The organism is Streptomyces sp. Ru71, assembly GCF_002920535.1.
In the GTDB taxonomy this organism is placed as follows: Bacteria; Actinomycetota; Actinomycetes; order Streptomycetales; family Streptomycetaceae; genus Streptomyces.
Map to the genome: position 1 here is coordinate 1 of NZ_PQSS01000003.1, position 112,783 is coordinate 112,783.

General features: G+C 72.7%; 101 protein-coding genes, 1 tRNA gene, 4 pseudogenes and 1 riboswitch (1 of these 107 cut by a window edge). Of the genes and pseudogenes, 45 read left to right on the forward strand and 61 right to left on the reverse strand.

Annotation, left to right across the window (positions count from 1 at the left end):
- Window positions 1-223: 223 nt before the first annotated feature.
- The 10 genes and pseudogenes from kynU to C3489_RS02525 form a co-directional block, all read right to left on the reverse strand.
- Window positions 224-1,417, reverse strand: coding sequence for a kynureninase (gene kynU / locus C3489_RS02480; RefSeq protein ID WP_103779361.1), 1,194 nt, complete (start codon window positions 1,415-1,417; stop codon window positions 224-226).
- Window positions 1,410-2,249, reverse strand: coding sequence for a tryptophan 2,3-dioxygenase family protein (locus tag C3489_RS02485; protein WP_103779363.1), 840 nt, complete (start codon window positions 2,247-2,249; stop codon window positions 1,410-1,412). The genes kynU and C3489_RS02485 overlap by 8 nt, the downstream gene beginning before the upstream one ends.
- Window positions 2,250-2,395: 146 nt before the next feature.
- Window positions 2,396-2,809, reverse strand: coding sequence for a DUF3151 domain-containing protein (locus C3489_RS02490; protein ID WP_103779364.1), 414 nt, complete (start codon window positions 2,807-2,809; stop codon window positions 2,396-2,398).
- A gap of 143 nt (window positions 2,810-2,952) precedes the next feature.
- Window positions 2,953-3,975 carry a class II fructose-bisphosphate aldolase gene (gene fbaA, locus C3489_RS02495; protein ID WP_103779366.1) on the reverse strand — a complete coding sequence of 341 codons (1,023 nt, stop codon included), beginning with the start codon at window positions 3,973-3,975 and terminating at the stop codon, window positions 2,953-2,955.
- Between the two features lie 132 nt (window positions 3,976-4,107).
- Window positions 4,108-4,655 (reverse strand): annotated as a pseudogene (gene pyrE / locus C3489_RS02500) (orotate phosphoribosyltransferase).
- 20 nt (window positions 4,656-4,675) lie between these two features.
- Window positions 4,676-5,464, reverse strand: a complete 789-nt coding sequence (locus C3489_RS02505) for an aldose epimerase (protein WP_103779368.1) — start codon at window positions 5,462-5,464, stop codon at window positions 4,676-4,678.
- A gap of 48 nt (window positions 5,465-5,512) precedes the next feature.
- Window positions 5,513-6,547, reverse strand: coding sequence for a carbon monoxide dehydrogenase (locus tag C3489_RS02510; protein ID WP_103779789.1), 1,035 nt, complete (start codon window positions 6,545-6,547; stop codon window positions 5,513-5,515).
- Between the two features lie 274 nt (window positions 6,548-6,821).
- Window positions 6,822-8,465, reverse strand: a complete 1,644-nt coding sequence (locus C3489_RS02515; protein ID WP_103779370.1) for a polyamine aminopropyltransferase — start codon at window positions 8,463-8,465, stop codon at window positions 6,822-6,824.
- 74 nt (window positions 8,466-8,539) lie between these two features.
- Window positions 8,540-9,058, reverse strand: coding sequence for a DUF2617 family protein (locus C3489_RS02520; protein ID WP_103779372.1), 519 nt, complete (start codon window positions 9,056-9,058; stop codon window positions 8,540-8,542).
- Between the two features lie 424 nt (window positions 9,059-9,482).
- The gene (locus C3489_RS02525) at window positions 9,483-9,824 is read right to left on the reverse strand and encodes a hypothetical protein (RefSeq protein ID WP_181139467.1); all 342 of its coding nucleotides are present in this window, start codon (window positions 9,822-9,824) and stop codon (window positions 9,483-9,485) included.
- A gap of 169 nt (window positions 9,825-9,993) precedes the next feature.
- Between C3489_RS02525 and C3489_RS02530 the strand changes: the two genes are divergently transcribed.
- Complete coding sequence (locus C3489_RS02530; RefSeq protein ID WP_103779374.1) at window positions 9,994-11,190, forward strand: pyridoxal phosphate-dependent aminotransferase; 1,197 nt, start codon at window positions 9,994-9,996, stop codon at window positions 11,188-11,190.
- 1 nt (window position 11,191) lies between these two features.
- On the opposite strand, the gene C3489_RS02535 is transcribed toward C3489_RS02530, so the two are convergent.
- The 3 genes and pseudogenes from C3489_RS02535 to C3489_RS02545 form a co-directional block, all read right to left on the reverse strand.
- A complete protein-coding gene (locus tag C3489_RS02535; RefSeq protein WP_103779376.1) occupies window positions 11,192-11,536 on the reverse strand; it encodes a transcriptional regulator in 345 nt (114 codons plus the stop codon).
- The gene (locus tag C3489_RS02540) at window positions 11,533-11,982 is read right to left on the reverse strand and encodes a hypothetical protein (RefSeq protein ID WP_103779378.1); all 450 of its coding nucleotides are present in this window, start codon (window positions 11,980-11,982) and stop codon (window positions 11,533-11,535) included. Before C3489_RS02540 ends, C3489_RS02535 begins: the two co-directional genes overlap by 4 nt.
- Before the next feature lie 263 nt (window positions 11,983-12,245).
- Window positions 12,246-12,775 (reverse strand): annotated as a pseudogene (locus C3489_RS02545) (YbjN domain-containing protein).
- A gap of 140 nt (window positions 12,776-12,915) precedes the next feature.
- On the opposite strand from C3489_RS02545, the gene C3489_RS02550 reads away from it, so the two are divergent.
- Window positions 12,916-13,380 carry a hypothetical protein gene (locus C3489_RS02550; protein ID WP_146075263.1) on the forward strand — a complete coding sequence of 155 codons (465 nt, stop codon included), beginning with the start codon at window positions 12,916-12,918 and terminating at the stop codon, window positions 13,378-13,380.
- 47 nt (window positions 13,381-13,427) lie between these two features.
- Here C3489_RS02550 and clpB read toward each other — a convergent pair whose 3' ends face one another.
- The gene (gene clpB / locus C3489_RS02555; protein ID WP_103779382.1) at window positions 13,428-16,025 is read right to left on the reverse strand and encodes an ATP-dependent chaperone ClpB; all 2,598 of its coding nucleotides are present in this window, start codon (window positions 16,023-16,025) and stop codon (window positions 13,428-13,430) included.
- A gap of 152 nt (window positions 16,026-16,177) precedes the next feature.
- On the opposite strand from clpB, the gene C3489_RS02560 reads away from it, so the two are divergent.
- Window positions 16,178-16,591 carry a pyridoxamine 5'-phosphate oxidase family protein gene (locus C3489_RS02560; RefSeq protein ID WP_103779384.1) on the forward strand — a complete coding sequence of 138 codons (414 nt, stop codon included), beginning with the start codon at window positions 16,178-16,180 and terminating at the stop codon, window positions 16,589-16,591.
- 136 nt (window positions 16,592-16,727) lie between these two features.
- Here C3489_RS02560 and C3489_RS02565 read toward each other — a convergent pair whose 3' ends face one another.
- A complete protein-coding gene (locus C3489_RS02565; RefSeq protein WP_103779386.1) occupies window positions 16,728-17,063 on the reverse strand; it encodes a hypothetical protein in 336 nt (111 codons plus the stop codon).
- A 318-nt stretch (window positions 17,064-17,381) separates the two neighbouring features.
- Here C3489_RS02565 and C3489_RS02570 point away from each other — a divergent pair, with 318 nt between their 5' ends.
- Complete coding sequence (locus tag C3489_RS02570) at window positions 17,382-18,389, forward strand: helix-turn-helix transcriptional regulator (protein ID WP_103779388.1); 1,008 nt, start codon at window positions 17,382-17,384, stop codon at window positions 18,387-18,389.
- Window positions 18,386-19,384, forward strand: coding sequence for a LuxR family transcriptional regulator (locus C3489_RS02575; protein ID WP_103779390.1), 999 nt, complete (start codon window positions 18,386-18,388; stop codon window positions 19,382-19,384). Before C3489_RS02570 ends, C3489_RS02575 begins: the two co-directional genes overlap by 4 nt.
- On the opposite strand, the gene C3489_RS02580 is transcribed toward C3489_RS02575, so the two are convergent.
- Window positions 19,347-20,375 (reverse strand): helix-turn-helix transcriptional regulator, encoded by a 1,029-nt coding sequence (locus C3489_RS02580; protein ID WP_103779392.1) that lies wholly within the window; start codon window positions 20,373-20,375, stop codon window positions 19,347-19,349. The genes C3489_RS02575 and C3489_RS02580 overlap by 38 nt on opposite strands.
- Window positions 20,376-20,579: 204 nt before the next feature.
- Here C3489_RS02580 and C3489_RS02585 point away from each other — a divergent pair, with 204 nt between their 5' ends.
- A complete protein-coding gene (locus C3489_RS02585; RefSeq protein WP_146075265.1) occupies window positions 20,580-21,161 on the forward strand; it encodes a DUF4352 domain-containing protein in 582 nt (193 codons plus the stop codon).
- Between the two features lie 37 nt (window positions 21,162-21,198).
- On the opposite strand, the gene C3489_RS02590 is transcribed toward C3489_RS02585, so the two are convergent.
- Window positions 21,199-22,320 carry a sugar ABC transporter substrate-binding protein gene (locus tag C3489_RS02590; RefSeq protein ID WP_258054537.1) on the reverse strand — a complete coding sequence of 374 codons (1,122 nt, stop codon included), beginning with the start codon at window positions 22,318-22,320 and terminating at the stop codon, window positions 21,199-21,201.
- Between the two features lie 450 nt (window positions 22,321-22,770).
- Between C3489_RS02590 and C3489_RS02595 the strand changes: the two genes are divergently transcribed.
- Window positions 22,771-24,084 carry a hypothetical protein gene (locus tag C3489_RS02595; RefSeq protein WP_103779398.1) on the forward strand — a complete coding sequence of 438 codons (1,314 nt, stop codon included), beginning with the start codon at window positions 22,771-22,773 and terminating at the stop codon, window positions 24,082-24,084.
- 82 nt (window positions 24,085-24,166) lie between these two features.
- On the opposite strand, the gene C3489_RS02600 is transcribed toward C3489_RS02595, so the two are convergent.
- From C3489_RS02600 to C3489_RS02620, 5 genes are all read right to left on the reverse strand, one after another.
- On the reverse strand, window positions 24,167-24,613 hold the full coding sequence (locus tag C3489_RS02600) for a heat shock protein transcriptional repressor HspR (protein WP_103779400.1): 447 nt from the start codon (window positions 24,611-24,613) through the stop codon (window positions 24,167-24,169).
- Between the two features lie 5 nt (window positions 24,614-24,618).
- Window positions 24,619-25,785 carry a molecular chaperone DnaJ gene (gene dnaJ / locus C3489_RS02605; protein ID WP_103779402.1) on the reverse strand — a complete coding sequence of 389 codons (1,167 nt, stop codon included), beginning with the start codon at window positions 25,783-25,785 and terminating at the stop codon, window positions 24,619-24,621.
- Window positions 25,786-25,821: 36 nt separating this feature from the next.
- Window positions 25,822-26,475 (reverse strand): nucleotide exchange factor GrpE, encoded by a 654-nt coding sequence (gene grpE, locus C3489_RS02610; RefSeq protein WP_103779404.1) that lies wholly within the window; start codon window positions 26,473-26,475, stop codon window positions 25,822-25,824.
- Window positions 26,475-28,310, reverse strand: a complete 1,836-nt coding sequence (dnaK, locus tag C3489_RS02615; protein WP_103779406.1) for a molecular chaperone DnaK — start codon at window positions 28,308-28,310, stop codon at window positions 26,475-26,477. The genes grpE (C3489_RS02610) and dnaK (C3489_RS02615) overlap by 1 nt, the downstream gene beginning before the upstream one ends.
- Before the next feature lie 94 nt (window positions 28,311-28,404).
- Complete coding sequence (locus C3489_RS02620; RefSeq protein ID WP_103779408.1) at window positions 28,405-29,550, reverse strand: MraY family glycosyltransferase; 1,146 nt, start codon at window positions 29,548-29,550, stop codon at window positions 28,405-28,407.
- A gap of 220 nt (window positions 29,551-29,770) precedes the next feature.
- On the opposite strand from C3489_RS02620, the gene C3489_RS02625 reads away from it, so the two are divergent.
- Window positions 29,771-32,053 carry a (Fe-S)-binding protein gene (locus C3489_RS02625; protein ID WP_103779410.1) on the forward strand — a complete coding sequence of 761 codons (2,283 nt, stop codon included), beginning with the start codon at window positions 29,771-29,773 and terminating at the stop codon, window positions 32,051-32,053.
- 173 nt (window positions 32,054-32,226) lie between these two features.
- A complete protein-coding gene (locus C3489_RS02630; protein WP_181139468.1) occupies window positions 32,227-32,646 on the forward strand; it encodes a hypothetical protein in 420 nt (139 codons plus the stop codon).
- Between the two features lie 29 nt (window positions 32,647-32,675).
- Here the strand turns inward: C3489_RS02630 and C3489_RS02635 are convergent, their stop codons facing one another.
- Window positions 32,676-32,993 carry an antibiotic biosynthesis monooxygenase gene (locus tag C3489_RS02635; RefSeq protein ID WP_103779412.1) on the reverse strand — a complete coding sequence of 106 codons (318 nt, stop codon included), beginning with the start codon at window positions 32,991-32,993 and terminating at the stop codon, window positions 32,676-32,678.
- Window positions 32,994-33,205: 212 nt separating this feature from the next.
- Between C3489_RS02635 and C3489_RS02640 the strand changes: the two genes are divergently transcribed.
- Together C3489_RS02640 and C3489_RS02645 are read left to right on the forward strand one after the other, a co-directional pair.
- On the forward strand, window positions 33,206-34,477 hold the full coding sequence (locus C3489_RS02640) for a VCBS repeat-containing protein (protein WP_103779414.1): 1,272 nt from the start codon (window positions 33,206-33,208) through the stop codon (window positions 34,475-34,477).
- Between the two features lie 69 nt (window positions 34,478-34,546).
- A complete protein-coding gene (locus C3489_RS02645; RefSeq protein WP_103779416.1) occupies window positions 34,547-35,554 on the forward strand; it encodes a YIP1 family protein in 1,008 nt (335 codons plus the stop codon).
- 84 nt (window positions 35,555-35,638) lie between these two features.
- On the opposite strand, the gene C3489_RS02650 is transcribed toward C3489_RS02645, so the two are convergent.
- Both C3489_RS02650 and dcd read right to left on the reverse strand, forming a co-directional pair.
- Window positions 35,639-36,136, reverse strand: coding sequence for a phosphoribosyltransferase (locus tag C3489_RS02650; RefSeq protein WP_103779418.1), 498 nt, complete (start codon window positions 36,134-36,136; stop codon window positions 35,639-35,641).
- An 8-nt stretch (window positions 36,137-36,144) separates the two neighbouring features.
- Window positions 36,145-36,720: a dCTP deaminase gene (gene dcd / locus C3489_RS02655; protein WP_103779420.1), complete on the reverse strand. Its 576-nt coding sequence runs from the start codon at window positions 36,718-36,720 to the stop codon at window positions 36,145-36,147.
- 526 nt (window positions 36,721-37,246) lie between these two features.
- On the opposite strand from dcd, the gene C3489_RS02660 reads away from it, so the two are divergent.
- Window positions 37,247-37,317: transfer RNA gene (locus C3489_RS02660), tRNA-Gly, on the forward strand.
- Between the two features lie 97 nt (window positions 37,318-37,414).
- On the opposite strand, the gene C3489_RS02665 is transcribed toward C3489_RS02660, so the two are convergent.
- Genes C3489_RS02665 through C3489_RS02680 form a run of 4 tightly spaced genes read right to left on the reverse strand, consistent with a single transcriptional unit; the run spans window position 37,415 to window position 43,149 of the window.
- Window positions 37,415-39,409, reverse strand: a complete 1,995-nt coding sequence (locus tag C3489_RS02665; protein WP_103779422.1) for an acetoacetate--CoA ligase — start codon at window positions 39,407-39,409, stop codon at window positions 37,415-37,417.
- On the reverse strand, window positions 39,406-41,010 hold the full coding sequence (locus C3489_RS02670) for a bifunctional 3-(3-hydroxy-phenyl)propionate/3-hydroxycinnamic acid hydroxylase (RefSeq protein WP_103779424.1): 1,605 nt from the start codon (window positions 41,008-41,010) through the stop codon (window positions 39,406-39,408). The genes C3489_RS02665 and C3489_RS02670 overlap by 4 nt, the downstream gene beginning before the upstream one ends.
- Before the next feature lie 7 nt (window positions 41,011-41,017).
- Window positions 41,018-42,007, reverse strand: coding sequence for a fumarylacetoacetate hydrolase family protein (locus tag C3489_RS02675; RefSeq protein ID WP_103779426.1), 990 nt, complete (start codon window positions 42,005-42,007; stop codon window positions 41,018-41,020).
- Entirely contained in the window at window positions 42,004-43,149 is a 1,146-nt protein-coding gene (locus tag C3489_RS02680; RefSeq protein WP_103779428.1) for a VOC family protein, read from the reverse strand. The genes C3489_RS02675 and C3489_RS02680 overlap by 4 nt, the downstream gene beginning before the upstream one ends.
- Window positions 43,150-43,285: 136 nt before the next feature.
- Between C3489_RS02680 and C3489_RS02685 the strand changes: the two genes are divergently transcribed.
- Window positions 43,286-43,921, forward strand: coding sequence for a TetR/AcrR family transcriptional regulator (locus C3489_RS02685; protein WP_103779430.1), 636 nt, complete (start codon window positions 43,286-43,288; stop codon window positions 43,919-43,921).
- A 49-nt stretch (window positions 43,922-43,970) separates the two neighbouring features.
- Window positions 43,971-44,069: pseudogene (locus C3489_RS39125) on the forward strand (VapC toxin family PIN domain ribonuclease); the annotation flags it as partial.
- A gap of 154 nt (window positions 44,070-44,223) precedes the next feature.
- On the opposite strand, the gene C3489_RS02700 reads toward C3489_RS39125, so the two are convergent.
- Window positions 44,224-44,688 carry an ABA4-like family protein gene (locus C3489_RS02700; protein ID WP_103779432.1) on the reverse strand — a complete coding sequence of 155 codons (465 nt, stop codon included), beginning with the start codon at window positions 44,686-44,688 and terminating at the stop codon, window positions 44,224-44,226.
- A complete protein-coding gene (locus tag C3489_RS02705; protein WP_103779434.1) occupies window positions 44,685-45,602 on the reverse strand; it encodes a hypothetical protein in 918 nt (305 codons plus the stop codon). The genes C3489_RS02700 and C3489_RS02705 overlap by 4 nt, the downstream gene beginning before the upstream one ends.
- Before the next feature lie 220 nt (window positions 45,603-45,822).
- Here C3489_RS02705 and C3489_RS02710 point away from each other — a divergent pair, with 220 nt between their 5' ends.
- Both C3489_RS02710 and C3489_RS02715 read left to right on the forward strand, forming a co-directional pair.
- Window positions 45,823-46,473, forward strand: a complete 651-nt coding sequence (locus tag C3489_RS02710) for a MerR family transcriptional regulator (protein ID WP_103779436.1) — start codon at window positions 45,823-45,825, stop codon at window positions 46,471-46,473.
- Window positions 46,474-46,838: 365 nt separating this feature from the next.
- Window positions 46,839-47,630: a DUF4239 domain-containing protein gene (locus tag C3489_RS02715; RefSeq protein ID WP_103779438.1), complete on the forward strand. Its 792-nt coding sequence runs from the start codon at window positions 46,839-46,841 to the stop codon at window positions 47,628-47,630.
- Between the two features lie 278 nt (window positions 47,631-47,908).
- Here the strand turns inward: C3489_RS02715 and C3489_RS02720 are convergent.
- Window positions 47,909-48,151 (reverse strand): annotated as a pseudogene (locus C3489_RS02720) (VapC toxin family PIN domain ribonuclease); the annotation flags it as partial.
- 122 nt (window positions 48,152-48,273) lie between these two features.
- A complete protein-coding gene (gene kdpF / locus C3489_RS02725; RefSeq protein WP_103779440.1) occupies window positions 48,274-48,363 on the reverse strand; it encodes a K(+)-transporting ATPase subunit F in 90 nt (29 codons plus the stop codon).
- 285 nt (window positions 48,364-48,648) lie between these two features.
- Here kdpF and C3489_RS02730 point away from each other — a divergent pair, with 285 nt between their 5' ends.
- A complete protein-coding gene (locus tag C3489_RS02730; RefSeq protein WP_103779442.1) occupies window positions 48,649-49,734 on the forward strand; it encodes a DUF1152 domain-containing protein in 1,086 nt (361 codons plus the stop codon).
- Window positions 49,735-49,755: 21 nt separating this feature from the next.
- On the opposite strand, the gene C3489_RS02735 is transcribed toward C3489_RS02730, so the two are convergent.
- Together C3489_RS02735 and C3489_RS02740 are read right to left on the reverse strand one after the other, a co-directional pair.
- Complete coding sequence (locus tag C3489_RS02735; RefSeq protein WP_103779444.1) at window positions 49,756-51,819, reverse strand: hypothetical protein; 2,064 nt, start codon at window positions 51,817-51,819, stop codon at window positions 49,756-49,758.
- 98 nt (window positions 51,820-51,917) lie between these two features.
- Window positions 51,918-52,868: a LysR family transcriptional regulator gene (locus tag C3489_RS02740; protein ID WP_103779446.1), complete on the reverse strand. Its 951-nt coding sequence runs from the start codon at window positions 52,866-52,868 to the stop codon at window positions 51,918-51,920.
- A gap of 118 nt (window positions 52,869-52,986) precedes the next feature.
- On the opposite strand from C3489_RS02740, the gene C3489_RS02745 reads away from it, so the two are divergent.
- The 10 genes from C3489_RS02745 (at window position 52,987) to C3489_RS02795 (ending at window position 62,222) form a co-directional block, all read left to right on the forward strand.
- Window positions 52,987-53,907, forward strand: a complete 921-nt coding sequence (locus C3489_RS02745) for a zinc-binding dehydrogenase (RefSeq protein WP_103779448.1) — start codon at window positions 52,987-52,989, stop codon at window positions 53,905-53,907.
- Between the two features lie 58 nt (window positions 53,908-53,965).
- The gene (locus tag C3489_RS02750; protein ID WP_103779450.1) at window positions 53,966-54,400 is read left to right on the forward strand and encodes a nuclear transport factor 2 family protein; all 435 of its coding nucleotides are present in this window, start codon (window positions 53,966-53,968) and stop codon (window positions 54,398-54,400) included.
- 153 nt (window positions 54,401-54,553) lie between these two features.
- Window positions 54,554-54,775 carry a CarD family transcriptional regulator gene (locus C3489_RS02755; RefSeq protein WP_103779452.1) on the forward strand — a complete coding sequence of 74 codons (222 nt, stop codon included), beginning with the start codon at window positions 54,554-54,556 and terminating at the stop codon, window positions 54,773-54,775.
- 389 nt (window positions 54,776-55,164) lie between these two features.
- Window positions 55,165-55,503, forward strand: a complete 339-nt coding sequence (locus tag C3489_RS02765) for a MerR family transcriptional regulator (protein ID WP_103779456.1) — start codon at window positions 55,165-55,167, stop codon at window positions 55,501-55,503.
- 231 nt (window positions 55,504-55,734) lie between these two features.
- Complete coding sequence (locus C3489_RS02770) at window positions 55,735-55,938, forward strand: cold-shock protein (protein WP_007383480.1); 204 nt, start codon at window positions 55,735-55,737, stop codon at window positions 55,936-55,938.
- Window positions 55,939-56,140: 202 nt separating this feature from the next.
- Entirely contained in the window at window positions 56,141-57,619 is a 1,479-nt protein-coding gene (locus C3489_RS02775; RefSeq protein WP_103779458.1) for a DEAD/DEAH box helicase, read from the forward strand.
- Window positions 57,620-57,748: 129 nt separating this feature from the next.
- Window positions 57,749-58,051 (forward strand): hypothetical protein, encoded by a 303-nt coding sequence (locus C3489_RS02780; protein ID WP_374936712.1) that lies wholly within the window; start codon window positions 57,749-57,751, stop codon window positions 58,049-58,051.
- A 111-nt stretch (window positions 58,052-58,162) separates the two neighbouring features.
- Window positions 58,163-60,361, forward strand: a complete 2,199-nt coding sequence (locus C3489_RS02785; protein WP_103779460.1) for an MMPL family transporter — start codon at window positions 58,163-58,165, stop codon at window positions 60,359-60,361.
- A gap of 5 nt (window positions 60,362-60,366) precedes the next feature.
- A complete protein-coding gene (locus tag C3489_RS02790; RefSeq protein WP_181139469.1) occupies window positions 60,367-61,566 on the forward strand; it encodes a sensor histidine kinase in 1,200 nt (399 codons plus the stop codon).
- Window positions 61,563-62,222, forward strand: a complete 660-nt coding sequence (locus tag C3489_RS02795) for a response regulator transcription factor (protein ID WP_103779462.1) — start codon at window positions 61,563-61,565, stop codon at window positions 62,220-62,222. Before C3489_RS02790 ends, C3489_RS02795 begins: the two co-directional genes overlap by 4 nt.
- A 56-nt stretch (window positions 62,223-62,278) precedes the next feature.
- On the opposite strand, the gene C3489_RS02800 is transcribed toward C3489_RS02795, so the two are convergent.
- On the reverse strand, window positions 62,279-62,734 hold the full coding sequence (locus C3489_RS02800) for a MarR family winged helix-turn-helix transcriptional regulator (protein ID WP_374936713.1): 456 nt from the start codon (window positions 62,732-62,734) through the stop codon (window positions 62,279-62,281).
- A 94-nt stretch (window positions 62,735-62,828) separates the two neighbouring features.
- Between C3489_RS02800 and C3489_RS02805 the strand changes: the two genes are divergently transcribed.
- The 3 genes from C3489_RS02805 (at window position 62,829) to C3489_RS02815 (ending at window position 69,930) form a co-directional block, all read left to right on the forward strand.
- Window positions 62,829-63,311 (forward strand): SgcJ/EcaC family oxidoreductase, encoded by a 483-nt coding sequence (locus C3489_RS02805; protein ID WP_103779464.1) that lies wholly within the window; start codon window positions 62,829-62,831, stop codon window positions 63,309-63,311.
- A gap of 346 nt (window positions 63,312-63,657) precedes the next feature.
- A complete protein-coding gene (locus C3489_RS02810; RefSeq protein ID WP_181139470.1) occupies window positions 63,658-66,642 on the forward strand; it encodes a protease pro-enzyme activation domain-containing protein in 2,985 nt (994 codons plus the stop codon).
- A gap of 138 nt (window positions 66,643-66,780) precedes the next feature.
- Complete coding sequence (locus C3489_RS02815; protein ID WP_103779468.1) at window positions 66,781-69,930, forward strand: BTAD domain-containing putative transcriptional regulator; 3,150 nt, start codon at window positions 66,781-66,783, stop codon at window positions 69,928-69,930.
- Window positions 69,931-69,951: 21 nt separating this feature from the next.
- Here C3489_RS02815 and C3489_RS02820 read toward each other — a convergent pair whose 3' ends face one another.
- The 3 genes from C3489_RS02820 to C3489_RS02830 form a co-directional block, all read right to left on the reverse strand.
- The gene (locus tag C3489_RS02820; RefSeq protein WP_103779470.1) at window positions 69,952-70,746 is read right to left on the reverse strand and encodes an ABC transporter permease; all 795 of its coding nucleotides are present in this window, start codon (window positions 70,744-70,746) and stop codon (window positions 69,952-69,954) included.
- Window positions 70,743-71,726 (reverse strand): ATP-binding cassette domain-containing protein, encoded by a 984-nt coding sequence (locus C3489_RS02825; RefSeq protein WP_103779472.1) that lies wholly within the window; start codon window positions 71,724-71,726, stop codon window positions 70,743-70,745. Before C3489_RS02825 ends, C3489_RS02820 begins: the two co-directional genes overlap by 4 nt.
- Window positions 71,727-71,815: 89 nt before the next feature.
- On the reverse strand, window positions 71,816-72,400 hold the full coding sequence (locus tag C3489_RS02830; RefSeq protein ID WP_103779474.1) for an XRE family transcriptional regulator: 585 nt from the start codon (window positions 72,398-72,400) through the stop codon (window positions 71,816-71,818).
- A gap of 206 nt (window positions 72,401-72,606) precedes the next feature.
- On the opposite strand from C3489_RS02830, the gene C3489_RS02835 reads away from it, so the two are divergent.
- Window positions 72,607-73,314: a B3/4 domain-containing protein gene (locus C3489_RS02835; protein WP_103779476.1), complete on the forward strand. Its 708-nt coding sequence runs from the start codon at window positions 72,607-72,609 to the stop codon at window positions 73,312-73,314.
- 146 nt (window positions 73,315-73,460) lie between these two features.
- Window positions 73,461-74,699 (forward strand): serine/threonine-protein kinase, encoded by a 1,239-nt coding sequence (locus C3489_RS02840; RefSeq protein ID WP_103779478.1) that lies wholly within the window; start codon window positions 73,461-73,463, stop codon window positions 74,697-74,699.
- Between the two features lie 59 nt (window positions 74,700-74,758).
- Here C3489_RS02840 and C3489_RS02845 read toward each other — a convergent pair whose 3' ends face one another.
- Window positions 74,759-77,026, reverse strand: coding sequence for an N-acetylmuramoyl-L-alanine amidase (locus C3489_RS02845; RefSeq protein ID WP_103779799.1), 2,268 nt, complete (start codon window positions 77,024-77,026; stop codon window positions 74,759-74,761).
- 272 nt (window positions 77,027-77,298) lie between these two features.
- The gene (locus C3489_RS02850) at window positions 77,299-79,215 is read right to left on the reverse strand and encodes an FAD-dependent monooxygenase (RefSeq protein ID WP_103779480.1); all 1,917 of its coding nucleotides are present in this window, start codon (window positions 79,213-79,215) and stop codon (window positions 77,299-77,301) included.
- 255 nt (window positions 79,216-79,470) lie between these two features.
- Here C3489_RS02850 and C3489_RS02855 point away from each other — a divergent pair, with 255 nt between their 5' ends.
- The 7 genes from C3489_RS02855 (at window position 79,471) to C3489_RS02885 (ending at window position 84,770) form a co-directional block, all read left to right on the forward strand.
- Window positions 79,471-80,613 (forward strand): SchA/CurD-like domain-containing protein, encoded by a 1,143-nt coding sequence (locus C3489_RS02855; protein ID WP_103779482.1) that lies wholly within the window; start codon window positions 79,471-79,473, stop codon window positions 80,611-80,613.
- A gap of 50 nt (window positions 80,614-80,663) precedes the next feature.
- Window positions 80,664-81,071, forward strand: coding sequence for a cupin domain-containing protein (locus C3489_RS02860; RefSeq protein WP_103779484.1), 408 nt, complete (start codon window positions 80,664-80,666; stop codon window positions 81,069-81,071).
- Window positions 81,068-82,336 carry a beta-ketoacyl synthase gene (locus C3489_RS02865; RefSeq protein ID WP_103779486.1) on the forward strand — a complete coding sequence of 423 codons (1,269 nt, stop codon included), beginning with the start codon at window positions 81,068-81,070 and terminating at the stop codon, window positions 82,334-82,336. The genes C3489_RS02860 and C3489_RS02865 overlap by 4 nt, the downstream gene beginning before the upstream one ends.
- A gap of 19 nt (window positions 82,337-82,355) precedes the next feature.
- Window positions 82,356-83,594, forward strand: coding sequence for a ketosynthase chain-length factor (locus tag C3489_RS02870; RefSeq protein WP_103779488.1), 1,239 nt, complete (start codon window positions 82,356-82,358; stop codon window positions 83,592-83,594).
- A gap of 62 nt (window positions 83,595-83,656) precedes the next feature.
- Window positions 83,657-83,938 carry an acyl carrier protein gene (locus tag C3489_RS02875; RefSeq protein ID WP_103779490.1) on the forward strand — a complete coding sequence of 94 codons (282 nt, stop codon included), beginning with the start codon at window positions 83,657-83,659 and terminating at the stop codon, window positions 83,936-83,938.
- Between the two features lies 1 nt (window position 83,939).
- A complete protein-coding gene (locus tag C3489_RS02880; protein ID WP_103779492.1) occupies window positions 83,940-84,425 on the forward strand; it encodes an SRPBCC family protein in 486 nt (161 codons plus the stop codon).
- A 12-nt stretch (window positions 84,426-84,437) separates the two neighbouring features.
- Complete coding sequence (locus C3489_RS02885) at window positions 84,438-84,770, forward strand: TcmI family type II polyketide cyclase (protein ID WP_103779494.1); 333 nt, start codon at window positions 84,438-84,440, stop codon at window positions 84,768-84,770.
- Between the two features lie 67 nt (window positions 84,771-84,837).
- Here C3489_RS02885 and C3489_RS02890 read toward each other — a convergent pair whose 3' ends face one another.
- From C3489_RS02890 to dnaK (C3489_RS02940), 11 genes are all read right to left on the reverse strand, one after another.
- Complete coding sequence (locus tag C3489_RS02890) at window positions 84,838-85,632, reverse strand: class I SAM-dependent methyltransferase (RefSeq protein ID WP_103779496.1); 795 nt, start codon at window positions 85,630-85,632, stop codon at window positions 84,838-84,840.
- 52 nt (window positions 85,633-85,684) lie between these two features.
- Window positions 85,685-86,638, reverse strand: a complete 954-nt coding sequence (locus C3489_RS02895) for a transporter (RefSeq protein ID WP_103779498.1) — start codon at window positions 86,636-86,638, stop codon at window positions 85,685-85,687.
- A complete protein-coding gene (locus C3489_RS02900; protein WP_103779500.1) occupies window positions 86,638-87,528 on the reverse strand; it encodes an ABC transporter ATP-binding protein in 891 nt (296 codons plus the stop codon). Before C3489_RS02900 ends, C3489_RS02895 begins: the two co-directional genes overlap by 1 nt.
- Entirely contained in the window at window positions 87,525-87,935 is a 411-nt protein-coding gene (locus C3489_RS02905; RefSeq protein ID WP_103779502.1) for a GntR family transcriptional regulator, read from the reverse strand. The genes C3489_RS02900 and C3489_RS02905 overlap by 4 nt, the downstream gene beginning before the upstream one ends.
- Window positions 87,936-88,000: 65 nt before the next feature.
- Window positions 88,001-88,873: an RNA polymerase sigma-70 factor gene (locus C3489_RS02910; protein WP_103779504.1), complete on the reverse strand. Its 873-nt coding sequence runs from the start codon at window positions 88,871-88,873 to the stop codon at window positions 88,001-88,003.
- A 14-nt stretch (window positions 88,874-88,887) separates the two neighbouring features.
- Window positions 88,888-90,075 carry an NAD(P)/FAD-dependent oxidoreductase gene (locus tag C3489_RS02915; protein ID WP_103779506.1) on the reverse strand — a complete coding sequence of 396 codons (1,188 nt, stop codon included), beginning with the start codon at window positions 90,073-90,075 and terminating at the stop codon, window positions 88,888-88,890.
- Between the two features lie 336 nt (window positions 90,076-90,411).
- Window positions 90,412-92,754, reverse strand: a complete 2,343-nt coding sequence (locus C3489_RS02920) for a LuxR C-terminal-related transcriptional regulator (protein WP_103779508.1) — start codon at window positions 92,752-92,754, stop codon at window positions 90,412-90,414.
- A 179-nt stretch (window positions 92,755-92,933) separates the two neighbouring features.
- Entirely contained in the window at window positions 92,934-93,596 is a 663-nt protein-coding gene (locus tag C3489_RS02925) for a DUF6445 family protein (protein ID WP_103779510.1), read from the reverse strand.
- Window positions 93,597-93,665: 69 nt separating this feature from the next.
- Window positions 93,666-94,385 (reverse strand): hypothetical protein, encoded by a 720-nt coding sequence (locus tag C3489_RS02930; RefSeq protein ID WP_103779512.1) that lies wholly within the window; start codon window positions 94,383-94,385, stop codon window positions 93,666-93,668.
- A 363-nt stretch (window positions 94,386-94,748) separates the two neighbouring features.
- Window positions 94,749-95,192, reverse strand: coding sequence for a nucleotide exchange factor GrpE (grpE, locus tag C3489_RS02935; protein WP_103779514.1), 444 nt, complete (start codon window positions 95,190-95,192; stop codon window positions 94,749-94,751).
- Window positions 95,192-97,069, reverse strand: coding sequence for a molecular chaperone DnaK (dnaK, locus tag C3489_RS02940; RefSeq protein ID WP_103779516.1), 1,878 nt, complete (start codon window positions 97,067-97,069; stop codon window positions 95,192-95,194). Before dnaK (C3489_RS02940) ends, grpE (C3489_RS02935) begins: the two co-directional genes overlap by 1 nt.
- Before the next feature lie 250 nt (window positions 97,070-97,319).
- On the opposite strand from dnaK (C3489_RS02940), the gene C3489_RS02945 reads away from it, so the two are divergent.
- Both C3489_RS02945 and C3489_RS02950 read left to right on the forward strand, forming a co-directional pair.
- Entirely contained in the window at window positions 97,320-98,042 is a 723-nt protein-coding gene (locus C3489_RS02945) for a DUF4142 domain-containing protein (RefSeq protein ID WP_103779800.1), read from the forward strand.
- Between the two features lie 85 nt (window positions 98,043-98,127).
- Window positions 98,128-98,436, forward strand: a complete 309-nt coding sequence (locus C3489_RS02950) for a hypothetical protein (protein WP_103779518.1) — start codon at window positions 98,128-98,130, stop codon at window positions 98,434-98,436.
- Between the two features lie 19 nt (window positions 98,437-98,455).
- Here the strand turns inward: C3489_RS02950 and C3489_RS02955 are convergent, their stop codons facing one another.
- Window positions 98,456-100,102, reverse strand: coding sequence for a glycoside hydrolase family 13 protein (locus tag C3489_RS02955; protein ID WP_103779520.1), 1,647 nt, complete (start codon window positions 100,100-100,102; stop codon window positions 98,456-98,458).
- A gap of 256 nt (window positions 100,103-100,358) precedes the next feature.
- Between C3489_RS02955 and C3489_RS02960 the strand changes: the two genes are divergently transcribed.
- Window positions 100,359-101,291, forward strand: coding sequence for an LAETG motif-containing sortase-dependent surface protein (locus tag C3489_RS02960; RefSeq protein WP_103779522.1), 933 nt, complete (start codon window positions 100,359-100,361; stop codon window positions 101,289-101,291).
- 28 nt (window positions 101,292-101,319) lie between these two features.
- Here the strand turns inward: C3489_RS02960 and C3489_RS02965 are convergent, their stop codons facing one another.
- Window positions 101,320-101,679: a metalloregulator ArsR/SmtB family transcription factor gene (locus C3489_RS02965; RefSeq protein ID WP_103779524.1), complete on the reverse strand. Its 360-nt coding sequence runs from the start codon at window positions 101,677-101,679 to the stop codon at window positions 101,320-101,322.
- 78 nt (window positions 101,680-101,757) lie between these two features.
- Window positions 101,758-101,943: riboswitch (cobalamin riboswitch) on the forward strand.
- 28 nt (window positions 101,944-101,971) lie between these two features.
- On the opposite strand from C3489_RS02965, the gene C3489_RS02970 reads away from it, so the two are divergent.
- Window positions 101,972-103,078, forward strand: a complete 1,107-nt coding sequence (locus C3489_RS02970) for a HoxN/HupN/NixA family nickel/cobalt transporter (RefSeq protein WP_103779526.1) — start codon at window positions 101,972-101,974, stop codon at window positions 103,076-103,078.
- Here the strand turns inward: C3489_RS02970 and C3489_RS02975 are convergent.
- Entirely contained in the window at window positions 103,075-104,040 is a 966-nt protein-coding gene (locus C3489_RS02975) for a nucleoside hydrolase (protein WP_103779528.1), read from the reverse strand. The genes C3489_RS02970 and C3489_RS02975 overlap by 4 nt on opposite strands.
- Before the next feature lie 276 nt (window positions 104,041-104,316).
- On the opposite strand from C3489_RS02975, the gene C3489_RS02980 reads away from it, so the two are divergent.
- Window positions 104,317-105,099: a hypothetical protein gene (locus C3489_RS02980; protein ID WP_103779530.1), complete on the forward strand. Its 783-nt coding sequence runs from the start codon at window positions 104,317-104,319 to the stop codon at window positions 105,097-105,099.
- A 118-nt stretch (window positions 105,100-105,217) separates the two neighbouring features.
- On the opposite strand, the gene C3489_RS02985 is transcribed toward C3489_RS02980, so the two are convergent.
- Window positions 105,218-106,603 (reverse strand): helix-turn-helix transcriptional regulator, encoded by a 1,386-nt coding sequence (locus C3489_RS02985; RefSeq protein ID WP_103779532.1) that lies wholly within the window; start codon window positions 106,601-106,603, stop codon window positions 105,218-105,220.
- A 121-nt stretch (window positions 106,604-106,724) separates the two neighbouring features.
- Here C3489_RS02985 and C3489_RS02990 point away from each other — a divergent pair, with 121 nt between their 5' ends.
- Entirely contained in the window at window positions 106,725-106,916 is a 192-nt protein-coding gene (locus C3489_RS02990; protein WP_103779534.1) for a hypothetical protein, read from the forward strand.
- A gap of 6 nt (window positions 106,917-106,922) precedes the next feature.
- Here the strand turns inward: C3489_RS02990 and C3489_RS02995 are convergent, their stop codons facing one another.
- From C3489_RS02995 to C3489_RS03015, 5 genes are all read right to left on the reverse strand, one after another.
- The gene (locus C3489_RS02995) at window positions 106,923-108,317 is read right to left on the reverse strand and encodes an extracellular solute-binding protein (RefSeq protein WP_103779536.1); all 1,395 of its coding nucleotides are present in this window, start codon (window positions 108,315-108,317) and stop codon (window positions 106,923-106,925) included.
- Window positions 108,314-110,869 (reverse strand): caspase family protein, encoded by a 2,556-nt coding sequence (locus C3489_RS03000; RefSeq protein WP_103779538.1) that lies wholly within the window; start codon window positions 110,867-110,869, stop codon window positions 108,314-108,316. The genes C3489_RS02995 and C3489_RS03000 overlap by 4 nt, the downstream gene beginning before the upstream one ends.
- 4 nt (window positions 110,870-110,873) lie before the next feature.
- Window positions 110,874-111,227, reverse strand: coding sequence for a hypothetical protein (locus C3489_RS03005; protein ID WP_103779802.1), 354 nt, complete (start codon window positions 111,225-111,227; stop codon window positions 110,874-110,876).
- 75 nt (window positions 111,228-111,302) lie between these two features.
- Window positions 111,303-112,382 (reverse strand): hypothetical protein, encoded by a 1,080-nt coding sequence (locus tag C3489_RS03010; protein WP_103779540.1) that lies wholly within the window; start codon window positions 112,380-112,382, stop codon window positions 111,303-111,305.
- A 198-nt stretch (window positions 112,383-112,580) separates the two neighbouring features.
- A protein-coding gene (locus C3489_RS03015) for a PP2C family protein-serine/threonine phosphatase (RefSeq protein ID WP_103779542.1) crosses the window boundary here: on the reverse strand, window positions 112,581-112,783 show its 3' end. Its footprint extends 901 nt past the window's final position; the window shows 203 of its 1,104 coding nt (coding positions 902-1,104); its start codon lies beyond the right edge, outside the window; its stop codon occupies window positions 112,581-112,583.

A 112,783-nucleotide genomic window follows, 5' to 3' on the forward strand; every position in this document is an offset into this window, starting at 1 on the left:
CCCTCACCGCGTCGGAGACAGTGGGCCGGACCGAGGACGGATACCCCCCGCCCCGGCCCCGACCCACCCACCGGACAGAAGGCGCTACATCAGCCGACCACCGGACGGTAACGGGCCGCCGCAGGCATTCAAGGGGCGCGGGGAACTGCGCGACCAGCCACAGCGCACCCGCAACAGGCCGCCGCAGGCACCCGCGAGCAACCACAACGCAACCGCCCCCGAACTACCCCAGCACCTCCCCCAGCACCCTCCCCGCCCGCTCCACATCCGCGAACCCCACATACAGCGGCGTGAAGCCGAACCGCAGCACGTCGGGGGCGCGGAAGTCACCCACCACCCCCCGCGAGATCAGCCGCTTCATCACGTCCCCGGCGTCCTCGCACCGCAGCGCGACCTGACTGCCCCGCTCCTCATGCGCCACCGGAGTCAAAGAGGACACCCGGCCCTCACCGACGTACCGCGCAACGCACTCCAGGAAGAAGTCCGTCAACGCCAGCGACTTCGCCCGCACCGCCTCGATCGACACCCCGTCCCACACATCCAGCGCCGCCTCCAGCGCCAGCATCGACAGGATGTCCGGCGTACCCACACGCCCCCGCAGCGCCCCCGGCGCCGGGGCGTAGTCGGAACGCATCCCGAAGGGCTCGGCGTGCGAGTTCCACCCCGGCAGCGGGGAGTCGAACCGGTCCTGGAGCGAACGGCGCACGTACAGGTACGCCGGTGAACCAGGCCCGCCGTTCAGGTACTTGTACGTGCAGCCGACCGCCAGATCGACCCCGTGCTCGTCCAGCCCCACCGGCAGCGCACCCGCGCTGTGGCACAGGTCCCACACCGCCACCGCCCCCACCGCATGGATCGCGGACGTCAGCGACGGCAGATCGTGCAGCCGCCCCGACCGGTAGTCGACATGGTTCAGCAGCACCGCCGCCGTACGCGAGGACAGCGCGGACGGCACCTCCGCCGGGGCCACCGCCCGCAGCGTGCACCCCGTCAGCCGCGCCGCCGACTCGGCGATATAGCCGTCCGTCGGGAAGGTCGTCGCGTCGACGAGTATCTCGTCCCGCCCCTCCCCGGCCAGCCGCACCGCCCCCACCAGCGCCTTGAACACGTTCACGCTGGTGGAGTCGCCCACCACGATCTGCCCCGCCGCCGCCCCGACCAGCGGAGCGATCCGGTCACCGATCCGCTCGGGCGCCGTCCACCAGCCGCTCTCCTCCCAGGACCGGATGCGCAGCTCGCCCCACTGCCGGCGCACGACGTCCTCGACCCGGCCGGGCACCCCCACGGGCAGCGCGCCCAGCGAGTTGCCGTCGAGGTACACGACGTCGTCCAGCACGAACCGCGAACGAACGCCCGCCAGTTCATCGGCGGCGTCCAGCTTCTCCGCCCGCTCCACCAGCTCCGCCCGCTCAGACATGGGACCTCGCCGTCCACAGCTCGGGGAACACGTTGTTCCGCGCCCGCTTCTCCAGCCACGCCACACCGGCCGAACCACCGGTGCCCTGCTTGGCGCCCATGGCGCGGCGCGTGGCCGACAGATGGTCGTTGCGCCAGCGCCACACCAGCTCGGCGACATCCGTCAACGCCTCGCCCAGCCGGGCGAGTTCACCGTTCTGGTCGCCGGAGTAGACCTCCGCCCAGGCGGCCTCGACGGCGTCGGACGGCTCGTACCGGCGGGACACGTCCCGTCCGAGCACCGACGCCGGGATCGCGTACCCGCGCCGGGCGAGCAGCCGCACCACCTCGTCGTACAGCGAGGGCTCGTGCAGCGCCTTCTCCAGTTCCGCGTGGACGCGGGGCGCCCCGCGGTGCGGCACCAGCATGGACGCGGACTTCTCACCGAGCAGGAACTCCAGCCGCCGGTACATCGCCGACTGGAAGCCGGAGCCCTCGCCGAGCGCGGACCGGTAGGAGTTGAACTGCTGCGGGGTGAGCCCGCTCAGCGGCCTCCAGGAGGCGTTCAGCGCCTCCAGCTCGCGGACGGATCGTTTCAGCGCATCGATCGCTACCGGCACCCTGTCCTCGCGCAGGGCGCGCGCGGCCGTCTCCCACTCGTGGACGATGACCGTGAACCACAGCTCCATCACCTGGGTCGTGACCAGGAAGACCATCTCTCCGGGATCGTCGGAGAGGGTGTGCTGGAGGTGGGTGAGCACATCCGCCTTGACGTAGTCCTCGTACGGCGTCGTGCCCTCGAAGTCGAGATGCGGGGTCTGAAGCTCGTCAGGTTCGGGAGCCTCGTGGGACATCGCTGTCTCCTGTTGTGCACTCCGGGTAGCGGTCCGCCCCTGCCGTTACCGGCACGGGGGCCCCGGTCCCCACCCGCATCCTCCGCAATCACTCCGGATACGGCAAGGCCCGCCCGTCCCCGGGCGGGCCACATCACACCGCGTGCTCAGCCCAGGGTCTGGGCGGCCGTGGGCGAGGAGTCCTTCAGGAACTGCGAGCAGCGCTCGTACTCCTCCTCCTCGCCGATCGCCTGCGCGGCCCGGGCGAGGCCGTGCAGGGCCCGCAGGAAGCCGCGGTTCGGCTCGTGCTCCCAGGGCACCGGGCCGTGGCCCTTCCACCCGTTGCGGCGCAGCGCGTCCAGGCCGCGGTGGTAGCCCGTACGGGCGTACGCGTACGACTCCACGGCCGCGCCCCGCTCGAAGGCGTCGTCGGCCAGCTGGGCCCAGGCGAGCGAGGACGCCGGGTACCGCGCGGCGACCTCGGCGGGCGGGGTGCCCTTGGCGAGGAGCTCGCGCGGCTCCGGGTCGTCGGGCAGGTGGGTCGGGGGCGGACCCCCGAGAAGGTTCTCGTGAATGGCCATGGGGCCAGTATCCCCGCCCCCCGAAACCCCCCGCCCCACCCCACCGGAGACACAGGCCGGCCCGCCCACGGGAGACCCACGGGCAGACGCACGAACGCCCGCCCCACCCGGCAGAGGTGGGACGGGCGTCGCACGCGGACGCGTTACTTGATCTTCGTCCCGGTGGACCGCAGGTTGTTGCACGCCTCGACGACGCGCGCGGCCATGCCCGCCTCGGCGAGCTTGCCCCAGGTGCGCGGGTCGTAGGTCTTCTTGTTGCCGACCTCGCCGTCGACCTTCAGGACGCCGTCGTAGTTGGTGAACATGTGCGCGGCCACCGGACGCGTGAAGGCGTACTGGGTGTCCGTGTCGATGTTCATCTTGACCACACCGTTCTCCAGCGCGGTCAGGATCTCCTCCTCGGAGGAGCCGGAGCCGCCGTGGAAGACGAAGTCGAACGGGGAGGCCTTGCCGTACTTCGCGGCGACGCCCTCGTTCAGCTCCTTGAGCAGCTCGGGACGGAGCACGACGTTGCCCGGCTTGTACACGCCGTGGACGTTGCCGAAGGACGCGGCGAGCAGGTAGCGGCCCTTCTCGCCCAGGCCCAGGGCCTCCGCGGTGCGCAGGGCGTCGTCGACCGTGGTGTACAGGGAGTCGTTGATCTCGTGCGAGACGCCGTCCTCCTCACCGCCGGTCGGGGTGATCTCGACCTCAAGGATGATCTTGGCGGCGCGGGCCTGCTCCAGCAGCTCCTGCGCGATGGCCAGGTTGTCGGCGAGGGTCTCGGCCGAGCCGTCCCACATGTGGGACTGGAACAGCGGGTTCAGACCGGCGTCGACGCGCTTCTTCGACAGCGCCAGCAGCGGACGCACGTACCCGTCGAGCTTGTCCTTCGGGCAGTGGTCGGTGTGCAGGGCGATGTTGACGTCGTACTTCTCGGCGACGATGTGCGCGAACTCGGCCAGGGCGACCGCGCCGGTGACCATGTCCTTGTTGTGCTGGCCGCCCAGGAACTCGGCGCCACCCGTGGAGATCTGGACGATGCCGTCGCTCTCCGCCTCCGCGAAGCCGCGCAGCGCCGCGTGCAGGGTCTGGGAGGAGGTCACGTTGATGGCCGGGTAGGCGAACTTGCCTGCCTTCGCCCGGTCGAGCATCTCGTTGTAGACCTCGGGGGTTGCGATGGGCATCTGTCCGCTCCTTGTATGTGCGGGTGGGCGTGTGGTGCGTTACGGCCCTGACCTAGACCTTGGGGGCGACGTCATCGTCGGCCCCATCTTCCCAGACTCCGCCGGAAGGTCCAGGCACGGTCCAGGGGGCGGTCAGTCGAGGCCCAGCTCGTCCTTGGCGAAGGCGTACAGGTACGGCACCCCCGCGCCCTCCTGGATCTTCTCCGCCGCGCCGGTCGCCCGGTCGACGATCGTGGCGACGGCGACGACCTCCGCGCCGGCCTCGCGCACGGCCTCGACGGCGGTGAGCGGGGAGCCGCCGGTGGTGGAGGTGTCCTCGACGACGAGGACGCGGCGGCCCGCGATGTCCGGCCCCTGACCCGGCGCTGCAGCCCGTGCGCCTTGGCGGCCTTGCGGACGACGAAGGCGTCCAGCTTCCTCCCGCGTGCGGCGGCGGCGTGCAGCATGGCGGCCGCGACCGGGTCGGCGCCCATGGTCAGGCCGCCGACCGCGTCGAAGTCCAGGTCGGCGGTCAGGTCCAGCAGCACCTGGCCGACCAGCGGGGCCGCCTCGCCGTCGAGGGTGATGCGGCGCAGGTCGACGTAGTAGTCGGCCTCCAGACCCGAGGAGAGGGTCACCTTGCCGTGCACCACGGCCTTGTCCTTGATCTGCTGCAGCAGCGCCGCGCGAACGTCCGTCATGCCGACCAGCTTAAATGCGCTCAAAGGCGCCGCCAGCTCCAGGTGGTCGCGGCCTCCAGCGGCTCCAGGGGCGTGACCAGGCGCGGGGCGGTGTTCAGCCCGTTCGGCGGGCCGGTCTGCGGCTCCACGCACACGGCCTCGGCCTGCTCGTCGTAGACGACGACCCACTCCTCGCGGCTCGCCACCTTCAGCTGGAGCTGTCCCGGCCAGGTGAGGGTGACGTCGACGCCGCCGGGCATGCCGAAGCAGTCGTCCCAGGGGCCGGGCTTCGGCTCGATCCGGTTGCCGGTGGGCAGGTGGTCCTCGCCCCGCTCCTCCTGCCAGGCGGGCGTGAAGTCCAGCTCGACGTCCTGCTCGCCCAGGTTCCGGTGGAACCAGGGGTGCCAGCCGATCTGCGCCGGGAAGGAGTCGTCGTACGTCTCGATCGACATGGTCAGCGTCAGCGCGTCCGGGGCGAGGGAGACCACCTGGGTGACCCGGCCGCGGTAGGGCCAGGGCTCGACCAGGTCGTACGTCAGGACGGCCTCGTCGGCCAAGGTGCGCGCGGTGGTCCAGGCGGCGTCGCGGGCGGTGCCGTGGATGGCGTGCGGCGGGGAGTTCAGCGGCATCTGGTGGACGGTGGCGCCGTCACGGAAGCGGCCCTCGCGGATACGGCCGCACCAGGGCACCATCGGGAAGCAGCCGTAGCGGTCCCCCTGGCGCAGCAGCTCCACGCCGCCCACCCGCAGGGATCCGATCCGCCCGCCGTGACCGGGCCGTACGACGGCCTGCGCGTCACCGGCGCTCAACGTGATGTCTTCGTTACTCACGGGACGACAGTACTGGGGTGGGCCGTGCCGGGGGCGGGCGGCGGGCGATCAGCGCCGTCTGCGCAGGACCCGGCCGACCACGATCGCCGACGCGACCACCGCGACCGCGGCCGGGGCCACCCAGCGCAGGGTGGACGCGGCCGACGCCGGCTGCGGGGCCGGGACGGGGGCGTAGCGTCCGCGCGGCGGGGCGTGGTCGACCTCCTCGGCGCTGCGGCCGATCATGGTCCGGCGGGCGTGGGCGGCCTCGGCGGGCGGACGGCCGGCGTCGGCGAAGTCCGCGGGCGCCTCCCCGGCCGCTGCGGGGGTCTCCCCGGCGCCTGTGAGGGCCTCCCCGGCACCGGCGGGTGCCTGCCCGGACCCGGCGGACGCGTCCTCGGCCCCGGCGGGCGGCTCGTCGTCCTCGCCCTCGCCCTCGTCGTCGTCCACGTCGTCGTCCTCGTCCTCGTCCGAGCGCGGGTCCAGGGACGGCGGCGGGACCTCGACGTCGAAGACGGACGGGGCCGGGGCGTCGTCCGCGTCAGGCGAGGTGTCGAAGTCGCTGGTCGCGGCCGGCTCGAACGCCCCGGCGGACAGCTGCTCGGGCGACTCGGGAACGACCTCCGGTGCCTCCTCGCCCAGCTGTTCCGCGAAGCGGGTCAGCAGGCGGGTGAGGGCCGCGCCGACCTCCTGGTGCGGGCGTTCCGTGATCCGTCCGTCGGCCGTGGCGGTGCCGTCGAAGGTGAGCGTGGTGCCGCCCTCGGCGTCGGCGGCCCGGACGGTGAGCGCGAGCTTGACGGTGCCGGTGCCGCGCGCCTCGGTGGCCTCGCCCTCGACCGCGCAGGTGCCGTCGTCGCGGCCGGTCACCCGCAGGGTGCCGCGATAGGTGACGGAGTGGCTGCCGACGCGCAGCTTGAGCCGCCCGGCGATGTCCGCGCCGCCTTTCCGGCCGGTCTCCGCCCCGGCGTCCGCGGCGGTCTCCGTCCCTGCGTCCGCCCCGGCGTCGCGCTGGAGGCCGGGCACCGCCCGGGCGATCCGCGCGGGGTCGGCCAGCGCCGCCCGAAGCCGTGGTGCGGGGACCGGAACGAACACCTCATGCTCCATGTCGACGGAGCCTACCCAGCAGTCGGCGAACTGCACCCCCACTCGCCCGCATCTCAGGGGCCTCAGCCTTGTGGACTACCGCCGAAGTTGCACGAACCGCACGGCTACCACGTGGGTTGTCCCCAAGATCCGCCGCCCGCGGGATTCGGCTCGGCGGCCCGCCCCCGTAGGTTCGGTGGCGAGCGACCCGACCGGGGGGCGAGCGACCCGACCGGGGGGATCGATGCGGCCCGTCTCTTGGGGGAGAGGCGGGCCGCCCTCGCGTGCGCCCGCCTCAGTGCGCGTAGCGGGGGTGGACCAGCGTGGACGGCGGCAGGTCCGGCAGCCGGGTGGCGGCCGCGGCGCGTGCGTCGGCGGCGAGAGCGGCCGGGGTCAGGGTGGCCGGGCGCGGGCCGTGGGACGTGAGGCGCAGCTCGGGCGCGCGGTCGGCGGCGGCCAGCACGAAGCCCCAGTCGCGCGGCGGGCGGAACGTTCCGGCCGTGCGGTCGGGACCGCCGGTGAACCCGGCGGCGCGGCCGGCGACCCGGTAGGGCGCGGTGCGCAGCCCGGCGGCGCGCAGGGTCGACTCGACGGTCCAGAACACGCGCGGCCGGGAGGCCACCGGCCCGGCGTGCACGACAAGCCGCCCGCCGGGGGCGAGGACGCGCCGGGCCAGCCCGTAGAACTCCTGCGAGTACAGCTTGGTGGAGGCGGTGATGCCCGGGTCCGGCAGATCCACGATCACCACGTCGTACGACCGTGGGGGCGCGGTGCGCAGCCAGCCGAAGGCGTCGGCGGTGGTGACGGCGAGGCGCGGGTCGCCGTAGACGTGGTCGTTGAGCCGGGACAGGGCCGGGTCGGTGCGGGCGAGACCGACCACCTCGGGGTCCAGTTCGACGATCCGGGCCCACCGCACGTCCGGGTGGCGCAGCACCTCGCGGGCGGCCAGTCCGTCGCCGCCGCCGAGGATCAGCACGCGCGCGTGCGGCCCGGCCATGGCGGGGTGGACCAGGGCCTCGTGGTAGCGGCGCTCGTCGCGGCCGCCGACGCGGAGCCGGCCGTCGAGGAAGAGGTCGAGGGGGCGGCCCTCGGTGCCGCCGGTCAGGACGATCTCCTGGACCCCGCTCTGCACGGCTACGCGCACCCCGTCGCCGTAGACGGCGTGCCGTGCGGCCCGCTCGAAGTCGTCCACCTCGGCCGCGGCGAAACCGAGCACGCCGAGCACGACGAGTCCGACGGCGAGCAGCACCCGCCGGGCGCGGCGGCTCAGATCGCGGCGGAACAGGCCGAGGACCAGGGCGCCGCCGGCGACGACGTTGACCGCGCCGGTGAGCAGGGAGCTGGTCAGCTGGCCCAGCAGCGGCAGCAGCAGGAAGGGGAAGGCGAGGCCGCCGACGAGCGCGCCGACGTAGTCCGCGGCGAACAGGTCGGCCACCGCGCCGCCCGCGTCCTGGCGGCGGATGCGCTGGATCAGCTCCATCAGCAGCGGCACCTCGGCGCCGATCAGCAGCCCGATGGCGAGCGAGAAGGCGACCAGCAGACAGCGCGGACCGCTCGCCCACACCCCGCCCCAGGAGCCGGTCCAGGCGAACACGGCGTACAGGGCGAGCGCGCTGCAGCCTCCGACCAGGGCGAGGGCGGCCTCCAGCGCGGCGAAGCCGATGGCGGCGTGCCGGCGCAGCCGTTTGGCGGCGAGCGAGCCGATGCCCATGGCGAACACCATGACCGACAGCACGACCGAAGCCTGGGTGACCGAGTCGCCGATCAGGTACGAGGCGAGGGCGACCAGTTCGAGTTCGTACACCAGTCCGCAGGCGGCGCAGACGAAGACACCGGCGAGGACCAGGAACCGGCCGGTGCCCGGGCGGACGGGCAGCCGTGCGGCGCAGCCCCAGGGCGGAGGTGCGCCGGGCGGGGCCGGGGCGTGCGGTTCGATCACGTACGTGACGTTACGTCAGAGGTACGGGACGCTTCGTCACCCACACGTGTGGTGTTGGTGGGTCGCGGGTTTGCCTAGGCGGCGGCCGGTACCCGGGTGCCGACGCGGGTGCGGGTGGCCACCAGCTGGCCGTCCTGCGGGTAGGCGTGCCAGGTGCGCCAGTGGACGTGGCCCTCGTGGGCCTGCGCCAGCAGCGCGGTGAAGGCGTGCGGGCTGCCCGGGAAGACACCGACCAGGCCGTTGGGGTGGTCGGAGACCAGGGCCAGCAGTTCCTGGGCGCGTCCGGCGAAGGAGCCCGGGGAGAGCACCTCGACGCGGGCGGCGAACTCGTACTCCCAGTCGCCGATGCGTTTGGCGACGCCGAGCGGCAGGGGTGTACTGCTGCCCGGGATGCAGGCCACCGTCTCCGAGCACACGCCCCGTTCCTCCTCCAGGAGCACCTGGTGGGAGGCGCCGAGCAGTCTCAACTGCATGGTGGCGGCGGGCAGTTGCAGGTCGAGCGTGGCCAGTGCGGGCAGCGGCTCCCGTCCCAGGGCCCAGGCGAGGTCGGCCGCTCGCGTGTCGGTGTAGGAGGTCTTCAGGGTCGTGAGCATGGATCGGCTCCGCAAGCACGCAAAGAAATGGGGCGTTGGTCCGTCACACCCCGGTCGACACCGGGGGTTCGGCCCGGTCAGCCCGGCGGGCAGGCGTCCGCGCGAGACGTCCTCGGGGCTGGGGTGGTGATTTAGAGGGAATCATGAACTGTGGGGCCGCCACAGCGTTTTTACCCAAGTTCGTAGGGTTTCCATCCCTCAGAGGGCTGCAGCGCTCAACTGTTCAACCACGGCGTACGCCCACCCCCGTGGGGCGTACGCCCGCGCGTCAAACGTGTGTCGCAGCGCCTCCCGCGACCGCACATGTGTCGCAGCGCCTGCCGCGACCGCGACACCTGTCGCCGTGGCTGCCGCGGGGCCCGGCCCAGGCCCGGACCCCGCGGCGCGGATGCGGTTCCCCTGTTCGAGACCCGGCTGCCCCGTGTCAGCCGCCGCCTCCCCCGCATCCGCCCCCGCCCCCTCCGCAGGACGACCCGCCTCCGCAGGACGAACCGCCGCCGCAGGAGGAGTGGCCTCCCCCGCAGGAGTGCCCGTGGCCACCGGAGTGGTGGCCGCCGGAGTGATGGCCCGAGGACGAGCCGCACGAGGACGCACCGGCGTCACCCCCGCCGGCCCACCAGCTGCTGCCGGCGGCGGCCGAGCCGGTGGCGCCCCCGCGGCCGCGGTGGCGGACGGGCCGCCGGCTGCCCCGCACCGCGCTCATCACCGCGGCGATCACCGCGCCGAACGCGATCAGTGCCAGGATGAAGCCGAAGAAGACGTTCACGGCGTCACCCTCCTTCCGTTGTCCCCCGTGGACCCGCACCGGGCGCCGCGCCCGGACCGGCCCGGCGAGACGTCCCCCGTCGGCCGCCCCGCTCTTGGTGTGCACGGGGAATTCCCGCCGGCCCGGCGGGTCAAAGCAGAGTTGAGGAACTCCAGAGCTTCGGCGCAGGATGGCCCGCATGACCTCCAGCGCCCGCCCCCTGCTGAACCGAAGGCTCGCCGAGTTCGGGACGACGATCTTCGCCGAGATGTCCGCCCTGGCCCTGAGCACCGGGTCCATCAACCTCGGTCAGGGCTTCCCCGACACCGACGGCCCCGAGGAGGTCCGCGAGGCCGCGGTGCGCGCGCTGCGCGACGGCCGCGGCAACCAGTACCCGCCGGGCCCCGGCGTCCCCGAGCTGCGCACGGCGATCGTCGCCCACCAGCGGCGCCGCTACGGCCTGACCTTCGACCCGGACACCGAGGTGCTGGTCACCGCGGGTGCCACCGAGGCCATCGCGGCCGCCCTGCTGGCCCTGGTCGAGCCCGGTGACGAGGTGGTGGCGCTGGAGCCGTACTACGACTCCTACGCGGCCTGCATCGCGATGGCCGGCGGCACCCGCGTGCCGGTCACGCTGCGCCCGCACCTCGACCAGGGCGCCTTCCGCCTCGACCTCGACGAGCTGCGCGACGCCGTCACCGACCGCACCCGGCTGCTGCTGATCAACACCCCGCACAACCCGACGGGCACCGTCCTCACCCGCGAGGAGCTGACCGCGATCGCCGAGCTGGCCGTCGAGCGGGATCTGCTGGTGGTGACCGACGAGGTGTACGAGCACCTGGTCTTCGACGGCGCCGAGCACGTGCCGCTGGCGACCCTGCCGGGAATGCGGGAGCGGACCGTGACCATCGGTTCGAGCGGGAAGACGTTCTCCTTCACGGGCTGGAAGGTCGGCTGGGTGACCGCGGCGCCGGCGCTGGTCGCCGCGGTGCGCTCGGCGAAGCAGTTCCTCACGTACGTCTCCGCCGGGCCCTTCCAGTACGCCGTCGCCGAGGCGCTGAACCTGCCGGAGTCCTACTTCACGGCGCTGCGCGAGGATCTGCGGGCCAAGCGGGACCTGCTGGCGGCGGGCCTTACGGAGGCGGGCTTCGGGGTGTTCCGGACGGCCGGCACCTACTTCCTCACCACCGACATCCGCCCGCTCGGCTTCGACGACGGCTTCGCCTTCTGCCGCGCGCTGCCCGAACGGGCCGGCGTGGTCGCGATCCCGAACGCCGTCTTCTACGACCACCGCGAGGCCGGTGCGCCCTTCGTGCGGTTCGCGTTCTGCAAGCGCACCGAGGTGCTCCAGGAGGCGGCACAGCGGCTGAAGGCGTCGGCCGGCTGAGTCACCCCTGCCGCTCCTGCTCTCGCTGCTGCTCGGCGCCCGCGCGCCGGGCGGCGGCGACGATGTCCTCCAGCGCGGCGAGGTGCGCCTCGAACGCCCGCCGTCCCTTGGGGGTGAGCGCGAGCCAGGTGCGCGGCCGCTTGCCGACGTACCCCTTGCGGACCCGCACATGGCCGAGCTTCTCCAGCGCGGAGACGGTCTTGCTGGTGACGGAGTCGGAGATGCCGCAGTAGTCCCGCACCACCCCGAACTCGGCCTCCGTGCAGGAGGAGAGATAGGCGACGAGCGCCAGCCGGGTGGGGTGCTGCAGCTCCCGGTCCAGGGCGGGCGGCGGGGTGTCGGTCACGCGTGCTCCGTTCGTATGACGCGCCGCCCGAGGTCCACGGCGCAGACGACGCCGAAGACCACCAGCGCGCCGGGCAGGCCGTAGGGAACCGCGGCCAGGCCGCCCGCGGCGATCGTCGCGGCCGGCGGCACCAGGACGCGCCAGGCCGGCCGCCCCTCCCGCCGGGGCCAGGGCACGCTCCCGCTGTGCCGGACGCCCGCCCACATCAGGGCCATGAAGGCGACGCAACCGGCGATGCCGAGCGCCAGCAGCGGCCCCGACCACCGCTCGTACCGCGCGGCGAGCCCGAAGGCGCCGAACTCGACGGCGCAGGCCACTCCTTGAGCGATCACATAGCCGCGCGGTGTGCGCTGCGCGGACCGGGCGGCGGCCTGGGCGTCACGCGCGGTGTGCAGGGCCGCGGCGGCGGCGTGCTGGTCGTACGGCTGGTCGGTGCCGTGAGTCATGTGGTCCTCCCCGTGGTGCGGGGCGGTGGTCGGCCGCCCCCGTGGCTCCCACTCTAGGAAATTACTTTCCACACCGGCAAGTACTTTCCCTCGAACGGACGGCGGCCAGCCTGACACCGGCCCGCCCACGGCCCTGAACTTTCCACAGGCTGTGGACAGACATCGCCGGACCCCCGGCACACACGGCGACAGCCCGGTCCCGGCTCGCGGCCGTGGTGGCCGCGGCCCTGACCGGGCTGTCGTTCGCCTGCGCTGGACGCGCTCTACTCGTCGCCCTCCTCGGGCCGGTCGGCGTCGTTGATCTCCTGCTCCAGGCCCAGCTGCTCCACGAGCCAGCGGTCGAACTCGATCGCGGCCCGTACCCAGCTGACCGTCGAGGAGACGAAGTGCTCCAGGCTCACGCCCATGCCGATCAGCATCTGCGCCTCGCCGATGAGGCGGACGGTGCCGTCGTCGTGGGTGTGGGTGTAGACCTTGGGCCACAGGGTGCGGCGGTTCCAGTCGTCGACGGACTCCAGCAGCTGGGGCTTCTCGTCGATCTTGTGGGGGCGGTCGTAGAACGTCCGCACCGAGAAGACCTGCTGGTCACCCTGCCGCGGAACATGAAGTACGTACGGAACTGCTCCCACGGCGCCGCGAGGTCACCCTCGTCGTCGACGACGTACTTGAGCTCCATCTGTTCCAGGAGCTGCTTCACGAGGTCCTGATCCGGGACGACGGGGCCCGCCGGTCCTTGGGGCTGCGGCTGGGGCTGGCCCCCGAAGTTCGGAATCGAGGACGGGTCGATGGTCACCGTGAATTTCCCTTCGTACGGATCCCGCCATCCTCCCTCAGAGGGGGAGGGGGGTGGCAAGCCCCGCCGGGGCCTGTCAGCCCTGGGCTGACATGATCCGGCCGGTCGGGCGAGAGCACCGCGAACGGGAGGGGAACGGCATGACCCGAAGAGGGAACCGGTGGGGACTGGTGGCGGCGGTCGCGGCCCTGCCCACGCTGCTTCTGATCTGGCTGGGCGTGGCGGTGGTGCGGTTCATGACCAGCGACTATCCGCTGGGCGGAGCCCCTGAGCAGGTCTCGTGCGACGAGGCCCTGGCCTTCGGCGGGGCCGCCCTGCCCGACGGCGCGTACGACACCGACTGCACGGTGCAGACCTGGCTGGACACCGACTACCGGGTCAGCTTCCGCATGCCACGGGCCGGTGTCGCGGACTGGCTGTCGCGCACCTACCCCGGGCAGCAGTCGCGGACGGAGTTCTGTGCCGAGGGCGCGGATCTGTGTCTGCGTCTGGACAGCGACGCCCACCCGCCGCCCGCCGGTGCCGGGGCGAACGCCGTGACGGTCGACGTGACCTACGAGAGCGCGGGCACCGCACAGGTTCGTTTCTCGGCGTTCACCGTGTGACACGGACCGGTCGTGTCACCGGCCGTGTCACACGGTGAACCGGCACGTCAGAGCGTCTTGCCGGTCGCCGGGCCCACCAGCAGCCCGTCGCCGAAGCGGTCCACGCGGACCGTGTCGCCGTCCTTGATCTCGCCGGAGAGGATCTCCTTCGCGAGCCGGTCGCCGATCGCGCTCTGCACCAGCCGGCGCAGCGGACGCGCGCCGTAGGCCGGGTCCATGCCCTCGTCGGCGAGCCAGGCCAGCGCCTCGGGCGTGACGTCCAGGGTGAGGCGCCGCTCGGCGAGCCGCCTGGCCAGCCGGCCGATCTGCAGCTCGGCGATCCGGCTCAGCTCCTCCTTGGTCAGCGCGGAGAAGACCACCAGGTCGTCGAGGCGGTTGAGGAACTCCGGCTTGAAAGAGGCGCGTACGACCTCCAGCACCTGCTCCTTCTTCTCCGCCTCACTGGTCAGCGGGTCCATCAGGAACTGGCTGCCCAGGTTGGACGTCAGCACCAGGATGGTGTTGCGGAAGTCGACCGTACGGCCCTGACCGTCCGTCAGCCGGCCGTCGTCCAGCACCTGCAGCAGGACGTCGAAGACCTCCGGGTGCGCCTTCTCCACCTCGTCCAGCAGCACCACGCTGTACGGCCGCCGCCGCACGGCCTCGGTCAGCTGGCCGCCCTCCTCGTAGCCGACGTAGCCGGGAGGCGCACCGACCAGCCGGGCCACGCTGTGCTTCTCGCCGTACTCCGACATGTCGATGCGGACCATCGCCCGCTCGTCGTCGAAGAGGAAGTCGGCGAGCGCCTTGGCCAGTTCGGTCTTGCCGACGCCGGTCGGGCCGAGGAAGAGGAAGGAGCCGGTGGGCCGGTCCGGGTCGGCGATGCCCGCGCGCGAGCGCCGCACCGCGTCCGACACGGCCCGCACCGCCTCGCTCTGGCCGATGAGCCGCTTGCCGATCTCGTCCTCCATGCGCAGCAGCTTCTGCGTCTCGCCCTCCAGCAGGCGGCCGGCCGGGATGCCGGTCCAGGAGGCGACGACGTCGGCGATGTCGTCGGAGCCGACCTCCTCCTTGACCATGGTGTCCCGGGCGGCCTCCTCCTCGGCCTCGGAGGCGGCCTCCAGCTCCTTCTCCAGCGCCGGGATCTCGCCGTACAGCAGCTTGGAGGCGGTGTCGAAGTCGCCGTCGCGCTGGGCGCGTTCGGCCTGCCCGCGCAGGTCGTCCAGCCTCTCCTTCAGCTCACCGACCCGGTTGAGGGACTGCTTCTCCTTCTCCCAGCGGGCGGTCAGGCCCCGCAGCTCCTCCTCCTTGTCGGCGAGGTCGCGGCGCAGCTTGTCCAGGCGCTCGCGGGAGGCCGCGTCGGTCTCCTTGCTCAGCGCCAGCTCCTCCATCTTCAGCCGGTCGACGGCGCGCTGGAGCTCGTCGATCTCGACCGGGGAGGAGTCGATCTCCATGCGCAGGCGGGAGGCCGCCTCGTCGACGAGGTCGATGGCCTTGTCCGGCAGGAAGCGGGAGGTGATGTACCGGTCGGACAGGGTCGCCGCGGCCACCAGCGCGCTGTCGGCGATCTGCACCTTGTGGTGCGCCTCGTAACGGCCCTTGAGGCCGCGCAGGATGGCGATGGTGTCCTCGACGCTCGGCTCGGCGACCAGCACCTGCTGGAAGCGCCGCTCCAGCGCGGGGTCCTTCTCGATCCGCTCGCGGTACTCGTCGAGGGTCGTGGCACCGACCATGCGCAGCTCGCCGCGGGCCAGCATCGGCTTGAGCATGTTGCCGGCGTCCATGGCGGAGTCGCCGCCGGCGCCCGCGCCCACGACGGTGTGCAGCTCGTCGATGAACGTGATGATCTGCCCGTCGGAGTCCTTGATCTCCGCCAGGACGGTCTTCAGCCGCTCCTCGAACTCGCCCCGGTACTTCGCGCCCGCCACCATCGCGCCCAGGTCGAGCGCGACGAGCCGCTTGTCCTTCAGCGACTCGGGCACGTCGCCCTTCACGATCCGCTGGGCGAGGCCCTCGACGACGGCGGTCTTGCCGACGCCGGGCTCGCCGATGAGGACGGGGTTGTTCTTGGTGCGGCGGCTGAGCACCTGCACCACCCGCCGGATCTCGGTGTCCCGCCCGATCACCGGGTCCAGCCGGCCCTCGCGGGCGGCCGCGGTGAAGTCGGTGCCGAACTTCTCCAGCGCCTTGTACGACCCCTCGGGGTCCGCGGTGGTCACGCGACGCCCTCCCCTCGCCTTGCGGAACGCTTCCTGGAGCCTGCCGGCCGTGGCGCCCTGCCGGGTGAGCACCTCGCCGGCCTGTCCGCCCTTGGCGGCGATGCCGATGAGCAGGTGCTCGGTGGACAGGTACTCGTCGCCCAGCTCCTGCGCCCGGGCCTGGGCGTCGGCGATCACGGCGAGCAGCTCGCGGTTGGGCTGCGGCGGCGCGACGGTCGAGCCGGTCACGCTGGGCAGGGACGCGAGCACCTTCTCCGCCCCGGCGCGCACGGCGGCCTGGTCGGCGTCGACGGCGGCCAGCAGATCGACGATGTTCTCGTTGTCCTGCCCCTGGAGCAGCGCGAGGAGCAGGTGAGCAGGGGTGAGGTCCGGGTGTCCCTCGGTCACGGCCCGGTTGCCGGCGGCGTTGATCGCGTCCCGGCTCCGGTTGGTCAGCTCGGCGTCCACGTTCGCTTCTCTCCTCACTCCACGTGCTGGGGTCAGCCGTCTCCCCTTACTGACTCAGTCAGCGTACACAAAGTTGAGTCTATTCCACTCAAGGTGCGGAGGGGAGGGCAACAGGGCGGCGGTTCGCGCCCGCTGCGGGTAGGTTCCGTGCCATGACCGCGTACCCCCAGGACCCGGGCGCACCGGACGAGCCGTATCTCGCCTTCTGGCGGGAGCGACACCTGTGCACCCTGACGACGCTGCGCCCCGACGGCTCCCCGCACGTGGTGCCCGTCGGAGTGACCTACGACCCCGAGGCGCGGCTGGCCCGGGTGATCACCAACAAGGCGAGCGCGAAGGTGGCGCATGTGCTGGCCGCCGGCGCCGAGGGCGCGCGGGTCGCCGTCTGCCAGGTGGCGGGGCGGCGCTGGGCCACGCTGGAGGGCCGCGCGTACGTGCGCACGGAGCCGGAGCGGATCGCGGAGGCGGAGCGGCGCTATGCCGAGCGCTACGAGCGGGTGCCGTCGCCGAACCCGTCACGGGTCGTGATCGAGATCGAGCTGGCGAGGGCCATGGGCCGGGGATGAGCGGCGGGCGCGCGCACGAACCGTCCGTGCGCGCACCGCACGCGCACAAACTGCAGCGGCGTCACCGTGTTCAGGTCACGGTGACGCCGCTGCGGGGGGAAGCACCTGAGCGATCTTTTACGACGGGGGAATCGCGTCAGGCACTGCGGGGGGTGGCCGAGATGGTCCTCACGTCGGAGATGTCCGGCTCCGACAGCCGGTGGTCGCGCTGGTCGAGGTTCACAAAGATCATTCCGTACCGGATGGCACACCTCACTGGCTGCGGCGCCCCCCGAGGCCGCCGCAGACACCGGTACGCCCGCACGTCACCTTCCTCGTCCCGCGTGACGACGACCGGCTCACCGAAGACGGTCACCATCAGCGAGTCACCGTTGTGGGGGATGGCGGTGACGAGATCGATGAAGTGCCAGCCGGATCGGTAGGCGGTGGCCATTTCGCGACGGAACGAGCGGTCGTCGGGTGGAGTAGTCATGTCAGCTCCACGCACTGTCGTCCGTACCCACGGGGTTGCCACCGCTTCCCGTCGTGGCGGCGGCCAACGACCAAGCACTGTCAGCCCGGACTTCACCCTTCGTGCCGGAGAGGCCGCTCAGAGATCCGAAGGCCACAACGGCGGAGAAGGCGGCGACAAGCACCGAGCGAAGCATTCTCTTACGCATAGTCGGCTTCGTCCTCACTTGAAGGTCCCCTCTTCCCCCGTCGGATACGACGATGGCTCATTCAGGCACGTCAACGCCACACGATCGGTGCATCATGTTCCTGCACGTTCAGGACCCTGGGGGGTGGAGATTTGGTGACGAATCGGGCTAAACCTACACATCCCCATGCCTTGACAGAGTTGTGCGAGGAAGGCGGGCGTCTCTACGCGAACGCGCTCCGCACGGGGCGCATCGCCCGCGCGGACGTGGAGTCGGCGCCCTGTCTGATGGAATTCGCCCTGCTCCACCCCGACCCGGACGACGCCACCTGGCTGCGCCCGGTCCCGCCGTCGGTGGCCCTGGCCCAGCGGCTGCACCCCATAGAGCGCGAGATCACCGACCGCCGGCGGCTGTCGATCGAGCTGGCCGATGCTTTCGAGCCGTTCATGGCCCTCAGCGCCCAAGTGACCACCTCCACCCACTCGATCACCGTATTGGAGGGGCTCGACCGCATCAACGCGGCGCTGGACCTGGCGACGGCGCAGTGCCAGAACGAGATGCTCACCATCCAGCCCAGCCACCGCCACCCCGAACACCGGCTCGTCGAGGCGCTGGAACGCGACAAGACGCTGATCGAGCGCGGTGTCCGGATCCGCACCCTCTACCAGCACACCGCGCGCTACAGCCCCGAACGGCTCGCCTACGTGGACCGGTTCTCCGACGGCAAGGCGGAGTACCGCACCATCGACGAACTGGTCGAACGCCTCATCATCTGCGACGACTCCGTCGCCTTCATCCCCATCCGCGACGACCGTCAGGTGGCCCTCGAACTGCGCCACCCCGGCCTGGTGAGCTACCTCGTCAAGGTCTTCGAGTTCATGTGGAACCGGGCGGTCCCGCTGACCCCCGGCACCCCGTACGAGACCGCCCCCGACGGCATCACGGAGATCCAGCACTCCATCGCCAAGCTCCTGGTGGAAGGCCACGTCGACGAGGCCATCGCCCGCCGCCTCGGCATGAACGTGCGCACCTGCCGTGCCCACATCGCCAAGCTCGCCCAGGCCCTGGGCAGCGGCAGCCGCGCCCAACTGGGCTATCTCATCGCCCAGTCCGGGATCCTGGAGCAGAACCAGGGGCCACGGGGGTCGAGCAGCGCGTGACCGCCTCGGGGCACGACCACGAAGCAGCCGAGCTCTGCGAGCCGGGCCTGGCGCTGTACGCCCGCGCACTGCGCGAGGGCCATGTGACGACACGGGCCGCCGAACCCCTGCCGTGCCTGGTCGAGGCGGGTCTGCTGCAGCCGGACGCCACCGACGCGGGCCGGCTGCGCCCGCTCCCCGCCGCCCTCGCGCTGCCCAGGCTGCTGCGCACCATGGAGGACGACATCGCCCGCCGGCGGCGCAGGGAGGCCCTGCTGGTCGAGGCGTTCGAACCACTCCTCGCCCTGCCCGCACCGCATGCCGACGGCGCCCACGCCGACACCGCCGACACCGGCGCCATCCGCCTGCTGAGCGGCATCGACCGCATCAACCGGGCCATCACCGAGGCGTTGTCCACGGCCCGGGCCGAACTGCTCACCATCCAGCCGCACGCGAGTCATGTCACCACCGCCCTGCCGCGGCACGCGGAGGCCCTCTCGCGCGACCAGGACTTCCTGGACCGCGGCGGCCGCATCCGCGCCCTGTACCAGCACACCACGCGTCACATGCCCACCGTGATCGCCCGCTACGAGCGCCTGCGCGGCGACGTCCAGGCCCGCACCCTGGACGAGGTGACGAAACGTCTGCTGATCCTGGACCGGGAGGTGGCCTACATCCCCGCCAACGCGGACCGCACACTCGCCCTGGAGGCCCGCCACCCCGCCCTGGTCGACTTCCTCGCCACCGCCTTCGACCGCCTCTGGCGGCTGGCCACCCCGATGTTCCCGGAGGCCGTCCAGCCGCCCACCCGGGGCGGTGTGACGCCCCGCCAGCGGGCCATCGCCGCCCTGCTCATCGAGGGGCACACCGACGCCGTCATCGCCGAACGCCTCGGCATGAACGTGCGCACCGTGCGCGAGCACATCGCCAAGCTCGCCGCCACCCTCGGCAGCGAGAGCCGGGCGCAGCTCGGCTACCTCATCTCACGCTCGGGGATTCTTGACGCGGAAGCGTGAGCTGGGCCGGGGTGTCGAGGCCCACCTGGGCGATACGGACGCCCAGCTGGGTGCGGCTGGCGGCGCCCAGGGTCTCCGAAAGCCGGGCGATGTGGGCGCGGCAGGTCCGCACGCTGATGCCGAGCCGCTCGGCGATGACCGCGTCCTGGTGGCCCTCCGCCAGCAGGGCCGCGATGGACTGCTCGCGGTGCGAGATGCCCTCGAAGCCGCTGTCGGGGACGGGCGCGTTGAGCGGGACGCCGAGGCGCCACAGCCGTTCGAAGACCGTGACCAGGTAGGAGATCAGCGCCGGGTGGCGCAGTTCGAGGGCCATCGTGCGCTCGGAGTTCGCGGGGATGAAGGCCACCGTGCGGTCGAAGAGGATCAGCCGGTCCACGACCTCGTCGAGCGTGCGCGCCTCGACCGCGTCGCCCATCAGCTCCAGATAGGTCAGCAGGCCCTGTCCGTGCCGCGCCACATGGTTGTACAGGTCGCGCATCCGCACCCCACGGCCGCGCAGCGCCAGCGCCCGGTGCAGGCCCTCGGACAGCTCGTGCTCGCGGCGGATGCCGCCCGGCTGGACGGTCAGCACCTCCGTGGTGCACGCCTGTGTCGCCTCGTCCATGGCCGCCTGGATCCGGGCCAGCCCGTCCAGCACCCGGATCGCGCTGCCCTCGCCCGCCCCGGGCCCCGCCGCCGGCGTGCGGCCGCCCAGGCCCGCGTACCACTCGACGGCCGCCACCGCCGCGCCCACCCGGCGCTGGCTCTCGGCGACCTCGTCGTACACGCCGCGCAGCAGCCGGGTCATGACCTCCTGGGGCGCGGTCGGCACCAGCCAGTCCATGTCGTCGGGGTCGGGATGCAGCAGGGCCAGGTCGAGCAGGCAGGGAACCTGCTCGGCGTCCCGGCGGGGCACCCGGCCGCGCCGCACGGCCCGGGAGTACACCCGGTCCCCGGCCGCGCACAGTCGGTCGGCACCGTGCGGGTGCTCCTCCGTCCCGTGCCCGGTCATCGCCCATCCACCCCCGGTTCACGCCTCTTCCGCAGCGCAACTATGCGCGGACGGAGCGTTGCGTGCAACACGGGTCCGGCCCCCGTGACCGAGGGAAACCACCGGTTCGTACCGCTATCTCCCGGCCTCCGCCCCACCCTGTTGCAACAAGTTGCCCTCCGGCGCCCCTCCCCTTTCCCGGGCCCCGGCCCGACAATGCCGGACATGGTCCGCGCAGGGCGTACGACTCCGACGTATCGACCGATTCCGGTGGTCCGGGCTGCCGTCGCCGCCCTCGTCGCCGCCTTCGCGCTCCTCGGCTGCGACGCCGGCGGCGAGCCGTCCCACGCCTCCCCCTCGCCCGTCCAGCGGGCCTCGCGCGAGTACCGGGACGGGCATCTGGTCTTCACCGTGCTCTCCCTGCGCTGCGGGCTCACCGCGGTGGCCGGGACGCACAGCGAGGCGCAGCCGGACGGGCAGTACTGCACGGCGCGGCTGCGGGTGCGCAACGCCGACCCCGCCTTCCACACGTACGTGGCCGCGCAGCAGCGCCTGGTGAGCGCCGACGGGGCGCGGGCCACGCCCGACTCCTTCGCCATGGCGGTACGCCGGCAGCACGAGCGGGTGGAGATCGGCGGGCACGACCTCATCGAGATCGAGATCTGGTACGACGTCCCGAAGCGGGCGCGGGTGACCGGGATGCGGGTGTCCGGGGACCGGGACCCGGACGGCTATCTCAGCGGCGAGACGGTCCGGCACGCACCGGACGGCGTGTTCGTGCCCCTCAAGCCCCTCACCGGGCCGTGAGGGGCTCGGGCGGGCCCGCCGCGCCGGCCGGCCCGGGCTACTTCGTCAGACCGAGCGCCGCGCACGCCGAGGCGTACTTCGCGGTGCAGATCTCCGAGGTCTTGTAGATGCCGTCCTTGACGACGGTGCTCTTGATGTTGCTCTTCGTCAGCGCGACCACGGAGACCAGCTGGGCCGGGATCTCCTTGTCCGTGGGGCTGTCCACGGTGTCGGTGGCCAGGGCGTCGAACTGGATGTCCCGGCCCTGGACCTTGGCCACGGCCATCTCCGCCGCGGCCTCCGCCTCGGTCGGGTAGGGCTTGTAGACGCTCATGTACTGGTCGCCGGCGACGATGCGCTGCACCGCGTCCAGTTCGGCGTCCTGGCCGGTGATCGGGGGCAGATCGGTGACGCCGGCCGCCTTGAAGGCCTTGATGATGCCGCCGGCCATCGCGTCGTTGGCGGAGTAGACGCCGGTGATCTTCTTCGCGCCGAGAGCGGCGATCGCCTCGGCCATGTTGGCCTGGGCGTTCTTCGGGTCCCAGTCCTTGGTGTCGTAGGACTTCGCGATCGTCACCTTGTTGCTGAGCTCGGAGAGCGCGCCCTGCTTGAACTGCCCCGCGTTGGGGTCGGTGGGCGAGCCGTTCATCATGACGATCTGGTCGGCGGAGCCGGCGCGCGAGCCGAGGGCGTCCAGCAGGGTGCGGCCCTGCACCTCGCCGACGAGCTCGTTGTCGAAGGAGACGTACGCCTCGATCGGGCCCTCGGCGAGACGGTCGTAGGCGATGACCGGGATGCCGGCGTCCTTGGCCTTCTTCACCTCGCCGGCGATGGCGTGGGAGTCGACCGCGTCCAGCAGGATGACGTCGACCTTGTCGTCGATCATCTTCTGCATCTGGCCGGTCTGCCGGGCCGCGTCCTGCTCGGCGTTGGCGTACTCGACCCTGCCCTTGCCGTGGGTGAGGGAGGCGACCTTCGCCGCGATGATGGGGTGGTCGAACTTCTCGTACCGGGAGTTGACCTTCTCCGGCAGCAGCAGGCCCACCGTGACGTCGTCGGTCTTGGTGGGGCTCGCGGTGTTGCCGCCGTCCGTCGCGTTCAGCATGCTGCAGCCGGCGAGCGACAGGATCATCGTGGATGCGGCCACGGATATGGCGGTACGACGCATGCGGGTGCTCACTTCGGGGTGCGGTACGAAACGCGGGCGCAGCGGCACGACCCACGTGACTGAAAAGCCAACGCGGCGGCGCCGCTCTGCGTCAAGGTCAGCCACCTAACGAGATGACAACATCACCCTCCGCTTCGTCCGTGAAGACCCGAAGGGGTCCCGTACATTCACCGCCAAACACCCTTTACCGGTCCTTCACCAGCGGGTGTTCTCCTCCATGGATCAGCACAGGGGACCGAAAGTTTTCGGCCATTCGTAAGGGCGTGTCACCTGTGCCGCTGTTGCGAAGTGGTGACGAAGCGGCTGTTGATCACAGGTGAAGGCGGCGTGAAGATAGCTGCACCGCGCACGGACCGGGGGGTGATGACGACCGGGGTGACGGGCGCGGGCGCCTTCTCTTCTTCCGGTTTCTCTTCTTCCGGTTCGCCGTGCCGTGAACCCTTGTGACCCCTGGGGGAGTCCATGTCCGCTCGCCTCACCGCCGCCCGCCGTCTGCACACGGCCGCCGCGACCGCCGTCGTCCTGACCGTCGCCGGTGCCGCCTTCCTTCCGGCCGCCGCCGGCGCCGCCGAGCAGCAGCCCGCCGGCAAGCCGCTGACGATGACGCTCGGCAAGCCCGCCCCCGACGCCCCGCTCAGCCGCGGCGGCGCCACCGCGTCCATGACGCTGACGGTCAGCAACTCCTCCGACCAGCCGCAGGACTTCTCCGCCTGGCTGCTCGGCGAGGCCGACGGCCCGGCCCCGATCCAGTCCGACTCCGTCGTCCTCGACGTGAGCGCGCTGAACGCCCCCGCGACCAAGACCTTCGTGGGCGGGCAGGACGGCGGCTGGCAGGGCATGTTCTACCCGTCCTCCGGCAAGCTCGGGGACGGCTTCTCGGTCCCCGCCAAGGGCGAGCTCACCTGGAAGGTGACCGTCGGACTCGACAGGAACTACCCCACCAACGACGGCGACCTCACCCTGACGGCCAGCCCCGTCACCGGCTTCGAGAAGATCGACGCGGACAAGTCCCGCAACACCGCGGTCTTCAGGACCGACCCGCAGATCCGGCCCGGCGAGCTCAACACCACCTGGAACTGGGACCGCAAGGTCGCCCGCCCCGGTCAGTGGGCCGGCCTGACCCTGAACACGGCCGCCACCGGCCCCGGCGAGTTCCCCCGGGAGCTGCGCCGCACCATCGTCGTCCGCCCCCTGTACGTCACCACCCACCACGACTTCCTGCTGGAGGCCGAGCTGGGCGGCAAGCGGGTCCGCCTGGAGAAGACCGACCTCGACACCTGGGAGCTGCCGCCCCTCCCGAAGGGCTTCGGCTCCTCCTCGGGCACCGCGTCCGTCAAGCTGTACCTCGGCCTCGGCGACCACTCCGACATCGTGGAGGACAGCGTCGTCCACGTGCGGGCCATCTACTCGATGGGCGGCACCTACGACTTCGCCGAGTCCGCCACCGAGGTCGAGGCCGGCCCGGCGCAGACCACGCCGACCACGCCGCCGCCCGGCACCGCCTCCCCGTCGCCGTCGGCCTCCCCGACCCCGACCTCCACCCCGACCGGCACGCCGTCGGCCACCGCGAGCGCCACGGCGACCGCCGGAGCCGGCACCTCCGGGACCACGGGCACGGGCACGGGCACGGGCACGAGCGCGACCGTCACCGGCTCGATGGCCTCCACCGGCTCGGGCTCGACCGGTCCGCTGGCCGCGGCCGCCGCCGCGCTCGTCGCCCTCGGCGCGGCCGCCGCCTTCCTCGGCGCCCGGCGCCGGCGCACCACGCGCGGCTGATACGCACCGCGACGCCCGGCACCACGACGCGAAGGAGCCCGGAGGCGACATGCCTCCGGGCTCCTTCGCACGTGAACTACCGCTAGTCCTTGGCCTTCTTCGGCCGCCACACCACCAGCGCGCTGGTCTGCTGGACCTCCTGGTACGGGACCAGGTCGCGGCGGTAGGAGGCGTGCACGGCGGCCTCGCGCTGCTGCATCGCCGCCGCCGCGCCCTCCAGGGCCGCCTGCAGCTCCGCGACGCGGGACTGCAACGCGGCGACCTGGTTCTCCAGTTCGATGATGCGTTTGATGCCGGCCAGGTTGATGCCCTCGTCCTGCGACAACTGCTGCACCTGGCGGAGCAGTTCGATGTCGCGGGCCGAGTAGCGCCGGCCCCGGCCGGCGGTGCGGTCCGGGGAGACCAGGCCCAGACGGTCGTACTGGCGCAGCGTCTGCGGGTGGAGGCCGGAGAGCTGGGCCGCCACCGAGATGACGTAGACCGGGGTGTCCTCGGTCAGTTCATACGGGTTACGTCGCCGGCCGTCCATCCCACTCATGCTCCCTTCGCGGCCTCGAACAGCTCCGCCCGCGGATCCTCGCCCGCGGTCGCCTCGCGATACGCCTCCAGCGCGTCACGAGCCTTCCCCGACAGGTCCGTGGGGACACTCACCTCCACGGTCACCAGCAGGTCGCCGCGGGTGCCGTCCTTGCGGACCGCGCCCTTGCCGCGGGCGCGCATGGTGCGCCCGTTGGGCGTGCCGGGCGGCAGCTTCAGCGTGACCGGCGGGCCGCCCAGGGTCGGCACCCTGACCTCCCCGCCGAGCGCCGCCTCCGCGAACGTCACCGGCACGGTCACCGTGAGATTGTCGTCCTTGCGGCCGAACACCGGGTGCGCGTCGACGTGCACGACGACGTACAGGTCGCCGGCCGGACCGCCGCGCTCGCCCGGGGCGCCCTTGCCGCGCAGCCGGATCCGCTGCCCGTCCGAGACGCCGGCCGGGATGCGGACCTGCATGGTGCGGGAGGACTTGGCCCGGCCGCTGCCGTGGCAGACCTCGCACGGGTTCTCCGCGATCAGGCCCCGGCCCTTGCAGTCCGGGCAGGGGTCGGTCAGCGAGAAGCCGCCGCCCGAACCGCGCGCCACCTGGCCGGTGCCGACACAGGTCGGGCACACCCGCGGCGTGCCGTTCTTGTCGCCGGTGCCGGAGCAGGCCTTGCACGGCGCCTGCGACGACATCCGCAGCGGGACCGTCGCGCCCTCGATCGCCTCGGTGAAGCTGAGCGTGACCTCGGACTCGACGTCCTGGCCGCGGCGCGGCTGGGTCCGCGTCCCCGTGGCGCCGCCCCGGTTGAACAGGCCCCCGAAGACGTCACCGAGTCCCCCGCCGAAGCTGCCCCCGCCCTGGGCGCCTCCGAAGAGATCGCCCAGGTCGAAGTTGAAGGAGCCGCCGCCCGCGCCCGGACCCGGGCGGAAGCCGCCGCTGCCGAACAGCGCGCGGGCCTCGTCGTACTCCTTGCGCTTCTTGGGGTCGCCGAGCACGTCGTTGGCCTCGGAGATCTCCTTGAAGCGCTCCTCGGCCTTGGCGTTGCCCTTGTTGGCGTCCGGGTGGTACTCGCGGGCGAGCTTCCGGTACGCCTTCTTGATCTCGGCCTCGGTGGCGTCCTTGGGGACGCCGAGGACCTTGTAGTAGTCCTTCTCGATGAAGTCCTTGGTGCTCATCCCCGACGTCCCTCCTTCCCCTCGGTGTACTCGACGTCAGCCCTCGTCCGGGCCACCGCTCTCCTTGTCGTCGGCCGCCTTGTCCTCGGCGCCCTCCGCCTTCGCGCCCTGCGCGCCCGGCTGCGGCTCGGCCACGGCCACCCGCGCGGGGCGGATGGTGCGCTCGCCGATGCGGTACCCGGGCTGCAGGATCGCCACGCAGGTCGTCTCGGTGACGTCCGGCGCGTAGGAGTGCATCAGGGCCTCGTGGATCGTCGGGTCGAAGGGCTCGCCCTCCTTGCCGAACTGCTGCAGGCCCATCTTCGCGGCCACGGTCTCCAGCGACTCGGCGACCGACTTGAAGCCGCCGACCAGCTCGCCGTGCTCCCGCGCGCGCCCGATGTCGTCGAGCACGGGCAGCAGCTCGGTCAGGAGGTTCGCCACGGCGATCTCCTTGACCGTGACCCGGTCCCGCTCGACCCGGCGCCGGTAGTTCTGGAACTCGGCCTGCAGGCGCTGGAGGTCCGCGGTGCGCTCGTCGAGCGCCTTGCGCGTCTGGTCCAGCTGGGCCACCAGACCCGCGTTCTCGTTCCCGTCCCCGGCCGGGGCCGCCGCCTCCTCGGAGGAGGCGGCCTTCGGCTCGGCGTCGTCAGGGGTGGCGCCGGAGGGGACGTCGGGCTTCTCCTCGAAACCCGGGGTCTCCTCCGTCATTACGCGGCACCGTCCTTGCGCTCGTCGTCCACGATCTCGGCGTCCACGACGTCGTCGTCGGCCTTGGGGGCCTCGGCGCCGCCGGCCGCCGCCTGGGCGCCCTGCGCGTCGGCGTACAGGGCCTGGCCGAGCTTCTGCGAGACGGCCGCGACCTTCTCCGTGGCGGAGCGGATCTCGGCGGTGTCCTCGCCCTTGAGCTTCTCCTTCAGCTCGGCGACCGCGGCCTCGACCTCGGTCTTGACCTCGCCGGGGACCTTGTCCTCGTTGTCCTTGAGGAACTTCTCGGTCTGGTAGACCAGCTGCTCGCCCTGGTTGCGGGCCTCGGCGGCCTCGCGGCGCTTGTGGTCCTCCTCCGCGTAGCGCTCGGCCTCCTCACGCATGCGGTCGACCTCGTCCTTCGGCAGCGAGGAGCCGCCGGTGACGGTCATCTTCTGCTCCTTGCCGGTGCCGAGGTCCTTCGCCGTGACGTGCATGATGCCGTTGGCGTCGATGTCGAAGGAGACCTCGATCTGCGGGACGCCACGCGGCGCCGGCGGCAGACCGGTCAGCTCGAACATGCCGAGCTTCTTGTTGTACGCCGCGATCTCGCGCTCGCCCTGGTAGACCTGGATCTGCACCGACGGCTGGTTGTCCTCGGCCGTGGTGAAGATCTCCGAGCGCTTGGTCGGGATCGTGGTGTTGCGCTCGATGAGCTTGGTCATGATGCCGCCCTTGGTCTCGATACCGAGGGACAGCGGGGTGACGTCGAGCAGCAGGACGTCCTTGACCTCGCCCTTGAGGACACCGGCCTGGAGCGAGGCGCCGATGGCGACGACCTCGTCCGGGTTCACGCCCTTGTTGGCCTCCTTGCCGCCGGTCAGCTCCTTGACGAGCTCGGCGACGGCGGGCATACGGGTGGAGCCACCGACGAGGACGACGTGGTCGATGTCGCCCAGCTGGATGCCGGCGTCCTTGATCACGTTGTGGAACGGGATCTTGCAGCGCTCCAGCAGGTCCGCGGTCAGCTGCTGGAACTGGGCGCGGGTGAGCTTCTCGTCGAGGTGCAGGGGGCCCTCGGCGGAGGCGGTGATGTAGGGCAGGTTGATCGAGGTCTCGGTGGACGAGGACAGCTCGATCTTGGCCTTCTCGGCGGCCTCGCGCAGACGCTGCAGCGCCATCTTGTCCTTGGACAGGTCGACGCCGTGGCCGTTGTTGAACTGCTTGACCAGGTAGTCGACGACGCGCTGGTCCCAGTCGTCACCACCGAGGTGGTTGTCGCCGTTGGTGGCCTTCACCTCGACGACGCCGTCGCCGATCTCCAGGAGCGAGACGTCGAAGGTGCCGCCACCGAGGTCGAAGACCAGGATGGTCTGGTCGTCCTTCTCCAGGCCGTAGGCGAGCGCGGCCGCGGTCGGCTCGTTGACGATGCGCAGGACGTTCAGGCCCGCGATCTCGCCGGCCTCCTTGGTGGCCTGGCGCTCGGCGTCGTTGAAGTAGGCCGGGACGGTGATGACCGCGTCGGTCACCTTCTCGCCCAGGTACGCCTCGGCGTCCCGCTTCAGCTTCTGCAGGATGAACGCGGAGATCTGCTGCGGGTTGAAGGGCTTCCCGTCCAGCTCGATCTTCCAGTCGGTGCCCATGTGGCGCTTGACGGACCGGATGGTCCGGTCCACGTTCGTGACCGCCTGGCGCTTGGCCACCTCGCCAACGAGCACCTCGCCGTTCTTGGCGAAGGCGACGACGGACGGCGTGGTCCTGGCACCCTCGGCGTTGGTGATGACGGTGGGCTCGCCGCCCTCCAGAACGCTGACGACGGAGTTAGTCGTGCCCAGGTCGATGCCGACCGCACGTGCCATGGTTGATTCCTCCAGCTGACTTGAGTGGAACAGGCTCAAGTGTGCATGAGGCTCAGGCCCCGGTCAACAGACCTGAGTCGACGAGGCTCAACTCTTATCCGTTCCTTACACGCAACGGCGCTCTGACCTGCGACGATGGCGGCCGCCGTGGCGGCTGCACCCCGGAAAAAGGTTGACGCCGAGGTGGCTGGACCGGCTGCCGCAGGGGTGCGCGGGGCTGCGCCGGACGCGGGCCGGCCGACCGGGTCATGGTCTCCGCCGACCGCCGCCGGGGCGCGTACACGGGCACCCGCAGCAGCGCCAGCACGACGAGCAGCGCGGCCCCCGCGACCCACAGCGCGGCAGTGGCGCCGGCCCATCCGGCGTGCACCAGCACCCCGACGAGTACCCCGCCGCCGGCGGCCGTCCCCAGCAGCACGGTCGCGCCCTGCGCGGTGAGTCCGAGCCGCCGCAGCCGGTGGGCGAGGTGGTCGGGGCCGCCGCGCAGCAGCGCCCGCCCGGCCAGCCGCCGCGAGAGGGCGACGAGGACGGCGTCGGCGGCGCCGAGCGCGACGAGCGGCCCGAGGACGGCGGCGGTCCCGGCCAGGTCGTAGCCCGTCCGGGCGAGCACGGCACCGGAGGCCAGCAGGAAGCCGGTGAACAGCGAGCCGCAGGCGCCGAGCCCGATCCGCGCGGCCGGCCAGCCGTGCATGAGGAAGCCGGTCAGCGCGGCGGCCAGCACGCTCAGCAGCACCGCCAGCCCGTCCATCACCTCGGCCGCGGCGCACGCGGCCACCCCGAAGGCGGTGACCACCCCGACGGTCCCGGCGAGCCCGTCGGCGTGGTCGAGCGAGCGGAAGGCGAGGGTGGCGGCGCTGATCCAGCCGACGGCGAGCATCCCGCCCAGCACGCCGGTCTCGTCGTACGGCACGACACAGGCCGCCGCCACGGCCGTTCCGACGACCAGGAACCGCGTCTTGAGCCGCCAGACGTCCGCGGCGAGCCCCAGGGCGGCGACCGCGCCGCCCGCGACGAGCAGTTCGCCGATCCCGGCCCCGAGCGGCGCGAGCCGGGTCCAGTCGCCGGTGCCGGCGACCAGGCAGGTGGCCAGCGCCACGGCGACCCCGCCGAGCAGCGGCACCGGTCGCGTGCGCCGGCGCCGGTCGACGAGCCCCAGACGCAGGGCGGGCGTCCGGAGCGCTCCCGCGAGCAGGGCGGTGAGCAGCAGGGCGGCGGTGGCGGCGGTGATCCCGTAGAGCACGGATATAAGTTAGAGGTGAATGTACCAATTTGGTACGAATAACACGTTCGGATTGCCACGACGACTTCTTTAGGCAACCCTCAGCGACGCAGATCACCGAACGGTGTGCTGCATCGCATCGGAAGATGGGGGTAGTCTCAGACAGACTGGATAAGTTACCGCTTAGTAATGTCGCTCGGTTAGTCGCACGGTTAATCGAAGGCCGCCCCAGGAGCCCCCAATGCAACTCGCCGCGATCATCGTGTCGCTGGTCCTGATCGTGGTCGGCTCGGCACTGTTCGGCCGCGCCCTCCTGCAGATCTTCAACTTCATGCGGCTCGGCCAGCCGGTACCGGCCGGGACCCGCACCGACAACCCCTACCAGCGCACCGTCACCCTGGTCCGCGAGTTCCTGGGCCACACCCGGATGAACCGCTGGGGGATCGTCGGCTTCGCGCACTGGTTCGTGGCGATCGGCTTCTACACGCTGCTCCTGACGATCGTCAACGCCGTCGGCCAGCTCTTCCAGGCCGACTGGCTCCTGCCGGTCATCGGCGACTGGGCGCCCTACAACGTCTTCGTCGAGTTCATCGGCACCATGACCGTGCTCGGCATCCTGGCGCTGATCGTCATCCGGCAGCTGTCCCGGCCGGACAAGCCGGGCCGCAAGTCCCGCTTCGCGGGCTCCAACACCGGCCAGGCCTACTTCGTCGAGACGATCATCGTCATCGTCGGCGTCTGCATCTTCATGCTGCACGCGCTGGAGGGCGCGCAGCACCACGTGGACAGCTACGAGGCGTCGTTCTTCATCTCGTACCCGGTCGTGAAGGCCCTGGCGGGCCTGGACGTCTCCACGCTGCAGAACCTGACCTACTTCTTCGCCGGCCTGAAGATCTCCGCCTCCTTCATCTGGATGATCGTCGTCGCCCTGAAGACCGACATGGGCGTGGCCTGGCACCGCTTCCTGGGCTTCCCGAACATCTGGTTCAAGCGCAACGCGGACGGCTCCACCGCCCTGGGCGCGCTGCAGCCGATGACGTCCGGCGGCAAGCCGATCAACTTCGAGGACCCGGGCGAGGACGACGTCTTCGGCGTCTCCCAGATCGAGCACTTCTCGTGGAAGGGCCTGCTGGACTTCTCCACCTGCACCGAGTGCGGCCGCTGCCAGTCGCAGTGCCCGGCCTGGAACACGGGCAAGCCGCTCTCCCCGAAGCTGCTGATCATGTCGCTGCGCGACCACGCCCACGCCAAGGCGCCCTACCTGCTCGCGGGCGGCGGCAAGACCATGGAGGGCGAGGAGAAGGCCTCCGAGGAGCAGCTGAAGGACGTCCCCGCCGCGGCCCTCGCCGAGGCCGAGCGCCCGCTGATCGGCACCGCCGAGGAGAACGGCGTCATCGACCCGGACGTCCTGTGGTCCTGCACCACCTGCGGCGCCTGCGTCGAGCAGTGCCCGGTGGACATCGAGCACGTCGACCACATCCTCGACATGCGCCGCTACCAGGTGATGATCGAGTCCGCGTTCCCGTCCGAGGCGGGCACGATGCTCAAGAACCTGGAGAAGAAGGGCAACCCCTGGGGCCTGGCGAAGAAGCAGCGCCTGGAGTGGACCAAGGAGGTCGACTTCGAGGTCCCGGTCGTCGGCAAGGACATCGAGGACCTCTCCGAGGTCGAGTACCTGTACTGGGTCGGCTGCGCCGGCGCCCTGGAGGACCGCGCGAAGAAGACCACCAAGGCCTTCGCCGAGCTGCTGCACATCGCGGGCGTGAAGTTCGCGATCATGGGCGGCGACGAGAAGTGCACCGGTGACTCCGCCCGCCGCCTGGGCAACGAGCCCCTGTTCCAGGAGCTCGGCATGGAGAACGTGATGGCCCTGAACACGGCGTTCGGCGAGGAGCTGGACGACGAGGGCAAGGTCGTCGCGGAGTCCGCGAAGCCGAAGTCGGCGAAGAAGATCGTTGCCACCTGCCCGCACTGCCTCAACACGCTCGGCAACGAGTACCCGCAGCTCGGCGGCGACTACGAGGTCATCCACCACACCCAGCTGCTGCAGCACCTGGTGGACGAGGGCAAGCTGATCCCGGTCACCCCGGTCGAGGGCATCATCACCTACCACGACCCGTGCTACCTGGGCCGCCACAACAAGATCTACACGCCGCCGCGCGAGATCATCGCCAGCGTCCCGGGCATCCGCAACGAGGAGATGCACCGCCACAAGGAGCGCGGCTTCTGCTGCGGCGCCGGCGGCGCGCGGATGTGGATGGAGGAGCGGATCGGCAAGCGCATCAACAACGAGCGCGTCGACGAGGCGCTGTCCGTCAACCCGGACATCGTCTCCACCGCCTGCCCGTTCTGCCTCGTCATGCTCACGGACTCCGTGAACGGCAAGAAGAACGAGGGCAAGGCCAAGGAGTCCATCCAGGTCGTCGACGTCGCCCAGCTGCTCCTCGACTCCGTCAAGACGCCGGTCGACCCGGCGGGCGAGCCGGAGCAGGAGAGCGAGCCGGAGCCTGAGCCGGTGAAGTGACCGACCCGCTGCTCGCCGGCCGGCGCCGGTGAGCAGCCCCGGCCGGTGAAGCCGGAACCGCTGAGCCCGGCACCGCCCCCTGACCCGCACAGGCAGGGGGCGGTGCCGTACCTGTTGTCGTACGTCTGCTGTAGTACCCGTGCTGTCGTACCTGTGCGAAGGAGCCGTGGGTCATGTCGGAGCCGGGGAACGGGTGGGCTGCGGCCCTGACCGAGGCCGCGCACCCCTCGTGGTCGCGGCGGGCCGGTGCCGGGCGGGCACTCGCCCCCCACGCCGACGTCCCCGAGGCCGCGCGGGCCTTGGCGGCGCTGCTGCTGGACGCCGAGGACACGGCCGTCACGCGCCGGACCGCGCACGCGCTGACCCGCGCCGGAGGGGTGGCCGCCGCGAGGCTCCTCTCGGTCGCGGTGACCGAGGCCGACGACAACCAGGCCGACTGGATACGGACCGGGGTGCAGGACGCGCTGGAGGACCGGCCGACCGGCGTACCGGCCCTCCGAGCGGCCTGCCGTCAGCTCACCCGGTCCCCGGAGGAAGCCGTCCGCCGGGGCGCCGGGGCGATCCTGGCATGGACCGAGCCCACAGGACGGTGAAGGACCTCACCGGCGGGTGAGCGGATCGTTCACGCCCCCTTCGGCCCCGCCTGCTGCACCACGTCGAAGGACCACAGCGTGGAGCCGCTGGCCGCCGGCTTGGGACGGTCGCCGCCGCCCTGGTGTGCCGTCTTCATCGGCCCCTCCATCCATGCCTGGAAGGACTCCTCGTCCCGCCAGCGCGTGTACACCAGGTACTGGTCCGTGCCCTCGACGGGGCGCAGCAGCTCGAACCACTCGAAGCCGTCGGAGTTCTCCACGGCGTGGGCCCGCGAGGCGAACCGCTTCTCCAGCACCTCCCGCTGCTCGGCGGGAACGGTCAGCACATTGATCTTGACGACGCTCATGGACCCATCCTCGCCCACCGGCACCGGTCGTGAGCGCCCCGGGTCGGCCCCGGGCCTGTCCGCGCGCCTCGAACATGTGCATGATTGCTGGGTTGTTGTCGACGGGGTGGGCGGGGTGAACGATGCCGGTGCGGACAGAAGCGCGGAGGGGAGCGCTGGGTGAGGCGCGAGGGGGAGCGCTGGGTGAGGCGCGAGGGGGAGCCCGACGCCGAATGCTGGGCACCACCGTCGTCACCAGTGGCCTCCTGCTGCTCCTGGCCGGCTGCGGCTTCTCCTCCGAGACGAAGCACACCCCCGTCCGCGCGGCCCAGGCCCCCGCGGCCCCGCTGCCGATCCCGCGCGGGACGGGCAGCAAGACCCCCGACGACTTCAACGGCGACGGCCACCGCGACCTCGTCCTCAACGACCTCGCCAAGGCCCAGCCGCACACCGACGACCCCGGCATCGGCATCGTCTACGGCAGCGCGCACGGGCTGGTGCCGGGCACGCGCCGGCTGCTCTCCCCGGCCACGCACGCCGCCCGCGTCGGCGGCGAGCTGCCCGCCCTGTTCGACGCGGAGGCCTCCTGCGACCTCGACGGCGACGGCTTCACCGACCTCGTCGTGTCCACCGACCCGCCCTACGACGGCCAGGGCCGCCCCCCGGTGCCGTTGCAACTGCTGTTCGGCTCCCCGGGCGGCCTGACCGGCCGCGGCGTCGTCCTGGCCGTCCCGGACCGCGCCCGGGCCGGCAACGACTGGCCGGACCAGCCCGTGTGCGGCGACTTCGACGGCGACCAGCAGGCCGACCTGGTGCTGCACGCCACCGGCGGCAAGCTGAGCTTCCTGCGCGGCCCGTTCAGCCGCCAGGGCGCCCCGCGCAAGGCCGCCGCCCCGCTCCCGGGCCCCGGCAACCTGCCCACCGGCCCGGCCGCCGACGTCGACCGCGACGGCTACGACGACCTCCTCGTCCGTACGGCGGAACGCTCCGGCCCCTCCGCCGTCGTGCTCGGCGGCCCCGACGGCCCCACCCGCACCGGCGCCGTGCTGCCGGCCGGCATCGACGTGGCCCTGGGCGGCTTCGGCCGGGGCAAGGCGCTGGACGCGGCGGTCGGCACGATGACCGGCACGGCCCTGCGCTACGACCTGCCCGGCGCCGCCCGCGCCGCCCTGACCTCCCCGGGCTCGGTGCTCGACGCCGCCGACTTCGACGGCGACGGCCTGAGCGAGCTGGTCTCCAGCGGCTCCCGGGTGAAGGTGTTCCGGGGCCGCGCGGCGGGCCTGTCGCAGCGGCAGATGGTGACCGTCCAGCCCGTGGCACACGGCACCTCCCGGGTGGTCGCCCTCGGTGACTTCGACGGCGACGGACGGGCGGACCTCGTCGTACGGACGTACCGCAGTGAGACGCAGGACACGGTGGCCGTGCATCCGGGAGTACGGCGGACACTGGTGTCGGCGAAGCCGACGGTGACGTTCTCGACCCGGGAGTTCCTGCCGGCGCCGTAGACCCGTACGGGGGTTGACCGGCAGTCCCCGGAACCGACCCCGAACCGGCCGGTGTTGACCCCTTAGGGGATGTCACAGCTCGGCCGCAAACCCCCGCCCGGGGCTCGGCCGTGGGCACGTCACTCTGCGGAACCAGGTACGTTCGATGACGTGGCTGGATTCAGGATCGGACGCGGCGGCCGGGACGGCCGTTCCCCGCAAGCGCGACCGCAACACCCCCCGTACGGACAGCAGGCGCCGCAGGGACCGTCGTACGGCTACCCGCAGGCGCCGCAGGCGTACCCGCCGAACGGCGGTGGCGGCACCCCCGCCTCCCCGTGGCCGCAGTCAGGCGGCGGCTACCCGCCCCAGGACGAGCCGGAGTACTTCGGCGGCCACGGCAACGGCTACGCGCCCGGCCCGGCGGACCCGTACGCGGCGAACCAGCCGGGTCACACCCAGGCCTTCTCCATCGACGAGCAGGCCCGCTACGACGACGGCTACACGCAGGGCGGCACCTACCAGGCCGGCGCGGCGACCCCGGCCGGCCCGATCGGCCCGCGGCTGCGCTGGAAGGAGCTGCTGAAGGGGATCGTGCTGTCCCCGAACCAGACGTTCCTCCAGATGCGGGACTACGCGATGTGGGGCCCGGCCCTGACCGTGACGTTCCTCTACGGCCTGCTGGCCGTCTTCGGCTTCGACGGCGCCCGCGAGGACGCGATCAACGCCACGCTGTCCAACGCCATCCCGATCGTCCTGACGACGGCGGTGGCGATGGTGATCTCGGCCTTCGTGCTGGGCGCGGTCACCCACACCCTGGCCCGCCAGCTCGGCGGCGACGGCGCCTGGCAGCCCACGGTCGGCCTGTCCATGCTGATCATGGCCCTGACGGACGCGCCGCGCCTGGTCGTGGCCATGTTCGCGGGCGGCGACGCGTCGTTCGTGCAGCTCCTCGGCTGGGTCACCTGGATCGCGGGCGGCGCGCTGCTGACCCTGATGGTGAGCCGCTCCCACGACCTGCCCTGGCCGAAGGCACTGGGCGCGTCGGCGATCCAGCTGATCGCGCTGCTGTCGATCGTGAAGCTGGGCACGTTCTAGGTCCCCTGGGCGGGGCTGAGTCCCCCGGATGCGGAAGGCCCCCGGCGTGTGCGCCGGGGGCCTTTCCACATGTCACCCAGGGGCTCAGGCGTCGAGGACCTGGCCCTCCCGCTTCACGACGGGCGGCTCGACGCTCCACGGGAAGTTGATCCACTCGTCGGTGCGCTTCCAGACGTACTCGCACTTCACGAGGGACTGGGACTTCTCGTAGATGACGGCGGAGCGCACCTCGGCGACGTGGTCCAGGCAGAAGTCGTGGACGAGCTTGAGCGTCTTGCCGGTGTCGGCGACGTCGTCCGCGATCAGCACCTTCTTGTCGGTGAAGTCGATGGCGTTCGGGACCGGGGAGAGCATGACCGGCATCTCCAGGGTGGTCCCCACACCGGTGTAGAACTCGACGTTCACCAGGTGGATGTTCTTGCAGTCCAGGGCGTAGGCGAGGCCGCCCGCGACGAAGACGCCACCCCGGGCGATGGAGAGCACGATGTCGGGCTGATAGCCGTCGTCGGCGATGGCCTGCGCCAGCTCGCGCACGGCCGTCCCGAACCGCTCGTAGGTCAGATTCTCACGTACGTCACTCATGCTCGCGCTCACACCTGCGTCCGATGGAAATTGATGTAGGACCGGGAAGCGGTGGGGCCGCGCTGCCCCTGGTAGCGCGATCCGTACCGTTCGGCACCGTAGGGGAACTCGGCGGGCGAGCTGAGCCGGAACATGCACAGCTGGCCGATCTTCATCCCCGGCCACAGCTTGATCGGCAGGGTGGCGAGGTTGGACAGCTCCAGCGTGACGTGTCCGGAGAACCCGGGGTCGATGAACCCGGCGGTGGAGTGGGTGACCAGCCCGAGCCGGCCGAGCGAGCTCTTGCCCTCCAGGCGGGAGGCGATGTCGTCCGGCAGGCTGATCACCTCGTAGGTGCTGGCCAACACGAACTCACCGGGGTGCAGGATGAACGGCTCGTCGCCCTCCGGCTCGACGAGCCGGGTCAGGTCAGCCTGCTCGATGGAGGGGTCGATGTGCGGGTACCGGTGGTTCTCGAACACCCGGAAATACCGGTCCAGCCGTACGTCGATGCTCGACGGCTGCACCATGTCTGTGTCGTAGGGATCGATGCGGACCCGCCCGGCATCGATCTCGGCCCGGATGTCCTTGTCTGAGAGAAGCACGTCCCGAGGATACGCAAGGCGTGCGGAGCCCCCACAATCGCGACGGCCCCGCACGCCGGATGATCTTTCCCGGGTGCCGCTACCGCTTCCCGACCAGGGTGACCGGCACCGCACTGCGGAGCCGGGCACACCGGGGACACCGCACGAGGCGTCCGGGGCCGAGCCGCTCGGCCTGCTGCATCGGGAACGAAGCGGTGGTGAACACGTGCCCATCGGCACAACGGACGACGGTGCGCTCCATCAAGTCCTGAAGTCCCTTCCCCAAAGAGCCGCGCCGGGCTGGAATGCCCTGACGACGGGGCCACACATTACGGGATGAAAGGGACGCCCCTCCAGGCGGCACTCCGACCTCGCGAAGCACCTCCCCGAGCCCTCCACGGTACGCCCCAACTCCGGCCCCCCGCAGCCGCATCCCCCTCCCCAGCAACACACACAGGCCCCCGGCCTTGAACACCGGGAGCCTGGGATGGGGTACAGTGGGCGACGGTTCCGACACCACCTCATATGGAGGTCGTCGGCGACTTACGCGGGTGTAGTTTAATGGTAGAACATCAGCTTCCCAAGCTGAGAGCGCGAGTTCGATTCTCGTCACCCGCTCTGCGAGAAACCCCAGGTCAGCGACCTGGGGTTTGTTCGTTTGCCCCTGCTGGGCGATCGAGTTCGGTGCTGGGCTCAATCGGATGTTGGCCGGGGGTTAGCCGAGCCTCCGAGCACGCCGTTCGGCGCCGAGGCGGGCGTAGTGGTCGATGAGGTCGGGGTCGTCCACGGCGGCCGGGTTGACGACCTGCTCGACCGGAGCGCCCTGGAGCAGGCGTTTGACCGGGACCTCCAGCTTCTTGCCGGTGCGGGTGTGCGGGACGGCCGGCACCTCGATGATCTCGTCGGGGACGTGGCGGGGTGAGGCGCCGGTGCGAATGGCCTCGCGGATGCGGTCGCGCAGGGCGTCGTCCAGTTCGGCACCGGCCGCGAGGACGACGAACAGGGGCATCCAGTAGCCGCCGTCCGGCTCCTCCGCGCCGATGACCAGGGCTTCGGTGATCTCGGGAAGGCGTTCGACGACGTCGTGGATGTCGGCGCTGCCCAGCCGTACGCCGTTGCGGTTGAGCGTGGAGTCGGAGCGTCCGTGCACGATCACCGAACCATGGGAGGTGAGGGTGATCCAGTCGCCGTGCCGCCACACACCGGGGTAGGAGGAGAAGTAGGCGTCGCGGTAGCGGGTGCCGTCGGGGTCGTTCCAGAAGTACAGCGGCATCGACGGCATCGGGCGGGTGACGACCAGTTCGCCCACTTGGTCGGTGACCGGGTGGCCCGCCTCGTCGTACGCGGCCAGTGCGACGCCGAGGTGGGGCGCGGAGAGCTCGCCCGCCCACACGGGTACGACAGGCGCTCCGCCGGCGAAGCCGGACACGACGTCCGTGCCGCCGCTGATGGAGGCGAGTTGGACACCGTCACCGACGTGGTCGCGGACCCACGGGTAGGCGGAGGCCGGCAGGGCGGAGCCGGTGCAGCCCACGGCACGGATCGCCGACAGGTCGTGGACGGACGGGTCGATGCCGAACTTGGCCATGCCCAGCAGATATTGGGGACTGGTGCCGAAGAGGGTGACGCGGTGGCGGGCCGCCAGCTCCCAGAGGATGTCCGGCTTGGTGAGCGGCGCCGGGCTGCCGTCGTACGTGCAGGTCGTGGCACCCGTCAGGAGGGTGGAGACGACGAGGTTCCACATCATCCAGTGGGTGGTGGTGTACCACAGGAGGCGGTCGCCGGGGCCCAGGTCGGACTGGAGGGCGAGGGTCTTGAGGTGCTCCAGCAGGACACCGCCGTGGCCGTGGACGATGCCCTTGGGCAGGCCGGTCGTACCGGAGGAGAAGACGACCCAGAGAGGATGGTCGAACGGCACGGGTGCGCACGTGAGTTCCTCGGTGCGCGTCGCCGCCTCCTCCCACGGGACGACCGGCGACGGGTAGCCGGCCGGGAGCCCGGAGAGGCCCACGTGGTCGACCAGCACGGTGGCCTTCGACGTCGTCAGGGCTCGGGCCAGTTCGAGGGTGGCCTCGCGGCGGTCGTGCGTGGTGCCGTTGAAGAGGTAGCCGTCGGCGGCGATCAGCACGGAGGGTTCGAGCTGGGCGAACCGGTCGGCTGCGGCCTTGGGGGCGTAGTCCTGTCCGCACACGGACCATACGGCGCCCAGGCTCGCGGCGGCGAGGAACGCGACGATCGCGTGCGGCGTGTTGGGGAGGTAGCCGACGACGCGGTCGCCCTGCCCCACGCCCAGCTCACGCAGGGTCGCGGCGACCGAGGCGACCTGGGCGCGCAGCCGGCCTCCGGTCACCTCGTAGCCGGAACCGGTCTCGTCGAGGGCGACGATCGCCGGGGCGTCGTGCGTGAGACGGCGCAGGGCGTGGTGGGCGTAGTTGAGGGTGGCGCCGGGGAACCAGCGCGCACCGGGCATGGTCTCTTCGGCCAGGACCCGCTCGTACGGCGTTTCCGCGTCGATGTCGAAGTACTCCCACACCGCGCCCCAGAAGCCCTCCAGGTCGGTGACCGACCAGCGGTGCAGGGCGGAGTAGTCGGAGAGGTCGGCTTCGACTCCCCGGTGCCGGGCGGCCCAGCGGCCGAAGTCGGCGATCCGGCTGCGTGCGGCGGCCTCCGGGTCCGGGCTCCAGAAGGGATGGGCGTACGGCGTGGTCATCGCGCGGAACTCCTCGGCAGGGGTGCGGATACGGGCTGCTCGACGGGCCCGCGGGTGGTGCACAGCAGGGGCGCCCAGGCGGCGGTGCCGGTGAAGTCGCCGCCGCCTGCCGGGACGACGTCCATCACGACGCGGTCGGGGCGCAGCAGGACGGCGTCGGCACTGCCTGTGCGGAGCCAGGCGACGAGGGTGCCGTCGTCGCCGGTTTCGTGGACGTCGACGACCCGGGCGCCGAGTGCGTCGGTGAGCGCGCGCGGTGAGGGCGGGAGCGGCACAGCGGTCAGCACGGCGAAGGAGTCGCCGAGGACGTCGTCGAGACGGGCACGGTGTCCGTCCGGGGCGGTCACCCGGGGCTGCGGGCAGAAAGTGCCGCCGAGCCGGCTGCGGCGTACCAGCGGACCGACGGGCAGCGGGCGGCCGAGGTCCCGGCTCGCCCTGCTCGTCACCCCGGGGATGCGGCAGGCCGCGGCGACGGCGGTGCGGCGCAGGGCCGCCGCGCGGTCCTGGCCGCCGGTCATGGCCCAGCCGGTGGCGACCGCGAGGCGGATCACATGGCGGGCGTGGGGCTTGCGTTCCCGCTCGTAGGTGTCCAGCAGCCGTTCGTCGGCGCCCTGCTTCAGAACGCGGGCGAGCTTCCAGGTCAGGTTGTAGGCGTCACGCAGCCCCGAGCACAGGCCCTGTCCGACGAAGGGCGGGGTGAGGTGGGCGGCGTCGCCGAGGAGGAAGACGCGGCCTTGGCGCCAGCGGTCGGCGATGCGGGCCCGGAAGGTGTACTGGGCCTGCCGGATGACGTGGAAGTCGTCGGCAGGGCAGAGGCGGGAGAGGTCCACCCAGGGGGCGACCAGCTCGCGCAGTCGGTCCCGCCCGCCGGGGCCGTCGAGGCTCTCCCCCGCACGCAGCCGGAACTCCCAGCGGTAGCGGTCCTCACCGATCCGCATGAACGTCGCCGGGCGGTGCGGGTCGCAGACCTGGTCGACGCCTTCCCAGCAGCGCACGGCGGCTTTCGTCGTCACGTCGATGACGGTCCAGTGTTCCTCGAAGCGCAGGTCCTCCCACCCCGCGCCGACCGCTTCGCGGGTGAGGCTCCCCGCGCCGTCGCAGCCGAGGACGGCGTCCGCGAGCAGCAGGTGCTCGCCGTCGTCGTCGCGGTAGGTGACGCGGACCGGCCCGTCGGCGGGCTGCTCGACCGCCGTCACCTCGACCCCGCTCCGCAGCTCGCACTCCGGACGGCGGGCCAGCTCGGCGCGCAGCAGCCGTTCCAGCTCGGGCTGGTCGAACATGCTGGTCTGCGGGAAGCCGTGGTGGCCGTACGGCGACCGCCGGAACTCGGCGATCACGCGGTGCCGGGCGTCCAGCAGCCGCAGTCCGCGCGCGGGACGGGCGAGGGCGGCGAAGTCGTCGGCGACTCCGGCGGCCTGGAGGATCCTGCGTACCTCGTCGTCGGTGGCGACGGCACGGGGCAGGGGGTAGATGTCCCAGTGGCGTTCGAGGACGACCGTACGCACCCCGCGCCGGGCGAGCAGCAGGGCGGCGGTCACGCCCACGGGTCCGGCGCCGACGATCGCCACGGGTACGTCGGCCGGGTGGTGCTCGACGGTCATGTGCGGCTCACCTCTGCTCACCGTGCGCGTCGGCCACGGGCGTGCGCTGCTCGCCCAGGTCGATCCGGCCGTCCGGGGTGGCGATGGAGGCGGTGACGACATCGCCGTGCCGCAGGTAGCGGGGGTTCCTGGCCTGCGACTTGAAGAACGCCTTCCACTTCACCGCGGGTGGCAGCAGGGCGCCGATCTTCTCGACCGGCTTCGGCGGGGCCTTCAGGGCCGTACCGCCGGGGGTGCCGGTGAGCAGCAGGTCGCCGGGGTCGAGGGTCTGGAAGCGGGCCAGCAGTGTGAGGGCCTGCGCCGGGCGGACGATCATGTCGGCGAGGGTGCGGTCCTGGCGCGGTTCGCCGTTGACGGACAGCTTCAGCCGCAGGTCGAGGAGGTGGGCGAAGTCCTCCGGCTCCAACAGGGCCAGGTAGGGGCCCGTGGGCGTGAAGGTGGGGTACGACTTGCTCTCGTAGAACTGCGTCTTGGTCAGCTGGATCTCACGGGCGCTGACGTCGTTGGTCACCACGAGCCCGGCGACATAGGACGGCAGGTCCGCTTCTTCGACGACGGTGCCGATGGGCAGCGGTGCCCCCATGACCAGGCCGAGTTCGATCTCGTAGTCGAGGAACCGCACATGGGAGGGGCGCACGATGGCCTCGCCCGGGCCGCTGACCGAACCGAACGCCTTGCGGAAGAAGGCGGGCGGGATGTCGCCGGTGAAGCCCGAGTCACGGGCGTGGCTGCGGTAGTTGACCATCTGGGCCACGACCCGGCAGGGCGTGGTGACCGGCGAGAGCGCCGCCAGGTCGGACACCGGCGTACCCGCCTCACCGGAGAGAGCCGCCTCGCGTACGGCGCCACGGTCGGCGATCAGCTCGGCGGTGGTGACGGCCTTGGTGTCGACGGGGACGGCGCGCTCGGTGGGGGTCCCCCCTGCGCGAGCGGAGTCGAGGGCTCGGGGGAGGACGACCCACCAGCCGTCGGCGGTGCGCAGGACGTTGGTGCTCATGAGTTCATCGCTTTCATCAGGCCCAGCAGACGTTCGACGTCCAGTCCGTTGTCGCCGCGCAGGGCGTGCAGCACCTCGCGGACCCTGGCGGGGGACGGGCTCGCGCCCAGGAAGTCCCGGGTGGCCGGCGGGCCCCACTGGGCCAGCCCGCTCGCCGACATCGGCGCCCAGCCGGGCTCGACGTCGCAGGAGAACAGGTCGCCGTCGGCGAAGTGCTCCAGCATGAAGTGGTCGGGGTCGCGCCAGTAGTCGAAGAGCTGGCTGCCCTGGATGTGCCGGCCGATGCCCCAGCTGCGCCGGTAGCCACGCTCGGCCAGGTACTCGCCGCCGGCCGCGATCGCGTCCAGGTCGGTGACCTGGTAGGCGGAGTGGACGTAGCCGTTGCCCGGTCCCAGGTGCATCGCGAGCGTGTGGTGGTCGGCGGGCACGCTGCCCAGATCGCAACGGATGAACGCCATCGTCGGACCGCGCCCGCGCTGCCCGTCCAGGAACAGGAAGTCCGACACGATCATCCCGAGCGTGTCCAGATACCAGTCCAGGGCACGGGCGAACACCCGTGTCTCCACCACCACATGGCCCAGCCGCTGGATCCGGGACGGCTCCCGCGGCGGACGCTGCGCGGCGTTGACACGACGGTGATCCGTGCCGGTGTTGAGGAGCAGCGGCCGCTGCCCCGGCAGTTCGGGGAGCTGTCCGGCGCAGTGCACGACCCGCACCGGGAAGCCGGACGGGTCGAGCAGGTCGACCACCTTGCCGCCACCGGGCACGTCCGCCTCCCGTACGGCCGCCCCGGTCGCCCGCGCCAGCCGGTCCAGGTCGGCCCGCTCGGCCGCCCGGAACGCCGGGCCGATGAAACGGCACGTACGACCGCGCCGGATCGCCATGCAGGGCGGGCCGGCGAAGGTCCCCCGCAGCCACAGCTCACTCTCCGTGCGGGCGGCCACACCGAAGCCGAAGTCGCGGGCGAAGACTTCCGCCCGGTCCAGGTCGGGCTTCTCGAACTCCAGCCACGCCAGGTCGGCCACCTTGATCACGGGGTTCCGGGAGCGACCGGGATGTTCGCCCCGCAGGGCGCCCTGCTCGCTGTGGAGGTCCTGGTGGGGCGTGGCGAAGGCCGCTTGGGCCACGCGTGTTTCAGACATGGTGCCCTCCGAGCAACATTGCCGTAATGATGAAATCATCAGTACTGACAGGTTCCTCGTCAATAGGTCCACCGCCCTGAGATGATGAATTCATCAGAACTGTGGGAGTGGTGGATTCCGCGGCTAGACTCGGCCCATGCCCACGTCAGCCCCGCCCAGCAACCGGTTCGAGCGGCGCCGCGCCGAGACCCGTCGCGCGCTCATTCGCGCCGCCCGGCGGATACTCGCCGAGAGCGGGGACACCAGCGCCAGCATCCAGGCGATCGCCGAGCGCGCCGACGTCGGCTTCGGCTCCTTCTACAACCACTTCGAGTCCAAGACGGAGCTGTTCGAGGCGGCGGTGACGGACGCCCTGGAGGAGTTCGGCCAGACCTTCGACGAGCGGCTGACCGGGATCGACGACCCCGCGGAACTCGTCGCGGCCGGCTTCCGGCTCAGCGCCCGCATGGCCGACTCCCACCCGGAGCTCATGCAGGTCCTGCGCCGCCGCGGCCTCGGCCACCTCTACTCGGACAACGGCCTGGCCGTCCGGGCCCTGCGCGACCTCCAGGCCGGCATCGCCTCCGGCCGCTTCACGCCCGTCGAGCCGGTTGTGGCCCTCTCCGCGCTGGGCGGAACCCTGCTGTCCCTGGTGGAGCTGAGGTTCGCCCGCCCCGACCTGGACGGTGACGAGGCCGCAGTGAACCTCGCGGAGATGGTCCTGCGGATGCTGGGCGTCCCCCCGGACGACGCCCACGAGGTCGCCCGGCGCCCGTTGCCCGACCTGGACTGACGGCTGCGCACCGCGGGAAGGGCACAGCCGCGGTCAGAGGTCGCACAGCGATGCCGAGCAGTACGGATGGGGCCAGGCGGCAGCCGCTGGCCTCATCGCCACCTGCCCCATCACCGAGCTGGAGTTCTTCTGTCCCTGCAACTCGGCCGTGACGGCCAGCACGAGGTCGACGGCTCCTGCGCTGCGGTGCCGGCCGCGCTGGTTGAGGATCTCGATTCTCGTCACGCGCTCCAGAGTGAAACCCCAGGTCAGTGGCCTGGGGTTTGTTGTTGCGGCCGGCACCCATGGATCCCGAGCGCCGACTAGGGGGCGCCGCCGGCCACGGTGGCCGCGAGGTCTTCGCGGGGCGCACGCCATGACCGTGCGGCGCGCAGCCCCAGGAAGAGCAACAGTCCGAACGGTGACAGCAAGATCGTGAGAACCAGCAGCGGCCCCATCAGCAGGGCGGAGATCCCCAGCCGCCTGGCCTCCCGGTACATCCACTGGCCGATCAGCAGATCCCAGGCGATGACCTGGGACCAGATGGCCCCCGCGCCGCCCGCGAGCGCCGTCAGATCGCGGAAGGTCTCCAGATCCGGGCTGCGGACCGCGGTCCAGAGCTCGGGGAACACCGGGACCGCCAGTGCGAGATAGACCAGCAGTACGGGCATCACGGTCCACGGTGACCCGGCGATGCGGGCGGTCGGCCCCCATCCCGGCGCGAAGATCATGAGCAGCCATACGGGTGCGGCGAGCCAGAAGGAGAGCTGGAAGAGGAATGCGGTCATGGCACGAGTTCCTTCGGAGTGGGGGCGTCGTCCAGGCCATTCGCCCTGACCGGCGACGGAGTCGGAGCCCTGAGGGATGCGTAGGTCCCAAGAGCGCCGGCCGACAGGATCAGTGCGGCCACCCTCAACGTGGCGCCGTCCGGGTGGATCAGTGGCTGGCCCCGCAACGCCTGCCAGAGAACCAGCGCGAAGGCGGCGGCGTACGTACCCGAGGCGAGCAGCACCAGGCGCAGCCGTATCCGGTCGTCGGCAAGTCGAGTGAAGCGTGGCGCGAGGGCGGTCAGCACCGTGACCAGCAGCGGCAGGAGCTGCAGCGCGTGCATGCCGACGAAGTGCGGGATCCGTAGATCGCCTCCCGTCGTCGACCAGCCGGTCAGCGGCATCGACGGACCACCGTCCGGCACGCCCACGCTGTGCGCGCCGACCACCTTTGAGACGCCGCGCCTCTGTCCCGGCGCGGGTCGGCTCATCAGGAAGCCGACGCCGGCCCCGGCCAGCGCCAGGATGATGCCGGAGCGCATCGCCCAGGCGGATGCGCGGTCGGCGATTCGGGCGCGGAGCAGCAGCACGGCGACGGCGAGTGTGCCGAGCCAGAGGATGGCGACCGTGACGCCCATCGCGTTGAACAGCGCCTCGTCGAAGGGTGTTTCGTGGTTGAAGTGGCTGCGCTTCCCGCGCACCACCTGCCCGGTGATGATCACCATCTCGATGAGGCTCGCCAGCGCGACGACCGTCCCCGCCCACCAGCCCACGCGTCGTCCGCTGGGCAGAAGCGACAGCATCCAGGCCAGGGAGAGGCAGTACGCCACGAACGAGACCGAGAACTTGAACGGCTTGAACCAGATCGGCGCACCCACCAGGACACGGTGGTCCACGGCGAGTCCCACCGCGGATATGACCGCCATCAGCGCCATCGCTGCCGAGAACAGCACCAGCGGCCGATGCCATGACCGCCATGGTGCCGACGGCGACCACAACGACGCAGGCCGGGAAGGCGGACGTGAAAAAGACATGACTACCCCCTAAGCGGATAGCGGCACTATCCGCTATCCGATAGCGCAACTATCTATGATGGAGGCCGGGTCGGCAAGGGCCGGCCCGGCCTCAGGGCGAAGGTCGAGGAGTGAACCGGCTGTGCGCATTGGCGAGTTGAGCCGCAAGACCGGGGTGCCGGTGCCGACGATCAAGTACTACGTCCGTGAGGGCCTGCTGCCTCCGGGCGAGCTGACCAGCCCGAACCAGGCGACCTACAGCGAGGCGCATGAGCGCCGGCTGCAGCTGATTCGAGCCCTGCTGGAGGTCGGCGGCATGAAGGTGGCCGAAATCGCGGACGTACTGGCGGCCCTCGACGACCCGGAGCGCCCCCTGCACAAAGTGCTCGGCGCTGCCGCGGACCGCCTCGGCAGCGGGGACATCGAGCACGACGACCCGGAGTCTGCGGCCGCACGGGCCGTCGTCGCCGACCTCATCTCCCGGCGCGGCTGGCGCACGCACGAGTCGAACCCCGCCGCCACCGACCTGGCCAAGGTCCTCGCCGCCCTGGAGCGGTTGGGCCACGGGGCGTTCGTCGAAGTGCTCGACGACTACGCCGACGCAGCCGAGCAGGTCGCCCGCGCCGACCTCCGTTACGTGGACCGACGGGTGGCGGTCGAGGACAAGGTGGAGGCCGTGGTGGTCGGGACCGTACTGGGCGAGGCGGTGTTCAGCGCGCTGCGGAGACTGGCCCATGTGAACGCCTCGGCCAAGCTGTACGGCACGGATGTGCCGCAGCAGAAGCCGAGCTGAGCCGACCGAAGCTGAGCGCGAGACGGGCTTTCTCCAAGCTCTGCCCGCGCGAAGGCGTTCCGGACCGGACGTCCGACCGAGCAGTTCAACACCCTGCCCGTCAGAGGCGTAGGGCCTGCCCGAGAGCCGTCGCTTCCCAAGCTGAGAGCGCGCGGCCGAGGGTCTGCCGGTCGCCGGTACGGTGGCGGTGCCGGATTTCTGGGACCCTTCCACCGGCGGCCCGGCGCCCGCGCCGAGGCCGTGATGGCGGGAGACCTCGGCAGGACCGGCCCCTCACTCGGCGGAGTGAACTTCCTCGCGTGCCCCCGCAGTTGCTTGCATGCATGCGGTTTCGAGCTGCTGCACCCGGCCTAGACTCCGCGCTCATGTCGCTGTGGCTGCTCAACCATTTCAGTACCTTCACGCTGGCCGTCATCACCGTCGGCGGGACGGTCGTGCTGGCCGTCGCCGGCAGTGTGCTGTTGCGGCGCAGATACCCCTCGCTGGCCCAAGGGGAGCACAACGACATGGTCGGTGTGACACTCGGGATGTTCGGCGCGATCTACGGGATCATCCTCGCGTTCGTGATCGTCACCCTGTGGACTCAGGTGGAGCAGACCCAGACCATCGTCGCCTCGGAGGCCACCGACGCGGCGCTCATCGCCCGCGACGCCGCCGCGTTCCCGCCGCCGGTGCACGCCCGCCTCGACTCCGCCATGAGCGGCTACGTCCACGCGGTCGTCGAGGACCAGTGGCCCCGCATGCGCGAGGGGAACCCCAGCTACGGGGCGACCGAGACCCATCTGCGGGCCGCCTACCAGGCACTCCAGGCATACGACCCGAAGGACGAACGCGAGCAGGTCTTCTACGAGCAGGCCGTCGGTCACCTCGACGACGTCGCCACGCAGCGGCGTGCCCGTATCACCATGGCCCGCCAGGAACTCCCCGCACTGCTCCAGGTACTGGCGTTCGGCGGCGCACTCGTCCTGGTCCCGCTGACCTTCCTCTACGGCCTGCGCGAACGGCGGGTCCAGATGCTGTTCGTCGCCTCGGTCGCCGCGCTCGTCGGGTTCAGCCTGCTCCTGGTCGTCGTCCTGGACCGCCCCTTCGCCGGCGACCTCGACGTCAGCCCCGCCCCGTACCGCGAGGGTGCGCTTGCCCAGTACTGGGTCAAGTGATGCGGTGACGTGGCGGGGCGGTGGTCGGCGGTGTCTGTCCCAGGCGTTCGCCGCCTTGATCCCGCTGGCGGAATTGCTGTCGTTGCCGGCGAATGCGGGCGTGTCGTCGCGCAGGGGGCTCGCGTGGGTGGCAGGGGGTGCTGCGGCGGGCGAAGGCCGTCCCGGTCCGGCAGGGGTGCGGGCCGCCCTCCGGCTCCTTCTCCGCGAACCACTGCAGGTGGCGGCGGAGTTCGGGCTTCAGGAAGTCGGCCGGGCACTTGACGGCCGAGGATCCTGCGTCAGAGCGGGAGGTCGTCGGGAAGCACCCTGAACGACTTGTGACGGCCCAACGGGCGTACGGCCCGGAAGTCTCGTCGGTCGAGGGTGAGAATCGCGTCCGTGTCGTAATCGGCGGCAAGTGCCACGCTCACCGCGTCGGCGAGGTCGAGGTCCAGCGCGCGGTAGCGCCCCCGGACGGACTGGGCGGCGCCCAGGTGGTCCCCCGTGATCTCCGGCAGGACGACACGACCCCGGCTCATCCGCCCTGATCTCGGAGCCGTTGGCCTTGTCGCGGAAGAGGCCCTGGACGATGCCCGGGCGAGCGCCAGCGCGCCCATGAGGGCGAGCAGCTGGAGCACGCCGGCCGGAACGGGACCCACGGCTCTCAGAACCTCTCCGGGAAGATCAGGGCGAGGACGAGACAACCCAGCAGGGCGACGGCGACGACCAGGCCGGCGACGTTCTCGACGGTCACAGCTTCGTCACCCCCCGGGCGACGAGAGCCACCAGTGCGAAAGCCGCGAGCACGGCGACGACGAAGGCCACATCGGCCATCGCGAACTCCTGAAGCGAGGTGCGGTGGAAACGGACGATCTTGAGGAAACCGCCTCCCCGACCGGGTCCGGCCGCCCGTTGAGGGCTCCCTTACGGAGGCCCGAACGGCTTTGACGGGTCTCTTACGGCCCTCGGTCACGACTCGGGGAACCATGGTCGGCGGCTGTGCGGAGCACGCCGGCCGGTCCGGCCGTACGCTGGCGGCATGACGCGGTTGATCGTCGCAGCGGGAGGAGGGGGCGACGCTGTCGCCGCCGCCATGCTGCACGCCGCCCTGTACGGCGGCGAGGGCCGGGCGGTGATCCTCACGTACGCGTGGGACCGCCTGATCGTCGACCCGGTGCCGGGTCCCCGAGGTGCTCGCGACTTCACCGGGCTGGAGCCGGTCACCCCGGCCGTCCGGGCCGTGCCGGCCGGGGCCCGTCCGATCGCACCGGCGGGCTCCACGCTCCCGAGGCTCGCGGCGGAACTCCCGCACACCTTCGCGCTGCTCGACCCGTACCGGGGTGCCGAAGGTGTCACGCGCCAGCTGGAGGAGCTGGTCGGTCACTTCGATCCGGAGTCCATCGACGTCCTGGACGTGGGCGGTGACACCCTCGCGCGGGGCGACGAGCCGACGCTGAAGAGCCCCCTCGCCGATGCCCTCACGCTGGCCGCCGTCTGCCAGGTGAACGCCTCCGTCCGCCTGCTGGTCGCCGGTCCCGGGCTGGACGGCGAACTCTCCCCGGACGGCCTGCGCCCGCTGCTCGGCCCTGTCGTCCACACCCTCACCGCGGGCGACGTGGAGCGGATCAGCACGGTCCTGGAATGGCACCCCTCCGAGGCGGCCGCGATGCTCGCCGCGACGGCCCGAGGCGTCCGGGGCACCTGCGAGGTACGCGACGCCGGCCTCCCCGTGGCACTCACCGACGAGGGCCCACGGGTCCACGAGGTCGACCTGGACGCGGCGGTGAGCCGCAACAGGCTGGCGCAGGCCGTCATGACCACCGCCGCGCTGGACGAGGTCGAGGCGCACAGCCGTGAGGTGTGCGGGTTCTCCGAGATCGACTACGAGCGCGCCAAGGCCGCGCGGCTGAAGGACCGGCCGTCGGCGCCGCCGGACCCCGACGCCGTGCTGCCCCGGCTGGAGCGGTTCGAGGCGGAGGCCCGCGGCCGCGGAGTCACCCACACCACGTTCCGGCACCTCACCGAGGCCCTGGACATCGACGGCTCCCGGCGCGGTGCCCTGCGGCGGCTGCTCGTCGACAGCCGCCCGGAGCGGTACGACGCGCCTCTGTGGCGCATCGCCTGAGAGGCGGTCCCGGCCGGGTCCCTACGCCGACGGCCCCCGGCCCTCCCGCACCAACCCCCACGCGTGGGCGAACAGTTCGGGCAGGGTGCGGGTGGGGAGCGGGAGGGGGGTTGCCAGGCGGCCGTTGTACGCGCGTTCCAGGCCGAGCAGTTGCGCCTTCCACGCCTCCATGGGCTGGTACGGCTTCTTGGCGTGGATCCACTCCCCGGGCAGGAAGAGCCGACGGCCCGCCCTGGCGCGCTTGTCCTCCACGGCCAGACCGCGCTCGGCCAGTACGGCGGCGGCCTTGTGGTGCCGGGCGGGCTTCCAGCCGTTCCAGGTGCGGATGTTGCGGTCGCTCGGCGTGCGCAGGGTCAGCAGCTGGAGGTAGAGCGCTGCCGCGTCCTGGTCGACGCCGAGTTCGGTGGCGGCCTGGGCCGTCAGGGCGGGTGCGGAGTGTGCCGGGTTCGTCTCGTACGAGCCCGTGGGGAGCGAGGCGTCCTCGACGCGTTCGACGATGCGTGCGCAGACCGGGCCGCGCAGCCACTCGACCAGCTCCAGTGCGGGGCTGTGGCGGGAGTCCGCCCGGGCCGCCAGCAGGGTGCGGGAGCGGTCGTCGTCGGCGTAGAAGGCGGGGCGGAAGTACAGCTCGGGCTGGGACCGGTCGCCCCGTCGGTCGACGACGCCGTCCACGACCACGGTCAGCCCGTCGTCGGCGCTCTCGACGTGCAGCGGCTCGGGGCCGTCGGTGTAGGGGTGCGAGCCGAACCGGTCCCGCACATCGGCGACCGTGTGCCCCACCGCGCGGCTGAGGCTGCCGGCGTCCAGCAGCAGGCCCGGGTGGTTCAGGCGCTCCAGCAGCGCCCGCACCAGGCCGGGGACTCCGGAGCGGACCGGGTCGCCGGCGGGGAGCTCGGTGCAGACCCAGAAGAGGTTGGGGACGACGGCACGCAGCGTGTCGTCGAAATCCCGCAGGCCCCAGTCCTCGGCGGTCGCGAAGGGCCGGAAGCCGCTGTCGCTGTTCCGGATCCAGGTGTCGAGATCGGAGCCGAGACCGCGTATCGCGGCGTGGTCGGTGAACGCGGCGCAGAAGCGCCCCGCCGACAGCGAGGACGGGTTCAGTTCGACGACCGCGTCGAAGGTGCGCTCGGGAACCACCGTCCGACGGCCGTACCGCTCCCGCCACACCTGCGCGATCCGCTCCGCCACCGCCCGCATGCCCTGCGGCTCCCACAGCTCGGCGGGGTCCTCGGGCAGGACGTCCGCCATCAGCTCCAGGCGGTCCAGCGGGCCCATGCGGCCGCGCTCGCGGACGCCGTCCTCGATCTCGGCCAGCTTCAGCCGATGGATCTCGCGCTCCCGGTCGTCGAGGCGCGGGAGGTACCCCGCGGCGAGCATCCCCGCCAGCGCGAAGGACGCCGCCGCCCGGCCCATGCCCGTGCCGTCCCTCAGCACGGTCACGGCGTGAAGGTCCCACGGCACCGGCCCGCGCTCGCGGACGAGGTCCACCAGCCGGCGCACCTGCCCGGCGCTGCCCCATCCCCGCGGGACGTCGGTCACCTCCTCGATCGTCCCCAGGCTCGGCGGGGCCGGAAGCCCGGTCCGCACGTCGACGAACTTCCGCAGCCCGTCAGCCGCCCAGCCGACCGCGACGGTCGCGCCCCGCTCGTCCCGGACGGCCGCGGGGCCGCCGTCGGCCGGCCGCACCAGACCGGTGCGTATCCGGGCCTCCGGGTCCGCGAACGGGCTGTCCGCCCAGATCTCCAGCAGCGCGAGCAGACGCCGGCGCCGCTCGTCGCGCGTGGGTTCCACGGCGGCCCGCAGCGCCACGGCGCCGATGCGCCCGATGAAGCGTGCCCAGGACCCTTCCCCCGCCGTTCCCGGACCCTCGTCGGGAGCGGCCGGCTCCCAGGTCCCGGCCAGATAGCGGCCCGTCCGCTCGATACCGGCCAGCGCGCCCCTGCCGCTCCAGATCCCCGAGCCGTCGATGAGCCCGTCCAGCGCGACTGCCACGCCGTGATCGTCCAGGGCCGCCACCCCGGCCCGCGCCGTCAGCAGCCCGCCGGCCACCGTCCCGTCTTCCGCCACCCCGCTCGAACGCTCCATGGGGAGATCATGGCGGACGGGTCTGACAGAGCGTCCGGCGCAGGCGTGGAGGGAGAGGTCCGGCGGCATCGGGCCCGTCCACGGCGGCCGACGGACGTCTACGGCACCGTCAGTTTCGGGTGGTCGGTGTCCGGGAGCCAGTCGCGTCGCGGTGTGTAGTCCAGCCAGCGGCGGGTCCGGGCGGCTTCCGTGAAGCCTTGGAGCAGGGTGTCCAGCAGGGGGTGACGGGACGGCTCGTGCCAGGCCAGTGACCAGGCGTACAGCGGGGTCGGTTCGACGAGGGGGATGGAGCGCAGGGCCGGGTGGTCCGGCAGCGGCGCGTCGGCCGGGAAGAGGGTGAAGGCGTCGGGCTCGGTGCGGATGCGCCGGCTCAGGTGGTCCAGGCCCAGGTTGGGGCCGTCCTGCCGCCGAGGGATCCGGAACGCGTCGGCGAAGCGGCGCAGGAAGTCCAGGCGGTTCAGTTCGGCCGGGCACCACAGCACGCTGTCGCGCAGGTCGGCCGGGCGCAGTGCGGGGGCGCCGGCCAGCGGGTGGGATGTGCTGACGACCGCGTCGACGGGTTCCAGGCGCACCAGCCGCTGGGCGAGTCCCGCGTCGCTGCCGTCGGGCAGCGGGTGCACCCGGCCGAACCCCAGGTCCGTGTCGCCGCGCAGCAACGCCTGGGCGACCGAGGGCCAGTCCCGTCCCGGGCCCGGCTCCCAGCGCACCGGGCCGAGCGCCTGCACCGCGTCGGCGACCGTGCGCATCGGCGCGTACAGATGCCCCCAGGTGTCGATCCGCAGCACCGGTCCGTGGCCCGTCACCGCCGTGACGGCCCGTTCGCCCGCCGCGAGCGCCTCCCGCGCGGGCGGCAGGAACCGCTCCCCCGCCTCGCTCAGCCGGACCCCGCCCTGACGCTCGAACAGCCGCACGGCCAGCAGCTTCTCCAGCCGCGCGATGCGTTTGGACAGCGCCTGCTGGCTGGTGCCCAGCTCCTCGGCGGCCCGCCCGAAGTGCAGCGTCCGGGCGGTCGCGACGAACGCGCGGACCAGTGCGAGGTCGAGGTCCATGCCGCTGACCTTATGCGACAACTCCCCGTTGTCGGGCGGGGGAGTTGGTTGTTGGCCGAGCCTCGGCCTTTCCCGGTCAGATGGTTCCGAGGCCGCCGCCACCGAAGGGATGACCACGATGAAAGCGTTCCTGCCGACCGGAGATCCCACCGAACCGGTCGTGCTCGCCGATGTTCCGGAGCCGATCCCGCGCCCCCACGAGGCGCTGGTCAAGGTCGAGGCGTTCTCGGTCAACCGGGGTGAGACGTTCAAACTGGAGCGGCCCGCTCCCGGCGACCGTCCCGGCAAGGACATCGCGGGGCTGGTGGTGCAGCCGGCCGCCGACGGCAGCGGGCCTTCGGGGGTCACACGGGTCGTCGGCCATCCCATGGGCGGCGGCTGGGCGGAGTACGTGGCGGTGCCGACCGACGCGCTCGCCGAGCTGCCGGACGGCGTCTCCATGGTCCACGGCGCCGCCCTGCCGCTGGCCGGTCTCACCGCGCTGCGGCTGTTGCGCGCCGCCGGGCCCGTGCTGGGCCGGCGGATCCTGCTGACCGGGGCCTCGGGCGGCGTGGGCCACTTCGTCACCGAACTCGCGGCCGCCGCAGGGGCCCAGGTCACCGCCGTCACGCGGAACGCCGAACGCGGCGCCCGGCTCGCCGAGCTCGGGGCCGACGAGGTCGTCCACGACGTCACCGACGCCCAGGGCACGTACGACGTCGTGCTGGAGTCGACCGGCGGGCAGGCCCTTCCCCTGGCCCTCGCGCGGCTCGCCAGGCGCGGCACGCTGATCTGGTTCGGGCAGGCGAGCCGCACGCCGGCGACGCTCGACTTCTTCGGCTTCTTCGACGGCCCCGAATCGGCCGTCATCCGGCACTTCCACTACCTCGACGCCGGCACACGCCTCGACGACGACCTGGCGGCGCTCGTCCGGCTGACCGCCGCAGGCCGGCTGCACCCCGAGATCGGCCGCGTCACGGACTGGGCCGGCACCGCGGCCACCCTCACCGATCTGCGCGACCGCCGCGTCCGCGGCAAGGCCGTCCTCACCCTTTCCTGATCCACCCCCGGACGACCGGCAGAAACCCGGCGCGACAGCAACCGAAGGAGCACACCCCATGAGCACCAGCGATCCCAGGACCGTCGTCATCCGCTACGTCGAGGCCGTCCGCGACGGCGACGCCGACGTCATCCACGACAGCTTCGCCACCGACGCGACCTGGCACTACCCGGGCCGTCTGCCCGTCTCGAAGGTGTGGCGCGGCCGCGACGAGATCGTCGACGAGTTCCTCGGCAGCATGGGGACCGTCTTCGTCCCCGGCACCGTGGAGATCGAGCTGGTCGGCACGATCGCCGAGGGCGACCGCGTGGTGGCCGAATGGACCTCCAGGGCGACGACCGTCCATGGCGGCCGCTACGACAACCGCTGCCTCGGGATCTTCACGGTCCGCGACGGGAAGATCGTCTCCGTCGTCGAATACGCCGACACCGAGCATGTGGCCGCGACGCTCTTCCCGGGCCATGCCGCCCAACGGCCTGTCGGCGGCCAGTGATTCAGGCAGGTGGCCGGGACGGGGCCACGGCCGGTTTTTGTCCCCGTACCAGGTCGCAAAGGGCCAGGTCAGCGGCGTGAGGCGGTGGCCGCCGGCCTGATCTGTGCCGGTGGCCACAGCGAACGGGCCGTCCGTGGGCCCATACTGAGGACGATGACAAAGCCTCCTGCACCGAAGCGTCATTTGCCCACCAGCCCCTTCAAGGCCCCGGTCGCACCGGCTCCCAAGCACTTCGCCGTGGGCGACCAGGTCACACACGACATGTACGGCCTCGGCCGGGTCGTCGGCATCGAGGAGGGAATCGCGGCGCACGTGGACTTCGGCTCGGCGCAGATGCGGATCCTGAGCCCGTACAACAAGATGACCAAGCTGTAGAACCCGCTGTGCCCGGTCACGGCACCCCAGGCCCGTCCAGGGACCTGCAACGAAAGCGAGACCTCCCCATCGACCCGACGTCGCTGTTCTCCGCACCGGAAGGGCAACCCCGCTCCTCCACGGCAGCGTCGCCGCCTCCGGCGACCAATCCTTTCCAGGCCCCCGACTTCGGGGACGACGAGACCTGGCAGACCGAGGACGTGCCAGAACCGGCCTAGGGCGTACGGCCTCGGCGGGGGCCGGTTCTCGGCGGGAGCCGGCTCTCGCGGGCCGGCCCGGGGAAAGTCTGTCCCGGCGGCGACACATATCCGGGCCCGCCGGCGTTAGGGTCGGGGTACGGGTGCCCTGCGTGCCCGGGGTCTGCTGCCGTTTCCCGAGACGAAGGTGCCATGCCCGCTGAGAACGCCCCTGCCTCCGGGAACCTCGACGACGACGACTACCCGGCCTACACCATGGGGCGGGCCGCCGACGTCCTCGGGACCACGCCCGCCTTCCTGCGGGCCGTCGGGGAAGCGCGGCTGATCACCCCGCTGCGCTCGGAGGGCGGTCACCGCCGGTACTCGCGCCGTCAGTTGCGCATCGCCGCCCGGGCCCGTGAACTCGTCGACCAGGGCACTCCCGTCGAGGCCGCGTGCCGCATCGTCTCGCTGGAGGACCAGCTCGACGACGCCCTCCGGCTGAACCGGGAAATGCGGCGCAGGCTCGACGAGCACGGACTGAATATCTAGTCCCGCCGGTGCAGAAATACGGGCCGCACCGGGGTGAGGATTTTCGCGACGCGTCCGAAAAACATGAGGCCCTGCGCCCGGCCATGTGTTAACGTGATAGCAGTTGCAGTTTTGATTGCCGCAGACTTGTTTTTTTGCAGAGCTTTCCGGGTTTCCCGGAGGGGTGATCATCCCGGCGACTCGGACCCGTAAAGTGCGGCGTCCGGCACTGCCCCCCAAGGGAGATTCAATATGGCATCTGGCACCGTGAAGTGGTTCAACGCGGAAAAGGGCTTCGGCTTCATCGAGCAGGACGGTGGCGGCGCTGACGTGTTCGCCCACTACTCGAACATCGCCACCAGCGGCTTCCGCGAGCTTCAGGAAGGCCAGAAGGTTACCTTCGACGTCACGCAGGGCCAGAAGGGCCCGCAGGCCGAGAACATCGTTCCCGCCTGACGCTGACGCATCATGACGCTGGGGCCCGCGCTGCGGGCCCCAGCTCATTGCTTTCCGGGACCTGCCCGGATTTTCGACAGTCCTGGCTTCGGTACGCGAGGCCCGGCTGTGCACATTTCATTCGGCTCATTCCTGTGAATCCGGGGGCGACTCCCGCCGCTGAACGGAATTCCTCGGTGCGCCGCATCGAGGAAGGTTCCTCATGAACCGCACCCGTCGCGCCGGCGGCAGTTCCGGCCGTTTCCGCACGGACCGGAGCACCCGGCAGCAGAACCCCCGTCCGGCCACCGGACGAAAGAGCCGGCCCGCGGCTCGCTCCACCGCACGCCCGCAGGAGTTCACCCTCCCGGTCACCCTCACCGAGCCGCTGCCGGCGGCCGAGACGTTCGCCGAACTGGACATGCCCGCCCGTCTGCTGGCCGCGCTCGGCGCGGAGGGCGTGAGCGTGCCCTTCCCGATCCAGGCGGCCACGCTGCCGAACGCGCTCGCCGGACGAGACGTACTCGGACGCGGGCGGACAGGCTCGGGCAAGACGCTCGCCTTCGGCCTGGCCGTGCTGGCCCGGCTGGACGGGCAGCGGGCCCAGCCCCGGCAGCCGCTGGCCCTCGTCCTCGTCCCGACCCGGGAACTGGCCCAGCAGGTCACCGACGCGCTCGCCCCCTACGCCCGCGCGCTGCGGCTGCGGCTCGCCACCGTGGTCGGCGGCATGTCGATCGGCCGCCAGGCGACGGCGCTGCGCGGCGGCGCCGAGCTCCTCGTGGCGACACCCGGCCGGCTCAAGGACCTCATAGAGCGCGGGGACTGCCGGCTGGACCAGGTCGCCGTCACCGTCCTGGACGAGGCCGACCAGATGGCCGACATGGGCTTCATGCCGCAGGTGACCGCGCTGCTCGACCAGGTCGGCCCCGGCGGGCAGCGGCTGCTGTTCTCGGCCACCCTGGACCGCAACATCGACCTGCTGGTGCGCCGCTATCTGCACGACCCCGTGGTCCACTCGGTCGACCCGTCCGCGGGCGCCGTCAGCACCATGGAGCACCATCTGCTGCACGTGCACGACGACGACAAGCACACCACCGCCACCGAGATCGCCGCCCGCGACGGGCGCGTGATCATGTTCCTGGACACCAAGCACGCGGTCGACCGGCTGGTCAAGCAGCTGCTGGCGGTCGGTGTGCGGGCCTCGGCCCTGCACGGCGGCAAGTCCCAGCCGCAGCGCAACCGGACGCTCGCCCAGTTCAAGGACGGCCAGGTCACGGCTCTGGTGGCGACCAACGTCGCCGCCCGAGGCATCCATGTCGAGGGCCTCGACCTCGTCGTCAACGTCGACCCTCCCGGCGACCACAAGGACTATCTGCACCGCGGCGGCCGTACCGCCCGGGCCGGCGAGTCCGGCACCGTCGTCACCCTCGTCCTGCCGCACCAGCGCCGGTCGATGGACCGGCTGATGGCCGACGCCGGCATCACCGCGAGCAGCGTCCGCGTCCGTCCGGGCGAGGCCGAGCTGCAGCGCATCACCGGCGCGCGCACCCCCTCCGGCGTGCCCGTCACCATCGCCGTGCCGGCCGCCGAGCCGAGCCGCCGTACGGAGCCCTCCGGACGCGGACGCAGGGGACGGGCGGGCGGCCGAACCGGCGGGTCCGGCACCCGGTCCCGCCGCTCGGCCCCGAGGCGCACCCCCTGACCCGCACGAGGAGAAGCCCTTGACGCAGATCCCGCTCCACCCCGGACAGCCGGCCGGCAACGCCGACGGCACCGGCCTGACCGCCCGTGACGCCATGCACGCCACCGGTGGCCCCACGTGGACGATCACATGACCGTCGACGTGGCCCTGGCCGTGCTCATCAGCGCCCGTGTCCCGCATCTGCTCCTGCAGGACGACGACGGGCGGTGCGCGGGCCTGGTCACCCGGGCCCAGCTCTCCGCGCACCGCGGCGGCTCCTGGTACAGCGACCGGACGCGGCTGCGGGACATCCCGCTCGACCGCGGTCCGTTCACCCCGTCGGTGGCCGGGCTCGGCGAGGCGGAGGCCGCCATGCGGGTCCGGACGCTGGACGTGTCCCCGGTGGTCGACGAGCACGGTTACGCCCTGGGCGTCCTCGCTCTGCCCTGCTGAGCGTCGTCGTACGGCCGTCGCCGGCGCGATCGGCGTCCACCGATCGGTGGACGCCAGGTTCAACCCGTCACCTCTGTCTGCCAACCGCCCTGGCCAGCAAGGCTTTTGGGCATGAACTCACTCACTGTGCGCATGGCGCGTTGGAGTGCCCGGCATCCCTGGCGGGCCATCGTCGGCTGGCTCGTGTTCGTGGTGCTGTGCCTGGGGGCCGGCAGTGCCGTCGGCACACACAACGCGACGACGGCCGACTACCGGGTCGGCGAGGCCGGGCGGGCGGAGGCGATGGCCGCCGAGGGGCATCTGGAGCGCAGGTCCACCGAGCAGGTGCTGATCTCGGCCCGGTCGGGGGCCTTCGACCGGAGCGCGGCCGATGCCGCCGCGCGGGACCTGACCGCCCGGATGCGGCGGCTGCCCGAGGTGGCGGACGTGGCCGACCCGCAGCTGTCGAAGGACCGCTCGATCCTCATGGTCGAGGTGGCCCTCAAGGGCGAGGAGCGCGACGCCAAGGACAAGGTCGGCGCGCTGACCGAACAGACCGAGGCCGTCGGGAAGGCGCACCCGGGGCTGCTGCTGGAGGAGACCGGCTCGCCCTCCATCAGCAAGGGGGTCGACCAGCAGCGCGGCGACGACCTGGCGCTCTCGGAGCGGATCACGCTCCCCATCACCCTGGTCACCCTGCTGGTCGTCTTCGGGTCCGTGACCATGGCCGGGGTGCCGCTGCTGCTGGCGCTGTCCTCGATCGCGGCGGCCGTCGGGCTGTCGATGGTGGCGTCCCACGTCTCCCCCGACGCCGGGGTCGGCACGAACGTCATCCTGATGATCGGCCTCGCGGTCGGCGTCGACTACACGCTCTTCCACCTCAAGCGGGAGCGGGAGGAGCGGGCCCGCTCGGGCGGCCGGCTGAGTTCCGAGGCGCTGGTGGAGCTGGCCGCGGCGACCTCGGGCCGGGCGGTCGTGGTGTCCGGGCTCGCGGTCGTGGCGTCCACGGCGACGCTGTATCTGGCCGCCGACGTCATCTTCTCCTCGCTGGCCACCGGCACGATCGTGGTCGTCCTGGTCGCGGTGGCCAGTTCCCTGACGGCGCTGCCCGCGCTCCTGGTCAAGCTGGGGCAGCGGCAGGAGCGCCGGGAGCGGCGCCGCGCCGAGCGCGGGAAGGCGCCGCGGCGGACGCGGGGTGACGGCGGCGGCCGTGTGTGGGGGGCTCTGCTGCGGCCCGCGAGCCGGCACCCGCTGGCCACCCTGTGCGTCTCCGTGCTCGCCCTGCTCGCGCTCGTCACCCCGCTGGCCGGGCTGAAGATCACGGAGATGAGCCGGGACACGCACTCCCGCGACATCCCCGCCATGCGCGTGTACGACCGGCTCAACGAGGCGTTCCCGGAGCACCGGGTCACCCACCAGGTCGTCGTACGGGCCGACGCCGCGCACGCGGGCGAGGTCGGCGCGGCACTGCGCGAGCTGGCCCGGCGTGCCGGTGACGACCCGCTGTTCGCCGGCGCCTCGCCCGTCCGGACGTCCGCCGACCGGCGGATCAGCACCCTGGAACTGAAGGTGCCCCACCTGGGCAACTCCGAGCAGGCGTACGACTCCCTCGACCATCTGCGGGACGACTACCTGCCCGCGACCGTGGGCCGGGTCGCCGGCGCGGAGTTCGGGGTGAGCGGGGACGTCGCCCGGTACACCGACTATCCCGCTCACCAGAACGGCAAACTGCCCCTGGTGCTGGGCGCGTTGCTGCTGGTCACCTTCCTGATGACCACGTACGCGTTCCGTTCGGTGGTGCTGGGGGTGATCGGTGTCGCTCTGAACCTGCTGTCCGCGGCGGCGTCGCTCGGGCTGCTCGTCCTGGTGTTCCAGGGGACCTGGGCCGAGGGACTGCTGGACTTCCACTCCACGGGGTCCATCGGCTCCCGGGTGCCGCTGTTCCTCTTCGTGATCCTGTTCGGGCTGTCGATGGACTACCAGGTGTTCGTGGTGAGCCGGATCCAGGAGGCGGTGCGCGCCGGCGTGGAGACACGGCGGGCCGTGCTCGACGGGATCCGCCGCTCGGCGAGCGTGGTGACGAGCGCGGCGGTGGTGATGACGACCGTCTTCGTGAGCTTCGTCTTCCTGCACATCATCGAGATGAAGCAGATCGGCTTCGTCCTCGCCGCGGCCGTGCTGCTCGACGCCTTCGTCGTCCGGATCATGATCCTGCCCTCGGCGATGCTGCTGCTCGGGGAGGCGAGTTGGTGGCCGGGGCGGGCAGCGGTTGCCACGGCGGCGGCCTCGGCCCGAACGGCCGACGGGCGGCCGGTGGTCGACGTACGTTGATGGGCATGACCGCTGTGACCGCTCCCCTGGCCGACGCCTTCTGGGCGACGTCGCTGCGCCGCTGGAACACGGTGTGCTGGGCGCTGTTCGGCGCCATGGCCGTCGGGCTGGTGACGACGGCTCCGCCCGGCGGGAGCAAGTACACGGCGCTGGCGCTGCTCAGCTGCGTGGTGCTGTGCTACGCGGTGCTCGACCGCTTCCCGGGCAATCGGGTGGTACGGCCGCAGGTGTACCTGTCGGTGCTGGTCCTGTCGCTGGCCGGGCTGGCGTATCTGGGCAGCAGCTATGCGGCGCTGTTCATGGTGACGCTGCCGCACTACTGGATGTTCGGGCGTACCCCGCGGGCCTCGATGGGTTTCCTCGGGCTCGCCACGGGGGCCACGCTGGCCGGGAGCGTGGTGCGGCAGGGCTGGTCGGCAAAGTTCTTCGGCGAGACGCTGGTGTCCACCCTGATCGTCGTCGCGGTCGGCGTGCTGATCGGCCTGTGGGCGCACTCGGTCGTCGCGCAGAGCAGCGAACGGGCCCGGCTGATCGAGGAGCTGGAGCGGACGCAGGCGCGTCTTTCGGAGGCGTACCAGCGCCAGGGCGCGGCCGACGAACGGGAACGCATCGCACGGGACATCCACGACACGCTCGCGCAGGGCTTCGCCTCGATCATCGTCCTGGCGGAGGCGGCCCGGGCGGGGATGTCCGACGATCCGGCGCGCAGTGCCCAGCAGCTGCGCTCGATCGAGTCCACCGCCCGGGACAACCTGGCCGAGGCCCGTGAGCTGGTCGCCTCGGCCGGGCAGCCGGGCCCCGGCCGGGTGGTGTCCGGTTCGGTGGCGCGGACTCTGCGCCGCACGCTGGACCGCTTCGCGGAGGACACCCAGCTCACCGTGGACGCCGACCTGGCCGACCTCGACTGCGACCAGCAGACCCGGATCGCGCTGCTGCGCTGCACCCAGGAGTCGCTGGCCAACGTGCGCAAGCACGCGCGCGCGTCCACGGTCGGCGTGGTGCTGGCCCGGCGGCCGCACGCGGTGGAGCTGGAGATCACCGACGACGGGACCGGGTTCGTGGTGGAGGAGTCGACGGGCTTCGGGCTGGACGGCATGCGCAAACGACTGGCGGAACTGGGCGGGAGGCTCACGGTGACGAGTTCGGTGGGCGACGGGACGCGCGTCCTGGCGATGATCCCGGTGGCGGACGAGGGGGAGGCATGAGCGAAGGCGCGCTGCGCATCGTCGTGGTGGACGACCACACCGTGATGCGTGCCGGAGTAGTCGCCCTGCTCGCCGGCGAGGACAGCATCGAGATCGTCGGCGAGGCGGGCGACGGACGTGCGGCGCTGGACCTGGTGGAGCGGTTCGACCCCGATGTGGCCCTGGTCGACCTGCGGATGCCCGTCCTGGACGGGGTGGCGACGACGACCGAGATCGTCGCCCGGTATCCGCGCACCCGGGTGCTGATCCTGACGACGTACGACACGGACGTGGAGATCGAACGCGGGGTGGAGGCCGGGGCCATCGGCTACCTGCTCAAGGACACCACGCGCGAGCAGCTCGTCGACGCCGTGCACGCGGCGGCGCGCGGGGAGACGGTGCTCGCTCCCCGGGTGGCCGCGAAACTGGTGGCGCGGATGCGCCGGCCGGCCCAGGAGCCGCTGACCGACCGCGAGACCGATGTGCTGGAGGCGGTGGCCGACGGCCTCACCAACGCCGAGATCGGCCGGCGCCTGGTCATCGCCGAGGCCACGGTGAAGACCCATCTGCTGCGGCTGTTCGCCAAGCTCGACGTGAACGACCGTACGAGGGCGGTGGTGGTGGCGATGGAGCGAGGGCTCCTGCCCCGGCCGCCTGTGCCGGGGACGGCCGACTGAGGCCGGGGGCAGGCGGCAGCGGCGGCTCCTGAGCGGTCGTCACGTTCCGGCGCGGCTCATGTCTCCGAGCGCAGCTCCTCGGCCGCGTCGTGGTAGGCCCGCGTGGCGCGGGTGAAGTAGTCGAACAGGACGCTCAGCTGGTCGGGGGTGTAGCCGGCCAGGATCTCGCCGATCCTCTCCCGCGCGGGGGCCATGGCGCGGTCCAGTGCGGCGGGGTTGCCCACCGGTTCGACGATCACCTTGCGGCGGTCCTCCGGGTCGGGGGCGCGGCGGACGTAGCCGGCCTGTTCCAGGCGGTCGATCAGCCGGGTGGTCGGGCCGGTGGTCAGACCGGTGCGTTCGGACAGTTCGCCGGGGGACATCGGGCCCGTGAGCTGAAGGATGTTCAGCGCGTACAGGTCGGTGGCGCCCAGTTCGCACGCGCGGGCGCTGGCGTGGCCGTGCAGCATCACGGCGCTGAGGTAGCGGCGGTAGGTCTCATGGGCGTCACCACGCGCGGGGGGCGTTGACACGGTGCCTTGCACTCCTTAATCTCTTCCTCAGAGAAGAGGAATCCTGAAAGCAGATACTTCATAGACGAAGCTACCACTCGGAGGCAGCGCAGTGATGACCCACACCCCCGTCCACCCCGCGCCCCACGACCCGGCCCGCGACCACGACGCCGCCGCCATCCGCGCGCTCCTGGAGGAGAGTCGCAGCGCGTGGAACCGGGGCGACGGAACCGCGTACGGCCGCTGCTTCACCCCCGACGCGACCGACGTGACCTTCGTCGGGACCGTCTACCAGGGCGGACCGGAGATCGGCCGCGCCCATCAGGCGCTCTTCTCGGGCTTCCTCAAGGGCACCGAGCTGACCCTCGACATCACCGGCATCCGCTTCCACGGCGCCGACACGGCGGTCGTCGTCACGCGGGGCGAGGTCGGCAAGGGCACGCCGAAGCGGCTGGGCAAGGTGGCCACGTACACGGTCGTACGGGACCCGGCGTCCGGGGCGTGGCGGATCGCCGCCATCCAGAAGACCCGGCGCCGGCGCCTGATGGAGGCCGTGTCCTTCCGGCTGCAGCCCGCGACCCGCCCCGGGGCTCGGTGACCGGCGGCCGGGCGGCACGACCGGACCCCGGCCCGGCGAACCTGCGCGGAAGCTATGTCCGTAAACGGGCAGAGTTGTCATGTCACGGTCTTATAAAGTCCGTCTCCGCCCTTGGCCGCCCGATCTTGGACCTGATAGAGATTCTTCTCTGGCCGTCGTCCACCGCGTGGGAGCGGTGACACCGCCGGGGGGGCATTACATGGTCCGGTATCGACCGGGCCTTCTGTACGCAACTCTTCACGCTTCCGCCGTGCCCGCACGCGCGTGCCCGCATCGGCGCACCCTTCCGCGGTTTCACCTGCCCGCACGCACCCGGGCGACGGGGGATGTCGAAGAGGGAGTGTGCATGGGCCGAACCGCCCGTGAGAGGGCGTATCGATGGGGGGCGGCGACCATAGCCGCCCTGGCCGTGACCGCCGTCGTGACGCCGGTGTCGTACGCGGCCACGTCCGCCGAGCCGGCCCCGCAGCGGGTCGGCGGCACGCCGAAGATCCCGGCGGGCGCCGTGCGCGCGGCGGACCCGGCGGCCGGGCAGGCGCTGGACCTGAGCGTGGTCCTGGAGCCGCGCGACCCGGCGGCGCTGAACCGTTTCGTCGCCGAGGTAGCCGACCCGGCGTCGCCGAACTACCGCAAGTACCTGCGGACGGGCGAGTTCGCGGACCGCTTCGGCGCCGCGCCGCAGACCGTCGAGCGGGTCCGCGCCGAACTCGCGGCCAAGGGCCTTGAGGTCGGCGACCTGGAGTCCGACGGACTGACGCTGCCCGTGCACGCGACGGTCGGCAAGGCCGCCAAGGCCTTCGCCACCGACTTCGACGGCTACAAGCTCAAGGACGGCAGGACCGGGTTCACCAACACCCGCGCCCCGCAGCTCGACGGCCGGGTCGCCGACGACGTCCGCGGCGTCGTCGGACTGAGCAACCTGGCCGCCTACCAGCCGCGCAACACCGGCACCAAGGGCGCGGCCAAGGTGCAGCGGAGCACGGGCGGCGCCCTGACGCCCCGGCTGACCGGCACCACCGGCACGATGTGCACCGACGTCAAGAACCTGTACGCGAGCCCCCCGGCCGCGTACGACAAGCAGGACTACTGGAGCGCCCGTTCGCTCGCGTCCGCCTACAACATGGCGGACCAGCCCAACGTGCAGACCAGCACCACCGTCGCGGTGTACTCGCTGGAGAACTACGACCTGCGCGACATCAACAGCTACCAGGCCTGCCACGGCACCAAGGCCTCGGTCAGCTCCGTCCGGGTCAACGGCGGCCCGTCCGAGCCGGCGAGCGTGGACACCGGCGTCGGCATGGAGACCGCGCTGGACGTCGAGACCATCATCGGTCTCGCCCCGCAGGCCAAGGTCCTCGTCTACCAGGCCGAGAACACCTGGGACGACGCCACGGCCGTCCTGCGCCGGATCGTCACCGACAACCGCGCCAAGGTCGTCTCCATCAGCTGGGGCCTGTGCGAGCTGAACACGCCGAGCGAGGTCATCAGCGCCGAGACCGTGCTGTACCAGCAGGCCGCCGCGCAGGGCCAGACCGTCGTCGCCGCCTCCGGTGACAGCGGCTCCACCGGCTGCTACAACCCGTACTACGCCGCGCCGCACGCCAATGAGCTGGTCACCGACTGGCCGGCGAGCTCGCCGTACGTCCTCGGCGTGGGCGGCACCAGCATGCAGTCCGCCGTCTCCAACCAGACCACCTGGACCGGCTCGGGCGGCGGCGTCTCCCAGCTGGCCAAGGTCGACGCGGCCGGCTTCCAGAACCGCACCGGCGCCGGCTACGGCAACGTCTGCGCCGCCGGCGCGGGCGAGAACTGCCGCCAGGTGCCGGACGTCTCCGCGGTCGGCGACCCGGCCACCGGCTACCCGGTCGCCTTCGGTCACACCCCCGACGGCGCCCAGTACTGGAACATCATCGGCGGCACCAGCGGCGCCGCCCCGGTGTGGGCCGCGCTGATCGCGCAGGCCGACCAGGACCTGGCCTGCCAGGCCAACGGCGCCGTCGGCTACGCGCACAACGCGCTGTACCGTCTGCCCGCCACCGCCTTCCGTGACGTCACCAGCGGCAACAACAACCTCACCGAGTCCGGCAACTACAGCGGCCAGTACCAGGCCGGCGCCGACTACGACCTCGCGACCGGCCTCGGCACGCCGAACGGACGCGAGATCGTCAAGGGCCTGTGCGCGGCCGTCCCGCGCTCTGCGGAGAGCACCTTCAACGCGCTCACCCCGGCCCGTGTCCTCGACACCCGCTACGGCATCGGCCGCTCCGGCACCTCCCCGGTCGCCGCGAACGGCACGGTCAAGCTGAAGGTGACGGGGGTCGGCGGCGTCCCGGCCACCGGCGTCACCGCGGTCGTCATCAACGTCACCGCCGCCGCGCCCACCGCGACCGGTCACCTCATCGCCTACCCGAGCGGCACCCCCCGCCCGGAGTCGTCGAACATGAACTGGCTCAAGGGCGAGGTCATCCCGAACCTGGTGACCGTCCCGGTCGGCAAGGACGGCTCGGTCAACCTGTTCAACGCCAGCAACGGCACCGTCCACTTCGTCGGTGACGTGGCCGGCTACTACTCCACCGAGGCCGGCGGCTCCACCTACCTGGCCAAGGGCCCGAACCGCATCCTCGACACCCGCAGCGCCAACGGCGTGACCACCCGGACGCCGGTCGCCGGCAAGGGCACCGTCACCCTCCAGGTCGCGGGCCGCGGCGGAGTCCCCGCCACCGGTGCCACCGCCGTCGTCCTCAACGTCACGGCCACCGCGCCCACGTCGAGCGGCTTCCTGATCGCCTACCCGAGCGGCGCGGCCCGCCCGACGGCGTCGAACATCAACTGGCTCGCCGGGCAGACCCGTCCCAACATGGTCGTGCTTCCCATCGGCACCGACGGCAAGGTGAAGCTGTACAACGCCGGCACCGGCACCGTGCACTTCATCGCCGACGTCGCCGGCTACTTCACCTCCGCCACGGACGGCTCGTCCTTCCACACGGCGGGCCCGAGCCGGCTGCTCGACACCCGGTACGCCCTCGGCACCTCCGGCACCAAGCCGCTGGCCGGCGGCTCCACCCTGGCGCTGAGCCTCAACGACGGCCACACCCTGGCCAACGCCAAGGCCGTGGTCCTCAACGTCACCGTCACCGCCCCGACCTCGGGCGGGTTCCTGACCGTGTGGCCCGACGGGACCACCCTGCCCAACGCCTCCAGCCTCAACTGGGTCAAGGGCCAGACCGTGGCCAACCTGGTGACCGTGCCGGTCGTCAACGGAAAGATCGACTTCCGTCCGAACGCCGGCAGCGTCCATGTGATCGCCGACCTGTTCGGCTACTACATGTAGGACGCCGCGCGAGCGACCGTAAGCCAGTACCCGGGCCCTGCCCCCGCCGCCGTACCGAGCGGCGGGGGCAGGGCCCTTTGCGCACCCGGAACCGCCCGGGACCCGGTCGGGGTCCGCCCCGGTGACTACTCTGCTTGCGTGACCACCGAGTTGACGCTTCTGTCCGCCGTCTCCTTCCGTGGGCGGGAGATCACCGCGCCCCGGCTGCGCGGCCTGCTGGCCCTGCTCGCCGACGACCTGCGCACCGGGTGCAGCACGGGCCGGCTGGTGGAGGGACTGTGGCCCGAGGAGCAGCCCGAGCGGCCCGGCAAGGCCGTCCAGGTGCTGGTGTCGCGGCTGCGCGCGCAGCTCGGCGCCGACCTGGTGGTGAGCACGCCGACGGGCTACCGGCTGGCGCTGGACGAGACTCAGGTCGACGCCTGCGCGCTGGCCCGGCACGCGGAGGCGGGCGCCGAACGCGCCCGCGCCGGGGACCACACGGCAGCCCTGGCCGAGGCCGAGGCGGGCCTGGCCCTGTGGGACGGGACCGTGGACGCCGTGGCCGGCGAGGACCTGCACGACCCGGTGGCGGCCCTGCGCACCGCCCGCGTCCCCGCGCACCGCTCGCTGGCCCGTACCCGCGCGCTCGCGCTCGCCCGGCTGGGGCGGCGGGAGGAGGCCGCCGCACCCCTGGCCGAGCTGGCCGGGGAACTCCCACAGGACGAGGAGGTGCTGGCGGAGCTGCTGCGCTGCGAGGCCGCCACCGCCGGCCGGGCCGCCGCGCTGACCCGGTACGACGCCTACCGCCGCCGGCTGCGCGACGAGCTGGGCACCGATCCCGGCCCCGGCCTCAAGGCCGTCTACCAGGACCTGCTGAGCGCGGACGTGGCGCCGGTGCGCCACGGCGTGCCGCACGAGCCGAACCCGCTGCTGGGCCGGGACGCCGATGTCGCCGCCGTGACCGGGCTGCTGCGCGAGGCCCGGGTGGTCACCGTCGTCGGCCCCGGCGGACTGGGCAAGACCCGGCTCTCCCACGCGGTGAGCCGGGCGGCCGAGCAGCCCGTGGTGCACTTCGTCCCGCTGGCCGGTGTCACCGCCGACGACGACGTGCCCGGCGAGGTGGCCTCGGCGGTCGGCGCCGAGGGCCGGCAGTTCGCGGGCGGCACGGACCTGGTGGGCTCCATCGCCGCCGCGCTCGGCGCCGGACCGGTGCTGCTGGTGCTGGACAACTGCGAACAGGTCGTCGCCGGGGCGGCCGCCCTCGTCCAGGCGCTGGTCTCACGGTCGCCCAGGCTGCGGGTGCTGGCCACCAGCCGGGCCCCGCTGGGGCTGAGCTCGGAGTCCGTGTACGCCCTGCCCGAACTGTCCCCGGCGACCTCGGTGGAGCTGTTCACGCAGCGGGCCCGCGCCGCCCGGCCCGGCGTGGAGCTGCCCCCGGGGCCGGTCGCCGAGATCTGCCGGCACCTGGACGGGCTGCCGCTCGCCGTGGAACTCGCCGCGGCCCGGGTGCGGGTGCTGTCCGTGGCCGACATCTCCAGCCGCCTGCGGGACCGGTTCGCGCTGCTGCGCGGCGGCGCCCGGGACGCGCCCGAGCGGCACCGCACCCTGCGCGCCGTGGTCGACTGGAGCTGGAACCTCCTGGAGAGCGACGGCCAGGCCGCCCTGCGCGCCCTGTCGGTGTTCCCCGGCGGCTTCACCGAGGACGCGGCGCAGTACGTCCTCGGCGACAGCGCGGACGCGTTGACCCTGCTGGAACAGCTCGCCGGGCAGTCCCTGATCAAGGTGGACGACAGCCCCTCGGGCGTGCGCTTCCGCATGCTGGAGACACTGCGGGAGTTCGGCGCGGCCAAGCGTGCCGAGGCCGGCGAGGAGGAGGCGGTCACCGGCCGCTTCCTCGCCTGGGCGCGGGACTTCGGCCGCGCCCACCACGACCGGCTGTTCAGCCACGACCCGGTGCCCGCCTGGTCCGGCATACGCGCCGAGCAGGACAACCTGGTCCTCGCGCTGCGGCACGCGCTGGCCCGCGCCGACGGGCCCACCACCGCGGCCGTCACCGCGGTGCTGTCCTCCCTGTGGTCCACCGGCTCCAGCTACGCCCGGCTGGCCCAGCTGGCCGCCGACACCGCGGGCCCCCTGTCCCACTTCCGGCCCGAGGACCCCGAGGACGTGGAACCGGCCCGCAGCGCGGCGGCGGTGTGCGCGGCGAGCCTCTTCATGGGCCACGGCCCGCACGCCGTACGCCAGTTGGTGACCCTGCGCCGGCTGCCGCCCGCCCCGCCGGACACCGTGCTGCGTGCCCTGTCGGTCGTGCTGTGCGCCGTACCGGATATGCGGCCGCCGGAGTTCGCCCGGCTGCGGGAGCTGTGCGAGGCCGCCGAGCCGCTGCTGGCGGGCGTCGCCGCGGGTGTCGCCAGCTACGTCTGGGAGGCGGGCCACGACGTGGAGCGGGCGCTGGAGAGCGCCCGCCGGATGGTCGACGCGCTCACCCCGCTGAACAACCCGGCCATGCACCTGCTCAGCCACGGCCGGGTCAGCGAGCTGTGCCTGCAGACCGAGCGGGGCGCGGAGGCGTACGACCATCTGCGCGCCGCCCTGAGCGCGCTGGACGCGTTCGGCGACTCCTCGGACTCGCTCGGGGTGCGCTGGGGGCTGGTGCTGGCCTGTCTGCACAACGGCGAGATCGAGGAGGCCGAGTACTGGCTGGACCGCGCCACCCTGGACCAGCCCCCGGAGGCGGACGGGACGTACAGCCCCGAACTGGCGGCCCGGGCGGAGATAGCGCTGGCCCGGGGACTGACCGAGCTGGGGCTCGGGCTGTGGCGCCGGGCGGCGGAGCGGGTACGGCAGGTCAGTGCCGTGTACGCCGCCGGCGATCCGTTCGTGGACCCGTGGGCGCTGCAGCTGCAGTCGGCCGCCGTGGCCGCGCACGCGCTGCACGGCCGGCCCGACCCGGTCGCCGGGCTCACCGAGGAGTTGCGGGCGCGGCTGCTCAGGCTGCTGTCCGCTGCCCTGGCCGACGGCTCGCCGGTCGACGGGGCCCCGGTGGAGCTGCCGGTGTACGGCACGTTGCTGCTCGCGCTCGGGCACGACCGGCTGGCGCGGGGCGAGCGGGGAGCCGTACGGCTGCTGGCGCTGGCCGAACGGATGCCGGTGGTACGGGAGTTCCCCGCCCTGTCTCTTGCGCGTTCCCGGGAAGCGGCCGAGAACGCCGACAAGGCGGCGTACGCCGACGCGAGGTCGAGGTACGCCGCCCTGGGGCGGGAGGAGCTGCGGGTGGAGGCGCTGCGGGAACTCGCTCCGCGGGGTTGACGGTCCTCTGCCGGGCCGGACTCACCGCTTGGGCTCGCGGTTGAACGACGCCCTGGACCACAGGTAGCCCAGCACCGACAGCCCGATCGCCCAGGCCAGGCTCAGCACGGCGTTCTTCGCGCCGATCTCGCTGCCCAGCAGCAGGCCGCGCAGCGTCTCGATGAAGGGCGAGAACGGCTGGTACTCGGCGAACCAGCGGAACCAGCCCGGCATGGCGTCCACCGGCACGAACGCGCTGGACAGGAACGGCAGCATGACCAGCGGGGTGCCGATGTTGCTGGCGCCCTCGGGGTTGGGGCTCACCAGGCCCATGCCGACCGCGATCCAGGTCAGCGCGAGGCTGACCAGCGCCATCAGAGCGGCCGCCGCGATCCACTCCACCGGCGACGCCTCGGGCCGGAAGCCGATGGCCAGTCCGATGCCCAGGACGAGCACCAGGGCCGCCATCGTCTTGATCACGCTGCCGATCACATGGCCGATCAGCACGGAGGAGCGGGAGATCGCCATGGTGCGGAACCGGGCCATGATGCCCTCGGTCATGTCGGTGCACACGGACACCGCGGTGCCGAGCGAGGTCATGGCCACGGTCAGGAAGAGGATGCCGGGCACGAGGTAGGCGACGTAGTCGCCCCGGTCCGCGTGGCCGCCGTTGATGCCGGCGCTCATCACGTTGCCGAAGACGTAGACGAACAGCAGCAGCAGGATGACCGGGGTGAGCAGGAGGTTCAGGGTGAGGGAGGGATAGCGGCGCGCGTGCAGGAGGTTGCGCCGCAGCATGGTGAGGTTGTCGCGGAAGGCGTGGCCGGCGGTGCTCATCGGGCGGTCTCCTTGTCGGTGCTGCGGGCGGTGACGGTCTGCGCGGGTACGGAGCTGCCGGTCAGGGCGAAGAACACGTCGTCCAGGTCCGGGGTGTGCACGGACAGCTCGTCGGCCTCGATGCCGGCGGCGTCCAGCCAGTCGAGGACGGCGCGCAGCTCGCGCTGGCTGCCGTCGCTGGGGATCTGCAGGGTGAGCGCCTCGTCGTCGCGGGTGGTCTCGCGCAGCGCGGTCGCCGCCCGCTCGTACGTCACCGGGTCGGAGAACCGCAGCCGCACATGGCCGCCCGGCACCAGCCGCTTGAGCTCGGCGGCGCTGCCCTCGGCGACGATCCGGCCGCCGTTGAGGACGGCGATGCGGTCGGCGAGCTGGTCCGCCTCCTCCAGGTACTGGGTGGTGAGGAAGACGGTCGTACCGCCGGAGACCAGTTCTCGGATGATCTGCCACATGGTGTGGCGGGAGCGCGGGTCGAGTCCGGTGGTCGGCTCGTCAAGGAAGATGATCCGCGGGTCGCCGACCAGGGTCATGGCGATGTCCAGACGGCGCTTCATGCCGCCGGAGTAGGTGGAGGCGGGCTTCCTGGCGGCCTCCACCAGGTCGAAGCGTTCCAGCAGCTCGGCGGTGACCTGCCGGCCCTGGCGCTTGGACAGGTGGTGCAGGTCCGCCATCAGCAGCATGTTCTCCTCGCCGGTGATCAGCCCGTCCACGGCGGAGAACTGCCCGGTGACCCCGATGGCGGCCCGGACGGCCTGCGCCTGGGCGGTGAGGTCGTGCCCGGCGATGCGGGCCTGGCCGGCGTCGGCGGAGATCAGCGTGGACAGGATGCTGACCACCGTGGTCTTGCCGGCGCCGTTGGGTCCGAGGAGGGAGAAGATCGTGCCCGTGGGCACCTGGATGTCCACGCCGTCGAGGACTGTCTTGTCCCCGTAGGCCTTGCGCAGCCCGGTGGCCGCGATCGCGAGTTCGTGGTCTGTCGTCATGCCCCAGAGCGTGCGGGGCGCGGCATTCAGGACGGCTTCAGCGCGGTTTCAGCGCCCCGGGCGGGCCTGGGGCCGCTGAAACCCGCTGGTCAGAGGGTCGATGCGGGGCCCGGCGGGAGATGGACCGTCATGATCAGATGGCAGGGTTCGGTGCCCGCCCCGCGGTAGGTGTGCGGGGTGTCGCCGTCGAAGGTGGCGGTCTGTCCTGCGTCGACGGTGTGCTCGGTGCCGTCGACGACCAGGATCACCCGGCCCGCGGTGACGCTGACGGTCTCCACGACCCCGGCCTGGTGGGGGTGGCTGGGGTACTCCTCGCCCGGCTCCAGCCGCCAGCGCCAGACCTCGACGGGGGCCGGGCCGGAGGTCGTCAGCATCAGCCGGGCCTCGCTGCCGTGCTCGCCGGTCCACAGCGGGGTGACGGACTCGGCGTCCACGACGCGGACCCGGCCCTCGGGCGGGCCCTGCATCAGCGCGGACACCGAGATGCCGAGGGTGTCGGCGAGCCGGACCAGGGTGGCCAGGTTGGGGTTGCCCTGCGCCTTCTCCAGCGCCACCAGGGCGCCCTTGCTGACCTGGGCCCGCCGGCTGAGCTCGTCCAGCGACAGGCCGGCCCGGGCGCGGGCCGCCTTGACGTTGTGCGCGACCGTCCGCAGGGCTGCGGTTGTCTCGGCCACTGATCACCCTCCTTGCGCCTGGACCACTGGAATGGACCGCGCGGTCGTTCGGTTGACACACTTCGGTCGGTCCGTTGTACGGTGCGGTCGTTCCACTGAATGGTACGGGATGACCTCGTGATCGCTCTGCTGCCGGCCCTGGGCAGCTCTCCGGCACCACCCCCCACCCCACCCCCACGCGCCCGCACAGGAAACGGACCCAAGCCATGCCAACCTTCCGTATCGCCCAAGCCGTAGCCGCCGCCTTCCCCGACACCCTCATCGCCCTCGTCACCGCCCACGGCATCCGAGGCCACGAACCCTGGCCCCACACCGAAACAGCCCTCGCAGAGCTGGAGCAGCAGCTCAAGGACGGCACCTGGCACCCCGCCGACGAGAGCGACCCCCGCATCGAGGCCTGGCACACCGCCTACCGAGCCTTCGGCACCAACCCCCGCCGCATCCGCCCCAGCGTCGACGCGCTCGGCCGCCGCCTGGCCAAGAAGGGCACCCTGCCCCGGATCAACCCGGCCGTCGACTCCTACAACGCCGTCTCCGTACGGCACGGGCTCCCCGCCGGCGCCTTCGACCTGGATCACGTCACCGGTGACGTCGACATCCGGTACGCGGACGGCACCGAGACCTTCACCCCGCTCGGCGAACCCGGCACCGTCGAGCACCCCAGGCCCGGCGAGGTCGTCTACGCGGACTCCGGCGGCGTCCTGACCCGCCACTGGAACCACCGCGACGCCCACCGCACCCGCGTCACCGAGGACTCCGTCCACGTGGCCTTCCTGCTGGAGACCCCGCACGCCTCCCGGGACGGCGACCTGCTGAAGGTCGCTGCCGACGAACTCCTCGGCCTCCTCGCCCCGCACGCCGAGCGGACCGCCGTGCGGTACCTCGGCGCGGCGCAGCCCGAGGTCACCGCCTGAACTCCACGGGGCAGTTGGAGGCTCGGGGTCCGCTCGCCAGTACGCTGTGGTGCGCTGCGGCCCTCCCCCCACCGTCCCGCCGGCTTCGGCGGTACGTGCGGTCTGCGGCGCTCACATAGGTCGTGCGAGGCGAGGTTGAGTCACAGGTGCTGATAGCGGGCCGGTACCGGCTGCTCGAACCGATCGGACGCGGCGCGATGGGGGAGGTCTGGCGAGGGCACGACGAGATGCTCGGCAGACCCGTGGCGGTCAAACTCCTGCTGGAGCAGGCCAGTTCGGACGCCACCGCCGCCGCCCGGTTCCGGCTGGAGGCGCAGACCGCGGGGGCGCTGAGCCATCCGCACGTGGTCGGCGTACTGGACTTCGGGCAGCACGAGGAGCGGCTGTTCCTGGTGATGGAGCTGGTCGAGGGCAGCAGCCTTGCCCGTCTCGGCCGGCAGCCCGCCGACCGGGTCGCGCGGATCGCCGCGCAGGCCGCCGCCGGGCTCGCCGCCGCGCACCAGCAGGGCATCGTGCACCGCGACATCAAGCCCGCCAACCTGCTCCTCGACGCCGACGGCACCCTGAAGATCGGCGACTTCGGCATCGCCCGCTTCCTCGACGACCCCGGCGCGGCACTCACCGCGACCGGGCAGATCGTCGGCACCGGCCTCTACCTCGCGCCGGAACGCGCCCTTGGACGCCCCGCCGGACCGCCCTCCGACGTCTACGCACTGGGCTGCGTGCTCTACCAACTCCTGACCGGGCGGCCCCCGTTCAACGCCGACACGGCCCTCGGCGTACTGCACCTGCACCTGGACGCCGCCCCCGTCCCGCCCCGCGACCTGGGCGTCCAACTGCCGCCGCCCTTCGAGGACTTCCTGCTCGACCTGCTCGCCAAGGAGCCCGACGACCGGCCCAGCGCCCAGCAGATCGCCGACTGGTTCACCGGCGGCGCCTGGCAGAGCCGGGCCGAGCCGCTGCCGCCCAGCCGGGAACCGGCGGCCCCCGTGCCGCCGCCCCCGGCACCCGCCGCCGTCGCCACCTACCGGCTCCCGGCACCCGAGCAGCGGCGCCGCCGCCCGTCCGGGGCGCGGGGGACGTCCGGGGGGCGGGGCCCGGCCGGGGGGCGCCGGCTCAGCCGTACCAAGAAGAAGGTGGTCGCGGGGCTCGCCGGTGTGCTGCTCTTCGTGGGCGCGCTGCTGGCCGGCATGACCTGGTTCGCGCCGGACCGCAGCTCCGCCGAGACGACCCGGCCCCCGGCGGCCACCACGCCCGGGCCCACGGATCCGGCCGCCACACCGGCGACCGTCACCGCCGACGAGCCGGTCCCCGGTACGCAGGGCGAGGACCCGGCGAAGGACCGCAAGGGCAGGAAGAAGAACGGCAAGCACGACGACGACTGAGCCCGGAAACGGGACGAGGGCCCCCGCGGGGGCCCTCGTTCACAGCGGTCGGCGGAGCGTCACTTGATGTAGACGAGTCCGTCGGTGGTGATGGTGGGACGGCCGCTGGTGCCGACGACCACGATCTTGACGGTGTGCTTGGCGCTGGTCGACCAGGACTTCGTCCAGATCGCCTGCCGGTACAGCGTCGTCGCGGACTTCAGGTCCACGGTCGCGGTCTTGACGCCGTCGACATAGACGTACACCTGGCCCGAGCTGGACGCCCGGGAGACCACCCAGGAGGCGGAACGCCCGGTGAAGGTCCAGGTGAGGGAGGCGCCCGCGGAGGCGCTGGAGTACGACTGACCGCCGAGGTAGCTGCTGGAGGAGCGGGTGCTCCAGCTGCCGGACTTCACGGCCGAGGTCTCCTGGAGGATCACCGGGGTGAAGGCGGCGGAGGCGGTGGCGGTGTTGCCGGCGTAGTCCGCGGCGCGCATCGACCAGGTGGCGGCGGTGCCGGACGCGGCGGTGCGGGCGGCGCTGTAGGTGGTGGCGCCGTAGGTGGCGGTGCCGGGCGCGAGCAGGCTCACCGAGCGCAGCGCGGCGTTGTCGGTGGCCTTCCAGCCGAGCGTGACCGGGACGGCCGTGGTGTTGACGGTGCCGGTGCGCAGGGTCAGCGCCGGGTTGCCGGTGAAGGCGGGGGCGGTCGTCTCGGCGACGACGGTCACCGACGCGGTCGTCGCGGTCCGGCCGGACTGGTGCACGGCGCGGACGGCGACGGTGTGGCTGCCCAGGGCGAGCGTGGTGCTCGCGGAGGAGGCGGTCGCGGCGGTCGTGGCCACCACCTTGCCGTCGACGAGCAGCTCGAACCGCTTCACGAGGGAGCGGGGCGTGGTGGCCGACCAGTTCACGGTGACGGCGCCCTTGGTGTAGTACGTCGAGCCGGACAGGCTGGCGCCGCCCGCCACCGAGGTGACCTTCAGGCCCTGCACGGGACCGGCAGCCCAGGCCCGGATGGTCGGCAGCTGCGCGTACAGGGAGCTGCCCGGGCACTGGGTGTTGTAGCCGTCGCGGTGACCGGAGATCCGCTGGAAGGTGTACTTGGTGCCGGCCGTGTAGCTGGTGCCGAAGTAGTTGGTCTGCGTGGCGCCCGCGTTGAGCTGCACGGTGGACGCCGGGTCGGCGCCGTACTGGCCGAGCTTCCAGGCCGCGACCCGGGCGACGGCCTCCAGCGCGGCGTTGCTCGCGCCGGTCGTGGAGTACTCGCCGAGCACCGCGATGCCCGCGGACTCCCGGTTCCAGCCGTAGGTGTGCGCGCCGAGCACCGGCAGGCCGATGCCGCCCTTGCGGCCCTCGAAGACGGTGCCGCACTTGTCGACGAGGAAGTTGTAGCCGATGTCGTTCCAGCCGTTGACCTGCGTGTGGTACGCGTAGATGCCGCGCACGATGGAGGCGGAGTCGGTGCAGGCGTAGGCGTTGTCGCCGTCGGTGTGGTGCACGAAGACGGCCTTGACGTCCGCGTTGTACTCCGACGGGTCCGGGCTGAGCGACTCGTCGGCACCCCAGCCGGCCCGCGAGGTGACCGGAGGCTGCGGCACTGTGGACGGCGGCGCGGTGGGCGTCGGGGACGCGGTGACCGTCGGAGAAGCGGTGACGGTCGGCGAGGCCGTGGCCGTCGCCGTCGAAGTCGCCGTGTCCGTCGGCGAGGCGGACGCCGTGTCGGTCGGGGACGGGGAGACCGTGTCGGTCGGCGAGGCGGACACCGTGTCGGTCGGCGACGGGGACACGGAGTCGGTCGGTGAGGCGCTCGGCGACACCTCGGCCACGAACGCCGCGGGCGCGGGCTCGCTCACCCGGGTCTCGGCCGCGGTGACGACACCGGGGTCGACGAGGTTGACCTGGAGGCCCGCCGGCAGGGCGGCGGCGGTGCCGTTCTTGCGCAGCACGCGGGCCTCGACCCCGTCGGAGGGGCCGACCCAGCGCGGCTCGGACGCGCCGCGGTCGCCCTTGTCGGCGTGCTCCACCGGGTCGACGTCCACGTCGAGGTCCTGCCAGGCGCTCCACTCGCCGGTCACGGTGGAGTGGGTGCGCACCTGGGCGGTGCCGCGCAGCCGGACGGCGGGGCCGTTCCAGGAGACACCGACGAGCGAGAACTGCTTGGTCTCGGTACGCGGCAGCTCGCGCTTGTCGCTCGCTGCGCCCTTCAGCGTCAGGTCGTAGACCCGCACCGGGCGCTTCGCGCGCACGCCGGGGCCGGAGTCGTGGGCGGGACTGGCGACGGCGTACGTCACCGCGCCCGCGCCTCCCAGCACCACCGCACCGAGCGTCAGCCACGCCCGTCGTTTCAGGCTCAGCGGTCTGTACGCATGCGAGGCATGCGTCGTACGACGACTCACGAGGTATCCCACCCAGAAGAAGGCCGCGACAGGCGGCGGAGTCACAGGAGCCACACCGGTCACACCGGTGCACTGCTCCCTACAGCGGTCCGGACTCCGCCGGCATCACAGGGAAGGGGGGATGGGTGACACAGATCACCTTTCGGGGATCATCGCGCGTGTGCCGTCAACGACGGGCGGGCTGCCACCCCGTGGGGTGACAGCCCGCCGGGGGCGACAAGGGGTCAGGTGCGCAGCGACAGCACCTTGCCCAGCACCCACCGCAGTTCCCGCTCCGCGTCCTGCACGGCGTGCGCGGTGCGCCAGGCCACGAAGGCGTCGGGGCGCACCAGGACCGCGCCCCCGGCCGCGACCCCGTGCGCGTCGGACCACGACGCGCCGTCCTCGGGCACGAGGTCGCCACCGGGGCCCATGCGGTACGGCCGCAGCGGCACCCTCAGCTCGTCGGCCAGCCGCAGCGCGGCGTCGTACCAGGCGCGTCCGGCCTCGGCGTCGCACAGCAGCACCAGGGAGGTCTCGTACAGGTCGAGCGTGGACACGCGCTCCCCGTCGCGCCGCACCCACAGATGCGGCGCGCGGCTGCCGGGCGCACCCGACAGGTCCAGCCGGTCCGGCACCACGGGCCCGGCCGCGTCGGCACCGACGACCGCGCCGGCCGGGTAGCGGTATCCGAGGGCCACGTCGAGGATGCCCCCCGGCCGACGCCCGCCCGCACCCGGGCCGGAACCGGCAGGCGCGACCGCGACAGCACCGGCGGGCGCCCCGGCGGGGGCAACCGCGACCGACCCCGAGGGCGGCCCGTCGGGCGCAACGGCGACCGCCCCCGCGGGCGCGACCGCGACCGCGCCGACAGGCGTCCCGGCGGGCTCAACCGCGACCGGTCCGGCCGGCGCGACGGCGACCGCGCCGGCAGGCGCCGCGGCGACCGCACCCACGCGCACACCCACGCCCGCACCGCCGGCCCCGGCGCCCAGCCCCGGGTCCACCGCCCCCGGCGAGAACCCCGGGTGGCTGTGCTCCACCGACCGCACCGCGGCCCGCGCGCTCGTCGCCTCCGCGACCGGGCGCCGTTCCGCGTCGTAGCTGTCCAGCAGCCCGTCCCCGGCCCAGCCGCCCAGCACGCCCGCGAGTTTCCACGCGAGGTTGTGCGCGTCCTGGATACCGGTGTTGGAGCCGAACGCCCCGGTCGGCGACATCTCGTGCGCGGAGTCCCCGGCGAGGAAGACCCGCCCGGAGCGGTAGCTGCGCGCCACCCGCTGGGCGGCGTGCCAGGGGGCCCGGCCGGTGATCTCCACATCGAGGTCGTCCACGCCCACCGCGCGCCGGATGTGCGCGATGCACCGCTCGTCGGTGAACTCCTCGACGGTCTCGCCGTGTTCGGGGTGCCAGGGCGCGTGGAAGACCCAGTGCTCCCGGTTGTCCACCGGCAGCAGCGCCCCGTCCGCCTCGGGGGAGGTCAGGTAGCAGACGATGAACCGCCGGTCGCCGACCACCTCGGCCAGCCCCCGCGACCGGAAGGTGATGCTGACGTTGTGGAACAGATCGCCCGGCCCGCTCTGCCCGATGCCGAGCTGCTCCCGGATGGGGCTGCGCGGCCCGTCCGCCGCGACCAGGTAGTCCGCCCGCACATGCAGGTGCTCGCCGGTCTCCCGGCTCTTGGCGACGGCGCTCACCCCGTCGCCGTCCACGTCGAAGGACATCAGCTCGGTGGAGAACCGGATGTCCCCGCCGAGCGCCACGGCGTGCTCCAGCAGCACCGGCTCCAGGTCGTTCTGGCTGCACAGGCACCAGGACGTGGGGCTGAAGCGGGCCAGTGAGCCGCCCGCGTCGATCCGTTTGAACAGCCACTCCCCGGCGTCGCCGACGAGGGTCGGCGTCTGCAGGATGCCGTGGTTCTCGGCCAGCGTCGCCGCCGCCCGGTGGATGTCGCCCTCGACACCCGCGACCCGGAAGAGTTCCATCGTCCGGACGTTGTTGCCGCGCCCACGCGGGTGAATGGACGTACCGGCATGCCGCTCCACGAGGGTGTGCCGTACCCCCAATCGGCCCAGGAACACGGACGTCGACAGGCCCACCAGGGACCCTCCGACGATCAGTACCGGAACCCGGTGCACGGCCTCCTGACCGGCCTGTTGCTTCATCTGCTCGCCTCCAGCGCATTGAGCCCACGGGTTCACATCCATGCCCCGCACGGCCCGTCGCGGCTCACGCTTCACCCGCTCACCCCGCCCGGATCGCGCGGGCGTGCAGCTCGGCTCAGGATCGTCCCTACGTGGCCGCGGCGAGAGCTGCCGGCCACCCCACACACAGCTCCCCGCCCGAAGAGACACCCCGAAGAACCCCGAAGAAGCACCCACCGATTACTCAACTCCCCGCCCGAAGAAGAGGTGTGCAGGATGACGGTCTCCCCCGCCGTGTCGACGGTCCCGGACCGCGTCGCCACGGACGCGTTCGACGGGTCCCGGGTGCGGGTCGTGCTGATGGTGGACATCCACGACGGAACCCAGAAGGAGTTCCTGGACGCCTACGAGCACATGTGCGCGCAGGTGGCCGCCGTACCCGGGCACATCAGCGACCAGCTGTGCCAGTCCCTGGAGAACCCCACCCAGTGGCTCATCACCAGCGAGTGGGAGAGCGCCGAGCCCTTCCTCGCCTGGGTCAACAGCGACCAGCACCTGGAGATGGTCGAGCCGATGAGCGGGTGCATCCGCGACACCCGCTCCCTGCGCTACACCGTGCTGCGCGAGACCTTCGGCACCGGTGAAGCCGCCCCCGCGGCCGGACTCCAGCCGGCCCCCCGCACCGGCGGCAACGTCGTCCGGCACGCCCTGACCTTCACGGTCACGCCCGGCAGCGAGGCCGTCGTCGCCGAGCTGCTGTCCCACTACGCCTCCCCGCAGCCCCGGGTGGACGACACCACCCGGCTGCTGCGCACCTCCCTGTTCATGCACGGCAACCGGATCGTGCGCGCCGTGGAGGTGCGCGGCGACCTGCAGGCGGCGCTGCGGCACGTGGCACGCCAGCCGGAGGTGCGGGCGGTGGAGGAGGCGATCAACCCGTATCTGGAGCAGGACCGCGACCTGGACGACCCGAAGTCCGCGCGGGCCTTCTTCACCCGGGCCGCGCTGCCCGCCGTCCACCATGTGGACGCCGCCACCCCGGCCGTCGACGTACAGCGGGTGGCGCTGCTCTACCCCGCCCGGCCCGGGGCCGGCCCGGACCTGGCCCGGCTGCTGGCCCGGCAGGACGCGGCGGCCGCCGGCGACCCGGACGCCGCCGACTGCCCGGTGACGTCCTGCACCGTCTTCCACCGCGACGACCTCGTGGTGCGGCTGGTGGACGTGGCCGGCGACCCGCAGGACACCCCCGGCCGGGTGCTGGCCCTGTCCGACCCGCAGGCCCGGGCCGCGGCCGCGCCGCTGCTGGACGCCGACGCCCTCGGCCTCGACGTGCCGCTGGCGGACGAGCGGTCGCTGCCCCGCCTGTTGACCCGGGCCCGGATGCGGCCCCTGACCGACCGCACGGCCCCGACCGCCTGATCCGGCGGCCGACACCCCGATTCCCTTTCCCCCTTCCGGAGTGAACCGCCATGACGCAACAGCAGGCACGTATCGTCGACCTCGGCTCGATCGCCCCCAACCGCCGGCGCGGAGGTGACGTCCGCGCGCTTCTGACGCCGACCACCGCCGGGTCCACCAGCGGCTTCATGGGCGTGGCCATCGTGCAGCCGGGCGAGCGCATCGCCGAGCACTACCACCCGTACTCCGAGGAGTTCGTCTTCGTCACGCAGGGCGTGTTCGAGGTGGACCTGGACGGCGAGCCGCAGCACCTGCGCACCGAGCAGGGGCTGCTCATCCCGCCGCACGTGCGCCACCGGTTCCGCAACGTCGGCGACACCGAGGCCCGCATCGTCTTCCACCTCGGCCCGCTCGCGCCGCGCCCCGACATGGGCCACGTGGACACCGAGGAGGGCGAAGTCGCCGAGGTGGTGTCATGACCCGGCGCGTGGCGGTCACCGGCATAGGCGTCGTCGCGCCCGGCGGCATCGGCGTCCCCGCGTTCTGGGACCTGCTGTCCCACGGCCGTACGGCGACCCGCAGGATCTCCCTGTTCGATCCGGAGGGCCTGCGCTCACAGATGGCCGCCGAGTGCGACTTCGACCCCGAGGCGCACGGGCTGGACCTCGCGACGGTCCAGCGGTGCGACCGGTACATACAGTTCGCCCTGGTCGCGGCGGCCGAGGCGGTCCGCGACGCGGGGCTGGACACGGCAGCTGAGGACCCGTGGCGCATGGGCGCCTTCCTCGGCACCGCGGTCGGCGGCACCACCCGGCTGGAGCACGACTACGTGCTGGTCAGCGAGCGCGGCGCCCGCTGGGACGTGGACCACGCCAAGGCGGGCCCGGATCTGCACCGCGCCTACTCGCCGAGCACCCTCGCGGCCAGCGTCGCCGAGGAGTTCGGGGCGCGCGGCGTGGTGCAGACCGTGTCCACGGGCTGCACCTCGGGACTGGACGCGGTCGGCTACGCCGCGCAGGCGGTCGCCGAGGGCCGCGCCGACGTGGTGATCGCCGGCGCGTCCGACTCGCCGATCTCACCGATCACCATGGCCTGCTTCGACGCCATCAAGGCGACCTCGCCCAGCAACGACGACCCGGAGCACGCCTCCCGCCCCTTCGACGCCCGCCGCAACGGGTTCGTGATGGGCGAGGGCGGCGCGGTCCTGGTCCTGGAGGACCTGGAGCACGCGCGCAGGCGCGGCGCCCCGGTCTACTGCGAGCTGGCCGGCTACGCCACCTACGGCAACGCCTACCACATGACCGGTCTGACCAAGGAGGGCCTGGAGATGGCGCGGGCCATCGACGACGCCCTGGACCAGGCCCGGCTCGATCCGACCGCCGTGGACTACGTCAACGCGCACGGCTCGGGCACCCAGCAGAACGACCGGCACGAGACCGCCGCGGTCAAGCGCGCCCTGGGCGCGCACGCCTACGGCACCCCGATGAGCTCCATCAAGTCGATGGTGGGCCACTCGCTCGGCGCGATCGGCTCCATCGAACTGGTGGCGTGCGTGCTGGCGCTGGCCCATCAGGCGGTGCCGCCCACCGCGAACTACGAGGTGCCGGACCCCGAGTGCGATCTGGACTACGTGCCGCGCACCGCGCGGGAGCGGGAGCTGTCCACGGTGCTGTCGGTGGGCAGCGGGTTCGGCGGGTTCCAGTCGGCCGTGGTGCTGACCGGAGCGGACAGGAGGCTGCGATGAGCGGACCGAGGAGGCTGCGATGAGCGGACCGGATACCCGGCGGGCCGTCGTCACCGGACTGGGTGTGGTGGCGCCGCAGGGCATCGGCGCGGAGACGTACTGGAAGGCGGTGGCCGACGGTCGCGGCTTCCTCGGCCCGATCACCCGGGAGGGCTGCGCCCACCTGCCGCTGCGGGTGGGCGGCGAGGTGCGCGCCTTCGACCCGGCCGAGCTGATCGAGGCCACCTACCTCGTCCAGACGGACCGGTTCACGCACCACGCCATGGCCGCGGCGCAGCTCGCCCTGGACGACGCCCGCCTGGCGCCGGCCGACGTCGACTCGCCGTACGCGGTGGGTGTGGTGACGGCCGCGGGGTCCGGTGGCGGCGAGTTCGGCCAGCGGGAGCTGCAGAAGCTGTGGGGCCAGGGACCCAAGCACGTCGGGCCGTACCAGTCGATCGCCTGGTTCTACGCCGCCAGCACCGGCCAGACCTCCATCCGCGGCGGCTTCAAGGGCCCGTGCGGGGTGGTGTGCGCGGACGAGCCCGGTGGCCTGGACGCGCTGGCGCACGCCGCCCGTGCCATCGGCCGGGGCACCGACGCGGTGGTGGTCGGTGCGACGGAGGCGCCGCTCGCGCCGTACTCGATGGTCTGCCAGCTCGGCTATCCCGAGCTGAGCACGAGTGACGACCCCGAGCGCGCGTACCGCCCCTTCACCTCGGGTGCGTGCGGTTTCGTGCCCGGGGAGGGCGGCGCCATGTTCGTCCTGGAGGACGAGCGGGCGGCGCGCGAGCGGGGTGCTCAGGCGCGGGCGACGGTGGCCGGGCACGCGGCGACCTTCACCGGTGCCTCCCGCTGGGCCGACTCCCGCGAGGGGCTGGCCCGGGCGATCACCGCGGCGCTGGGGCAGGCGGGTGTGCGTCCACAGGATGTGGACGTCGTGTTCGCCGACGCCCTCGGGGTGCCGGAGGCGGACGAGGCGGAGGTCCTCGCCCTCGCCGACGCGCTCGGCCCGCACGCCCGCAAGGTGCCGGTGACCGCGCCGAAGACCGGCGGGGGCCGGGCGCACTGCGCGGCGGCGGTGCTGGACGTGGCGACGGCCGTGCTCGCGATGGAGCACGGTCTGATCCCGCCCACGCCGAACGTCTACGACCCCTGCCACGAGATGGACCTGGTGACCGGCGCCGCCCGGGCCGCCGAGGTCCGCACGGCCCTGGTCGTCAGCCGGGGCCTGATGGGAAACAACGCGGCGCTCGTCCTGCGCAAGGGCACGCCGTAACGCGTCCGCGGGGACGTCCGCACGGGCGTCCACACGGACATCCACAGGAAGGGAACACCCGCATGACCGACCAGCTGGACCACCAGGTGGCCTCCCGCGTCACCTACAGCGAGCTGTCCGACCTGATGAAGCGCACCGCCGGCGTCGTCGTCGACCCGCAGGAGCTGGAGCAGCGGTCCGCCTCCGGCTTCGACAGCTTCGGGCTGGACTCGCTCGGCCTGCTCGGCATCGTCGCCGAGCTGGAGAAGCGGCACGCCGTGGGGCTGCCGGAGAACGCGGAGAAGTGCAAGACGCCGGCCGAGTTCCTCGCGCTGGTCAACGACGCCCTCACGAAGGGAGCCTGACATGGCCGACGGCCACACCGAGAACGAGATCACCATCGACGCCCCGTTCGACCTGGTCTGGGAGATGACCAACGACCTGGACAACTGGCCGAACCTGTTCAGCGAGTACGCCTCGGTCGACGTCCTCGACCGCAAGGGCGACACCGTCACCTTCCGGCTCACCATGCACCCCGACGAGAACGGCAAGGTGTGGAGCTGGGTGTCGGAGCGCACGGCCGACCGGGCGAGCCGCACGGTGCGCGCCCACCGGGTGGAGACCGGCCCCTTCCAGTACATGAACATCCGCTGGGAGTACCGCGAGACGCCCGAGGGCGTGCGGATGCGCTGGATCCAGGACTTCGCGATGAAGCCGGAGGCGCCGGTCGACGACGCGGGCATGACCGAGATGATCAACCGCAACTCCAAGACGCAGATGGCGCTGATCCGGGACCGCATCGAGCAGGCGGCCGGCGACGAGCGTCCCGAACCGGCGCTGGCCACGGACTGAAGGGCTGAGGCGATGCACCACACCCTGATCGTCGCCCGGATGAAGCCCGGTTCGGCCGACGACATCGCTCAGGTCTTCGCCGACTCCGACCGGGGCGAACTGCCGCACCTGGTGGGCGTGAGCCGGCGCAGCCTGTTCCAGTTCAACGACATCTACCTCCATCTCATCGAGTCGGAGCACGACCCGGCCCCCGCGATCGGGCGCCTCGCCGACCACCCGGAGTTCCGTGACGTCAGCGAACGCCTGACGCCGTTCGTCTCCGCGTACGACCCGGCGACCTGGCGCAGCCCCAAGGACGCGATGGCCCACCGCTTCTACCACTGGGACGCGGCCACGGTCCGCTGACCTCCGCCCGGGCCCGGCCGCCCCCGGCCGGGCCCGCGGGCGCGTCACCGCGGGGACGGGACACGGATCACCGGGGGGCGCGGCTCACGCGGATCTTGGACTGGCCGTGGGGGCGGGATTCCCAGTCCTCCATGAAGCGGGCGTGCAGGCCGTGGCGGCGGGCCAGGGTGAGCAGGGTCTCCGTGCGGTAGTAGAAGTCCTCGCGCAGCACCTGGTGTTCGGTGCCCTCGGTGCGGTCGAAGGTGAAGTCGAAGAAACCCGTGGGCTTCAGCACCCGGCCGACGTGGGACAGGCACTGCTCGATGACGTCGAGCGGCGAGTGCGAGAAGACGCTGTGCGCGTGGACGACGTCGAAGTGGTCGTCGGGCAGGAAGTCCAGCGTGAGGTCGCCGGTGATGGTCAGGTGCGGCACCTTCTCCTGCAGGCCCCGCTCGACGAGGGTCTTCTTCGCGGCGACCAGGATGTCCGGCGAGATGTCGATGCCGTAGTAGTGGCCGGGGTCCAGGTGCTGGATGAACCGCCAGCCGCCGCGCAGGTTGCCGCAGCCTATGTCGAGCATCCGGTGCCCGGGCCGCAGCCCGTGCTCGATCAGGTAGTCGTACTGCATCCGCCCCAGCGCCAGCCACCGCTCATGGGTCTGGCTGCCGACCGCCGCCTCCGGGTTGCGCCGGGTGTCGGAGGCCATCACGGCCCGGTAGTAGCCGACGTGGTCGGGGTGCTTGAGGCGCAGCCAGGCGTCCCGCCCGGCCCGCTTCAGATACGGCGCGACCCGTTCGGGGTGGCGCAGCGCGTACCCCACCTTGTGGGTGAGCGCGGCACGGTTGCTGCGCAGTTTCCTCGGCGACTTGGCGTCTGCGGGCATGGCGGATCGACCTCCGTACGTGACAGCGGCAGGAGAAGGGGGGAAGGGGTGTTCAGACGCGGCGGCGCAGCAGCAGCACCGTGGCGAGGGTGAGCAGCAGCGCGAGCCCGCCGAGGAGCGCGGTGTCGGTCCACTGGAAGGACCAGTAGTCACCGGCCGGGTTCGCCTCGTAGAAGCGGGCGACGAAGTGGTGCTGCTCCATGCACCGGCGCAGCTCGCCGCCGGAGGGGAAGGGGCAGGTCTCCACGCTCGCGCGCCGGCCGTCGGCGGTGATCAGGCCGTAGTGGCCGGTGGACCACTTGTCGCCCATCTCCGGCTTGGGCGCGATGCCGGCGCTGGTGTAGGTGTGCGGGGCGACGAGGGTCCGCGTCTTGTGCAGCACCTCCAGCGCGAGGACGACGGCGCCGGTGACCAGCAGCGTCCAGCCCATCGCCGCGAGCACCCGGCGGCACAGCAGCCCCAGCAGGGTGCCGGCCGCGAGCCCGAACAGCGTCGCGGCGACGACCCGGGGTCCTGAGCCGCTCAGCGCGGAGGTCTCGTACCAGAACAGCCCGTAGCTCCGGTCCTGGGCGGGCTGCCACCACCAGGTGAACAGCCGGGCGAGCAGCCCCGACAGCGCGACGGCGCTCACCGCGGCGAGCGCGTACCGGGAGGAGAACCACTGCGCGCGGCTCACCCCCTGCGCCAGCACGGTGCGGTGCGTGCCCAGTTCGCGGTCCCGCCCGAGCAACGGGGCGCCCCAGAAGACGCCGATCAGCACGGGCAGCGCGATGTTCAGGGCGCCCAGGTAGCGCAGCGGATCGATGTCGAGGAAGAGGATGCGTCCGTCGGGGCCGGTGCAGTACAGCGGTCCGCTCTCGCACCGGTCGAACAGCCCGCCGCGCAGGTCGTCGAGCATCCCGGAGCGGGAGTACGCCGCGAGGGCCGCGACGGCGAGCAGGACGGCGGCGCCCGCCGCGACGGCGGTGCGCTGCTGGCGCCAGGCCAGCCAGAGGGAGCCTCTCATCACGCCGCCGCCTCCGTCCCGGCCGCCTCGCCGGCCCGGAGGTAGCCGAGCAGGACGTCCTCCAGGCCCGCCCGCTCCACGTGCCAGTCCCCCTTGAGGGGGCCGCGCCGCCGCACCAGGGCGGTCGTCTGCCGCCCGGCACCGCGCCGGTGCACGACGGTGTGCCCGGCGAGCGTGCCCACCTGGTTGGCATGCCCGGTGACCAGCGCGTGCGCCTCGCGCAGCGTGTCGGCGTCCTCGCTCAGCTCCACGTGCCCGTCGCGCAGCACGACGACCCAGTCGCAGGTCTGCTCCAGCTCGGGCAGCACGTGCGAGGACAGCAGGATGCTGGTGCCGCGCTCGGCGGCCTCGGTCATCAGGACGGCCATGATCTCGCCGCGCACCACCGGGTCCAGGTCGGCCATCGGCTCGTCCAGCAGCAGCAGTTCGGGCCGCTTGCCGAGCGCGAGGGCGAGCGCGACGCGGGTGCGCTGCCCCGGGGACAGCTCGCCGACCCGGGCGGTGGACGCGATGCCCCCGGCGGCCACGACGTCCTCGGCGGCCTTCCGGTCCCAGGTGGTGTTCAGCTTGTCGCCCATCAGCAGGGTCTCGGCGACCGTGAAACGCGGGTACAGCGGCTTGTCCTGGGTGAGCAGGGCGACCTTCGTCCGCGCCTCGGGCGTGCCCGGGACGGCGCCGAGCACCCGTATCTCCCCGGTTCGGGGGCGCAGCAGGCCGCCGGCCAGGTGCAGCAGGGTGCTCTTGCCGGCGCCGTTGCGGCCGACGAGCGCGGTGATCCGGCCCTCGGGCACGGTGAACTCGCAGTCCTTCAGGGCCCAGCCGCCCCGTGCCCGGTACCGGAATCCGAGTCCCGTGGCGCGCAGTGCGGCCGGCGCGTCAGGCCCGGTCATGCGTCCTCCTGGTGGTGCTGTCGCTCGTGGTGGTCCAGGGCTGCCGTGACCAGGGCGAGGATGTCCGCCCGCTGGAGCCCGGCGGCCCGCGCTCGGGCCGTCCAGTCGGCCAGCTCCGCGCGCAGCGTGTCGTCCTCGGCGGCGGGCTGCGCCAGCGACCGGGTCACGAACGTGCCCAGCCCGCGGCGCAGTTCGACGAGTCCGGCCTGCTCCATGTCCCGGTACGCCCGCAGCACGGTGTTCGGGTTGATGGCACAGGCCGCGACGACCTCCTTGGCCGTGGGCAGCCGGTCGCCGACCTTCAACGTGCCCATGCGCAGGGCGCGTTCGGTCTGCTGGACGATCTGCACGTAGGCGGGGACGCCGCTGCTCCGGTCGATCCGGTACTCGACCACGTCACCTTCCATGGTTCCATTAATGAATTAGCACAACCATGGAATGGAACGGCACGGATGTCAAACGGCCCCCGAGCTCAGCCGCGCAGACCGGCGAGTTTGTCCGGGTTCACCTGGAGCCGCAGATTCTGGATACGGCCGTCCGCCACGTCGTACGTCAGCGCGCCCATCGGCGTGCCGCCCAGCACCATGAGCAGGCCCAGCTCGCCGTTGATCTCGGCACGCTCCATGACCACGCCCCGGGACTGCGGCTTGGCCAGGACGCCCAGGATCCAGCGGGCCACATGGTCGGAGCCGTACAGCGGACGCCGGGCCGCGGTGATCTTGCCGCCGCCGTCGGACCAGCAGGTGACGTCCGGGGCGAGGAGTTCCATCACGGCACTCAGGTCACCGCCCGCGCACGCCTCGATGAAACGGCTGGTGACCTCCGCACGGCGCCCGGCGTCGCTGTCGTAACGCGCACGGCGGGCGCGCACGTGCTCCCGGGCGCGGTGCGCGATCTGCCGGACGGTCGGCTCCGGGCGGTCGACGGTCTCGGCGATCTCGGCATGGCTGTAGCCGAAGACCTCCCGCAGCACGAACACCGCCCGCTCGATCGGGGCCAGGCTCTCCAGGACCACCAGCATGGCCGTCGAGACGCTGTCCGCCAGCTCCGTCTCCTCGGCGGCGTCGGGCGAGGTCAGCAGCGGCTCCGGCAGCCACGGGCCGACGTACTTCTCGCGCTGCGCCCGGGCCGAGGTGAGCCGGGTCAGGGAGAGGTTGGTGACGGTGCGGACCAGGTACGCCCGGGGGTCGCGCACATCGGAGCGGTCCGCCCGGTGCCAGCTCAGCCAGGCGTCCTGGAGCACGTCCTCGGCGTCCGCGACGCTGCCGAGCATCCGGTAGGCGGTGGCGAACAGCAGCCGGCGATGCTCCAGATAGGGGTCCTGTCCGGTGGCCGGTTCCGTCATCGCGTCCACTTCCCTCACCGCGTCGCCCGTCCGCCCCGGAACGGGGACACGTTCACATCGGCCCGCTTGACCAGCCAGTACACCGGCAGCGGGCTGCTGCTGACGGTCTCCTTGTACAGCACGGCGGCCCGGCCCCGCAGATACGCCCGGCGGGGCGTGTCGTCGGGGCGGGTGAACTGGATGACGGCGTCGTGGCGGCCCAGGCTCACCGGCTGGTGGACGTAGCCGAACCGGAACGGCTCGACCTTCCTGCCGCGCAGCCTGCGGGCGATCGCGTCGGCCGCGTACTGGGCGGTCGGCATCCCGCTCTGGCAGGTGCCGTGCAACGGCCCCCACGGCATGCGCGCGGCGGCCGCGTCACCGACGGCGTACACCTCGGGGTGGGAGACGGAGCGCAGGGTGCGGTCGGTGACGATCCGGCCGCTGTCGTCCACCTCCAGCCCGGCGTCGGCCGCGAGCCGCGGCGCGCGCACGCCGGTCGTCCACAGGCAGACGTCGGCCGCGACCACGTCCCCGGTCGCCAGCTCCACCGAGTCGGGGAGCACCTTGGTGACCGCGGCGCCGGTGCGCGTGCGCACCCCGAGCCGGTCCAGCGCGCGGCGCAGATGGGCGCGCGCCCGCTCGCCCATCAGGGCGCCCGGCTCACCCGTGCTGATCAGGGTCACCGTCAGCGCCGGGCAGGCCTCCGCGATCTCCGTCGCCGCCTCCACGCCGGTCAGCCCGGCGCCGCACACGGCCACCGTGCCGCCGCCCGCCGCGACGAGCGCGCGCAGCCGGGCGGCCAGGGCGAGCGCCGCGTCCCGGCCGTTCAGGGTGTGGGCGTGGGCGTCCGCCCCGGGCACCCGCGCGGTGTCGGGGGCGCTGCCGAGGGCGTACACGAGCGTGTCGTACGGCAGCACCGCCGCACCCTCGTCCACGGTCACCGTGCGGGCCCGGGCGTCCAGGGCGGTGACGGTGCCCTGCACGAAGGCGACGCCGGTGCCGGCCAGCAGGTCGGGGATGCGGTGGTCGGCGAGCTCCTGGCCGGCCGCCAGCTGGTGCAGGCGCAGGCGTTCGGTGAAGCGGGCCGAGGGGTTGACGAGGGTGATGCGGACGCCGCCGCGGCGGGTGCGGCGGGCCAGGCGGAGGGCCGCCAGCATGCCGGTGTAGCCGGCGCCGAGGACGACGATGCGGTGCTCTGCGTACTGGTCCTGATGCGTCATGGTCCCTCCCTGGTCCGGGCCACCGGTGCGGTGACGCCCAGGGGACGAGCGACGGGCCACGGACGTGACACCTACCAGAAGTGTCGCGCGTCACATACGGCGGGGCTGCCCCGCCGACCAGGGGCAGCCCCGCCACAGCCGCCGGGGGGAGGTGCCGCGCCGGATGCCTGCCATGACAGCCGTGGGGGATCCGACCACTGTCGGCATCCGGGCGTCCGTCCCCGCGGTGGCTGTCCCCAAGGCTGCCGTGCCGGGCGGGCGGCGCGCACCGCCGCCCCGGGAAGATCCGTATACCTACTCCCGCTCCGGCCGACCCGGCGCGGGCCCGCCGCCTACCTAGGTAGCCGGCCCGGTCACCGCCGGGATCTCGGTGCGCGAGGTGATGCGCAGCTTGGCCAGGATGTGCTCGACGTGGGCGTCGACCGTGCGCTTGGAGATGACCAGGCACTCGGCGATCTCCCGGTTGGACAGCCCCCGCGCGACCAGCGCGGCGACCTCCCGCTCCCGCCGGGTCAGGGCGTCGGCGGCACGCCCCTCCACGGGTTCCCGTGGCCTGGGCGGCCGCCCGCCGCACTCGGCCGCTCCCCGCCGCGGGCCCTCGGACGGCTCGGGCCCGGGTTCGTCGGCGTCGCCCCGCACCGCCCGCAGCACCTGCCGCCCCGACATCCGCGCGCCCACGTCCCGCAGCCGGTCGAATTCCTCGGCGCCCAGCGCCGCCCGCACCGCCCGCTGCACCGACTCCTGCTCCTGCAGCAGCCGCGGCAGCATCGCCACCGGGTCCCCACCGAGCCGGCGGGCGTGCTCGGCGTACCCGAGCAGCCAGCAGGCGCGCACATGCCGCCCGCGCCGGGCCTCGTGCCAGGCGAGCCCCAGGCAGGCCAGGGCCGCCACCAGCACCTCCCCTATCTCGCTGGCCGCCTCCAGGGACCGCTCGAACAGGGCCGCGCTGTCCTCGCCCTCCCCGGCGAGCGTCAGGATCAGCCCTTGCACCGCCAGCGTGGAGGCGTAGATCTGCCGCTCACCGGTGCCCTCCAGATACGCCAGCCCCGTCGCGCACAGCTCCAGCGCGCCCATGGTGTCGCCGAGCACGGCCCGCAGCAGGGCACCCTCGTAGTGCACGACCCCGATGCCGAGCCCGTCACCGGCGGCCAGGATGCGCTGCCGGGCCCCTTCCAGCTCGGCGAGGCCCTCCTCCACGGAGCCGCTCAGCGCGGTCATCGCGCCCAGGTAGGCCTCGGCGAACAGCTCCACCCGCCGCTCCCCGGCCCGCCGGGCCACCGCGTGGGCCTCGGGGAACCGCTCCAGGGCGGTGCCCAGGTCGGCCGTCCACACCCCGAACACACCGGTCATGAACAGCCCCCAGGCCCGCTCCGGGCAGTCCTGCGGGGTGAGCTCCAGCGCCTTGTCGATCCAGTACCGGCCCTCCGACAGGGTGCCGGCGGCCCGCCAGTACGGCCCGAGCCGGGCCGCCAGCCACAGCGCCCGCGGCGCCCTTCGCGCGCTCGCGCAGCCGTACTCCAGCGCGGCCCGCACATCGGCGGCCTCCCGCCGCACGGCACGGTGCAGGGCGACCTGCGAGGGGCCGATGAACTCGTCCCAGAACCGGCCCACCAGCCGCTCGTACCGGTCGAAGTGCCGGGCCACGACCGCTTCGTGATCGTCCATCAGGGACAGCCGTGCGCTGCCGTAGTCGCGGATGGTGTCGAGCAGCCGGTACCGTGCGCCGTCCCCGTCGTCGTCCAGCCGCTGGACGACGGACTTGTCCACCAGCCCGATCAGCGCCTCGACGACCCGCTCGACGGGCAGGGCGCCCCCGGCGCAGACCTGCTCGGCCGCCGCGAGGTCGAAGGGGCCGGCGAAGACGGACAGCCGGGCCCACAGCAGCCGCTCCGCCGGCGTGCACAGATCGTGGGACCAGTCGATGGCGGTCCGCAGGGTCTGGTGCCGGGTGAGTGCCGTACGACGGCCCCCGGTGAGCACCTCGAAGCGGCGGTCGAGCCGGGCGACCAGCTCCGCCGGCGGCAGGGCGCGCAGCCGGACCGCCGCCAGCTCCAGGGCGAGCGGAATGCCGTCCAGCCGGTCGACCAGGGCCAGGGTGCGCTCCCGGTCGGCGTCGGTGAGCCCCTGCCCGGCGGTGACGGCGGCGGCCCGCTGCACGAACAGGTCCACCGCGTCCTCGCGGGGCAGCGGGGCGAGCGCGAGCGTGTGCTCGCCGGGGACGTCCAGCGGCTGGCGGCTGGTGGCGAGCACGCTCAGCCCGGGCACCTCGCGCAGCAGGACGTCGCAGAGCGTGGCGCACGCGTCGAGCAGATGCTCACAGGTGTCCAGGACGACCAGCATCCGCCGCCCGCGCAAGTGCTCCACCACCGCGTCCAGCGGGCTCATCCCGGACTGCTCGGGCAGCTCCAGCACCCCGGCGAGCGTCGCCGGCACCAACTCCGCGTCGTGCAGGGCGGACAGCTCCACCAGCCGCACCCCGTCCGGGTACCGGGCGGCCGCTTCCCCTGCCGCCCGCAGCGCGGTACGGCTCTTGCCGACGCCGCCGGGTCCGGTCAGGGTCACCAGCCGTGACTGGCCCAACGCCTCGCGCAGGGCGGCGATCTCCCGGGTGCGGCCGACGAAACTGGTCAGTTCGGCCGGGAGTTGGCCGCCACGTCGTTGGCCGAAACCGAAACCCATACGAAGCCCCCGTGCGGTGCTGCGACAGACCGTCCCAGCGTAGGCACACGGAAGCGCAGCGTGAACGACGCACGTCCGCACACCGCCCGCTCGGGGGACGGACGGCACCTAGGTATCGCCCGTGAAGGGCGTCCGGCCGTACGGGTGTCCGAGGGGTGAGTCGGCGATCGCGGTGGACGTCACGCCATCCAGAAGAAGACGGCCGTCATCCGCTTCTCCTCCAGCGAGGTGCCGTGGTAGCCGGTCGCGCTGTGCACGAGGTTGGCGTGGTAGACGAGCAGCCTGTTGTACCGGTGCGGGACGCGGACGTCCTCCTCGAAGGCGTCCGGGGCGACGAAACGCGTCCCCAGTGCCTCGACCAGGTTGGCGTGCGGCGCCTGGACGACGTTGCCGCCGAGCCGTCCGCCGGGCAGGGACTGCCGGTAGAAGGCGGTACCGCATCCCTTGGGCACCGTCGGATTGAGGTACAGGACGGCGGCGTACCGGCACAGGGAGCGGGAGTCGGTGTGCGGGCGGGGCTCGCTCTCGCCCTCGCCCACCACCTGCACGCAGTTGTGGTTGAGGGTGCCGCCGCCCGGCGCCCGCTGCACCCACAGTTCCTTCGCCCCGGTCGCCCGCCTCACCAGGCGCTCCACGACCGCCAGTTCGTCCGGCTCCAGGCCGGGCATGGTGCGCAGCCCCGGCCAGCTCTCCGATGTGTACGGATACCCCTTCACCCAGTCGTCCCGGTCCAGGACCCGCTTGCGCACGATGTCGGGGTCGGGCAGGACGTCGTCGAAGACCCAGTAGTCGCGGCCCTTGGTGGGCTTGCGATACGGCAGGACCGGCAGGGGGGAGGGCATGCGGCCGAATGTAGATCCGCGGTGCGTATGGACTCGCCCGAGGACCGGTCAACCTTTGGCCAACGCAGGTCAGCCGACGGTAATGCGGATCTGCTCGCTGTCCGCGCTCACCCCGTTGAAGGTGGCCGTCACCTGGAGCCGTCCGCCGCCGGCGGGCAGATCGGCGGCGGGGACGCACGACCAGGTGCCGTCGGCGGCGGCGGTCGCCGCGCACACCTCGCGCTCGTTCTGGTCCCGGACGCTGACCCGGGCACCCGGGTAGGCGGTGCCGGCGGCCCGGGGACGCGAGCCGAGCGGCACACCGGCCAGCGGCTGGAGCAGGGTCGGCTCGGGCAGCCCCACCGTGACGGTGCAGGCCCCCTGATCGCGTCGGCTGCCGCCCGCGTCCGTGACGACCATGGCGCACCCGGTGAGCCGCGTGCCGGGCACCGCGGTCGCCGGAACGGAGACCACGAACGGGAACGTCCGGTCCGCCCACGGGCGGGTGGCGGCGGTTCCCCCGGTGAACGTGTAGCTGCCGGTACCGCCGTCGGCGGCGACGGCCCCCCGGTACCCGCCGTCGGCCAGCGGCGTACCGGTCACCTCGGCCGGCTCGGGCACGGTCAGGGTCAGCCGGGAGCCGGTGCCGAGCGCGGGACCACCGTATCCGGCGACCTCCAGGATCCCCTGCCGGCCGGGAACGACGGTGACCGAACCCCGCAGCTCACGCTCCTGAGCCGTGGCGGGCGCCGGAAGGAGGACGGTCAGGACCATGGCGGCGAGGGCGAGCAGAGCGTGGGGGCGTCTCATGGCGGCGCGAGCTCCCTGAACGAGCGGACGGATGGACCCCCCGCCCCGATTCTTCCGCCCTGCCCCCCGGGTGCCGCGCACTGTACGGCCGTACGCGTGACATGCGGCCGTTTGGGGCGGGCGGCCGGGGGGCCGTATGGGGACGGGCGACGGGAGGCCCCATGCCACGGAGGACCGGGGGCCGCACGGGACAGGGAACGGAGGCCGCACGCGACGGGGGGCGGAGGCCCCACACGACGTGAGGCGGAGGCCGCACGCGACGGCGAACCGGGGGACCGCACCCGACGCGGGCAGGGGTCGCACCCGACGGGGGCCGCACGCGACGGGGCCGCAGGCCGCACGGGCACCGGGGTCAGGCGGCCGTCAGCGCGTCGTCGGGCCCGTCACCTCCACGTCCGCCGGGCGCAGGAGCTGGGTGCCGACGCGGTAGCCCGGGCGGAGGATCGCCGTGCAGCGCAGGTCCGCGGCTTCCGGGTGGACGTGGTGGGTGAGGGCCTCGTGGACCGTGGGGTCGAAGACGTCGCCCACCTCGCCGAACGCGATCAGCCCGAGCGCGCCCGTGCGCTCGTGCAGGGTCTGCGCGATGTCCTTCAGCCCGGGCGTGAGCGGCTCGTGCGCCACCGCCCGGTCCACCGCGTCCAGCACCGGCAGCAGCCCCCGCAGCACGTTGGCCACCGCCGCCTCGCGCACGGCCAGCCGGTCACGCCGTACCCGCTTGCGGTAGTTGTCGTACTCCGCCTTCACCCGCTGGAGGTCCGCCGTCCGCTCCTGGAGCACCGCCCGCGGATCCGGGTGCTGCTGTTCCATCAGCCGGCCTCCGGCTTGTCGTCGTCGACGATCTCCGCGTCCACGACGTCGTCGTCACCCTTCCCCCCGGAACCGCCCGCAGCCCCGGACGAGGCGCCTCCCGGCTCGTCCGCCGCCGCCGACTGCGTCCGCGACCGCTCGTAGATCGCCGTACCGATCTTCTGCGCGGTCTGCGCCGCCTTGTCGATGGCCTGCCGGATCGCCCCCGTGTCCTCGCCCTTCAGCGCCTCCTTCAGCTCCGCGAGCGCCTCCTCCGTCTCCCGCTTCACGTCCGCCGGGATGTTGTCCGGGTTGTCCCGGATCACCTTCTCCGTCTGGTACACCAGCTGCTCGCCCTGGTTCCGGGTCTCCGCCGCCTCGCGCCGGCGCCGGTCCTCCTCGGCGTGCGCCTCGGCCTCGCGCACCATGCGGTCGATGTCGTCCCGGGGCAGCGCGGAGCCCCCGGTCACCGTCATCTTCTGTTCCTTGCCGGTGCCCAGGTCCTTCGCCGAGACGTGCATGATCCCGTTCGCGTCGATGTCGAACGCCACCTCGACCTGCGGCACCCCGCGCGGCGCCGGCGCGATCCCGGTCAGCTCGAACATGCCGAGCTTCTTGTTGTACGCCGCGATCTCCCGCTCCCCCTGGTACACCTGGATCGTCACCGACGGCTGGTTGTCCTCCGCCGTCGTGAAGATCTCCGAACGCCGCGTCGGGATCGTGGTGTTGCGCTCGATCAGCTTGGTCATGATGCCGCCCTTGGTCTCGATGCCCAGGGACAGCGGGGTGACGTCGAGCAGCAGGACGTCCTTGACCTCGCCCTTGAGCACACCGGCCTGCAGCGACGCCCCGACCGCCACGACCTCGTCCGGGTTCACGCCCTTGTGCGGCTCCTTGCCGGTCAGCTCCTTCACCAGCTCCGTCACGGCGGGCATCCGCGTCGACCCGCCGACGAGCACCACGTGGTCGATGTCCTTGACGGAGATCCCGGCGTCGCGCACCGCGTTCTGGAACGGCCCCCGGCAGCGCTCCAGCAGATCCGCCGTCAGCTGCTGGAACTGGGCCCGGGTGAGCTTCTCGTCCAGGTGCAGCGGCCCCTCGGCGGAAGCGGTGACGTAGGGCAGGTTGATGGTCGTCTCCGTCGACGAGGACAGCTCGATCTTCGCCTTCTCGGCGGCTTCCCGCAGCCGCTGCACGGCCATCTTGTCCTGGGACAGGTCGACGCCGTAGTGGTTCTTGAACTGCTTCACCAGGTGGTCGACGATCCGCTGGTCCCAGTCGTCGCCCCCCAGCCGCGTGTCCCCGTTGGTCGCCTTGACCTCGATGACCCCGTCGCCCATCTCCAGCAGCGACACGTCGAACGTGCCGCCGCCGAGGTCGAAGACGAGGACCGTCTGGTCGTTGCCCTTGTCCAGCCCGTACGCCAGCGCGGCGGCCGTCGGCTCGTTGACGATGCGCAGCACGTTCAGGCCGGCGATCTCCCCGGCCTCCTTGGTGGCCTGGCGCTGGGAGTCGTCGAAGTACGCCGGCACGGTGATCACCGCGTCCGTCACGTCCTCCCCGAGATACGCCTCCGCGTCCCGCTTCAGCTTCTGCAGCACACGCGCGGACACCTCCTGCGCGGTGTACCGCTTGCCGTCGATGTCGCCCTTCTCCGGGAACCGCCAGGCGTGGTCGCCCACGTGCCGCTTGACGGACCGGGCCGTGCGCTCGACGTTCGTCACGGCCTGCCGCTTGGCGACCTCGCCGACGAGCACCTCTCCGTTCTTGGCGAAGGCGACGACGGACGGGGTGGTGCGGGCGCCCTCCGTGTTGGTGATGACGGTGGGCTCACCGCCCTCAAGGACCGAGACCACGGAGTTCGTCGTGCCGAGATCGATTCCGACCGAACGCGCCATCGGGCTCTCCCTCCGGGTCCGGTTAGCCGTCGGGGCTCACCTCTCTTCCTGCATAAATCGCCCGCCGGGCCGAGTCAAGGAAGAGTTCTCCGCGACGCCCTCCATGACGCCCCCCGCGACGTTTTTCGCACCCGGCCGAACACAACGCCCTCGCCCTGCGTACTCCTCTACGCCCGCCCCCGGCGCGGCGACCGGACGAGTGACAGGAGGCATGGTGCGACTTTCGCGGAACGCGACGGGAACCCTCTTCGTGGGCGGAGCCCTCGGCCTGACCCTCGTCGCACTCGCCTATCCCGCCATGCTCGGCCTGAAGACCGTCTCCAGCGACACCTCACGGGTGATCGCCAACACTCAGTGGGGGCCGCTCACGGAGGGCGACCGCGACTTCGTGGTGAAGGTGCGCGCGGCCGGCCTGTGGGAGTACCCGGTGGGCCAGATGGCCCTGAAGAAGAGCACGGACAAATCCGTCCTCACCGCCGGGCAGCACCTGGTCGACGGGCACGCCGCCCTGGACATCACCTGCCGCCGCATCGCGCCCATGCTGAACATCACGCTGCCCAACCTGCCCAGCCCCCAGCAGCAGGGCTTCATCGCCACCCTCAACGCCGACAGCGGCAAGCAGTTCGACTCGGACTTCGCCAACATCCTGCGCGTGACGCACGGCTCGATCTTCAACACGGTCGCGAAGATCCGCTCCACGACGAAGAACACGCTGGTGCGCGCGCTGGCCGACCAGGCGAACGACACCGTCCTCGACCACATCACGGTCATGGAGAAGACCGGCCTGGTCAACTTCGACCAGGCCCTCTTCCAGCAGACCGCCCCGCCGAAGCTGCCCGCGAACGACGTCACCCCGCCGCCCCCGGCCGGCGGCCAGCCCCAGGTGGTGCTCACCCCGCCGCCGAACGCGACGTCCACCCCGGTCCCCCTGCCCGGCGATCCGGCCCCGAGCCCCAGCCCGACCGTGCGCTAGGGGCAGGCGCCCGGGGGTTGACCTCAAGTCCGGTTGAGCTCCTAGGTTCGGGGCGCAGAGGTCGACGAACCGGGGAGGAACGGCCATGAGGACGCTGGTGCTCGGACGCACGCCCGCCAGGGTGACGGAGGTGCTGGCCACGCTGCGCACGGACGGCTTCGACGCGGAGGGGGTGAGCACCGACGACGAGGCCCGGACGCTGCTGAGGACCGAGGAGTTCGGGGTGCTGATCATCGGCGGGGGTGTGGAGCCGGAATCCCGCGCGGCGATCAAGGAGTTCGCGGCGAGGCACCGGGTGCGGCGGGTGATCGACGGCGCGCTGACGGCGCCGTTCGACGCCTATGTGCGGCGGGAGTTCGAGCCGCTGATCCGGGAGGCCGCCGCCCAGGGGTGACGGCCGCACCGGCGCGGCGCTACCGGGCGAGCCAGACGGTGGTGTCCGGGCCCAGCCGGCCGTCCTCAAGAGGCGCGCTGCTGAGCAGCACCTCGCCGGCCGGCAGCGGTACGGCGCGTTCGGAGAGGTTGGCGGCGCACCGCCAGCCCTCCGACCGGGAGAAGACCAGCACGCCGTCCGGGACGTCCTCGGCCCAGCGCAGCTCCTCGCCCTCGGCCAGTTTGCGGCGCAGCTTCAGCGCCGCCCGGTACAGCTCCAGCGTCGAGCCCTGTGTCCCGTCCTGCGCCTCGACGGCGTACGACGCGAAGGACGCCGGCTGCGGCAGCCACGCCCCGCCCGCGCCGAAGCCGTACGACGGGCCGCTCACCGTCCACGGCAGCGGCACCCGGCAGCCGTCGCGGCCCTTGCGGACATGGCCGGTCTGCGCCCAGATCGGGTCCTGGAGCACCTCGGCCGGCAGGTCGGCGACCTCGGGCAGCCCGAGCTCCTCGCCCTGGTAGAGGTACGCCGAGCCGGGCAGCGCCAGCATCAGCAGCGTCGCCGCGCGGGCCCGGCGCAGTCCGGCCGCCGTGTCGATGCGGGGCGCCCGGCCGCCGGACAGCAGCCAGGCGTTCTCGTCCGTACCGGCCGGCAGCATCAGCCGCGAGGCGTGCCGGACGACGTCGTGGTTGGACAGCACCCAGGTGGCCGAGGCCCCGACCGCGCGGGCGTGCCGCAGCGAGACGGTGATGACCTCGCGCAGCGCGCCGGCGTCCCACGGGGCCTGCAGATACTCGAAGTTGAACGCCTGTCCCAGTTCGTCCCGCCGGGCGTACAGCGCGCGCCGCTCCCCGGGCACCCACGCCTCGGCGACGGCCGCGCGGGGCGGGGAGTAGGCGTCCAGGACGCGGCGCCAGTCCCGGTAGATCTCGTGCACCTCGTCACGGTCGTAGAAGGGATGGCTGCCCGCAGGCAGCACGGCGAGCGCGGCCTCGTCGCTCAGTTCGGGGGCGCCGAGGTCGCGCAGCGGCTCGGTCAGGTCCTTGGCCAGGCCGTGGGCGACGTCCACGCGGAAGCCGTCGACGCCGCGGTCGGCCCAGAACCGCAGGGTGGTGCGGAAGTCGGCGCGGACCTCGTCGTCGGCCCAGTTCAGGTCGGGCTGCTCGCGGGCGAACAGGTGCAGGTACCACTGCCCGTCCGGCACCCGGTCCCAGGCGCTGCCGCCGAACACCGACCGCCAGTCGGTGGGCGGCAGTTCACCGTGGTGACCGCGTCCGTCCCGGAAGACGTACCGCTCCCGGGCGCGCGAGCCGGGCCCGGCGGCCAGCGCCTCCTGGAACCAGGCGTGCTGGTCGGAGGTGTGGTTGGGGACGACGTCGACGACGACCTTCAGCCCGAACCGGTGCGCCTCGGCGACCAGGGCGTCGAAGTCGTCGAGGGTGCCCAGGCGCGGGTCGACGGCGCGGTGGTCGGCGACGTCGTAGCCGCCGTCGGCGAGTTCGGAGGGGTAGAAGGGGCTCAGCCACAGCGCGTCCGCGCCGAGGGCGGCGAGGTGGGTGAGCCGGGCGGTGACGCCCCTGAGGTCGCCGAGTCCGTCACCGTCGGCGTCGGCGAAGCTGCGGGGGTAGACCTGGTAGACGACCGCCTGGCGCCACCAGTCGGGGTCGCGGGAGGAGAGGTCGGGCACGGGTCTCCTTTCGCCGAGGGCGACTCCCGGGGCGGGGGCCGACAGGGAGATGCCTGTCCATATCGGCGCACAACCCAACACACAGGGCCGATTCTTTGCATCACCGCAGGTTGACACCACTGTTCGGCTACCTGACGATATGGCTCGCACTGTGCCCGTGTGACTGATGTGGCCAGTGATTCCACGACCATTCGGGGGACGCGCCGCCGTTCAGGAGCGGCTCCCTCACCCATGCACACCCACAAGGGGAACCCGCATGTCCATAGCGAGACGTGTCACCGCGCGCCACCTGCTGGGGACGGGCGCCGCGGCGCTCGCCCTGTGCGCCGCCTCCGTCGCCTCCGCCTCCGGCGCGTGGGCCACCGGCACGCCCGGCGGCGAGGGCTGGCAGTCCGGCGGCCACTACGCGCCCGGCACCGGCGCGGGCACGGAGACGGGGACCGACCGCTGTCAGTTCTCCCTGGACGGCACGTCCTTCTTCGACTCGGTCAAGGTCGACGACCAGAACCTGCGGCCGACCGACGACGGCAAGGCGCACATCAAGGTCCGCGCCGCCGGCGACGCGACCACCTGCACGGCCTCCCTCGCCTCCTACCTCGCCCACGGGCCGAGCTTCGCCACCTCCGGCGAGCAGGTCTTCGTCGACTTCGACACCGTGACGGTGAAGCCGGGCGCCACCGACTCCCTCGACATCGCCGTCCCCGACGCGGGCTGCTTCGCGCAGGTCGACCTGTACCGGGGCGCCGTGAAGTTCGACGGCGTGACCGGTGCGGGTGACGGGCTGGAACACGGTGAGCTGCCCAAGGGCCCGGACCGGCCCGTCATCAAGGACAAGCTGATCGCCGCGTGGAACGGCGGCACGAAGGACTGCACGGCCGAGGAGTCGTCGTCGACGGCGCCGAGCGCGTCCGCGTCCACCCCGGCCCCGGAGTCCGCGGCGCCCGCGCCGACCGGGACGCCGTCCGCCCCGGCGTCCGAGTCGGCGGCCCCCTCGGCCCCGGCCGGCTCCGACGCCCCGTCGGCCTCCGGCTCCCCGGCCGCCACGCCGAACGGCGGCACGGGAGACCTGGCCGAGACCGGTGGCGGCAGCGACAGCGGTGTCATCGCGGGCGGCGCGGCGGTGCTCCTCGCGGGCGGCGCGGCGATCGTCGTGGCGACGCGCAGGAAGCGGGCCGGGAACCGCGTCTGACGACCGGTCGGTAAACCGGGGCGGGTGGTCAGGGTCTGTCCGCGGCGCAGTGCGCGAGCAGCGCCCGCACGTCCGGGTCGACCACCCGGTAGCGGACCACCCGCCCCTCCTTCTCGCCCGCCACCGTGCCGGCCGCCCGCAGCAGCCGCAGGGCCTGCGATACGGCCGGGTCGTTCATGCCGGTCGCGATCGCGAGGTCGGACACGGCGAGGGGGCCGGTGCGGTGCAGGGCGATCAGGAGAGCCAGCCGGTTGGGGTCGGCGAGCAGGGAGAACCGGTCGGACCAGGCACGGACGTGTACGGAGTCGCCGATGGCGGCGATGGCTTCGCAGACGCGGTGACCGTCGATGGTGCGGCGGTCGGCGCGGTCGGAGGGCACGAGGTGCATGGCGGCATTGTCCCGCCCCGCACTGTGATCTTGAATACCTGCTCAGTTGTGCAGCTATGCAGGAGACCCCCGATCCCCCTACGGTGGGCGGGCCGTGGTGTTCGGGAAGTCGGTGTGGAACCGACGCGGCCCTCGCCACTGTGATCGGGGAGTTCTCCTCCCGTCCGGCTCGCGCCGGGCCACTGGTCGTTCGACCGGGAAGGCAGGGAGGGCGAACGCGACAACCCGTCAGCCAGGAGACCGGCCACGGCAGCTCACGAAGTGATCCACGAGGTGCTGGAGCGTGAACCGGATGACCCTGCCCGACCCTGCCCCGACGACGACCGTGAAGGTCACGTTCCGCTGGCGCCGGGAGGACACCCTCAAGACCGCCGGTCTGATGGCCGTGATCGCCGCCCTGCACGTGGTCGCCTTCGGCATCCTCTTCCTGCTGGTCGTGCCCGGCCACTACGAGGTCGGCTCCAAGGCGTTCGGCATCGGACTAGGCGTCACCGCCTACACCCTCGGCGTGCGGCACGCCTTCGACGCCGACCACATCGCCGCCATCGACAACACCACCCGCAAGCTGATGGCCGACGGCAAGCGGCCGGTGTCGGTCGGCTTCTGGTTCGCGCTCGGCCACTCCAGCGTGGTGATCGCGCTGGCGGTGATGATCGCGGCCGGCACCCAGCTCGCCGACCGGGTCACCGACGAGGGCTCCACCACCCACCAGGTCCTCGGCTTCCTCGGCACGACCATCGCCGGCACCTTCCTGTACCTCATCGCCGCGCTCAACCTGGTGGCGCTGGCCGGCATCCTGAAGGTGTTCCGGTCGATGCGGGCGGGCACCTACGACGAGGCCGAGCTGGAACGGCACCTGGACTCGCGCGGATTCATGAACCGCTTCCTCGGCCGCCTCACCCGCTCGATCTCCCGGCCGGGGCAGATGTACCCGCTCGGTTTCCTCTTCGGCCTCGGCTTCGAGACGGCCACCGAGGTCACGCTGATGGTGATGGCCGGCTCGGGCGCCGCCGCCGGGCTGCCCTGGTACGCCATCCTGTGCCTGCCGCTGCTGTTCACGGCCGGCATGTGCCTGTTCGACACCCTGGACGGCACGTTCATGAACTTCGCCTACCAGTGGGCGTTCTCCAACCCGGTCCGCAAGGTGTTCTACAACCTGGCCATCACCGGTCTGTCCATCGCCGTGGCCTTCTTCATCGGCACGATCGAGCTGGTCGGCGTCCTGCACGACAAGTTCGGCCTGGACGACGCGGTCACCGGCTGGATCGCCGGGATCGACCTGGACAGCGTCGGCTACCTCATCGTCGGCCTGTTCGTCCTGGTGTGGGCGGCGGCCCTGGCGTACTGGAGGCTGGCCAGGGTGGAGGAACGCTGGTCGGCCACCGCAGCCGCCGACTAGCGCTCGACCGTCTCCAGGTAGAGCTTCACGTAGCGGTCGACGTCCACCTCCAACGCCACGTCCACCAGGGGCTGTTCGCGGGCGCCCTCGTGGATCTCGGACTCGCCGGGGCGTGGGCGGCGGTCGACGATCGTCTGGCCGCGGGACGGTCCCGGGGCCAGCGACACCTCCACGGGCAGCGGCCGGGTGGTGATGCCCGCCGGGTCGGCCACCGCGCACACCGCGCCCGCGTCGCCGAGGCCGCCCGCCTCCTCCGCCTCGGGGGCGCCGCCCTGCGTGGTCGGCCGGTGGGCCAGCAGCTCACCGGCCAGCCGGGTGCCGGGCTCGCCGCTCGTCCGCATCCGGTGCACATCGGTCGCCGGCACCACGACCTGCATGAACACGTCCAGGCCGTACATGGTGACCGGCACCCCGGCGGTGAGCAGGATCGCCGCGGCCTCCGGGTCGTGCCAGACGTTGAACTCCGCGACCGGCGTGGCGTTCCCGGTGGCGACCGCGCCGCCCATGAAGACGATCCGCTCGATGTTGCCGGTCACCTCCGGATGGGTGCGCAGCAGCAGGGCGATGTTCGTCAGAGGCGCGGTCGGGATCAGCGTCACCGGGCGCGGACTGGCGAGGATCTCGCGGCGCAGCAGGCTCACCGCGTCGACGTCGGCGGGGCGGCGGGTGGGCGCGGGCAGCCCCAGATCGCCCATGCCGTCGCTGCCGTGCACGTGCCGCGCCGAGCGCGCCGGCTCCAGCAACGGCCGCTCGGCGCCCCGCGCCACCGGGATCCCGGGAGCTCCCGCCTGCTCCAGCACCGTCAGGGTGTTGCGTACGACCCCGTCCACGTCCGTGTTGCCGGCGACACAGGTCACCGCACGCAGGTCCAGGCCGGGATGCCGTACGGCGAACAGCAGGGCGAGGGCGTCGTCGACGCCGGTGTCGCAGTCGATGATCACGGGGATGGGCTGACTGGTCACCTCGGGGCTCCTTCCGTCGAGTCGACGATAGGCGCCCCGCCCCCCGACCGCTCAGTCCCGACAGCCCCGGCCCCCGCACCGCCACCACCGGCCGCACCAGCTCCGCCACCTCCAGGGTGTGCCGTACGACGGCCCCGTCGGGCAGCCGGTGCGGCAGTCCCACCCCCGTCAGCGGGTCGGTGCGAGCGGTTTTGTCGCCCGGACGGATCTGTGCGCTGGTCGTGCCGTGATCACGGTGCTGACCTGGAGCTACGCACCCCCGCCAAGGAGCCGTCGATGCCCCGTCCCCAGGCCGCCCTCCTCCTCGTGCCGCTCGCCCTCGGCACCCTCCTGACCGCCACCTCGTGCTCGGCCCGCTACCTCGACATGGACGAGGGCGGCGACGGCACCCCCACGGCCTCCGCCACGCCCACCCGCACCGCGCCCGCCTCCACGGGCGCCGCCCCCGCGCTCACCGCGGCCCAGGCGCAGGCCGTCCTGGTCACCGACGCCGACCTGGGCCCGGCCTGGGTGCCCACCCGGGGCGCCGCGACCTGGCGGGACGGCATGCTGAAGACGACCGGCGCACCCGCCGACTGCGCCCGCCTCCTGGACGCCCTCTACGCCGACGAGCTGCTCGGCTCCCCAGCCCGCGCGACGACCGGCCTGGACAACACCGACACCGACGCCCAGCTGCGCTACCAGGTCACCGCCCGGCCCCGCGCCGACGTGGACCGGACCCTGGTCTGGCTGGCGACGGTGCCCCGGACCTGCGCCCACTTCACGGCCACGACGGCGCTCGGCGTGGCGCAGGACGTCCAGGTGACCGACACCGCCCTGCCGGTGGTCGGGGACGCACGGCAGGGACTCCGCGTCACGGTGACGGCCCCGCCGGCCGACGGCGCGGAGGAGCCGACGGTACTCACCCTCGACGTCGCGGTCGTACGCCAGGGCGACGACGCGTTCACCCTGACCAACGGAGGCCTGACCGACGTCCCGTCGGACGCGACGCAGGTCGCCGTCCAACTGGGGGCACTGCGCCTGGCGGAGGTCCGCAAGCAGGGAAGGGCCCAGGTGTAGCGCCAACAGGAACTGCAACCCCCAAAAGGGGCGCGGGGCTGTGTCGACATGCGGCTCCGCCGCGTGGGCGCGAGCACCCCCCACAACCCGCAGACAACACACAACCCGGCGCCGCAGGCTAAAGCGGCGGCTGCGCCGGAGCCGGCCCCAACGTCGTGGTGCCCGGAGCCGTGCGGTGCCCCAGCCCCGTGCGGTACGCGTCCAGCGCCGCCTCCACCCGCCCCGTGCGCCGCAGCAGGTCGCCCAGCAGCCGGCACAGATCGGCCAGGTCGCCCGCCGCCCCGGCCCGCTCCAGCAGGCTCAGCGCCCGCACATAGTGCTCCTCGGCCGCCTCGGTGTCCCGGGCGTCCTCGGCGATGATCCCCAGCAGCCGGTGCGCGGCAGCCGCGTGCACCGCGCCCCGCTCGCTGGACAGCTCCCCCAGCACGTCCCGCAGCAGATCGGCCGCCTCCTGCGAGCGCCCCCGCCGGTGCAGCACGTCCGCCAGCTCGACGGCGACCTGGCTGCTGTACAGCCCGGCCCGCCCCGCCGTCAGCATGGCCTGCGCCTGGCGCAGCTCCGCCTCGGCCCGCTCCAGCCGGCCGTTCTGGGCGTACACATAGCCCCGCATCCAGTGGCAGTTGGCCAGCTCGGTGCGGATCTGCAGCTGCCGGTACAGCTCGGCCGCCTTGGCCAGCGACGCGTCGGCCTCCGCCAGGCGCCCCTCGGCGAGCAGCGTACGGGCGACGGACCGGTGCATCCGGGCGACCAGCGCCGGGTCCTCCACCCGCGGTGCGAGCGCGAGCGCGAACTCCGCCGCCTGCGCGGCCCGTACCTGGGCGCCCATGTCCATGTACGGCCCGATCGCCGACGCGTACAGCAGCAGCAACGCGTCCGGGTCGTGCAGCCCGCCCCGGTTGAGCTCGTCGAGCGTGGATTCCAGCAGGTAGACGGCGTAGCGCAGCTCCCCGGCCAGGTAGTGGGTGACCGCCCGGCCCCGCACGGCGGGCACCCGGGCCGGCAGCGGTGCGTCCGCGAGCCGTGCCTCGGCCCGCTCGAAGCAGCCGCGGGCCGCCGCCAGGTCCCCGGTGTCGATGCCGCACTCGCCGAGCCCGAGCAGCGCCTGCGCCTCGACCTCGGCGAGCCCCTGCGCCTCCGCCTCCGCCAGCAGCGCCGCGTACTGCTCGCCCGCCCGCTGCGCGTCCCCGCCCGCGAGCGTGCGCTGCGCCTCGGTGAGCCGGAGCCTGAGGTCGGTGACCAGGCGCGCGGAGCGCCCGGTGGCCAGTTCCTCGAACGCCACCCCGAGCCGCTCGGCGATGTGCCGCAGCGCCGCGTCGGAGGGCCGCACCCGCCCGGCCTCCAGCGTGGAGATGTAGGCCGGCGTGTACGTGGGCTCCGCCAGCTGCCGCTGGGTCAGCCCCCGCCGGCCGCGCAGCCGCTGCACCCGCCGCCCGATGACCTCGGGCGTGTCCCGGTCCGGTGTCCCGCGGCCACCACCGTCGCGCCCACCGCCGCCACCCGCCATCCCCAACCCCCAACTCGGCCCGGCACTCTTGCCGTTGACTTGCCGCAGCCCCTAGGTTAAACGGCGTATTAAGCGTGCTTAATACGCCGTTGTCATCCCCCCGCCGCCCTGTGAGGTCGCCGTGCACGAGCGCCCGTCCACCTCCCCCCACCCCCGTCTGCGCCCGCCCGGCGGCACCCCCTTCACCCGGGGCGTCGCCGCCGCCGTACTGGCCGTGGCGGCGCTGATCACGGCGGCCAACGCGGGCCCGGCCAAGGCGGCACCCCAGACGGCCGTCTCCGAGGTGCAGCACCCGCAGCCGGGCCGGCCGTGACACCGCTCAGTGCGGCAGCTCCCGCTTCAGGGCCCGGTCCAGCGCCTCGGCCAGCTCCTGGTCGTCGGGCGGCTCCGCACCCCCACCGCGCGGCCCCACGTCGTACAGCGGACCCAGCGCGGTGATCAGCGTCCGGGACACCGCCCCGTACAGCGGCGTGCGCGGGCGCTGCACGGCCTCGCGCAGCGCCGGCAGCAGGATCTGCCGGCTGAAGCTCAGCCCGCCGAGCCGGTCGGGCGGGGTCCGGCCGGGGCTCTCACCGGTCGGGGACGCCGACGGCCGCTCCGCGAACACCGGCGCGTGCGTGCAGCCGGCGCCGCCCTCGTACGCGGACGTCCGCGTCGCCGCGAACCCGGCCCGCAGCAGACAGCGCTCGCTGTCGGGGTCCGTCAGGAACCGGATCAGGTCGAAGGCGCGCGCCGCCCGCTCACCGGACACGGTGGAGGTGACCGCCAGGTCCTGGCCGCCCAGCACCGACTTCCCGGGCAGCCGGGTCACCCCGAGGTCGTCCTTGAACGTCGCGTACAGCGTGGGATACACGTACGGCCAGTGCCGCAGGAACGTGGTGCGTCCCCGGGCGAAGTCGTCCAGGGAGCGCGCCTCGTCGGACTCGTAGGCGTCCCGCAGCGTGTACGCGGTCCCGGTGCGCCGGCGCAGCTCGCCGATGCCGGCCGCCAACTGCTCCTCGCCGCCCCGGTAGCGGCCCTCGCCGTCGATGAGCCGGAAGTCCTCGCCCCCGGCCGACGCGAACGCCTCGATCGCGTTGACGGTGCGCCCCTCGTAGCCGTCCAGCTGGGTGGTCCACCCGGCCTCGTACCCCTTGGGGCGCTCCCGGTTGAGTTTCTCGATCAGCTGCCGCAGCTCGTCCCAGCCCACGCTGCTGCCCAGGTCGCCGCGCCCGCTGACCGCCGTCAGATGGTCCCGCCGGTAGTACAGCAGCCCCACGTCGCTGTTGAACGGCACCGCGTACCGCTTGCCGCCCCACCGGGACGTGCCGTCCACCGAGGACACCAGGTCGGACTCCCGCTCCACGGCGCCCTCCGGCAGCGGCTGGATCAGCTCGGCCGCCGCGAACTCCGGCACCCAGGTCACATCGAGGTTGACCACGTCGTACGACGCGCTGCCCGACTGCAGCGCGCCGAGCAGCTGGCTGCGCTGGGCGTCGGCGGAGCCGGGCAGCTCCACCAGGCGGGCCCGGTAGCCGTCGGCGGGCTGGGTGCGGTTCCAGGCGTCGATCAGCTGCTGCCGTATGCCTCCCTTGCCGGTGACGTCCCGCCCGCTGGCGACCACGATCCAGCGGGACGAGGAGGAGGGCGGCGCGCTCTCCTCGGTGCCCTTGCCGCCGGTGCAGGCCGCCACGGCCAGCAGCGTCAGGGCGGCGGCGATCCGTCGGAGCCTCATTCCTCCCCCGTCCCGGTCCGCGCGACCTCGTCGTGCAGCGCCGCCCCGAGGTCGTCCCCGGGGTCCAGGCAGCGTCCCGAACTCGCCGCGGAGATCCGGGCGTCGGGCCGGCCGCCGTCACAGCCGCCGTCGGCCAGCGACACCATGGCGACCGGCACTCCCGCCGCCCGGGCCCGCTGCAGCACCTCGTCGAGGGCGCGGCCGGTCAGCCGGGTGTTGTCCTCGTCGTCGGTGAGATAGACGATCAGCTGCGGCCGCTGGGCGTCGGTGCCGCGCCCCCGCATGAACTCCAGCGCGTCCAGCAGCGCGGCGTGCGGGTCGGCCTCCGCGTCGCGGACCCGGGCGCCGCCGCCGGGGTCGAGGGCGCGGACGGCGTCGGCACGCCGGTGGGTGGCGAACCGCAGCAGGTCGGTGTGGGTGGACCCGGAGGTGCCGGCCACCGCCCACACCCCGTACTCGTCGCGGTCGCCGAGTCCGCCGAGGGACTGCTGGAGCAGGCCGGGCCCGCCGCTGGGCCCCTCCCACAGCCCGGCCATGGAGCCGGAGCTGTCCAGCAGGAACAGCACCTGGCCGGGGCCGCCGGCGCCGCGGTAGCGCTCCAGCGCCGCGTTCATCGCGGTCGGCTCGGCCGCCTCGCGCGGGGTGCCGGGGTCGGCGAGCACGCCGGGCGCGGCCTTGCCGCCGGCCAGCAGCCGGTGCGGTGCGTCGGGGGAGCGCAAGCCGTAGTCGCCGAGGACCTCGCGGCCGCCGTCACCGCTCAGCCAGTCGTGGAACCGCTTGACGGCGTCGTCGCGCGCCTGGGCGTCGCGGTCGCCGTCCTCCCAGCGCACCCGCACGAACGCGGGCTGCAGAGCGGGCACGTCGTCGGGGTACTGGGCGACGCGCCGGGCGCGCACCACCTCCGAGGCGCAGCCGACGCCGCTCTTGAGCAGGAACTCCGGGGCGAGGACGGCGGTGCGCCGGTCCTCGGCGGGGTCGTCGGGCAGCCTGCACAGCAGCTCGCCGGCGGTCGGTGCGGGCGGGCCGCTCTGCGCGACGGTCCGCTCGGCGGCCCGGGCGTCGACGGCACCGCCGTACAGGCCGATCGTGGCCAGCAGCGCGGCGTCGGTGAACTCGGGGTCGGGCCGCACCACCTGGGCCCGGCCGCCCCGGCCCTCGAAGGCGGCGACCAGCGCGGCCAGCGGGCCACCGCCGCCGGCCTTGGCCGCGCCGGCGTCGTCCGGCACCGCCAGCACGACGGGAGAGTAGGCGAACGGCTCCCCCATCGGCTCCACATGCGCGAAGACGCGCCCCTCCTGCCCCGCGGTCACCCGGGTGACATCGGCCGGCGAGGCCGGCACCCACACGTCCGGCTGCGGCCCGACGTCCCGCTGCGGATCGTCGTCGTCGCGGGGCTGCTGCCACGCGTCGGTGCGGTCCCGCAGCGCGGCGACGGCGTCGGCGGCGCCCGCGCTGTCCACGGTGATGCCGGTGCGGCGGCAGCCGTCGCCGTCGGTGTCGGCGCCGGACGAGAGATAGGCGTCCGCCGCCGCGGACAGCGCCGGCTCCAGATCCGGGTCGGTCAGCACGCGCAGCTCCAGCGGCGGGGCGCAGGCCGGGGAGTCGTCGATCAGTACGGCGACGGCGTAGCCGCCGGCGGCGGTGACGGCCAGCGCCAGCAGCACCACCAGCCACAGGCGCAGCCGGTCGCGCAGCAGCCGCCGCAGCCGGTCCACCGTCTCGTACCAGGACGCGGTCAGGGCCCGCAGCATCGTCCGCCACCAGGGCTGGGGCGCCGGTCCGGGGCCGACGGCCCGCAGCAGGACGTCCTCGCCCGGCTCCCAGACCGCCTGCGGGGCCTGGTGGTCGCCTGCCCCGGTGGGGACGCGCGCCTTGCGCATCCGCTCCTTCAGCGCGACGTACAGCTCGGACAGCCACAGCTCGCCGCCGTCCCCGCCCGCGGCACCGGGCTCCGTGAACAGCCGGACCAGGTGCCGGGTGAAGGGCGTGGGCCTGCTGCTGCCTCCCGGATGGGTGAGCCGGTTGGCCTGCACGCTCATCAGCAGCAGGATCTTCTGCCGCTCGTGCGGCTCGAAGCGGTGCCAGACACCGGCGGCGTTGCCCGCGTAGCAGCAGTCCAGGATCACCACCACGCGTTCGGCGCCGCTGGCGGCCAGCTCGGCGAGCACCTGCGTGAACTGCACCGCGCCCGGGAACACGTCGTGCCGGCCGCGTGCCACGCGCGCGTTGCGCATCTGCAGGAAGAGTTCGTCGCCGGCGCTGGTGACGATGCCGTGCCCGGCGAAGTAGAGCAGCAGCAGGCCCTGCGCCTCCCGGGCGGCGCGGTGCAGGGCCGCGCCGAAGCCGTCGTGGGTGGGCGAGGCGTACTCGACGATCTCGCCCTCGCGGAAGACCTCGCCCCGGTGCAGGGCCTCGGCGAGCGCGGTGCGGTTGCAGCGGACGGCGGGCAGCTGCCCGGGCACGCCGTCGGGGCCGTCGGCCTTGGTGTGGTCGTACTCGGACACGCCGACGATCAGCGCCCGGTTGGCCTTCCCGCGCGGGTCGAAACTCACGGGCCTAGTCCTCGCCGGGGTCCAGCGGGTCGACCCGTGTCCTCGGCGGTTCCCCGTTCTCCACGCGGCGGCGGTTGGCCTTCCAGGCCTTCACCGCGCGCGAGGTGTACTCGGCCAGCGTGGCCACCGTCGTGACCTCCCCGACGATGTGGAGCGCGATCTCCCACGCGGAGCCCATGTGCTCGTCGGCCCCGTCCCCGGGCCGCACCTCGATACGCAGCGCCCCGGCGCGCACCAGCTCCTGGATCGGCTGCTCCTGCTCCAGCCACGCCTGTAACGCGCCGACGTCGGCTCTGCTCGCACTCGCGTCCAAGGCGACCCGCACGCCCGCCCCGGCCTCTGCGTCCCCCTCAGCCATGCGCCACATCATGACACCGGCTCAGCTTCCGGAGGGAGACCTCGGACGAACCCGGCGCACCGGAGCGCGCCCCCCTCACACCCGGGTCGGTGACTCCCGGCGGGCGTCCAGCTGCCGCAGCTGGCCCAGTACGTGGTCCAGGGCGCCCTCGCGGCGGCCCGGCACCCGGCCCCGCAGCTCGGCCAGGGCGGCGCCCAGGTCGCGGGCGCGGTCGGTGTCACGGATCGACGTCCACTGGTGGTGGGCCCGGTCCACGGCGGCCTCCACGGCCGGCGCGTCGGGTGCCTGGCCGGCGGCGAGCCGCGCCGAGGCCACGGCGAGCCAGGCGCGGCAGCTGCGGGCCGCGTCCCCGGCGAACATCGCCAGGTCGGCGCGGACCTCGCTCCAGTGCAGCGCCTCGTCGGAGCCGGGCCCGTGGGCCCGCCGGGCCGCCTGCTCCCACTGCGCGGCGAGCGCGTCGGCGTCGGCGTGCCGTCCCTCGCGCACGGCGGTGCTGAGCGCCACGTGCGGGTCGGCGGGGGCCGGCCCGGGGGTGCTCAGCACCAGGTCCCGCAGCGGCCCGTCGGCGGCGATCCGGGCCAGCGCCTGCTGGTGCAGCTGGTCCAGCGGAGGCCGCCGCCCGCTGCGCAGGATCGTCGCCACGGCCTTCATGTACGCGGGTGAGGCGACACTGCGCCGGGGCGGCGGCGGGGCGATGCGACCGTGAACGGCGGTGCCCCGGCCGGAGTCCAGCCCGTGGGCGCCGACCCACTGCCAGCTCTCGGCGTCCGCGTGCAGGTCCACCACCAGGGTGGTGGTGCCGCCGGGCCGCAGCCGCAGCTCCTCACGGAACCAGTGCCAGGGGAAGGCGGTGTAGCGCACGCTGGCCGCGGTGGTGCGGGCCAGCGCCAGGTGCGGCAGGTGCTGGCGCCGGTCCAGCTGGAGCTGCCCCGTGACGAACACCGTGAGCGGCCCGGGCGCGGCCGCGGCGGCCCGCAGCCGGGTCAGCACGGCCTGCGGCTCCAGCGGGTCGGCGAGTTCGACGACGTTCGCGGTGTCGGTGCCGGCCAGCACGGCGGGGGGCACGGCGGCCAGGACGGGGAGCACGGACGCCGCGTCCACCAGACATCCCCGCCCCACCGGCGAGGCCGCGAGCAGCAGCACGGTTCCGGCCATCGGCCACTCCCCCCTGACGACTGTCGTGGATCACGTACGGCAGCACCGTAACCGCTGCGGGTGCAAAGGGGGACCGGGGACCGCGAAGACCGGTTCGTGGTGACGCCGACCAGACCGATGCCCAGCATGCGGACCACGGCCGGCGCGGGCTGGCCGGCCGGCAGGGCGAAGCCGGTCGGGAACAGGGCGTTGAGCGCGTCAGCGGTGTCTGCGGACGGCGAAGACCGTCGTGTCGTCGGCGAGGCGGCCCCGGCAGTGATTCAGGGTCGCGTCCCGGACGTGGGCGACCAGACGGAAGGGCTCGGCGGTGCGCGGATCGTCGCGCACGGCGCCGGCCAGGTCCTCGGCCAGCGGGTAGAAGCAGCCGGTCTCGTCGCGGGCCTCGGTCACCCCGTCCGTGA

Coding starts and splice junctions, on each gene's coding strand:
- C3489_RS02750 (WP_103779450.1), top strand. CDS start 53,966: ATGAGCACCAGCGATCCCAGGACCGTCGTCATCCGCTACGTCGAGGCC.
- C3489_RS02680 (WP_103779428.1), bottom strand. CDS start 43,149: ATGTCTGAAACACGCGTGGCCCAAGCGGCCTTCGCCACGCCCCACCAG.
- C3489_RS02780 (WP_374936712.1), top strand. CDS start 57,749: ATGACCGTCGACGTGGCCCTGGCCGTGCTCATCAGCGCCCGTGTCCCG.
- C3489_RS02895 (WP_103779498.1), bottom strand. CDS start 86,638: ATGAGAGGCTCCCTCTGGCTGGCCTGGCGCCAGCAGCGCACCGCCGTC.
- C3489_RS02560 (WP_103779384.1), top strand. CDS start 16,178: ATGACCGCGTACCCCCAGGACCCGGGCGCACCGGACGAGCCGTATCTC.
- C3489_RS02890 (WP_103779496.1), bottom strand. CDS start 85,632: ATGCCCGCAGACGCCAAGTCGCCGAGGAAACTGCGCAGCAACCGTGCC.
- C3489_RS02880 (WP_103779492.1), top strand. CDS start 83,940: ATGGCCGACGGCCACACCGAGAACGAGATCACCATCGACGCCCCGTTC.
- kynU (WP_103779361.1), bottom strand. CDS start 1,417: ATGTCTGAGCGGGCGGAGCTGGTGGAGCGGGCGGAGAAGCTGGACGCC.
- C3489_RS02585 (WP_146075265.1), top strand. CDS start 20,580: ATGGTCCGCGCAGGGCGTACGACTCCGACGTATCGACCGATTCCGGTG.
- C3489_RS02910 (WP_103779504.1), bottom strand. CDS start 88,873: ATGACGGAACCGGCCACCGGACAGGACCCCTATCTGGAGCATCGCCGG.
- C3489_RS02855 (WP_103779482.1), top strand. CDS start 79,471: ATGACGGTCTCCCCCGCCGTGTCGACGGTCCCGGACCGCGTCGCCACG.
- C3489_RS02520 (WP_103779372.1), bottom strand. CDS start 9,058: ATGCTCACGACCCTGAAGACCTCCTACACCGACACGCGAGCGGCCGAC.
- C3489_RS02540 (WP_103779378.1), bottom strand. CDS start 11,982: ATGACTCACGGCACCGACCAGCCGTACGACCAGCACGCCGCCGCCGCG.
- C3489_RS02925 (WP_103779510.1), bottom strand. CDS start 93,596: ATGCCCTCCCCCCTGCCGGTCCTGCCGTATCGCAAGCCCACCAAGGGC.
- C3489_RS02835 (WP_103779476.1), top strand. CDS start 72,607: ATGCCAACCTTCCGTATCGCCCAAGCCGTAGCCGCCGCCTTCCCCGAC.
- dnaK (WP_103779406.1), bottom strand. CDS start 28,310: ATGGCACGTGCGGTCGGCATCGACCTGGGCACGACTAACTCCGTCGTC.
- C3489_RS02965 (WP_103779524.1), bottom strand. CDS start 101,679: ATGCACCTCGTGCCCTCCGACCGCGCCGACCGCCGCACCATCGACGGT.
- C3489_RS02645 (WP_103779416.1), top strand. CDS start 34,547: ATGTCACAGCTCGGCCGCAAACCCCCGCCCGGGGCTCGGCCGTGGGCA.
- C3489_RS02745 (WP_103779448.1), top strand. CDS start 52,987: ATGAAAGCGTTCCTGCCGACCGGAGATCCCACCGAACCGGTCGTGCTC.
- C3489_RS02735 (WP_103779444.1), bottom strand. CDS start 51,819: ATGGAGCGTTCGAGCGGGGTGGCGGAAGACGGGACGGTGGCCGGCGGG.
- C3489_RS03010 (WP_103779540.1), bottom strand. CDS start 112,382: ATGGCCGGAACCGTGCTGCTGCTCGCGGCCTCGCCGGTGGGGCGGGGA.
- C3489_RS02730 (WP_103779442.1), top strand. CDS start 48,649: ATGACGCGGTTGATCGTCGCAGCGGGAGGAGGGGGCGACGCTGTCGCC.
- C3489_RS02915 (WP_103779506.1), bottom strand. CDS start 90,075: ATGACGCATCAGGACCAGTACGCAGAGCACCGCATCGTCGTCCTCGGC.
- C3489_RS02770 (WP_007383480.1), top strand. CDS start 55,735: ATGGCATCTGGCACCGTGAAGTGGTTCAACGCGGAAAAGGGCTTCGGC.
- C3489_RS02795 (WP_103779462.1), top strand. CDS start 61,563: ATGAGCGAAGGCGCGCTGCGCATCGTCGTGGTGGACGACCACACCGTG.
- C3489_RS02995 (WP_103779536.1), bottom strand. CDS start 108,317: ATGAGGCTCCGACGGATCGCCGCCGCCCTGACGCTGCTGGCCGTGGCG.
- dnaK (WP_103779516.1), bottom strand. CDS start 97,069: ATGGCGCGTTCGGTCGGAATCGATCTCGGCACGACGAACTCCGTGGTC.
- C3489_RS02960 (WP_103779522.1), top strand. CDS start 100,359: ATGTCCATAGCGAGACGTGTCACCGCGCGCCACCTGCTGGGGACGGGC.
- C3489_RS02875 (WP_103779490.1), top strand. CDS start 83,657: ATGACCGACCAGCTGGACCACCAGGTGGCCTCCCGCGTCACCTACAGC.
- C3489_RS02550 (WP_146075263.1), top strand. CDS start 12,916: ATGACCCGAAGAGGGAACCGGTGGGGACTGGTGGCGGCGGTCGCGGCC.
- C3489_RS02790 (WP_181139469.1), top strand. CDS start 60,367: ATGACCGCTGTGACCGCTCCCCTGGCCGACGCCTTCTGGGCGACGTCG.
- C3489_RS02985 (WP_103779532.1), bottom strand. CDS start 106,603: ATGGCGGGTGGCGGCGGTGGGCGCGACGGTGGTGGCCGCGGGACACCG.
- C3489_RS02675 (WP_103779426.1), bottom strand. CDS start 42,007: ATGAGCACCAACGTCCTGCGCACCGCCGACGGCTGGTGGGTCGTCCTC.
- C3489_RS02670 (WP_103779424.1), bottom strand. CDS start 41,010: ATGACCGTCGAGCACCACCCGGCCGACGTACCCGTGGCGATCGTCGGC.
- C3489_RS02980 (WP_103779530.1), top strand. CDS start 104,317: ATGCCCCGTCCCCAGGCCGCCCTCCTCCTCGTGCCGCTCGCCCTCGGC.
- C3489_RS02625 (WP_103779410.1), top strand. CDS start 29,771: ATGCAACTCGCCGCGATCATCGTGTCGCTGGTCCTGATCGTGGTCGGC.
- C3489_RS02900 (WP_103779500.1), bottom strand. CDS start 87,528: ATGACCGGGCCTGACGCGCCGGCCGCACTGCGCGCCACGGGACTCGGA.
- C3489_RS02650 (WP_103779418.1), bottom strand. CDS start 36,136: ATGAGTGACGTACGTGAGAATCTGACCTACGAGCGGTTCGGGACGGCC.
- C3489_RS02775 (WP_103779458.1), top strand. CDS start 56,141: ATGAACCGCACCCGTCGCGCCGGCGGCAGTTCCGGCCGTTTCCGCACG.
- C3489_RS02810 (WP_181139470.1), top strand. CDS start 63,658: ATGGGCCGAACCGCCCGTGAGAGGGCGTATCGATGGGGGGCGGCGACC.
- C3489_RS02870 (WP_103779488.1), top strand. CDS start 82,356: ATGAGCGGACCGGATACCCGGCGGGCCGTCGTCACCGGACTGGGTGTG.
- C3489_RS02765 (WP_103779456.1), top strand. CDS start 55,165: ATGCCCGCTGAGAACGCCCCTGCCTCCGGGAACCTCGACGACGACGAC.
- C3489_RS02635 (WP_103779412.1), bottom strand. CDS start 32,993: ATGAGCGTCGTCAAGATCAATGTGCTGACCGTTCCCGCCGAGCAGCGG.
- grpE (WP_103779514.1), bottom strand. CDS start 95,192: ATGGAACAGCAGCACCCGGATCCGCGGGCGGTGCTCCAGGAGCGGACG.
- C3489_RS02825 (WP_103779472.1), bottom strand. CDS start 71,726: ATGACGACAGACCACGAACTCGCGATCGCGGCCACCGGGCTGCGCAAG.
- C3489_RS02805 (WP_103779464.1), top strand. CDS start 62,829: ATGACCCACACCCCCGTCCACCCCGCGCCCCACGACCCGGCCCGCGAC.
- fbaA (WP_103779366.1), bottom strand. CDS start 3,975: ATGCCCATCGCAACCCCCGAGGTCTACAACGAGATGCTCGACCGGGCG.
- C3489_RS02755 (WP_103779452.1), top strand. CDS start 54,554: ATGACAAAGCCTCCTGCACCGAAGCGTCATTTGCCCACCAGCCCCTTC.
- C3489_RS02860 (WP_103779484.1), top strand. CDS start 80,664: ATGACGCAACAGCAGGCACGTATCGTCGACCTCGGCTCGATCGCCCCC.
- C3489_RS02600 (WP_103779400.1), bottom strand. CDS start 24,613: ATGGACGGCCGGCGACGTAACCCGTATGAACTGACCGAGGACACCCCG.
- C3489_RS02580 (WP_103779392.1), bottom strand. CDS start 20,375: ATGACCGGGCACGGGACGGAGGAGCACCCGCACGGTGCCGACCGACTG.
- C3489_RS02530 (WP_103779374.1), top strand. CDS start 9,994: ATGGCCCGCATGACCTCCAGCGCCCGCCCCCTGCTGAACCGAAGGCTC.
- C3489_RS02705 (WP_103779434.1), bottom strand. CDS start 45,602: ATGGCGCTGATGGCGGTCATATCCGCGGTGGGACTCGCCGTGGACCAC.
- C3489_RS02885 (WP_103779494.1), top strand. CDS start 84,438: ATGCACCACACCCTGATCGTCGCCCGGATGAAGCCCGGTTCGGCCGAC.
- C3489_RS03005 (WP_103779802.1), bottom strand. CDS start 111,227: ATGGCTGAGGGGGACGCAGAGGCCGGGGCGGGCGTGCGGGTCGCCTTG.
- C3489_RS02565 (WP_103779386.1), bottom strand. CDS start 17,063: ATGACTACTCCACCCGACGACCGCTCGTTCCGTCGCGAAATGGCCACC.
- C3489_RS02905 (WP_103779502.1), bottom strand. CDS start 87,935: ATGGAAGGTGACGTGGTCGAGTACCGGATCGACCGGAGCAGCGGCGTC.
- C3489_RS02865 (WP_103779486.1), top strand. CDS start 81,068: ATGACCCGGCGCGTGGCGGTCACCGGCATAGGCGTCGTCGCGCCCGGC.
- C3489_RS02510 (WP_103779789.1), bottom strand. CDS start 6,547: ATGGAGCATGAGGTGTTCGTTCCGGTCCCCGCACCACGGCTTCGGGCG.
- C3489_RS02665 (WP_103779422.1), bottom strand. CDS start 39,409: ATGACCACGCCGTACGCCCATCCCTTCTGGAGCCCGGACCCGGAGGCC.
- C3489_RS02740 (WP_103779446.1), bottom strand. CDS start 52,868: ATGGACCTCGACCTCGCACTGGTCCGCGCGTTCGTCGCGACCGCCCGG.
- C3489_RS02715 (WP_103779438.1), top strand. CDS start 46,839: ATGTCGCTGTGGCTGCTCAACCATTTCAGTACCTTCACGCTGGCCGTC.
- grpE (WP_103779404.1), bottom strand. CDS start 26,475: ATGACGGAGGAGACCCCGGGTTTCGAGGAGAAGCCCGACGTCCCCTCC.
- C3489_RS02785 (WP_103779460.1), top strand. CDS start 58,163: ATGAACTCACTCACTGTGCGCATGGCGCGTTGGAGTGCCCGGCATCCC.
- dnaJ (WP_103779402.1), bottom strand. CDS start 25,785: ATGAGCACCAAGGACTTCATCGAGAAGGACTACTACAAGGTCCTCGGC.
- C3489_RS02950 (WP_103779518.1), top strand. CDS start 98,128: ATGAGGACGCTGGTGCTCGGACGCACGCCCGCCAGGGTGACGGAGGTG.
- C3489_RS02490 (WP_103779364.1), bottom strand. CDS start 2,809: ATGGCCATTCACGAGAACCTTCTCGGGGGTCCGCCCCCGACCCACCTG.
- C3489_RS02920 (WP_103779508.1), bottom strand. CDS start 92,754: ATGGGTTTCGGTTTCGGCCAACGACGTGGCGGCCAACTCCCGGCCGAA.
- C3489_RS02595 (WP_103779398.1), top strand. CDS start 22,771: ATGTCCGCTCGCCTCACCGCCGCCCGCCGTCTGCACACGGCCGCCGCG.
- C3489_RS02640 (WP_103779414.1), top strand. CDS start 33,206: ATGCTGGGCACCACCGTCGTCACCAGTGGCCTCCTGCTGCTCCTGGCC.
- C3489_RS02930 (WP_103779512.1), bottom strand. CDS start 94,385: ATGAGACGCCCCCACGCTCTGCTCGCCCTCGCCGCCATGGTCCTGACC.
- C3489_RS02820 (WP_103779470.1), bottom strand. CDS start 70,746: ATGAGCACCGCCGGCCACGCCTTCCGCGACAACCTCACCATGCTGCGG.
- C3489_RS02850 (WP_103779480.1), bottom strand. CDS start 79,215: ATGAAGCAACAGGCCGGTCAGGAGGCCGTGCACCGGGTTCCGGTACTG.
- C3489_RS02970 (WP_103779526.1), top strand. CDS start 101,972: ATGACCCTGCCCGACCCTGCCCCGACGACGACCGTGAAGGTCACGTTC.
- C3489_RS02485 (WP_103779363.1), bottom strand. CDS start 2,249: ATGTCCCACGAGGCTCCCGAACCTGACGAGCTTCAGACCCCGCATCTC.
- C3489_RS02630 (WP_181139468.1), top strand. CDS start 32,227: ATGTCGGAGCCGGGGAACGGGTGGGCTGCGGCCCTGACCGAGGCCGCG.
- C3489_RS02700 (WP_103779432.1), bottom strand. CDS start 44,688: ATGACCGCATTCCTCTTCCAGCTCTCCTTCTGGCTCGCCGCACCCGTA.
- C3489_RS02685 (WP_103779430.1), top strand. CDS start 43,286: ATGCCCACGTCAGCCCCGCCCAGCAACCGGTTCGAGCGGCGCCGCGCC.